Source organism: Hymenobacter setariae, from assembly GCF_007713685.1.
Taxonomy (GTDB): Bacteria; Bacteroidota; Bacteroidia; order Cytophagales; family Hymenobacteraceae; genus Hymenobacter; species Hymenobacter setariae.
The window spans coordinates 287131-402473 of the sequence record NZ_VMRJ01000005.1 but is presented as its reverse complement, the minus strand read 5'-3'; the positions used below and the strand labels follow the sequence as shown (position 1 = coordinate 402473).

Annotated in this window: 89 protein-coding genes (2 of these 89 only partly in view); 46 read left to right on the top strand and 43 right to left on the bottom strand. The window is 58.3% G+C overall.

The window, feature by feature from the left end:
• The 5 genes from FNT36_RS20260 to FNT36_RS20240 form a co-directional block, all read right to left on the bottom strand.
• Positions 1-877, bottom strand: the 5' end (the start) of a protein-coding gene (locus FNT36_RS20260) for a xanthine dehydrogenase family protein molybdopterin-binding subunit (RefSeq protein WP_144851469.1). 1451 nt of this gene lie to the left of the window's left edge; 877 of the gene's 2328 nt are visible here — the first part of the coding sequence; it begins with the start codon at positions 875-877; its stop codon lies off the left edge, out of view.
• 14 nt (positions 878-891) lie between these two features.
• Positions 892-1872, bottom strand: coding sequence for an FAD binding domain-containing protein (locus tag FNT36_RS20255; RefSeq protein WP_144851467.1), 981 nt, complete (start codon positions 1870-1872; stop codon positions 892-894).
• Between the two features lie 6 nt (positions 1873-1878).
• Positions 1879-2532 (bottom strand): (2Fe-2S)-binding protein, encoded by a 654-nt coding sequence (locus FNT36_RS20250; RefSeq protein ID WP_144851465.1) that lies wholly within the window; start codon positions 2530-2532, stop codon positions 1879-1881.
• Positions 2533-2706: 174 nt separating this feature from the next.
• Positions 2707-3858, bottom strand: a complete 1152-nt coding sequence (locus FNT36_RS20245; protein ID WP_144851463.1) for a BamA/TamA family outer membrane protein — start codon at positions 3856-3858, stop codon at positions 2707-2709.
• Positions 3859-4050: 192 nt separating this feature from the next.
• Complete coding sequence (locus FNT36_RS20240) at positions 4051-4845, bottom strand: oxygenase MpaB family protein (protein WP_144851461.1); 795 nt, start codon at positions 4843-4845, stop codon at positions 4051-4053.
• 300 nt (positions 4846-5145) lie between these two features.
• Between FNT36_RS20240 and FNT36_RS20235 the strand changes: the two genes are divergently transcribed.
• Entirely contained in the window at positions 5146-6825 is a 1680-nt protein-coding gene (locus FNT36_RS20235) for a T9SS type A sorting domain-containing protein (RefSeq protein WP_144851459.1), read from the top strand.
• A gap of 72 nt (positions 6826-6897) precedes the next feature.
• Here the strand turns inward: FNT36_RS20235 and FNT36_RS20230 are convergent, their stop codons facing one another.
• Together FNT36_RS20230 and FNT36_RS20225 are read right to left on the bottom strand one after the other, a co-directional pair.
• Positions 6898-9327, bottom strand: coding sequence for a M1 family metallopeptidase (locus tag FNT36_RS20230; protein WP_144851457.1), 2430 nt, complete (start codon positions 9325-9327; stop codon positions 6898-6900).
• 119 nt (positions 9328-9446) lie between these two features.
• Positions 9447-10052 (bottom strand): HupE/UreJ family protein, encoded by a 606-nt coding sequence (locus FNT36_RS20225; protein WP_233636103.1) that lies wholly within the window; start codon positions 10050-10052, stop codon positions 9447-9449.
• Between the two features lie 263 nt (positions 10053-10315).
• On the opposite strand from FNT36_RS20225, the gene FNT36_RS20220 reads away from it, so the two are divergent.
• Positions 10316-11158, top strand: coding sequence for a hypothetical protein (locus FNT36_RS20220; protein WP_144851453.1), 843 nt, complete (start codon positions 10316-10318; stop codon positions 11156-11158).
• Between the two features lie 56 nt (positions 11159-11214).
• Here the strand turns inward: FNT36_RS20220 and clpB are convergent, their stop codons facing one another.
• A complete protein-coding gene (gene clpB / locus FNT36_RS20215) occupies positions 11215-13824 on the bottom strand; it encodes an ATP-dependent chaperone ClpB (protein WP_144851451.1) in 2610 nt (869 codons plus the stop codon).
• 160 nt (positions 13825-13984) lie between these two features.
• Entirely contained in the window at positions 13985-16390 is a 2406-nt protein-coding gene (locus FNT36_RS20210; protein WP_144851449.1) for an NACHT domain-containing protein, read from the bottom strand.
• Between the two features lie 220 nt (positions 16391-16610).
• Between FNT36_RS20210 and FNT36_RS20205 the strand changes: the two genes are divergently transcribed.
• Together FNT36_RS20205 and FNT36_RS20200 are read left to right on the top strand one after the other, a co-directional pair.
• The gene (locus FNT36_RS20205) at positions 16611-17546 is read left to right on the top strand and encodes a helix-turn-helix domain-containing protein (RefSeq protein ID WP_144851447.1); all 936 of its coding nucleotides are present in this window, start codon (positions 16611-16613) and stop codon (positions 17544-17546) included.
• A 249-nt stretch (positions 17547-17795) separates the two neighbouring features.
• Positions 17796-18509, top strand: coding sequence for an SDR family oxidoreductase (locus tag FNT36_RS20200; protein WP_144851444.1), 714 nt, complete (start codon positions 17796-17798; stop codon positions 18507-18509).
• A 348-nt stretch (positions 18510-18857) separates the two neighbouring features.
• Here the strand turns inward: FNT36_RS20200 and FNT36_RS20195 are convergent, their stop codons facing one another.
• The 8 genes from FNT36_RS20195 to FNT36_RS20160 form a co-directional block, all read right to left on the bottom strand.
• Positions 18858-19580 (bottom strand): NADPH-dependent F420 reductase, encoded by a 723-nt coding sequence (locus FNT36_RS20195; RefSeq protein WP_144851442.1) that lies wholly within the window; start codon positions 19578-19580, stop codon positions 18858-18860.
• Positions 19581-20082: 502 nt separating this feature from the next.
• Positions 20083-20397 carry a hypothetical protein gene (locus FNT36_RS20190; protein WP_144851440.1) on the bottom strand — a complete coding sequence of 105 codons (315 nt, stop codon included), beginning with the start codon at positions 20395-20397 and terminating at the stop codon, positions 20083-20085.
• A 411-nt stretch (positions 20398-20808) separates the two neighbouring features.
• Positions 20809-21351 (bottom strand): hypothetical protein, encoded by a 543-nt coding sequence (locus FNT36_RS20185; protein ID WP_144851438.1) that lies wholly within the window; start codon positions 21349-21351, stop codon positions 20809-20811.
• 415 nt (positions 21352-21766) lie between these two features.
• Complete coding sequence (locus FNT36_RS20180) at positions 21767-22300, bottom strand: NUDIX hydrolase (protein ID WP_144851436.1); 534 nt, start codon at positions 22298-22300, stop codon at positions 21767-21769.
• A gap of 200 nt (positions 22301-22500) precedes the next feature.
• Positions 22501-23433: an aromatic alcohol reductase gene (locus tag FNT36_RS20175; RefSeq protein WP_233636102.1), complete on the bottom strand. Its 933-nt coding sequence runs from the start codon at positions 23431-23433 to the stop codon at positions 22501-22503.
• A 356-nt stretch (positions 23434-23789) separates the two neighbouring features.
• Positions 23790-24068, bottom strand: coding sequence for a hypothetical protein (locus FNT36_RS20170; RefSeq protein WP_144851434.1), 279 nt, complete (start codon positions 24066-24068; stop codon positions 23790-23792).
• A gap of 200 nt (positions 24069-24268) precedes the next feature.
• Complete coding sequence (locus FNT36_RS20165; RefSeq protein WP_144851432.1) at positions 24269-25330, bottom strand: serine hydrolase domain-containing protein; 1062 nt, start codon at positions 25328-25330, stop codon at positions 24269-24271.
• The gene (locus tag FNT36_RS20160; RefSeq protein ID WP_144851430.1) at positions 25327-25929 is read right to left on the bottom strand and encodes a DUF1353 domain-containing protein; all 603 of its coding nucleotides are present in this window, start codon (positions 25927-25929) and stop codon (positions 25327-25329) included. Before FNT36_RS20160 ends, FNT36_RS20165 begins: the two co-directional genes overlap by 4 nt.
• 130 nt (positions 25930-26059) lie before the next feature.
• On the opposite strand from FNT36_RS20160, the gene FNT36_RS20155 reads away from it, so the two are divergent.
• From FNT36_RS20155 to FNT36_RS20145, 3 genes are all read left to right on the top strand, one after another.
• Positions 26060-26287, top strand: a complete 228-nt coding sequence (locus FNT36_RS20155; RefSeq protein ID WP_144851428.1) for a hypothetical protein — start codon at positions 26060-26062, stop codon at positions 26285-26287.
• Positions 26274-26756 (top strand): DUF2243 domain-containing protein, encoded by a 483-nt coding sequence (locus FNT36_RS20150; RefSeq protein ID WP_144851426.1) that lies wholly within the window; start codon positions 26274-26276, stop codon positions 26754-26756. Before FNT36_RS20155 ends, FNT36_RS20150 begins: the two co-directional genes overlap by 14 nt.
• 87 nt (positions 26757-26843) lie before the next feature.
• Positions 26844-27521: a hypothetical protein gene (locus FNT36_RS20145; RefSeq protein ID WP_144851424.1), complete on the top strand. Its 678-nt coding sequence runs from the start codon at positions 26844-26846 to the stop codon at positions 27519-27521.
• A 190-nt stretch (positions 27522-27711) separates the two neighbouring features.
• Here FNT36_RS20145 and FNT36_RS20140 read toward each other — a convergent pair whose 3' ends face one another.
• Positions 27712-28635: a manganese catalase family protein gene (locus FNT36_RS20140; protein ID WP_144851422.1), complete on the bottom strand. Its 924-nt coding sequence runs from the start codon at positions 28633-28635 to the stop codon at positions 27712-27714.
• A gap of 364 nt (positions 28636-28999) precedes the next feature.
• Positions 29000-29992, bottom strand: a complete 993-nt coding sequence (locus FNT36_RS20135) for a glycoside hydrolase family 43 protein (RefSeq protein ID WP_144851420.1) — start codon at positions 29990-29992, stop codon at positions 29000-29002.
• A 119-nt stretch (positions 29993-30111) separates the two neighbouring features.
• Between FNT36_RS20135 and FNT36_RS20130 the strand changes: the two genes are divergently transcribed.
• Positions 30112-30633 carry a vitamin K epoxide reductase family protein gene (locus FNT36_RS20130; RefSeq protein ID WP_144851418.1) on the top strand — a complete coding sequence of 174 codons (522 nt, stop codon included), beginning with the start codon at positions 30112-30114 and terminating at the stop codon, positions 30631-30633.
• Between the two features lie 157 nt (positions 30634-30790).
• On the opposite strand, the gene FNT36_RS20125 is transcribed toward FNT36_RS20130, so the two are convergent.
• Positions 30791-31672 carry a sterol desaturase family protein gene (locus FNT36_RS20125; protein ID WP_144851416.1) on the bottom strand — a complete coding sequence of 294 codons (882 nt, stop codon included), beginning with the start codon at positions 31670-31672 and terminating at the stop codon, positions 30791-30793.
• A 179-nt stretch (positions 31673-31851) separates the two neighbouring features.
• Between FNT36_RS20125 and FNT36_RS20120 the strand changes: the two genes are divergently transcribed.
• Positions 31852-32586, top strand: a complete 735-nt coding sequence (locus tag FNT36_RS20120; protein ID WP_144851414.1) for a TIGR04283 family arsenosugar biosynthesis glycosyltransferase — start codon at positions 31852-31854, stop codon at positions 32584-32586.
• 169 nt (positions 32587-32755) lie between these two features.
• Positions 32756-33382 (top strand): TIGR04282 family arsenosugar biosynthesis glycosyltransferase, encoded by a 627-nt coding sequence (locus FNT36_RS20115; RefSeq protein ID WP_144851412.1) that lies wholly within the window; start codon positions 32756-32758, stop codon positions 33380-33382.
• Here FNT36_RS20115 and arsM read toward each other — a convergent pair.
• A complete protein-coding gene (gene arsM / locus FNT36_RS20110; protein ID WP_144851410.1) occupies positions 33379-34347 on the bottom strand; it encodes an arsenosugar biosynthesis arsenite methyltransferase ArsM in 969 nt (322 codons plus the stop codon). The two genes, FNT36_RS20115 and arsM, sit on opposite strands and share 4 nt — an antisense overlap.
• Positions 34348-34491: 144 nt before the next feature.
• On the opposite strand from arsM, the gene FNT36_RS20105 reads away from it, so the two are divergent.
• Together FNT36_RS20105 and arsS are read left to right on the top strand one after the other, a co-directional pair.
• A complete protein-coding gene (locus FNT36_RS20105) occupies positions 34492-34824 on the top strand; it encodes an arsenosugar biosynthesis-associated peroxidase-like protein (protein WP_144851707.1) in 333 nt (110 codons plus the stop codon).
• A gap of 200 nt (positions 34825-35024) precedes the next feature.
• The gene (gene arsS, locus FNT36_RS20100; RefSeq protein WP_144851408.1) at positions 35025-36071 is read left to right on the top strand and encodes an arsenosugar biosynthesis radical SAM (seleno)protein ArsS; all 1047 of its coding nucleotides are present in this window, start codon (positions 35025-35027) and stop codon (positions 36069-36071) included.
• Between the two features lie 134 nt (positions 36072-36205).
• Here the strand turns inward: arsS and FNT36_RS20095 are convergent, their stop codons facing one another.
• A complete protein-coding gene (locus tag FNT36_RS20095) occupies positions 36206-37636 on the bottom strand; it encodes an amidohydrolase family protein (protein ID WP_144851406.1) in 1431 nt (476 codons plus the stop codon).
• Positions 37637-37839: 203 nt separating this feature from the next.
• Between FNT36_RS20095 and FNT36_RS20090 the strand changes: the two genes are divergently transcribed.
• Positions 37840-38559, top strand: a complete 720-nt coding sequence (locus FNT36_RS20090) for a DUF72 domain-containing protein (RefSeq protein WP_144851404.1) — start codon at positions 37840-37842, stop codon at positions 38557-38559.
• Between the two features lie 32 nt (positions 38560-38591).
• A complete protein-coding gene (locus FNT36_RS20085; protein ID WP_144851402.1) occupies positions 38592-39512 on the top strand; it encodes a pirin family protein in 921 nt (306 codons plus the stop codon).
• 218 nt (positions 39513-39730) lie between these two features.
• Here FNT36_RS20085 and FNT36_RS20080 read toward each other — a convergent pair whose 3' ends face one another.
• The 4 genes from FNT36_RS20080 to FNT36_RS20065 form a co-directional block, all read right to left on the bottom strand.
• Positions 39731-41104 (bottom strand): PQQ-dependent sugar dehydrogenase, encoded by a 1374-nt coding sequence (locus tag FNT36_RS20080; RefSeq protein ID WP_233636101.1) that lies wholly within the window; start codon positions 41102-41104, stop codon positions 39731-39733.
• Positions 41105-41208: 104 nt separating this feature from the next.
• Positions 41209-42759, bottom strand: a complete 1551-nt coding sequence (locus tag FNT36_RS20075; RefSeq protein ID WP_144851398.1) for a T9SS type A sorting domain-containing protein — start codon at positions 42757-42759, stop codon at positions 41209-41211.
• Positions 42760-42911: 152 nt separating this feature from the next.
• On the bottom strand, positions 42912-44378 hold the full coding sequence (locus FNT36_RS20070) for a RagB/SusD family nutrient uptake outer membrane protein (RefSeq protein ID WP_144851396.1): 1467 nt from the start codon (positions 44376-44378) through the stop codon (positions 42912-42914).
• A 21-nt stretch (positions 44379-44399) separates the two neighbouring features.
• Entirely contained in the window at positions 44400-47510 is a 3111-nt protein-coding gene (locus FNT36_RS20065; protein ID WP_144851394.1) for a SusC/RagA family TonB-linked outer membrane protein, read from the bottom strand.
• A 381-nt stretch (positions 47511-47891) separates the two neighbouring features.
• Between FNT36_RS20065 and FNT36_RS20060 the strand changes: the two genes are divergently transcribed.
• The 3 genes from FNT36_RS20060 (at position 47892) to bglX (ending at position 53581) form a co-directional block, all read left to right on the top strand.
• Complete coding sequence (locus FNT36_RS20060) at positions 47892-49280, top strand: glucoamylase family protein (protein WP_233636100.1); 1389 nt, start codon at positions 47892-47894, stop codon at positions 49278-49280.
• Positions 49281-49282: 2 nt separating this feature from the next.
• Positions 49283-51025, top strand: a complete 1743-nt coding sequence (locus tag FNT36_RS20055) for a family 43 glycosylhydrolase (protein WP_144851392.1) — start codon at positions 49283-49285, stop codon at positions 51023-51025.
• A 243-nt stretch (positions 51026-51268) separates the two neighbouring features.
• On the top strand, positions 51269-53581 hold the full coding sequence (bglX, locus tag FNT36_RS20050; RefSeq protein ID WP_144851390.1) for a beta-glucosidase BglX: 2313 nt from the start codon (positions 51269-51271) through the stop codon (positions 53579-53581).
• A gap of 235 nt (positions 53582-53816) precedes the next feature.
• Here the strand turns inward: bglX and FNT36_RS25945 are convergent, their stop codons facing one another.
• The 4 genes from FNT36_RS25945 to nuoK form a co-directional block, all read right to left on the bottom strand.
• Positions 53817-55334 carry an OmpA family protein gene (locus FNT36_RS25945; protein ID WP_317129621.1) on the bottom strand — a complete coding sequence of 506 codons (1518 nt, stop codon included), beginning with the start codon at positions 55332-55334 and terminating at the stop codon, positions 53817-53819.
• Positions 55335-55677: 343 nt separating this feature from the next.
• The gene (locus FNT36_RS20040) at positions 55678-58152 is read right to left on the bottom strand and encodes a S9 family peptidase (protein ID WP_144851388.1); all 2475 of its coding nucleotides are present in this window, start codon (positions 58150-58152) and stop codon (positions 55678-55680) included.
• Positions 58153-58284: 132 nt separating this feature from the next.
• Complete coding sequence (gene nuoL, locus FNT36_RS20035) at positions 58285-60234, bottom strand: NADH-quinone oxidoreductase subunit L (protein WP_144851386.1); 1950 nt, start codon at positions 60232-60234, stop codon at positions 58285-58287.
• Positions 60235-60372: 138 nt separating this feature from the next.
• A complete protein-coding gene (gene nuoK, locus FNT36_RS20030) occupies positions 60373-60705 on the bottom strand; it encodes an NADH-quinone oxidoreductase subunit NuoK (protein ID WP_144851701.1) in 333 nt (110 codons plus the stop codon).
• A 460-nt stretch (positions 60706-61165) separates the two neighbouring features.
• Between nuoK and FNT36_RS20025 the strand changes: the two genes are divergently transcribed.
• Positions 61166-61768 carry an RNA polymerase sigma factor gene (locus FNT36_RS20025; RefSeq protein ID WP_233636099.1) on the top strand — a complete coding sequence of 201 codons (603 nt, stop codon included), beginning with the start codon at positions 61166-61168 and terminating at the stop codon, positions 61766-61768.
• An 80-nt stretch (positions 61769-61848) separates the two neighbouring features.
• Positions 61849-62223: a hypothetical protein gene (locus tag FNT36_RS20020; RefSeq protein WP_233636098.1), complete on the top strand. Its 375-nt coding sequence runs from the start codon at positions 61849-61851 to the stop codon at positions 62221-62223.
• A 124-nt stretch (positions 62224-62347) separates the two neighbouring features.
• Here the strand turns inward: FNT36_RS20020 and FNT36_RS20015 are convergent, their stop codons facing one another.
• Both FNT36_RS20015 and FNT36_RS20010 read right to left on the bottom strand, forming a co-directional pair.
• Positions 62348-64879, bottom strand: coding sequence for a TonB-dependent receptor domain-containing protein (locus tag FNT36_RS20015; RefSeq protein WP_233636097.1), 2532 nt, complete (start codon positions 64877-64879; stop codon positions 62348-62350).
• A 336-nt stretch (positions 64880-65215) separates the two neighbouring features.
• On the bottom strand, positions 65216-66487 hold the full coding sequence (locus FNT36_RS20010; RefSeq protein ID WP_233636096.1) for a helix-turn-helix domain-containing protein: 1272 nt from the start codon (positions 66485-66487) through the stop codon (positions 65216-65218).
• Between the two features lie 87 nt (positions 66488-66574).
• On the opposite strand from FNT36_RS20010, the gene FNT36_RS20005 reads away from it, so the two are divergent.
• The 4 genes from FNT36_RS20005 to FNT36_RS19990 all read left to right on the top strand — a co-directional run bounded on the left by FNT36_RS20005 (position 66575) and on the right by FNT36_RS19990 (position 71864).
• Positions 66575-67390, top strand: coding sequence for a 3'-5' exonuclease (locus FNT36_RS20005; protein WP_233636095.1), 816 nt, complete (start codon positions 66575-66577; stop codon positions 67388-67390).
• 388 nt (positions 67391-67778) lie between these two features.
• On the top strand, positions 67779-68810 hold the full coding sequence (locus FNT36_RS20000) for a T9SS type A sorting domain-containing protein (RefSeq protein ID WP_144851380.1): 1032 nt from the start codon (positions 67779-67781) through the stop codon (positions 68808-68810).
• 360 nt (positions 68811-69170) lie between these two features.
• Positions 69171-71429, top strand: a complete 2259-nt coding sequence (locus FNT36_RS19995; protein ID WP_144851378.1) for a T9SS type A sorting domain-containing protein — start codon at positions 69171-69173, stop codon at positions 71427-71429.
• 210 nt (positions 71430-71639) lie between these two features.
• A complete protein-coding gene (locus FNT36_RS19990) occupies positions 71640-71864 on the top strand; it encodes a hypothetical protein (RefSeq protein ID WP_144851376.1) in 225 nt (74 codons plus the stop codon).
• Here the strand turns inward: FNT36_RS19990 and FNT36_RS19985 are convergent, their stop codons facing one another.
• Positions 71865-72449 carry a DUF4468 domain-containing protein gene (locus tag FNT36_RS19985; protein ID WP_144851374.1) on the bottom strand — a complete coding sequence of 195 codons (585 nt, stop codon included), beginning with the start codon at positions 72447-72449 and terminating at the stop codon, positions 71865-71867.
• A gap of 965 nt (positions 72450-73414) precedes the next feature.
• Between FNT36_RS19985 and FNT36_RS19980 the strand changes: the two genes are divergently transcribed.
• From FNT36_RS19980 to FNT36_RS19970, 3 genes are read left to right on the top strand one after another with little or no spacing between them, the layout of a single operon-like run.
• The gene (locus tag FNT36_RS19980; protein ID WP_233636094.1) at positions 73415-76519 is read left to right on the top strand and encodes a SusC/RagA family TonB-linked outer membrane protein; all 3105 of its coding nucleotides are present in this window, start codon (positions 73415-73417) and stop codon (positions 76517-76519) included.
• A 14-nt stretch (positions 76520-76533) separates the two neighbouring features.
• Complete coding sequence (locus FNT36_RS19975) at positions 76534-78405, top strand: RagB/SusD family nutrient uptake outer membrane protein (protein ID WP_144851370.1); 1872 nt, start codon at positions 76534-76536, stop codon at positions 78403-78405.
• Between the two features lie 12 nt (positions 78406-78417).
• Positions 78418-79089, top strand: a complete 672-nt coding sequence (locus FNT36_RS19970) for a DUF3823 domain-containing protein (RefSeq protein WP_144851368.1) — start codon at positions 78418-78420, stop codon at positions 79087-79089.
• An 86-nt stretch (positions 79090-79175) separates the two neighbouring features.
• Here the strand turns inward: FNT36_RS19970 and FNT36_RS19965 are convergent, their stop codons facing one another.
• The 3 genes from FNT36_RS19965 to FNT36_RS19955 all read right to left on the bottom strand — a co-directional run bounded on the left by FNT36_RS19965 (position 79176) and on the right by FNT36_RS19955 (position 81600).
• Positions 79176-80225, bottom strand: coding sequence for an NAD(P)-dependent alcohol dehydrogenase (locus FNT36_RS19965; protein WP_144851367.1), 1050 nt, complete (start codon positions 80223-80225; stop codon positions 79176-79178).
• Between the two features lie 102 nt (positions 80226-80327).
• A complete protein-coding gene (locus FNT36_RS19960) occupies positions 80328-80978 on the bottom strand; it encodes a DUF1990 domain-containing protein (protein WP_144851365.1) in 651 nt (216 codons plus the stop codon).
• Positions 80979-81015: 37 nt separating this feature from the next.
• The gene (locus FNT36_RS19955) at positions 81016-81600 is read right to left on the bottom strand and encodes a DUF1990 family protein (protein WP_144851363.1); all 585 of its coding nucleotides are present in this window, start codon (positions 81598-81600) and stop codon (positions 81016-81018) included.
• A 157-nt stretch (positions 81601-81757) separates the two neighbouring features.
• On the opposite strand from FNT36_RS19955, the gene nfi reads away from it, so the two are divergent.
• Together nfi and FNT36_RS19945 are read left to right on the top strand one after the other, a co-directional pair.
• Positions 81758-82447: a deoxyribonuclease V gene (nfi, locus tag FNT36_RS19950; protein WP_144851362.1), complete on the top strand. Its 690-nt coding sequence runs from the start codon at positions 81758-81760 to the stop codon at positions 82445-82447.
• A 255-nt stretch (positions 82448-82702) separates the two neighbouring features.
• Positions 82703-85933: a zinc metalloprotease gene (locus FNT36_RS19945; protein WP_144851360.1), complete on the top strand. Its 3231-nt coding sequence runs from the start codon at positions 82703-82705 to the stop codon at positions 85931-85933.
• A 30-nt stretch (positions 85934-85963) separates the two neighbouring features.
• Here the strand turns inward: FNT36_RS19945 and FNT36_RS19940 are convergent, their stop codons facing one another.
• From FNT36_RS19940 to mnmH, 4 genes are all read right to left on the bottom strand, one after another.
• On the bottom strand, positions 85964-86845 hold the full coding sequence (locus tag FNT36_RS19940; protein ID WP_144851358.1) for a glutamate--tRNA ligase family protein: 882 nt from the start codon (positions 86843-86845) through the stop codon (positions 85964-85966).
• Positions 86846-86974: 129 nt separating this feature from the next.
• The gene (selD, locus tag FNT36_RS19935) at positions 86975-88036 is read right to left on the bottom strand and encodes a selenide, water dikinase SelD (protein ID WP_144851356.1); all 1062 of its coding nucleotides are present in this window, start codon (positions 88034-88036) and stop codon (positions 86975-86977) included.
• A gap of 79 nt (positions 88037-88115) precedes the next feature.
• Complete coding sequence (locus FNT36_RS19930) at positions 88116-88505, bottom strand: VOC family protein (protein WP_144851354.1); 390 nt, start codon at positions 88503-88505, stop codon at positions 88116-88118.
• A gap of 14 nt (positions 88506-88519) precedes the next feature.
• Positions 88520-89539 carry a tRNA 2-selenouridine(34) synthase MnmH gene (gene mnmH / locus FNT36_RS19925; RefSeq protein WP_144851352.1) on the bottom strand — a complete coding sequence of 340 codons (1020 nt, stop codon included), beginning with the start codon at positions 89537-89539 and terminating at the stop codon, positions 88520-88522.
• Between the two features lie 194 nt (positions 89540-89733).
• Between mnmH and FNT36_RS19920 the strand changes: the two genes are divergently transcribed.
• Positions 89734-91206: a complex I subunit 4 family protein gene (locus FNT36_RS19920; protein ID WP_144851350.1), complete on the top strand. Its 1473-nt coding sequence runs from the start codon at positions 89734-89736 to the stop codon at positions 91204-91206.
• 12 nt (positions 91207-91218) lie between these two features.
• Positions 91219-92643 (top strand): NADH-quinone oxidoreductase subunit N, encoded by a 1425-nt coding sequence (locus tag FNT36_RS19915; protein ID WP_144851348.1) that lies wholly within the window; start codon positions 91219-91221, stop codon positions 92641-92643.
• 81 nt (positions 92644-92724) lie between these two features.
• Here FNT36_RS19915 and FNT36_RS19910 read toward each other — a convergent pair whose 3' ends face one another.
• Positions 92725-94101, bottom strand: a complete 1377-nt coding sequence (locus FNT36_RS19910) for an NAD(P)/FAD-dependent oxidoreductase (RefSeq protein WP_144851346.1) — start codon at positions 94099-94101, stop codon at positions 92725-92727.
• 121 nt (positions 94102-94222) lie between these two features.
• Positions 94223-94897 (bottom strand): carboxypeptidase-like regulatory domain-containing protein, encoded by a 675-nt coding sequence (locus FNT36_RS19905; RefSeq protein WP_144851344.1) that lies wholly within the window; start codon positions 94895-94897, stop codon positions 94223-94225.
• A gap of 110 nt (positions 94898-95007) precedes the next feature.
• Between FNT36_RS19905 and FNT36_RS19900 the strand changes: the two genes are divergently transcribed.
• The 15 genes from FNT36_RS19900 to FNT36_RS19830 all read left to right on the top strand — a co-directional run bounded on the left by FNT36_RS19900 (position 95008) and on the right by FNT36_RS19830 (position 113648).
• Positions 95008-95397 (top strand): ArsR/SmtB family transcription factor, encoded by a 390-nt coding sequence (locus FNT36_RS19900; RefSeq protein ID WP_144851342.1) that lies wholly within the window; start codon positions 95008-95010, stop codon positions 95395-95397.
• A gap of 61 nt (positions 95398-95458) precedes the next feature.
• A complete protein-coding gene (locus FNT36_RS19895) occupies positions 95459-95776 on the top strand; it encodes a (2Fe-2S) ferredoxin domain-containing protein (RefSeq protein ID WP_144851341.1) in 318 nt (105 codons plus the stop codon).
• Positions 95777-95815: 39 nt separating this feature from the next.
• Positions 95816-96514 (top strand): YjjG family noncanonical pyrimidine nucleotidase, encoded by a 699-nt coding sequence (locus FNT36_RS19890; RefSeq protein WP_144851339.1) that lies wholly within the window; start codon positions 95816-95818, stop codon positions 96512-96514.
• A gap of 19 nt (positions 96515-96533) precedes the next feature.
• Positions 96534-98201, top strand: a complete 1668-nt coding sequence (gene pruA, locus FNT36_RS19885; RefSeq protein ID WP_144851337.1) for an L-glutamate gamma-semialdehyde dehydrogenase — start codon at positions 96534-96536, stop codon at positions 98199-98201.
• A gap of 143 nt (positions 98202-98344) precedes the next feature.
• Positions 98345-99856 carry an SGNH/GDSL hydrolase family protein gene (locus tag FNT36_RS19880; protein WP_144851334.1) on the top strand — a complete coding sequence of 504 codons (1512 nt, stop codon included), beginning with the start codon at positions 98345-98347 and terminating at the stop codon, positions 99854-99856.
• Between the two features lie 6 nt (positions 99857-99862).
• Positions 99863-101125, top strand: coding sequence for a GDSL-type esterase/lipase family protein (locus FNT36_RS19875; protein WP_144851332.1), 1263 nt, complete (start codon positions 99863-99865; stop codon positions 101123-101125).
• A complete protein-coding gene (locus FNT36_RS19870) occupies positions 101097-102587 on the top strand; it encodes an MBOAT family O-acyltransferase (protein WP_144851330.1) in 1491 nt (496 codons plus the stop codon). The genes FNT36_RS19875 and FNT36_RS19870 overlap by 29 nt, the downstream gene beginning before the upstream one ends.
• A gap of 424 nt (positions 102588-103011) precedes the next feature.
• Entirely contained in the window at positions 103012-105447 is a 2436-nt protein-coding gene (locus tag FNT36_RS19865; RefSeq protein ID WP_233636093.1) for a TonB-dependent receptor, read from the top strand.
• Positions 105448-105586: 139 nt separating this feature from the next.
• Positions 105587-106294, top strand: coding sequence for an ABC transporter ATP-binding protein (locus FNT36_RS19860; RefSeq protein WP_317129620.1), 708 nt, complete (start codon positions 105587-105589; stop codon positions 106292-106294).
• Positions 106295-106298: 4 nt separating this feature from the next.
• On the top strand, positions 106299-107717 hold the full coding sequence (locus tag FNT36_RS19855) for an ABC transporter permease (RefSeq protein WP_144851326.1): 1419 nt from the start codon (positions 106299-106301) through the stop codon (positions 107715-107717).
• A 190-nt stretch (positions 107718-107907) separates the two neighbouring features.
• Positions 107908-109290, top strand: a complete 1383-nt coding sequence (locus FNT36_RS19850; RefSeq protein WP_144851324.1) for an ABC transporter permease — start codon at positions 107908-107910, stop codon at positions 109288-109290.
• 111 nt (positions 109291-109401) lie between these two features.
• On the top strand, positions 109402-111378 hold the full coding sequence (locus FNT36_RS19845) for a WG repeat-containing protein (RefSeq protein WP_144851322.1): 1977 nt from the start codon (positions 109402-109404) through the stop codon (positions 111376-111378).
• A 59-nt stretch (positions 111379-111437) separates the two neighbouring features.
• Complete coding sequence (rlmD, locus tag FNT36_RS19840) at positions 111438-112865, top strand: 23S rRNA (uracil(1939)-C(5))-methyltransferase RlmD (RefSeq protein ID WP_144851320.1); 1428 nt, start codon at positions 111438-111440, stop codon at positions 112863-112865.
• A 23-nt stretch (positions 112866-112888) separates the two neighbouring features.
• Entirely contained in the window at positions 112889-113263 is a 375-nt protein-coding gene (locus FNT36_RS19835) for a hypothetical protein (protein WP_144851318.1), read from the top strand.
• 7 nt (positions 113264-113270) lie between these two features.
• Positions 113271-113648, top strand: a complete 378-nt coding sequence (locus tag FNT36_RS19830; protein ID WP_144851316.1) for a hypothetical protein — start codon at positions 113271-113273, stop codon at positions 113646-113648.
• A gap of 134 nt (positions 113649-113782) precedes the next feature.
• On the opposite strand, the gene thiL is transcribed toward FNT36_RS19830, so the two are convergent.
• A complete protein-coding gene (gene thiL, locus FNT36_RS19825) occupies positions 113783-114811 on the bottom strand; it encodes a thiamine-phosphate kinase (protein ID WP_144851314.1) in 1029 nt (342 codons plus the stop codon).
• A 170-nt stretch (positions 114812-114981) separates the two neighbouring features.
• Between thiL and FNT36_RS19820 the strand changes: the two genes are divergently transcribed.
• Positions 114982-115343, top strand: the 5' portion of a protein-coding gene (locus tag FNT36_RS19820; protein WP_144851312.1) for a hypothetical protein. The gene runs 247 nt beyond the window's last position; 362 of the gene's 609 nt are visible here — the first part of the coding sequence; its start codon is at positions 114982-114984; its stop codon lies off the right edge, out of view.

The following is a 115343-nucleotide window of genomic DNA, read 5'->3' as shown; positions in this document are numbered from 1 at the left end:
GGCCCATGCTCGTAAACATCTGCGGGCGCGTGAGCATTAGCTTCACCGGCCGGCCCACGGCCTTGGCGGCCTGCACCGTGAGGACGGTGTGTGGCCAGGTCGAGCCTTTGCAGCCAAACCCACCCCCTAGGTACTTGGTAATCACGCGCACCTGCTCGCGCGGCAGGCCGGTCATGGCCGACAGCGTCGACTGCGTACGCGTGACGCCCTGCGTCGATTCGTACACCGTGAGGCGGTCGGCCGCTTCCCAGTGGGCCGTGGTCGAGCCGGGCTCCATGGGGTTGTGGTTGTACACGGGGTGCGTGTAAGTGGCCGTGAGCTGGATAGGCGAGCTGGCAAACGCAGCCTGCGGCTCGCCGCGCTTGGTGTGGCCCTTTTGCTTGCCATCCTGCACCTTTTCGGGGTCAAACAGCTCGGCCTTGGGGTCGTGGAAGTCGGCAATGGGCTTTTGCGGAGCGTAGGTCACCTTCACCAGCGTGGCGGCATGGGTGGCGTGCTCTAGGGTGTCGGCCACAACGAGGGCCACCGGCTGCGCGGCGTAGAATATCTCGTCGGAGGTAAGAGGCATAAAGCCCATCGGGGCATTCGTGTCCTTCTTGCCTTCGGGCGTATCGGGCGTTTTGGCGAGCTTGGGCAGGTTTTGGTGCGTGAGCACCGCAATAACACCCAGCTCTTTAGCAGCGGCCGTAGTGTCGATACTCTGGATTTTACCCTTAGCAATGGGGCTGGTGGCCAGCACGCCGTAGGTGAGGCCGGGCAATGCAAACTCGGCGGCGTACTTAGCCTTGCCGGTTACTTTTTCGCGGCCCTCGACGCGCACCAGGGGCTTGCCCACAAAGCCGCCGGGCTGGTCAGAAAATTGGGGTTCGGATGACATAGTTGATAACTGGCTTAGGCGGCGACTTCTAGCAGCGCCCGCACGATGGTGCGCTGGGCCAGCTCGATTTTGAATTTATTATGCTCGCGGGGCGCGGCGTCGCGCACGGCCAGGGCCGCGGCAGCGCGGAATGTATCCTCGGTGGCGGCCTTGCCAACCAAGGCTTTCTCGACGGCGGGCACTCGCCAGGGCACGGTGCCCACGCCCCCTAGGGCCACCCGCGCCGAGCGGATAGTGCCGCCTTGCACATCGAGCCCCACGGCCGCGCTCACCAGCGCGTAGGCGTAGCTAGCCCGGTCGCGCACCTTGAGGTAGTGCGACTTGCGGGCGTGCGCGGCGGCCGGGATGGTGATGGCCGTGATGAGTTCGCCGGGCTGCAACTGGTTTTCGATGTGCGGCGTCTTGCCTGGCAGCTTATAAAAATCGGCCAGCGGCACGGTGCGCGTGGCGCCCTTGGCGTTTTCGAGGGTCAGCTTGGCTTCGAGGGCCACCAGCGCCACGCACAAGTCGGAGGCGTGGGTGGCAATGCAGCTCGTGCTGCCCCCTAGGATGGCCAGCGTGCGGTTATCGCCGTCTTGGGCGGGGCAGCCCGAGCCGGGTACCCGCTTGTTGCACGGGAAAGCCACGTCGCGGAAGTAGCCGCAGCGCGTGCGCTGCAACAGGTTACCACCCATGCTGGCCATGTTGCGCAGCTGCGGCGAGGCTGAGGCCAGCAGCGACTGCGAAATGACTGGGTAGTTTTGAACCACCAGCGGGTGCTCGCCCACGTCGCTCATGCGTTCGAGCGCGCCGATGCGCAGGCCCGTGGCCGAGTTTTCGACACCTAGGAGCGAAAGTTTATTCAGGTCGACCAGCAGAGAATGCTGCTCGATGTTGGACTTCATCAAGTCGATGAGCGAGGTGCCGCCGCTGATGAAAGCCGCGTGCTTGTCGCTCTGCGTAGCGGTGGCAGCTTCTTTAGTAGAAGCGGCCTGAGTATAGGCGAAGTTATTCATAGTAGGTTAGCCTTTTGCTTGTTGGCCAGCTACTTCGCGCACGGCGGCCAGAATATTGGGGTAGGCGCCGCAGCGGCAGATGTTGCCGCTCATCCACTCGCGGCACTGGTCATCGGAAGTGGCGTGGCCTTCTTTCACGCAGGCCACGCCCGACATAATTTGGCCCGGTGTGCAGTAGCCGCACTGGAAGCCATCGTGCTTGAGAAACGCCTCTTGCATAGGGTGCAGGTCGTCGCCCTTGGCTAGGCCCTCGATGGTTGTGATTTCCTTACCCTGGCTCATCACGGCCAGCGTGAGGCAGCTATTTACCCGGCGGCCATCCACGAGCACCGTGCAGGCGCCGCACTGGCCGTGGTCACAGCCCTTTTTGGTGCCGGTCAGGTCCATATACTCGCGCAGGGCGTCGAGCAGTGTAGTGCGGGGCTCCAGCCGTAGGTTTTTGGCCTGGCCGTTGATATGGAGGCTAACGTTGGTTTGGCCTGAAAGAATAGGGCTGGCTGGGGCCATTTTGTCGGCAATGGCTTCGGCCTGGCCGGCAATGGGCGGTACTAGGGCAAAGCCTAGAATGCCGCCGCTCTGCTTAAGGAAAGAGCGGCGCGAAGGGCCAGTCGACGGCGGCGTGCCGGCCGCGTCGGGAGTTTGGTCGTTGGGATAAGACATCAGAAATAGCGCGTGGTGAAGCTGTTTCTAGGTACGCAAAAGCGTTACCCGCCGTTTAGCTTTACCCAAGTATTTCTTGCACAAAATCTGCTATATAGCGGCTACTTATAGTGGCTCTTACTAGCCCACAACTACTCCCCCTCTTCCTAATGGCAGCTAGATAGGCGCCGCTTTCTAAAACACCTCGCCTAGGTTAAAGAAAACGCCATTGGAACCCTCAAGCCCCCAAGCATAGTCTACGGCCAAATAGGTGCCCACCTTTTTGCTCAAACAAAGCCGGATGCCGGTACCGCCCGCTGGGGCCACGCGCCCGTAGCCAGTGCTGGGGTTGCGAGCCGACTGCCCATTCACGAACACCACGCCGCCCAGCACCCGCGAGCGCGTGAGGTTGAAGCGGTATTCTGTTTCGCCATATACCAGGCTCGTGCCCCGGAAGCGCCCTTGGATGTAGCCGCGCCCAGTCACGCTGTAGGTATCCCAGCCGGTGGCGGGCAGGTCGAGGTAAGGCGCCGCCTGGCCTAGGGCAAAGTCGCCGTATACCCAAAAGGCCAGCACATTGCCAGCCGGCCCCAGTTGAAAATAGCGCCGCGTATCGCCCTGCACAAAGCGGTAGTTGGCATCCGACCCTAGGGCCCGCAAGTTGGTGCGCAGCGCAAAAAACAGGTAGCTCTCGCCCGCGGCCGGGCGCTGGGCATTGGCGCGGCTATCGCGCAACACAGACGCCACCAGCCCCGACGAAGTAGAGCGTCCCGCTACCCCAATATCATAGCCCGAAATTTGCGTCAGCGTCTGCCCATCTTGATTAAGGCTCTGGATGTTCCAGCGCGTATCCAAAAAGTACCCTACCCCCACGTACAGGGGCCCCGTGGCCCCCAGCCGCCGGTAGTAGCTCTGGTGCACCCGCAACAGGTTGTAATCCATGGCGATGTAGTCGTCTTCGTGCGCATTGCTGCCAAGGCCGTAAGTGCGCTGCGGGTAATGCAGCAAGCGGTAGTCGGCCAGCCACAGGCTGCGGTTGTGGGCGGTCCAGAGCGGGCCATTCACGGCCAGAATAATCTGGCGGTTCTGGGTGTAGGTGAGCGTCGTAGAGATGGCCGACAGGTTGGCATCGGGCTGCTGAAAGGCCACACTGGCCGTCACCGACGCCAGCAGCCGCGCCTCCAGGGTATAGGCCACGGCCGGCAGCACCACCAGCGAGCGCGGCTTACGCACCTTGGCCGAGTCGCTAGCCGGTCTAGGGTGCTTGCGTGGGAAAACCTTGTGCACCAAGTCGCCAAAGTCCTCGGTGGGCGCCGGAGCTTGCCCCTGGGCAACCAGCGAAGCCACTAGAAACGCTGCTAGAGCCAGAAGGCGTAAAAAAATCATCACCTACGTTCGCGCGGGGCGGCTGCTACTTGCAGCTCGGAGCCCCTGGGCAGGGGCTACCCCAATGACCAAGCAAAGGTCGCGCCGCGGGCCCGTTCTACCACACACCGCACGTCCACAGTAAGCCGAGATTTCGTGGTGCTGTGCAGGGATTTAGTGCGTCTGCAGCATCGGCGGGCGCACTAGCTCGGGCCCCCGGTCCAAAGCCAAAATTTGCGCCCGGTACTTGGCTGGCATCAGCGAGGTGCGCGCCCACCTACCTAGGGCCAGGTGTTGCGTGGGCCGATATAGCGGCAGCACCAGCGGCATCCACGACCAACGCCCCAGTTGCAGCAGCTCGCGCACGCGGGGCGGGGTCACGAAGCGCTGTGCTTGCAGCACCAGCTCGTAGCGAAAGGCCCCTAGGTGGCGCCGGTATTGGCGGTAGAGGTCGGCGGTGTAGTCGCTCACTACTAGGTCATTGTCGAGGTGCGCCTGGCGGGCCTGCTGCCACTCAGCATAGGTACCGGGCACTTCTGGGATGCCCATGCGCTGGCCCATGCGGAAGAAAACGTCTACAATCTCCTCCTTTTCGGCGGCCGTGAGCGGTCGCTCCAGCGCCTCAAACACGCTGATGGAGTAGGACGTGAGCATGAATAGCACGTCGCGGTAGGCCCAATCGGGAATGCGCATGCCGCGCTTCTGCTCCACCGCCGCATGAATGCCCACGATGGTATCGATGGCGTGCTCGGCCGCCGCCCGCTCCGCAAACACGATGCGCCGCGCATATTCTACCGTCGAAAACAGGCGACCTAGGGGGTCGGCCGGCAGCTTGCCCGTGAAGTAGAGCCAGTCTACCGCTTTATTCAATGCAAACTCGGCCGCCGACCCCGCGAAGATAAATAGCACCGTGTCGGCCTTGCTCCAGATGCGGCGCACCACCGAATCGAGCTTTACGAAATACTCCATATCAATTCGCAACAAGTAACCAGGGGCAGGAAGTGCCAACCAGCTCAATAAACAAAAGAACTTTGCATTACAAAGTTAATGCATGTACAGGATACATCTAGCAGATGCGCTCTCTTACCCCTCTTTATTTTATCTACTCTTTAAATACAGTTAATTTATAAGCATAACGCATCAGCTTATACTATAGTAGAGTAGGGAGAAAAGAAGAACAATTTCTATGTTTTGCTGAATACACTAGCGCCTTATAAACCATACTTAAAGAGGCCAGTAGCTTTGTTTTTTCTGCCCTTATCACCTTTCATGAAAAAACTACTACCTCTTTTAGTAAGCCTCTTTCCGCTTGCTGCTACTGCCCAAGTTGCACCGGGCTGGGCATCGGCTACCAGCCTTCCTATCACGCCCGCTTTCGCTATTCAGCCTTCCTACGCTGTCGATGCTGCTGGCAACACATACTTAGCGGCTACGTTCAGGCAGAGCATCACGCTGGCTCCTAGCACAGCGCTCACCAGCCAGGACTCCCAGTTTGGTTTGCCATCGCAAGATGGAGTAATAGCTAAGTACAGCCCCACAGGTAGCCTGCTATGGTATCGCCAGCTGAGCAGCGCCGAAACCGATTCGTTTCAAAAGGTCATCATCGACGCTAGTGGCAAAGTAGTGCTGCTAGGGCTGGCAGGCAACGGCGCTCAGCTCGGCACTACCACCTTCAGCACCAGTGCCTTTGGGTCGGTGCTAACCCTCACGCAGCTAGATGCCCAGGGCCAAGTGCAATACATACGCGAAATAGGCGACGCCACCCTTATGATACCGGCCAGCCTAGCTAGCGATGCAGCCGGCAACTACTATGTAAGCGGCACCTTTGGCCTAGATGCCACATTTGGAAGCTTCTCCCTCAGCACTATCACCTCCACCGGCTACGGCCTAGACCAGTTCGTTGCGAAGGTATCGGCGGCCGGTGCGGTGCAGTGGGCCCAGCAGGGCGGGCGCGTTCAAGTAAGTAGCACTGGCACTGCTACTGCGTTAAGCCACCTGGTAGCTGACCCTAGCGGCAACGTGTACCTTGTGTGGACTACCGCACCCACCGCTGGCGGCTTCGGTACGGTGAGCATGCCAGCTGCCAAAGGCGACTACGACGGCCTGGTAGTAAAATACGATACTCAGGGAGCGCCGCAATGGGCCCAGCGGGTTGGCGGCGCGGGCGCCGATATCGCAACGTATGCGGGCCTAGATAGCAATGGCCGGCTGGTGGTACCCGGCTTCAGCGCGCCCGCTGGTGCGCTGGCTAGCCCTGCCACTGTTGCCTCAACGGTGGCTACCACTGGCTTCGTAACGGTGCTCGACCCAACCGCGGGTGCCGCCGTGTGGTCGCGCGACCTGCAGGCCACGATGGCCGGGGCCTACCGCAGCATGACCGCCGACGCATCTGGCAACATTTACTTGGCCGGGCATTTTAAGGGCCAGGGTGCCGTGCCGGGCAAGTCACTACTGGGCACTTCCAGCCTTGACGCCTTGATAGTCAGCTATTCCTCCAACGGCACTTTGCGCTGGACGCAGCAAAGCAGCGGCACCGGCGACGAAATACCCGTGAGCATCGCGCTCGATGGCACGAACCGCCTGGTGGTGCCCGGTATTTTCAACAATGGTGGCTTGTTTGGCAGTACGGCTCTTACTTCTACAGCCACAGCAGCAAATACTGGCACCCCCTTCGTGGCGTACCTAGGTAGCGTGGTTACGGCCACGCGCACCGAGCACATCGCCCCGCTCGCCCTCTACCCCAACCCTGCTCCTACAGCCACGACCGTGCACCTACCCGCCCTACCGGTCGGCACTCAGGTCACGCTCACCGATGGCCTAGGTCGGGCAACGCACTGCCAACCCACCGGCACTACTCTGCCACTAGCCGGCTTAGCCCCTGGCCTCTACGTAGTGCAGGCCACCGCACCCAGCGGCGAGCGGTGGACTAGTCGCCTCGTAGTAGAATAACTCTTCTTAGCAAGCACAAAAAAGCGCCAGCCGAACTTCGACTGGCGCTTTTCTTGTCACTAAACCTCTCTCCTACCGGCTGCCATTGGTGCTGGCGGGGCGGGCCTGCCGCCCGTCGGGGTTAGGCTTGTTTTCGCGGCGCTCAAGCGGAGTAGCCGGCGCAGGTGTAGCGGTGGTGGCCCCAGCGGCTTGCATGGGGTTCTGCGGCTGGCGGGCATTGTTGCCGGCCTGCCCAGCCTGGAACAGCTCGAAGCGCGTGGGCGCCGCCTGGCGCGGGAAGGAGTTGTTGCTCAAGTCGGTGTCGGCCGTTTGCTGGTAAGGGTCAATCACAAACGACACCACATTCTTGGGCGTGATGATGATTTTGCTTACCTGCTCGTTGTTTTTGCGCCAGATTTCGGCCGGGATGGTCGATAGCTCCTGCGAGCCGTCGTCGTAGGTCATCTGGATAACCACGGGCATTACTAGGCCGCCCACGTTGCGCAAACTCAGCTCATAGAAGTTAAGGTTGCCATTGAGGCGCTGCTGCTGCTGGGGCGTGAGGGTGCTCAGGTACTGGAAGTAGCGCTGCTTGTCGGCCTCGGTCACGGCCAGCGGGTCGTAGCTATTGTAGAAGTCCTTGAGGTCGGGCTTCTCATCTACTACTGTCGATTTGATGTCGGTAGCGTTGCGCTGGGCCGAAAGGCTAGGCACCTGGCCCTGGCGCTCGTTCTGTAGCCGGGCGTTCTCTAGGCCGGGGTTTTTGGTGTTAGGCTTGTAAGCCTTCACGGCATCTAGCGAAATATCTACACGGTCGGTGGTGTAGAACCAGCCGCGCCAGAACCAGTCGAGGTCCACGGCCGAGGCATCTTCCATGGTGCGGAAAAAGTCGGCGGGCTCGGGGTGCTTGTAGGCCCAGCGGGTGGCGTAGGTTTTGAAGGCGTGGTCAAACAACTCGCGGCCCATCACCGTCTCGCGCAGGATGTTGAGCGCCGTAGCAGGCTTGCCGTAGGCATTATTACCAAACTGCAGCACCGATTCCGAGTTGGTCATAATCGGGGTTTGCAGGCTCTTATCTGTGCGCATGTAATCCACCATGTTGCGGGGCTCGCCGCGGCGGCTGGGGTAGTTGCGCTCCCACTCTTGCTCGGTGAGGTACTGGCAGAAGGTGTTGAGGCCCTCGTCCATCCAGGTCCACTGGCGCTCGTCCGAGTTCACAATCATCGGGAAGAAGTTGTGGCCCACTTCGTGGATAATTACCGAAATCATCCCGTATTTCCGGTCGGCCGAGTAGGTGCCGTCCTTCTCGGGGCGGCCGCCGTTGAAGCAAATCATCGGGTACTCCATGCCGCCCACTGGCCCGTGCACCGAAATGGCCACCGGGTACTCGTAGGGGATGGTGAACTTCGAATACGTCTTGATAGTGTGGGCTACCACCTCGGTTGAGTACTTGCCCCACAGCGGGTTGCCTTCCTTGGGATAGTAGCTCATACACAGCACGGGCTTGCCGCTCTGCGTGATTTCCATGGCATCCCAAATGAACTTGCGCGACGAGCACCACGCAAAGTCACGCACGTTTTTGGCAGCGTAGGTCCAGGTTTTGGTGCCCGTAGCGCGACTGCTCTCGTTTTTGGTAGCTTCTTCCTGGCTCACGATGAGCACGGGCTTCTTGGCGCCTTTGGCCTGACCTAAGCGGCGCACTTGGGTGGCCGATAGCACCTGCGCCGCGTTCTGCAAGGTGCCGGTGGCGCCCACCACGTGGTCGGCGGGCGCGGTAATGCTCACGCGGTAGTCGCCGAAGGGCAGCGTAAACTCGCCGTTGCCCAGGAACTGCTTGTTCTGCCAGCCCTTAGCATCGGAGTACACGGCCATGCGGGGGTAAAACTGCGCGATTTCGTAGAGGTAGTTTTTGTCCTCCGGGAAATACTCGTAGCCGCTGCGCTCGCTGATTTTCAGCTGGTCGTTAATGTTGTAGCTCCACTTCACCCCAAAGCTCACCTTCTGCCCCGGCCGTAGCGGCGTGGGCAGGTCAATGCGCATCATAGTGTGGTTGATGGTGTACTTCAGCGCTTTGCCAGCAGCATCGGTCACGGCCGCGATTTTGTAGCCCCCGTCAAACTCAGCCGTGGTTAGCTGCGCATCCAAATCCTGAAACCCTAAGCGCCCGCTCGTAATCTGGCCCACCTGCGTGGCGTAGGTTATCGAGTTCTTGGCCAAGATGTTCTGGTCGAGCTGCACCCAGAGGTAGGTGAGCACGTCGGGCGACAGGTTGGTATAGGTAATCGTCTCCGAGCCGGTGATGGCCTGCTTCTGGTCATCGAGGGCAACCTTGATGTTGTAGTCGGCGCGCTGCTGCCAGTACTGGGGGCCGGGCGCGCCGCTGGCCGTGCGGTACGAGTTGGGGGTAGGCAGCATCGTTTCGAGCTGCGCAAATTTATCGGTGCCCGAGTTGGTGTTCTGGGCCCGCAACGCGGTGGGCACCAGCCCCAACGCCAGGCCGCCAGCCAGGAGTAGAGAACGCATGAAAAGTGGGGATTACTGAAAAGTTAACAGCTAAGGTCGGCGAATTTACGCTGGAGTTGCGGCAAGGGCGTGGGTAACAAGCATAATAGATAACAGGAATGATTTCACCCTTATTTCTATCACCCATTTAACAGCTGCACTAGCAGCAGCAGCGCAATGCCCAGCGCCGCGCCGCTAGTCGTGAGCACCCAGTCGCGCCGAGCAGCGCCAAAGCCGCGCAGCACCACAAACCCCAGCAGCAAAATGATGCTCACCACCAGTAATTGCCCTAGCTCTACCCCTAGGTTGAAGGAAAGCAACTCCGTGACCGGCCGGCTATTAGCGCCGAGCAGCGACCGTAAGTAAGTGGAAAACCCTAGGCCGTGGATGAGGCCAAAAGCCAGCGCCAGCGCATTGGGGGCGGCCCATATCACCGAGGTAGGCCGGCGCGGGCGGCGGCTATCGTCGCGGCCGGCTTGCCTCATGTCGAGCAGCGCCGTGAGCATAATGGTGACTGGAATCAAGGCTTCTACCACGGGCGAGTTGGTACCTACCACCCCTAGGGTAGCCAGTGCCAGCGTGAGCGAGTGCCCCACTGTGAAGCTTGTGACGAGCGCCACCACGCGCCGCCAATCGGTCAGGGCGTAGGGGGCACATAAGGCCAGCAAGAAGGTGAGGTGGTCGGTGGCCTGCCAGCTCCAGATGTGCCAGAAGCCGAGCTGTAAGTAAGTTGTGAATACAGACATCAAGGGCAAATGTCGCAGGCAGCATCGACATGCTGGTTATCGGTTGGTAGCCCTCGGCGCGTGGTGCCATCCCCTACTTCGCAGTCCACGCTGCTAGTGATTTCACTTAAAATTACCATAGTAGTTGGTTGACCTTTTCGAATTAAGAATGGTCAAAGGATGTAGGCCTAGGAATCCATTAGCCAGCAATAAAGTAACCTGACACTATATTGCTGGCATTTTCTCATCAATCAATTGCTTATTGTCAAATATTACTCTTAAACATGTTTTCATCATTACGCAACCTAGGAATCCTTCTATTACTACTCACGTGCATTTCGACCAGTAAGGCGCAAACTTTACCTGCCTCCACTACTTCTACCTCCGCTACCTTTACCCGCGCCGACACGGCCCGCGCCATTCGAAAGCTGTTTAAGAGCCGGCGCGGCGGCGGGGCTGGTTGGCTGGGCTTTGGTACGGCTAGTATTCTGGCCTCTACCCTGCCGGCCTTGCAAACCACCAGTGCCGGCGTCTGGACGCCGGGGGTTGTAGCGGGTTCCGCATTCATGCTCATTGGGCTAAACAAACGCATTCAGTTCCGGCCCGGCCGCGAGCGGCAGGTGCTCCGCGAGCTAGCGGCCACCGGGCACTTGCCTACGAGCGTGTCCCGGCGTTTACGCGGCAATTTTGCACCGCTACGTGGCTTGCCATCCGATTACGACCCGCTTTCGGCTCCCGGTATTCGCCCTGCTGCGGTGGCACTAGGGCTTACGCCGGCCCAGGTAGCCGAAGCCGCTCGCGCCGATACGCTACGGGCTATCAACCGCTTGTTTGAGCGTCGCCGTAAGGGTGGTAAAAGATGGAACTACCTTGGCCTTGCTGGCATCCTATCCATGACTCGCGCCCTCGCCAGTCCGAGCATCGACGGCAGCCACGTGGACGGCGGTAGCCTAGCTATTCTGGTTGGCGGTTTCGTCGCCGCACCGGTTGCTATCGGCGTAACCAATCTGGTAACCTATAACGAAGCGCGCGAGAGTGAGATTGAAAATGCGTACCGCTCCGGCAAGCCGTTGCCGAAAAGGATTCGACAACGAATTAAGAAGAAAGACTTACAGCCATTAGACTAATAGAAAAGCCCCGCCAGCGACTGCTAGCGGGGCTTTTCATTCAAACTAACCGTAGGTTACACCGTCGGCAACTCCACGTTCTCGAAGTGCACGGCACCGTCTTCGAGTACGGCTTCTACCACGGCGTCTTTGCTCACTTTGCCGGAGAGTATCTCCTTAGATAGCTCGTTCAGAATCACGCGCTGGAGCACACGCTTGAGCGGGCGGGCGCCGAACTGCGGGTCGAAGCCCTGCTCGCCTAGGTAGTCGAGTACCTCGTCGGTGGCTTCGAGGCTGATGCCGGCCTCTTGCAGACGCTGCTGGATTTGCTTGAATTGAATATCAACAATCTTGCGGATTTCCTTGCGCTTGAGCGGCTGGAACATCACGATTTCGTCGATGCGGTTCAGGAACTCGGGGCGCATGTGCTGCTTGAGGCGCTCCACTACTTCCTCGCGGGTGCGGTCCACCACTTCCTCGTGGTTGTACTCGTTCAGCTCCTTGAAATTGCGCTGAATGATGTCGGCCCCCGTGTTCGAGGTCATGATGATGATGGTGTTCTTGAAGTTCGCCACCCGGCCTTTGTTGTCGGTGAGGCGGCCATCGTCGAGCACTTGCAGCAAGATGTTGAACACGTCCGGGTGCGCTTTCTCAATCTCGTCGAGCAGCACCACCGAGTAGGGCTTGCGGCGCACGGCCTCCGTGAGCTGGCCGCCCTCGTCGTAGCCTACGTAGCCGGGAGGCGCGCCGATGAGGCGCGATACGGCGTGGCGCTCCTGAAACTCGCTCATGTCGATGCGCACCATCGCGTTCTCGTCATTGAACAAGTACTCGGCCAAGGCCTTGGCTAGCTCGGTCTTACCTACCCCGGTGGTACCCAGGAAGATAAACGAGCCGATGGGCCGCTTGGGGTCTTGCAGGCCGGCCCGCGAGCGGCGCACAGCATCCGAGATAGCGGCGATGGCTTCGCTCTGGCCAGCTACGCGGCGGCCTAGCTCATTTTCGAGGTTGAGCAGCTTGTCGCGGTCCGATTGCAGCATTTTGCTCACCGGGATGCCCGTCCACTTGGCCACTACCTCGGCAATGTCCTCGCTGGTCACCACTTCTTGCAGCATGCCACCACCGTCTTTGTTAGCGTTGGCTTCTTCCTGCAACTGCTTGAGCTTCTGCTCGGCCTCCTGGATTTTGCCGTAGCGCAGCTCGGCCACGCGGCCGTAGTCGCCTTGGCGCTCGGCCTGCTCGGCTTCTGTCTTGAAGCGCTCGATGTTCTCTTTCTCGGTCTGGATATTGGTCAGGACGGATTTCTCGCCTTCCCACTTTGCCTTCAGCTCGTCCCGCTGGGTACCTAGCTCGGCTAGCTCCTTGCTGAGCACGGCCTCGCGGTCCTTGTTGTCTTCGCGCCGAATGGCCTCGCGCTCAATCTCCAGCTGCATGATGCGGCGCTGGATTTCGTCGAGCTCCACGGGCATGGAGTTCAGCTCGATGCGCAACTTGGCGGCGGCCTCGTCCATGAGGTCGATGGCCTTGTCGGGCAGGAAGCGGTCGGTGATGTAGCGGCTGCTCAGCTCCACGGCCGCAATCACGGCATCGTCGGTGATGCGCACGCCGTGGTGCAGCTCGTACTTTTCCTTGATGCCGCGCAGGATGCTGATGGCGTCGGGCACGCTCGGCTCATCCACCATTACGGCTTGGAAGCGGCGCTCCAGGGCCTTGTCTTTCTCGATGTATTTCTGGTATTCCTTGAGCGTAGTGGCGCCGATGGCGTGGAGCTCGCCGCGGGCCAGGGCGGGCTTGAGCAGGTTGGCGGCGTCCATGGCGCCTTCGCCCCCGCCACCGGCCCCAATTAGGGTGTGAATCTCGTCGATGAACAGAATAATCTGGCCTTCGGCATCGGTCACTTCCTTGATAACGGCCTTGAGGCGCTCCTCAAACTCGCCCTTGTATTTGGCACCGGCCACGAGCAGCCCTAGGTCGAGGCTCATCAGGGTTTTGTCTTGCAGGTTCTCGGGCACGTCGCCGGCCACGATACGCTGGGCCAGGCCTTCGGCGATGGCGGTTTTACCTACGCCGGGCTCGCCGAGCAGCACGGGGTTGTTTTTGGTGCGGCGCGACAAAATCTGGAGTACGCGGCGAATTTCCTCGTCGCGCCCGATAACGGGGTCCATCTTGCCGCTGCGCACGCGCTCGTTCAGGTTGATGGCGTAGCGGTTGAGGCTCTGGTACTGCTCCTCGGCGGTTTGGCTGGTGACCTTGCGGCCCCCGCGCAGCTCCTGGATGGCGGCTTTCAAGTCGCGCTCATTGAAGCCATTGTCTTTGAGCAGGCTAGCCACACTGTCTTTGCCGCCTAGAATGCCCAGCAGCAGGTGCTCGACGGACACGAACTCGTCGCCCATGTCCTTCATCTGGGTATTGGCGCGCTGCACGGCGTTGGCCGCGTCGTTGGCCAGGTAGGGCGAGCCGCCGCTCACCTTGGGGTAGGCGTTCACGATGGCATCGAGCCGCTGGCCGAGGTTGGCCATGTTGGCGCCCAGTTTCTTACCTAGGAAGGCAAGGGTGTTCTCGTCGTTTTGGAGCAAAGCCTTCAGCAGGTGGCCCGTTTCGATGGCCTGCTGCTGGTTGGCTCCGGCAATCTCGGTGGCCTTCTGCACGGCCTCCTGTGCCTTGATGGTGAAGTTTTTAAAGTCCATTGGTTTGCTTAGTTCTCGGTAGGTGCTTCGGGTTAGGAAGATTGTACGAGGCTACTAGCAAACGAGGTGCAGAATTGCAAAATCGGACTTTTTGACTGCAATAAGTACATTTCGCATATATAAATTATGCCAAAATGACTCATTCATTTTTTAAAAAGCCTTAAGACTTTACAGGAGGATTGATATGCTTAAATGCCGATTGTTGAAACTGCTGCTGGATATAATCTTTATACTTCAGTTGTTTTCTCTTTATCTTAAGATACAAATCATCATCCATTTGTTCTTTCATTTTCAGCACTCTAATGTCTACAAAAATAATTCTATTCCACCGAACGTTTAAATCCTTCTTTTCAAGGAATTTTTCTAAATACGTCACATCACCAGTACGTTCTGCTAACAAATGAGCTGCACAATATGATACCACATCGGAGTATTCTGAATCCTTTTTAAGAACAGTGTCTAAAAAGGCATCAATTAAGTCCTCTACAGCAATATGCTTAGTCGAAAATAATTTTTTGAATAAACCTCTGTAATTAAGAATGTAATCTATAGTAGTTAGTTTAGCCGTAAGCAATATATTACCTGAAGCTGTGTATTCCTTATAAAATTGCTCAAAGTTCCAGACTATTTTCTTTACTACTGCCCCTTTAGAAACTCTAGGTATCAAGTGAGACGCTTGCAGCGATTTAGCCATAACAAACAAATATTGATTTCTTTGCTCCATATCAAGAGGAACAATTGTGTCACATGCCTTTTTGATAAAGACATCTCGTGATGGCTGCCGCCCGCAATAAAACACAATAGTGTTTTCCCACCATTGACTACACAAGTTTTCCATCAATTCATTCTCTTCTGAATCATTGAACGCAGTACTTACAAAGTACTCTTGAAAACTTAAATGAGAAAACTTAAAACTATCTAATTCTTCTTCATAGCCAAAAATACCCGCACGACGTTTCAACGCATCTACAAACCCCAAAACATCAGCAAGTTCTTCGTAATCATATTCATCCTTTAATTTATAAAGAAACTCAATTAAAGAAGACTTATCTATAAGCTGCTCATTTTTTTCATGTAGATGCTTGGCTATCTTTCCAAGAATTTGCTTTGCTTCTTCATATTTATACTGCAAAGAAAGTCCTTTTGCCGTATCCCATCTATTAAGATAGTAGTCAGAAAACTTATTATAAATCTCAGTAATATTTGCAGGAAGCTCATCTAAATCTATTTCATCTTCACGATACAATATTGCCATAAGAGTTAAAGCCATAGGAGTCCGAGTTAAAGTATTTGATAACTGGTCATCCTTAATGGCTTTAACAAAAGCTTCTGCTTTTATTTTGCTATTTGGCATTAACTTCTTAACTAGCTTAAATGCTTGACCAACATCAAAAGGAAGCAATTCAACATTGCTAAAATTAGGAAGTAAATTCTCTTTTTTAATGAGTTCAATCTCTCTGCTTGAAATAAAAAACTGCACAGAGCCAGTAAAATTTTCAGGTTCTCCCACCTTATTCTTGTCAGCCTTATCATCACGATTAATAATATCATTTACTTTCCCAATAAGAATCTTTTTATTCTCATCTGTTATCTCATCTAATCCGTCAAGCAAAACAATTATTTTGGAGAAAAGACTGCGTTTGAACTCAACATCAGCCAACTTAAAAAATTGCTTCTTTACTTCGCCAAATATATCAAAGGAGGCAACATCATCTATTTCACCTATTTCAAAATAGAAAGCAACATCAGGCTTTTCTTTTTGGGCTGACATTGCGTGATAGCCAATCCTTTTCAAAAGCAGACTTTTACCTGAAGTGGGAATTCCTGAAACAAGGGTATGCTTGTTCGAATTAAGCATTTCTATTGCATCATCTAATTCTTCGTTTTTTCCAAAACCAGATTCAGGTTGTTCATAATTCACGTAAGCCTTTTTTGTTTTTTGATACTTATTGTATGTAGTTTTAGCTGAAACGTAAATCTCATTTATATCTTTTATCTCCAACCCATTATACAACTCTTTAGAATTCCTAAATTCTGACAGTGCTGCCAACTGGTTTTTTATAAATAAAGTTACAGCTACATCATTGATTCCCAAGAATTCATCTTTTGCATAATTTTCTATTTCTTCACCAAGTCGCTGATAATTCCATACCTGAATATTAGCTCGCATCCATCTTGGTAAAGTATCAGACATTATTTTAGCTTGTTCACTAATTGTCCCATTTGCGACAACTATAACTTGACTAATGTTGAATTCATCACTTAGTTCAGTATAAGGTATTTCAAATGCCTGATGAATTTGAGTAATAATTTCGCCACCAGTAGTAAAATCTTTTATTCCAATATTTTTATTCTTAACTACTACAGCAAACCACCTATCAATTCCATTTTTTTCATCTCTTTCCTTAAAAACCAAATCCTTCCCAAATTCATTTACTCCATGAGTAATCATAACATTAGAATAGCCTTTGTTTCTAAAAAGCTGTTGTAGATATGGAAATAGAGCTGGTTCTTTCGCATCTCGTTGAATTGACATAAGCTTTTCACGTACAGCTGAATTTTTCATTTTTACAGAATGCAAGTAAGATTTATTTGAAAGATGAATTGCCTAGGTCAATGTAATTAAATACGGTAAGAGCTCGTGGCTTGTATCGTATTTAAGGTAGAGTCTACACCTCTACTTGCTACGGCAAGCTACAGAAGCGCAGCTAATTCTCAACTACGATATAGACCTGTAAAATTAATCAGGGTGCCCACCTACCCGCCCGCTTCGTACTATTGCCCGCATGAAACCGAAGACCCTTGCCGCCTTTTACGACGCGTGTGCCCCAGGTCCTGAGTCCGCAGTTGGCGTGTTACCGCCGCCGGATATGGGGCAAGGCGTGGGGCATTTTAACGTGTTCCCGTTGGCGGACCTGCGCGGGGCGCCCCCGATGACGTTTACCCGGCGCGACTACCACAAAATCACGCTCTGCCGCGGGCGCAGCCAGGTGGAGTATGCCGACCAAGCCCCGCACGTCGGCACCACTACCTTGCTTCTGGTGTCGCCGCGCGTGCCCTACCGGTGGCTGCCGCTCACCGAAAACTTTGCGGGCTACAGCTGCCTCTTCGACGACGCCTTTCTGCTGCCCGCCCGAACGGGGGTAGTGCTGGCGGAGCTGCCGATTTTTCAGCCCGGCGCCTACCCCGTGTGGGAAGTAACCGAGGCCGACTGTGCGGCGCTCGAAGCTATTTTCCAGAAGATGATGCACGAGCTCCGGTCGGGCTACGCCTATAAGCACGACCTGCTGCGCACCTACCTCTGGGAGCTGATTCACCTGGTGCAGAAGCTGCAGCCGGCCCCTACCCCCCTAGCTACGCACAGCGCAGCCGAGCGGGTGGCTACCCAATTCACGGAGCTGCTGGAGCAGCAGTTTCCGCGCCAGAGCCCGCAGCCGCCGCTGCGCCTGCGCACCGCCACCGACTATGCCGACCAGTTGGCCGTGCACGTCAACCACCTCAACCGCGTGCTGAAAGAGACGACGGGCCACACCACTACCGCCCTCATCAGCCGCCGCCTGGCGCAGGAAGCCAAGCTCCTGCTGAAGCAAACCGCCTGGAGCATTTCGGAAATTGCCGATAGCCTGGGCTTTGCCGATGTGGCGCACTTCTGCACCTTTTTCAAGCGCCACGCGGGGCAGACGCCGGGTGATTTTCGGCATTTGGCGGTGTTTGGGGTTTGACTAGGACTTATTTAAAACGACGTTTGTCATTGCGAGCAACGCGAAGCAATCGCACCCGAACAGCCCGTTTTGATGCGATTGCTTCGCGTTGCTCGCAATGACAAACGTCTTCCGTGTGAGTTCTGATTAACATGTTTGAAATCTAAAACAGATGGGTTGACTGGCGAAGTTTACCCCTCTCCTGCCGCTCGGACCTTTGTGGGGTACTTACTCGCCTCCCTACCCTAGGAGGCCAAACCCACAGGCAACATGGCAAATAAGAAAATTGCGCTGGTAACCGGCGGCAACAAAGGTATTGGCTTCGAAATAGTGCGAGGGCTGCTGCAAGCGGGCTGCCGGGTATACCTAGGGGCCCGCGACGCTGCCAAGGGCCAGCAAGCCGTAGCTGAGCTAGCCGCCGAAGGCGACGTTCGATTCCTCGAAGTGGACCTAGGCAACCAAGCAACACTCGACGCAGCAGCGGCGCAGCTGCAACGCGAAGAAGGCCACCTCGACATCCTGGTAAATAATGCGGGCATCGATGTGCCCGGCGACGGCTCGCCTACCACCGCCAACGTGCGCAGCGTGGCGAAGGTGCTTCAAACTAATTTTGTGGACACGCTGGCCGTTACCCAAACGTTTTTGCCGCTGGTGAAGCAGGCCGCGGCGGGGCGCATCGTCAACGTGTCGAGTCCACTGGGCTCGCATACCCTCAGCGCCCAGAACGACTGGGGCCTGCTGGGGTACTCGGCCTCCAAGGCCGCGCTGAATATGCTCACTGTGCAACTCGCCTACGAGCTGCGCGATACGGCCATTAAGGTAAACTCGGCCGCGCCCGGCTACACGGCCACCGCCCTAAACGGCTTTGCGGGCACCGACACGCCCGCGCAGGGCGCGGCGGAGGCCATTCGGCTAGCGCTGCTGCCAGCCGATGGGCCTAGCGGCACGGCGTCCTCGGCTACCATGGGGGTTCTACCCTGGTAAACACGGGTCGGCTAGCAATAGTCGGCATTAAACACCCAAACCGACCCAAAACTGGCTCAAACTGGCGCGAGCTTGTAGCTCGTGCCTTTTTAAGTAGTGGAGGCTGCACCTCCACTGACGCGCAGCGGCAAGCTACGCTGAGCCGGACTTTTCAGCGGCCCTGACGCCGGGAGGCACAGCCTCCCAAGAAGAGCGGGCACGAGTTACGCTGCGCTAAACTCGCGCCAGTGCAAGCCAGTACAGGGCCAAGACTTTTTTAACAGCTCATTAGGTTTAACAAAAGAGCCCCGGCAACTGCCGGGGCTCTTTTGTTAGGTGCCAGTCAAGTACCAGCCTAGGCGGCGGGTCTTAGAGCTTCACGCCCTGTGCCTGCAAGTGCTTTTCCGATGCGGCTTGGTTGGCCAAGAATTCGGCGTGCTGCTCGGGTGTGCGCTGAGTGCCTAGGTCGGCGAGGTGCTTCCGCACTTCGTCGGCCGATAAATCGGTGCAGTACAGGGGCGAGCCCGGCTGCTGGCGCCACGACTCGTGCAGGCTGCCGCCATCCAAGGCGTCGAAGCCTAGCTCCTCCACCAGGGCCATTGCCTTCTGCTTGGCAGCGGCATCATCGCCGGCTACCAATAGCGCGATGCGGCCGGGCGTGCCGGCAGGCTTGCCGTTGTTTTCGAGGTTGGCGGCGAAGATGTTGTTGAACACCTTCAGCACTGGGCGGCCTAGGTGCTGCTGCACCCATTCGCTTTCGGTGAGGTCGCCGGTTTCTAGCTCGGGCAGCTGGCCATCGCGCAGCAAGGGGTAGTAGTTGCTAGTGTCGATAACCGGCACTTCGGCGGGCACGCCCGCAAACAGGTCCTTGGGCAGGTCGGGAATGCTTTTGAGCGGGATGGTTACGACAATGAGGTCGGCGTCGCGGACGGCTTCTTTGGCCGTTACGGGAGTAGCGCCGGTTTTTTGGGCCAGGTCCGTCAGGGTTTCGGGGCCGCGGGAGTTCGCAATGGCTACCGAGTGGCCGAGGCTGGTGAGCCGAACGGCGAGCGCGCTGCCGATGTGGCCAGCGCCAATAATTCCAATGTTCATAGGGAGATGAGTGAGCAGGGTTTTGGGAGCCGCTTTGCTATAAAAGCGACTCGTGCTAAGACTACCCGCCCAGCCGAATTGTTTTACCTGTGCCACCTGCCCTAGGGCGAGGTTTTGGCGCCTGCTTTTCCCAAAATGTAAGTTACCTCTCCCCTGCCACGCGGTAGTGGTCTGCCCCACAGGCAGCAACCTCTTAACTGATGCGAGCTTATAGTTTGGGCGCTTTCTTTTTCGCTGAAGGTTGCACCTCTACTGACGCATGGCGGCGTGCTACGCTAAGTCAGGCTTTTTAGCGGCCCTAACGCCGGGAGGCACAGCCTCCCAAAAAGAGCGGGCACGAGTTACGCTGCGCTAAACTCGCGCCGGAGCGGGCCGGAGCGGCCAGTGGAAGTAAGTAAAAAACTATAATCGCGAGTGGCCTTAGCCGCTTGGCTAAAGCGAAAGCAGGAACCCCGGGTAGGGGCTCCTGCTTGTGAAAATGGGCTAGTGGGCAGCGAAGCAGCTATTTCTTGCCGCTTTGCTTTGAGGCATCAGAGTTAAAATCCATCTTGCCCATCTTCCGCAGCCGCTTTTTGTCTTGGCGGCTCATGCCGGGCACTTTTTCGTCGTGGCGCGCGGCGCGGGGGCTACCAGCGTCGCGTGTGGCGGGGGGAACAACGGGCTGGGCACCCGGTACTGTGCCAGGCGTGATGGGAGCGCCAGTGGCCGGCACTACCGCCCCGGCGGGGGCTACCGCGCCTGACGGCAGTACGGTTTGGGCCTGGGCGGAGGCGGCGCCCAACAGGCCAGCCGCGGCAAATGCAAGTAGAAGCTTCATAAAAGTGAAAAGGCGAGGTGAAAGTAGCTGCTACGCAGGGAACCGGGTTTCGGATGCCCTCGACTGGCCCGGCCGAAGCTAGCGCGGCCCTCCCCTTCGCGCCGAACGGCTTTAGCTGGCTCTTGCGCCTCTATTGCTCAGGGGTCAGGGTTTAGTCGTTGCGCGGCGTAGAAACGCCACAGGTCGCATCTTGGCCTTGCTAAGCCTACGTACCCTGGCGCCAGGCGCAAGGCATAGCCTCTTTACCTCCTGTGTGGTAGCGCCGCAACTGCCCTAGGTTCTTGAAAAGGCTTCCGCCTTGCTAAAGCGTGCCGCCGCAGCGCAACTGCACCGCTACGCCGCCCCGACGAGGCGATGGAGCTGCCGCAGTAAGGGCAGCGTGACGCGCAGCTTGAAAGTTGCGCCAGGCCCCTAGGCCTGGGCCGCCCGGCTGGCGCGGCGAAACAGCCATCCCGACACAGCCCAGATACCGGCGAAGATGGTATTCAGGGCAATTATATACAGCATTCCTCGGTCAATCTCGGGCCTCCAGATGAACGCGGCTACAAAGGGGACCGCCACTTGCGTGAGCGCGGCCGCAAACATGGCGCGCGCCATGCCCAGCGCCCGGAACCGCGCCACCAGCGCCCCCACCGCGGCTACCGTCAGCACCGCCCCATAAAGCAGGTTGGCGGGGTTGTCCTCATTCCCGATAAAGCCCACGGCCAGGTTGCCCCAGATGAGTAGCAGCCCGGCTGCCGCGGCCACGCCCGCGCCCAGGCGGTAGGCGCCGTTGTTGCCCATGCGCGACACCAGCACATACGCGAGGCCCGCACCATACAGCAGCACGCCCATCACGATAAAATCAAACAAGCTCCAATTTACTTCTTTCGTAAACTGCATCGCTACCAGCGGGATAAGCAGCAAGCCGGCCGTAGCCAGCGCCAAACGAGTGAGGCTTTTAGTGAGAGTCATGGCAGTAAGGCTTTAGGTGAGAGGATGAGAAAACACGCAAAATCTGCTGATGCCAGCGGTGGCAAACGGAAGTGCTACGGCCCGCTGCTAGTAGGCAAGGCGGCGGTGGCTTCCCTCCTGCCCTAGGTGGCACAGGCGACGACAATGCAAAGCAAGCGAAAGAACTTTGCATTTCAAAGCATGATTCACAAAAGCTATAAATTCCACTTAACTTATCGCTGTTTTGATGACGCTACGCTTGTATTTGAGGCAAGAAAAATCTTTTACAACCGCCTGTCATGCTGAGCTTGCGAAGCATCTTCTCACGGTTGAGGCAGTAACCTAGCGTGAAAAGATGCTTCGCAAGCTCAGCATGACAGGCGGTTGTTTGTTTGCCTATTTGTTTGTTAGGAAAGCGTTTGAGCTGATTTACAGCTCATAGCTCCCACTCGCCGGCTAGCAGGCGCGGCAGTAGCGCGTGCACAATGCGGTAGGTGGCACCCCAGAGGTAGTGCGGCCCCACCCGCCAAAAGTCTATCGGCGTGGGCGCGGGCCAGCCGGGCAGCTGCCAATTTTCGCGGCCGGTGTGGGCGGGGTCGGCTAGGTAGCGCACGGGCACGGGCAGCACCTCGGCCACTTCGGTGGGCTGGAAGTGCCAAATGGGCGGCGGAGTGATGCGGCCTAAAAACGGCGCGATGTGAAAGGCGCTGGTGAGCGTTTGGACGGGCGGCAGCGCGGCCAGCACCTTGACGGCTGCCCTAGGTAGGCCAATTTCTTCTTCAGTTTCGCGCAGGGCGGTGGCTTGCAGCGAGGCATCGGCGGACTCACGCTTGCCGCCCGGGAAGGCCAGCTGCCCGCCGTGCACACCGTAGTTGGTGCGGCGTATCAGCACGAGGGTGAGTTCGCCGGCCGCATCGCGGAATATGGGCACCAGCACCGCCGACTCACGCAGCAGGGGGAGGTCATTCATGGGTAAAGCTGCCCAGGCACAGGCCCGTGGCGCATAGGATAGAGCATAATCAACTAAGCCTCAACGTCTGTCATACTGAACCTATGAATCATCCTATCACGCTAGGTTATCCTAGCCGTGAGAAGATGCTTCGCAGGCTCAGCATGACAGACGTAGGGGAATGCGACTTTGACCAACAATATTCTAACTACACTGCGCTCTTACCGCGCCGCCAGCACTTCGCGCACCTTGGTCCATTGGATGTCAGGGTAGCGGTCGTTGTCAAGGGTTTCGAGCTTGGGAAGGCCGGTGAACATGTTGTGCAGGTACTGCATGCCCTGCCAGGGCGGAAACACCTCCTTGGGGGCGGGCACGAGGCGGCGCGTGATTTTAATCATCAGCTTGAGCACCCACAGGCCGCCGGCGCGCAGGCGCCGAAAGGGTTGGCCGGTGGCGGCGCTAGCGGCGGCCTGCAAGTCGCGGACGGTGGCCACCTCGCCAGCCACGCGCAGGTAGCGCGGCGTGGTGGGGTCTAGGGCCGCGGCGGCGGTGTACTCGGCCGTGTTGGCAATGGTGGTGAAGTCGAGCGGCTGGTCGGCCGAGCCCCAGTACAGTATGCGCCGGAGCTTGAACAGCACCACCGGCGCCTGCCCGGTGAGCAGGTCCATAAACATGCCATTGAGGATGGACGTGGCCTGAATGGGCATGCGGTCGAGGTGGCGGCCAAACTCGCGGCGCAGGTCGAGGTTGCGGTTGCTGCCGGCGAGCAGCTTAGTGAAGTCGATAGCGAAATCGGACGGGATGAAGCGCGGCACGCCAGCCGCCACGGCCGCATCGAGCAGGTGGGTTTGGGCATCCACGATGACATTGCGCAAGCCCGAGAGGGCCGACACCACGCAGGCCGCGCCTGCACAGGCGCGGGTGAGGGCAGCCGGGTCGTTGAAGTTGACTTCTACTATCTCAGTGCCTTGCTCGCGCAAGGACGCGACTTCGGGCTTGGTATTGCCGGGGCGCACGAGGGCGCGCACCTGGGCACCGCGGTCGAGCAAGGCTAGCGCAATGCGGTGGCCTAAGTCGCCGGTGGTGCCGGCCAGCACGATAAGCGTAGGGTCGGCCGCCGAGCGGCCAATAGGAGAAGTGGGAGTGTCGGCCAAAATCCAAACGGTAGCTACTGGAAGAGAAGGCTTAGCTTGTGCGCCTTGCAGCGCGCCAGCCTGCTACCAGTACGTGCAGCCTGCGAACCAGTTGGCGAGGCTTGTCATGCTTATTTCTTGCTTATCACACTTACTGCGTCATGCAGCGCGCAGCGAAGCACAACGCGTGCTGACGTTTGCGAACGTTAATGATTACTGCGCCGCGCGAGATGCTTCGCTGCGCGCTGCATAACGGAATATGTATCTTTCAACAATCTGGCGCGTTACGCCAGCGCTCTCTAGGGTGGCACCAATAGTCAAAAACCCCTGCTGGTGAGAGCAGAGGCTTTTAAGCTATTGGTACCAGCGAGGGGCGATTACATTTTGGTTTTGGTTTTCATCGAGCCGTCGCCGCTCTTCATTTTGCCGCTTTTGCGCATCATTTTTTTGTCGCTGCGGTCTTTAGACATCTTGTCCATGCGGCCGTTGTTCATGCGGTCGCTGCTTGGGGTTTGGTCAGTGGTGGTGCCAGCACTGGGCATATTGGATGGGTTACCGGTTTGGGCGCCGGGCGAGGTGCCGGGGGCTACAGTTTGGGCAGTGGCGGCGCCGGTGGCAAGGGCAAATGCGAGGGCGAGCAGGGCAGTGGCTTTCATGGGGAGGAGAACTAGTGGGTGAGAAAGGGGCGGCGGCCGAGCCACCGTACCGAGCTATACGTAGTACGGTGCCAAGCGTTTACGCCGACCTAGGTGGGCGCTCAGCTACGTGGCAGCAGGCTGCGTTTGCAGCTCGCCTGACCCTTATTCTACCACAACAATCCCCAAAAGTTGCACCTAGGTGCCGGGTGCTTGCGCGCTTATTCGGCCGCCAGCCAAGCGGTGGTCCAGTACTGGCCAGGGCCAAAAAACAGCCGCAGCACCTCGTCGGTGAGCTTGTTGCCGTTGGCGCCGTTGGTCAGGAAGACGAGGCTTTCCTGGCGGCCGGGCAGCGCCAGGAAGAAGCCCCGGAAGTCGCCGTTGTCGCCCCAGTGCCAGAGGGCCAGGCCCTGGCTGGTGGTGACAAGGCCCAGCCCACAGGCCCAGGCAATGGCCGGGTCGGCGGCGCTGGCGGGCGTGCCGCAGCGGCCGGCGGCATTGGCGGGGGTAATGAGTAGGCGGGCGGTGGCGGGCTTCAGGCCCCGGCCCGCCACGAGGGCTTGCAGGAAAAGGCCGTAGTCGGTGGCCGTAGTCAGCAGCGAGTAGGCGCCGTAGGGGGCGGCAAACTTCCTTACTTCCGTAGGCTTACCCTTGTCATCGTGGCCGCTGGCAGCTACGGCAGCAAAGCGCGCTTGCCACACAAAGCTGCTATTTTTCAACCCTAGGGGGCGAAAAACCTCTTCTTGAGCCAGAACCTCCCACGACTTGCCGGTGAGGTGTTCTAGTGTTTTTTGCAGCCACACGTAGCCTTCGCCCGAGTAGTTCCAGCAGCTATCGGGCGCGTACTTGAGGCGCAGCGCCGAGGTGGCCCAGGTCGGCCTTAGGGGGTTATCGGCCCAGTTGGGTAGGCCGGTGGTGTGGGTCAGCACCCGGCGGGCCGTGACGCGGGCGGCACGCGGGTCGGGCTGCAGCCTAGGGTATGGGGCGTAGGCTAGCAGCGACTTATCGAGGTCGAGCACGCCGCGGTCGTGCAGGCGCAGGGCCACATAGGCCAGCACCACCTTGCCCAACGAAGCCGCCTGGAAGATGCTGTTGGTCGCTACAGCTTGGGTGGTGCCGGCCTGGCGTAGCCCTAGGTGATACATTTTAGTGGCCTTGCCCTTAGTGTAGCTGAGCTGCAGGCCCGGCACGTTCTCCTTTTGGAGCAGGGCGGTGAGCTCGGCTTGCTGCGCCCAGGCGGCAGGGCCGCCGAGCAGCAGGAGCAGCATAACGAGTACTTTCATATGGGGCGGGAAGCGTAAATGTCGATGGCTTCGAGGGAGGCCCCGTCGCCGTGGGTGGCCAGGTAGGCTTGGGCGCGGCGCAGGTAGCGCAGCTGAGCTTCGTAGCTCACAAAAGGGCTAAACAGTGGCGTGGGCTCCCCTACCCTGGCCACGGCGCTGAACGCCAGTTGCTCGGCTACTACTGGCTCGGGCTGCGGCGCGGGCTGGGGCCACCTAGGGCCGAAGTTGCGCACGGCCAAGTACATGAGTTTGGCGCGGCCGCGGCGGGTGCCGCCCGCCAGGCAGGCCAGGTAAAACATGTAGTGCGTGTCGCGCCAGGGCCGGGTGCGGGTATCGCAGGCCACGTCGTGCACAATGGAGCCGTACACATAGTCGCCGGTGAAGGGTGAGCCCACTAGCGTCCACAGCACCCTAGGGATGCTGGCCCCATCGACCAGGCTGCCGCTGGGGGCCTCCCACACGGTGCCATTGGCCGCCTCGGTGAAGGTAAAATCGTCGATGACCCGCACCTTGCGATTAGGCGCGTTGGGCGTGTCGATAAAGTCAATCTTGGGCGTATCAGAAAAAACGCCAGCCGTGGGGTCTGCGGTGATAGGCATTGGGTGGGAGGAGAAAGCAACCTTAACGGCGGAGCTAGGGCGCGTTGGGTCGTCCAAAATAGAGGTAAAAAACTAGCCGTGAGCCCTTCGAGTGCGTACTTCTAGCCTAGGTCCTTACCTGTTAGCTAGTATGCAAAAAATTTTTCTTACCCTGCTGTGCAGCTTATCGTTGGCGCCGGCTTCTTGGGCCTGCCCGTGGTGCCGGCCGCGGGTGCAGGCCGGCATTTACACACCTGCCTACACCACCAATGTGCTGTTGGTGCTCTTGCCGATAGCCGTACTGCTCGCCCTCGGGGTAGCCCTGTTTTATTGGGATAAACTACAGCCTTATTTCCGCGCTAGCTATGGCAACCTCTAACGCGCTGGCGCTGCGGCGCACGCCTCTGGTAGCGGCCGGCATCTTGCTAGGGGCTGGCCTAGGCGGCTTTGTCGATGGCATTGTGCTGCACCAGATATTGCAGTGGCACAACATGCTGTCGGGCCAGCTGCCGCCCGATACGCTGGTGCGGGCCAAGGTCAATATGTATTGGGATGGCCTGTTTCACGCGGCGGTGTGGGTGCTCACGGCGGTGGGGCTGGCCATGCTGTGGAGCGCCACCGGCCGCCCCGATGTGCCACACTCGGGCCGCACGCTCCTAGGTGGCCTGTTGCTGGGCTGGGGCTTGTTCAATGTGGTAGAAGGCATCATCGACCATGAGGTACTCGGGCTGCACCACGTGTACGAGTACACGCCCAACCACTTGCCCGCCGACCTTAGCTTTCTGGCCCTAGGGCTGGTGCTGCTGCTAGCTGGCTGGGCGCTGGTGCGGGCCGGGCGGCCGCGGTAAAGGCTTGGTAGAGCTGTAGGTTTCGGTTATAGGTCCAGGTTATCCGTACACGGACCTAGGCGCTTTATTCCGGCGCTTCCTTTTCCGATGTCAACTTTCACCGTCGAACGGCTCTCTTTCCAGCACCTTTCTGAGCTGCCCAATGCCTGGCAGCCAGCCGACTATTTGGCCCTGCTCACTAAGGTCGACTACGAGAACCCCGAGGCCATTGCCCCGGCCGAACTCAAGGAAATGACCCAGCTTGCCCTCACCGACCTAGAGCCCGCCGAGGCCGCCGAAGTCGTGCTCGGCCACCTCGTAAACGACGAGCTCACGGCCGGCCAGCTCGACCAGCTTGCCCACCAAATGCAGACCGAAAAGCTGTGGGAAGAGAACCCCAACTTTGCTTTGCACCAGCGTTTCTTCAACGCCACACAGCTGCTCTACGACGCCTACAACGGCAAATTTCCGCATCCACAGGCAGTCGAGTTTAAAGTAAAAATCACCGCCGCCAACCCCGAAGACCTAGCGCTACTCGACCAAGAGCCGGCCACTGCGCTGCTGCGCCTGCTTGCCCCCGGCCTCAGCGACCGCGCCCTGTTGCACCGCTTGTTTAGCGACCAGCTAGCGGGCGGCGAGTTTCCCGAGGCCAGCGCCATTTTGTGGCAGCTCACGCCCAGTGAGAAAACCGATACCAGCGTAGTCTACGACATCATCAGCTCCGATTATTGGCTCGAAGAATTCAAGTTCGCCGACACCTACGAGGCCACGCTGCCGGCTGAGTAATTGCAGCTAGTGCGTGGACCCTACCCCCGGCCCCTCCCCTCCGGGAGAGGGGTGCCTGACGACTCTAGCGTTAGAGAACGAAAGGCTCCCCTCTCCCGGAGGGGAGGGGCTGGGGGTGGGGTCTCACGCAAAAAAAGTCGTCCCTATAACAGGAACGACTTTTTTGTGTACTTAAAAGCTACCCTAGGGCCTAACCGTGGCGTTGCTTCCACTCATCAGCGATGCCGAGCTTCTTAGCAATGTCCTTGAACATTTCGGGGTCGAAGTCATCTTCGCCGGGCGCGCTGAGCTGGGGCTCTTCTTCGAGCACGGGGTACGGCACGCCTTTGATGGCGCCTTCTTTTACTACTAGCTGCGAGCCATCTTCGGGGTGCTCCCCGTTCCAGATGAGGCCGGCCTCTTTGTAGGCATTGGGCGAGAAGGTATAGAGCTCGCGGTGCAGGCCATGCTCCATGAACTTGACAGCCTCCGGAAACTTGGCATTGGAGAGCGGCGGCACGGGCATGATTTTCTTCACATCAACCCCCGTAATCACCTCTAGGGCTTTGGCGTAGGCATATACGTGCAGGCCACCACGCACCAACAGGTAGCCAATCATGGTGCGGGCGCAGGGGTCGGTTACGGTTTCGTAAGCCCGGATTTTATTGGCCCGCGCGCCGCATTCGAGGAAAAAGTTGTGCAATAGGTCGAGGCGCAGGGTACCCGTGCTGTTCACATACTGGCCGGTCCAGGGGTTGCCCATCGAGTCGAAGGGCAGCGCGGCCTGGCCGCTGGCCAGGAAGTGGTAGGAGTTGCGGGCATCGGCCGCACCAGCCAGCGGACCGGGCACCGGGTCTTTGCCGCGCTCGGTCACGCCGGTTAGCAGCAGGTTGATGGCGTAGCTCACTGCCTCGATGTGCGAATACTCTTCGGCCGCAATGGCCGACGTAAGCGCGTAAAACGGGCGAAGGCGGTCGCGGCCCCGGAAGTTGAACGACTGGAACGTGTAGTTCATCAGCGTGCTCATCTCCCCAAATTTTCCCCCTAGCAACTCCTGAATAGCAGCAGCATCATTGGCAGACGGGTTTTTCGGCTTTGGCAGGTCAAGTGCCAGTTCGTCGAGGCGAAGTATCATGCGAAACAGGGTATGAAGGTGAGAAATGGGCAGGCACTACACAGCGCCACCATTTATTGTTACGCAGATACTTCCGATGCGAACGTGCATTTTTTGGTTACTCAACCGTAATTACCCGTTGACTATCTAGCACTTACAGTCAAGCTTATTTTTGTTTTGCCACTAGCGTAGTGTCTGGGATTTCTTCTACAGCAAGCGCTTAGCTTCACCGCCCTAGGTGGCTCGCCAGCAGCCAGCTCAGCTACAATAACCCCCTATTATTATTCGGTTAAACCTAAATTCAGGGCGTTTTTGGTACCTAGGCATAAAAAAGCCCCGCCCTTTATGAGGGCGAGGCTGTACATATGTAGCTCTTTAAAAGGCGTTAGCGCTTCAGGGGCTGCGCCGTTACACCTTCGGTAGTCAGTATTACGGGCTGAATCATACCCTTCGCATCGAAGTGCATCTCTTCAAGGCACACCACACGGTGGTTACCGTTTTTGTCACCTAGGGGGTGGCGGTGATAGGCGATGTACCACTTGTCGGTGCCGGGTACGTTGATAACGGCGTGGTGGCCGGCGCCGGTGCCCACCTTGGGGTCCTGGGCCAGAATCTTGCCTACCCGCTCAAATGGGCCGAAGGGCGAGTCGCCCACGGCGTAGGCCACCGAGTAGTCGGGGCCGGTCCAGCCACCCTCGCTCCACATGAAGTAATACTTGCCGTTGCGGCGGAACATGATGGGGCCTTCCACATAGCCCTTGGGCGTAATCTCCTTGAACACCTTGCCATCGGCCATCGGCAGGAAGCCCGTGAAGTCGGGCTTGAGCTTGGCGATGTTGCAGTGCTGCCAGCCGCCGTACACGAGGTAGTACTGTCCGTCTTTGTCTTGAAACACAAACTGGTCGATGGGCTGGGCGCCGTTTTCGATGGTGCCTACCAGCGGCTTGCCTAGGTAGTCTTTGAAGGGCCCGGCGGGGTTATCGGCCACGGCCACCCCAATGCCTCCTGGGGGCTCGTTGGGTTTTTCGGGGTGGTAGTCGTTGGCCCCGAAGAAGAGGTAATACTTGCCACCTTTGGCCACGATGGCGGGCGCCCACATGGCGCGGTGCGCCCATTTCACGCTAGCCGTATCGAGCACGCGCGGGTGCTTGGTCCAGTGCACCAGGTCGGGCGAGGAAAAGGCGTCGAGGAACACCTGCTGCTCGTAGGGCGCCGAGTAGGTGGGGTACAGCCAGTACTGCTTGTTGAAAATGGCCGCGTCGGGGTCGGCGTACCACCCCGGGAAGATGGGGTTGCCGCTGGTGCGCGGCTTGGTAGGTTGGGCGTGGCTAACGAGGCCAGTGGCCAGCAGCCCGGCCGCTAGGAGCATTGCTTTCATGGCCGCAAGGTACTGGCGCGACGCTAATTGAAAAGCTCGACAGGTAGCAATAGCTGCCCGCGCGCTACAACCCGCCTAGGTAAGGCGGCGTACCACCAGCATCCTTTTTCACACGCCCTATGTCCACTCTTGCCCCCGCCGAACTCTCGCGCCAGCTGCGCCTCGGCCACAGCCCCGACCTTAACCGCCGTCGCTGGATTATCGGCCTCTCGCTCGTAACAGTGGCGGCCGGCCAAATAGTAACGCTCTACCAAACCGGCGTCATCTCGCACCTACCCGACCCGCCCCTTGCCGTCTTCGACTCCGACAAAGTCGATGCCTCCGACTACGGCTACAAGCGCCTGCAAATGCCCGACGCCCCCGCCATGATAGTGACCGGCGGCATCACGACCATCCTGGCCTCGGCCGGCGGCCAAGAGCGCGCCACTACCCTCCCCTGGCTGCCCGTAGCGCTGCTTGGCAAAACGCTTATCGACTTAGTTACCAACGTGCAGCTAGGCCGCGAAGAGTGGCAGGAAAACAAGAAACTGTGCTTCTACTGCCAAGCCTCGACCGTTGCCGCCACAGCCGCCGCCGTGCTGGCCGTGCCCGAGGCGATAAAGGCGTTTAAGACGCTTTTTGGCAAGAAGAAAGCTGCTTAGGGGGCTTAGCTCATTAACTAGATTACCCCACCCCCGGCCCCTCCCCTCCGGGAGAGGGGAGCCTTTCGTTCTCTAACGCTAGAGTCGTCAGGCACCCCTCTCCCGGAGGGGAGGGGCCGGGGGTGGGGTCTCTCGTAAGAAGCGCCTGACGTAGCCCCTACTCCGCCAACTCACCTAGGGGCAGCGACGCCGAGTGCGGCGCGGGCACCGAGCCATCGGGCCGTGCCCAAGGGCACAACGGCTCTAGAGGTAATGTGAGCAAACGCCCCACTGTCTGGCCGGCGGGGTCGGGATAGGCAGGCACGCCAATGGTGATGCTTTGCTGCGGCACATCGAAGCGCCGGGTACGGTGCAGCGCATCCCACAGCATAAGCACGACGCCGAAGTTGCTATCCGTTTCGCGCTGCACCACCGAGTGGTGAATGCCGTGCAAGCGCGGCGTCATCAGCCACGGTGCCAGCCAGCGTTCTAGGGCGATAGGCAGGCGCCAATTGGCGTGCTGGAAGGCTGTGAATGCCTCGAACACCGCCTCGTACCCTAGAGCTGTGGCTGGACGCACGCCCAGCAAGGCGGGTAGCCCCGCCCGGTATGGAATGCTGGCCAGCATCTCGCCAAAGTGGAAGCGCCACGCCGTCGTCAGGTCCATGTCGAGGTCGCTGTGGTGCACTCGGTGCAGCCGCCAAAGCGCGGGAGAATGCAGTAGCCGGTGCCAGGTATAAGCCAAATAATCAAGCAACAGTACTTCTAACACTAGGCGCGGTGCTTGGGGCAAACGGGCAGCCAGCTCTGCCATGCGCCTAGGTGCCGCCAGCCGCGCCAGGCCCACCATAGCAGGCAGCAAGGTTAGACGCATGGCGGGCAGTGAAGGCCCGGCCAGCAGCACATTGCGCCGCCAGCGCTCGGGGCGCGGGCGGGTGCGGCGGCGCAGCGGGCGCGTGGTTTCTAGCAGCAGCATGCCCACACCTAGCGCAGCCAGCGCCGGACCCGCCCAGCGGTCGAAGCGCTTCAGTAACGGGTGATTAACAGGGAAAATATTCACGGTGAGGCTAGCAGTATAAAGCAGTTTGGTAGCTGGCAACTAGGAGTTGCGCGGACTTTGTAATCCGCGTTCGATTGCACGTTTACGCACGCAGACTACAAAGTCCGCGCAACCCCACCTTCAGCAATACCCCCTAGGGCGCCCGCTGGTTGCCAATCACTAGTACTTTCGAGCCAGCAATGCTCCTTAACGGCGCGGCCTTTTTAACACAGCCCTTGGTCAGCATCATCATTCCCACTTACAACGAAGCGGCGAGCATCAGCGAGCTATTGCACTATCTGCGCACAGCCAACGCCGACGAGCCCGCGCCCGAGCTGCTCGTGATAGACGGTGGCAGCACCGATGCCACCGTGGCCCTGGCCCAGCAAGCCGGTGCTACCGTGCACCGCAGCCCGCGCAAGGGCCGCGCCGCCCAGCTCAACTACGGCGCCGAGCAGGCGCAGGGCGACGTGCTGTATTTCCTGCATGCCGACTCATACCCGCCGTCCGGCTTTCTGGCCGACCTAGGGCGGGCCCTGGCGCAGGGCTACGGCAGCGGCTGCTACCGACTGACCTTCGACCACGGGCACTGGTTTTTGCGGTTTAGCGCTTGGTGCACGCGCTTTCCATTCACGTTCCTGCGCTTTGGCGACCAAAGTCTGTTTGTGCGCCGCGAGCTATTTGCCCGCCTAGGTGGCTACCGCGAAGACCTACAAGTGATGGAAGACCAAGAACTGGTGCAGCGCCTGCGGGCACAGGCGCCATTTGTGGTGCTGCCGCGGGCCGTTACGACCTCGGCCCGCAAGTACTTGGCCAATGGCGTGGTGCGGCTGCAAGGCATTTTCACGCTCATTGTGCTGCTGTACTGGGCCGGCGTGCCGCAGGACAACCTAGTGCGGCTGTACCGGCGGCTTATCCGGCAGGGCAAGCTGTAAGTACGTTTAGTGAGCTGTCAGTTAAGCCTATACTCCTCCCACCTGTCATGCTGACGAAGGAAGCATCTTGTCAGTTTCGCTCAACTAGTTCTTGCGTGATAAGATGCTTCCTTCATCAGCATGACAGGTGGAAAGGAGGCACCGACTTTTCCGATAGCTTTTCCTTGAAATGATAACTGATAACCACCTACTCATATTCGCTCGCGAGCCTGTGCTGGGCCGAGTCAAAACTCGCCTGGCGGCCGACATTGGCCCTGAAGCGGCGCTGGCCACCTACTGCGAGCTACTAGCCCTAACGGCGGCAGCCGTGCAGGCCGCCCAGGTGCCGGCCACTGTGTGGTTGGCCGAGGCACCTGCCCCCACGGCCCTAGGTGCCCCCAGCAGCACCGCCCGCCCCGAGTGGCCCGGCCTACCCTGGCGGGTACAGCCAGTCACGGGCTCGCTCGGCGAGCGCATGGCCCACGCCTTTGCCGAGGCTTTTGCGGCGGGCGCGAGCCACGTGGTTGTCATTGGCACCGACTGTCCTGGGCTCACGGCCGACTTGCTGCGGCAGGCCTTCGAGCAACTCGCCACCCACGACCTAGTGGTGGGGCCGGCCGCTGATGGCGGCTACTATCTACTGGGAATGAATGAACTATACGCTAGCTTATTCGCCAATAAACAGTGGAGCACTGACACCGTGCTACTCGCCACCCTGGCCGATGCCGAGCACCTAGGGCTATGTGTAGCCCAACTGCCGACGCTAGCCGACGTAGACTCGGCCGCTGACCTAGCCGCTTGGCGGGCGGGGCGCTAGCAGCAGCCCCCGCCGTCGTAGAAGTACGTGGAGGGCGACACGAACACGTCGTCGCGACCTAGGGCCAGCAGGGCCGCGGCCGTTTTGTCGCACACAGCCAGGGGCTGGTTTTGCATGAGCACGTGGCCTTTGTGGTCGTCGAAGTACTCATCTTGGCCGTAGTAAATGGCGGTGCGGCCCGTGAAGATGCACGGCCCATCGGCCGGCATGGGGTCCTTGATAGCGCACACCTCCACGCTCTCGATAAAAATCAGTTCGTTGGTGGCGTAGTGCTGGGGCGAGAGCACGCGGTAGGCGCGCCGGGCCCGCACTTCCACAGTGCCGAAACCTACCTCGGTTATCATGTCTAGGTACTCTTGCAGCGGCAGCGAGCCGGTGAGGCACAGGGCCCGCAGGCGCTCATCGGCGCGCAATTCGTCGCTCATAGGTTGCTCGCAAGTGGGGTCCGACATCACGAGGCGGCCGTGGGGGCGCAGCACACGGTAGGTTTCTTGTAGGGCCTGGCGCAAATCGTCGGCCTTAAAGATGTTGAACAGGCAGTTTTGGGCGGCTACATCTACGCTCTCGTCGGCTACAGGCAGGTGTAGTGCATCGCCAGCGCGCAGGTCGATAAAATCGGGGCTAAACCAGTCATTTTGGCGGGCGGCTTCCTCCATATTTTCGCGGGATGCGTCGAGCATTTCAGGCACCACATCCACGCCAATCACGGCGCCCGGCTGGCGACTGAAGTAGCTGAATTGCAGCAGTTCCATGCCGCCGCCCACGCCTACGTAGAGCACTGCGGGGCTGTTGGTGAGGTCGCGCGGGTTCACGGTGCTGCCGCAGCCATAGTTCATGGCTAGCATACGCTGCGGGATGCGCAGGCCCGGCAGCTGCCACACGGGGTTGGTGGTGCAGCAGAGGCCCACTTGCGGCTCCTGAGCGGCTTGGCGGTACACGTCGGCGGTAGTGGCGAGGTAGCTCATAGGGTAAGCAATTCTAGATTTTAGGCAAAAGAAACGCCGCCTAGTTCAAACGGCGCTACGCCCCCTATGTTATCTTGCCTAACGGTAGTGGCCCTAGGTGGCCCGTCCTCCCCTATCTCTTACTCATCTTTTCCCAGCCCCTGCATGGATTCGTACTACAACCCCGCCGACCTCAAAAAATTTGGTAACATCGCCGAGTTTCAAAAGGAGTTTGCCGATAAGTTCTTCGCTTACTACGGCGCCGTTTTTGCCGAGGGTGCCCTCACCGCCCGCGAGAAATCACTCATTGCGCTGGCCGTGTCGCACGCAGTGCAGTGCCCCTACTGCATCGACGCTTACACCAACGATACGCTCGAAAAAGGCTGCTCGGAGCCCGAAATGATGGAGGCCGTGCACGTAGCCGCTGCCATCCGGGGTGGGGCCACGCTAGTGCACGGCGTGCAGATGATGAACAAAGTGAAAGAACTGTCGATGTAGGTCTTGGCGTTTGGATAGAGTTTAGTGATTAGTGCCGCATGAGTCTTCGTTAAGAACAACGTCCGTCATGCAGAGCGCAGCGAAGCATCTCGCAAGCTGACATCCACAATCGTCATTGATTACTGCGCCACGCGAGATGCTTCGCTACGCGCTGCATGACCCTAATAAGTAGTATTAGCCTCTACTAAACAGCACAAAAAATGAAATCACTCAAAGCAACTGGCCACGAGCTGGCCGATTCGGCCTTTCAGCTCACGGTGCTGAGCCGCGAGGCGGCGGCCACGGCGCACCTGCCGCGATTTCACCAGCAGTTGGCGGGGGCAGGGCTGCTGCCGCTGCGGCCAGTAGCGCCTGCCGTGCTGCAAATCAACGTGGGCAAGATGTGCAACCAGGTGTGCCGCCACTGCCACGTCGATGCGGGCCCCGACCGCAAGGAAATCATGACCCGCGCTACGATGCAGCAGTGCCTCGACGCGCTGGCCCGCACCGACATCCCGACGGTAGACCTCACGGGCGGAGCGCCCGAGATGAACCCCGACTTTCGCTGGTTTGTGGAAGAAATCACCAAGCTCGGGCGCAAAGTACTGGTGCGCTGCAACCTGACTATCATCGTCGCTAACAAGAAATATCACGATTTGCCCGAGTTTTTCCGGCAGCACGGCGTGGAAGTGGTCAGTTCGCTCCCCTTTTACAGCGCCGACAAAACCGACCGGCAGCGCGGGGCAGGTGTATTCGCCGACTCCATCCGGGCCTTGCACATGCTCAACGCTGTGGGCTACGGCCAAGAGGGCAGCGGCCTAGTGCTGAACCTAGTGTACAACCCCGGCGGCGCCTTTTTGCCGGGTGCACAGCAAGGGCTAGAGCAGCAATTCAAGCGGGCGCTGCTCAAGGACCACGGCATCGTTTTCAATAACTTGTTCGCCATCACCAACCTACCTGTAAGCCGCTACCTCGACTACCTCATCGAGTCGAACAACTACGCGGGCTACATGGAAAAGCTCGTGACGGCCTTCAACCCCGTGGCCGCGGCCGGTGTGATGTGCCGCAGCACCCTTTCCGTAAGTTGGGACGGCGGCCTCTATGACTGCGATTTCAACCAAATGCTCGACCTAGGGGTAGCCAGCCCAGTGCAGCACATCCGCGACTTCGACGCCGCCGCGCTGGCCGAGCGCGCCATTGTTATCAACGAGCATTGCTACGGCTGCACGGCCGGCAGCGGCTCCAGCTGCGGCGGCACCACGGTGTAAAGTCGTTAAAAACCCGTCTGTCATGCTGAGCTTGCGAAGCATCTTATCACGTCAGAGGCAGTAACCCCAACGTGATAAGATGCTTCGCAAGCTCAGCATGACAGGCGGGTTTTCGGTTACTTATAAAACGGCGTTCAGTTCAGCCCGACCTTCCCCTTCATCGACTCAAATAGCTTGGGGGAATCGAAGCCTACGCCGTGCTTGAATACGATTTCCATCTGGCGCAGCTGGCGGATATCCTTTTCGGGGTCGCCGTTTATCAGTACTAGGTCGGCTTGTTTGCCGGGCTCGATGGTGCCGATTTCACGCTCGCGCCCTAGGTACTTGGCGCCGTTGAGGGTGCATATTTTGATGGCTTGCAGCGGCGTGAAGCCGCCTTCTACCAGCAGTTCGATTTCGCGGCGGTTAGCGTAGCCCGCGATGGTACGGCCCGCGCCAGTGGGGTCAGTGCCGGCCACGAGCAGGCCGCCCGCGTCGTAAAATTGCTTTTCCCAGGCCTGCTCTTTCTTGAACAGCGCCACGCTGGCCGTGTCCTTGCCCTGGTTGCTTTTCCAAGTGGCAGTTTCGCGCTCTTGCAGTTGCGGCACCAGCGCGTCGAGGCCACCACCTAGGACCACCTCGCGGCCGGTGTAGGGCTCGAACACGGGCAGCGTGGAGGTGAGTGCCACATTCTTACTAATCAAGAACTTGATGAGGTCGGCCATGGCCGGGCTACCTAGGGGCAGGCGCTGCAAGGCCTGGCGGGCGGCGGGGTAGTCGCAGGCATCGGTGGCCTTGCCGGCCACGAAGTCGGAGCTGGCCATGAAGCCGTGCTCTAGGTTATCGATACCCGTTTCGGCGGCCTCGCGGTAAGTGATGGCGCAGAGGTGGCCCGTCACTTTGAGGTGGCGCTGGTGGGCCTCCTGCACCACGGCGGCGAGGTCGGCGCGGGTGGCGTGCATGTACATCTTGAACGACGTACAGCCCCGGTCGGCCCAAAACTTGGTCGAGGCGGCCGCGTCGGCGGGACCTTTTATGGTATTCAGGGCCGGAATATCCATACCGGGCTCCTCCATGTAGGGCGCCGTCACGTCCATGTCGGGCCCAATGAATTTGCCCTCGCCGATGAGGCGCTGAATCGCCAGGTCGGTCTGTGGCTCGATGCTGCCAGCTGTGCGGATAGTAGTGGCCCCACCCGCCAAATACAACCTAGGGAACGAATACGGCATCTGGGCAATGTTGAAGAGCCCGCCCGCTGGCATGGTGTAGTATAGGTGCTCATGCAGCATTACCAGCCCCGGAATCAGCGTCTTGCCGGCGCAGTTGATGACTTCGGCACCGGCCGGCACCTTCACTTTCTTGGCGGCGCCCACCTGCTCGATGCGGCCGTCGCGCAGCAGCACAGTTTGGTGCAGCAGCGCGGGACGGCCGGTACCGTCGATGACTTTGGCATCGGTGAGGGCCACCACAGGCGCACTCACCTTAATGTATTCCTTGACCTGCGGCGTGAACTGCGGTGGCGCGGCAAGTTGTGCCAAGACGGGCACGGCAGGTAGCAGCAGGGACAGAAATAACAGCTTTTTCATGGGCGCGCAATGGGATGAGCACGTAATATCCGACCTAGGACGGTCTTAGTACTACTACCCACTATTTACTTATTAGTCGTCATCTGTTATGCTGACGAAGGAAGCATCTTGCTCGCTCTGTAACTAGCGCCAAGACTTACTGCCCACACGAGATGCTTCCTTCGTCAGCATGACATTCTTTTTCCAGTATTTCCTATACTACCATGCCTACTTATCATATTGGCTGCTCTGGCTACCATTACCGGCACTGGCGCGGCGTTTTCTATCCCGATAAGCTGCCTATGCGGCGCTGGTTTGAGTTTTATAGTCAGCACTTTCGCACGCTGGAGTTGAACGTCACGTTCTACCGCTTTCCGCAGCTTTCTTTTCTCGAAAACTGGTACGCGCAGGCGCCCCCCGACTTTCAGTTTGCCGTGAAAGCGCCCAAGCTCATTACGCACTACAAGCAGTTTCACGGCGTGGGCCAGTTGCTTGGCGACTTCTACGATACCACTGGCCGGGGTCTGCTCGAAAAGTTGGGGCCGGTGCTGTTCCAGCTGCCACCCCGGATGGCCTACGAGCCCGACCGGCTCACGCGTATCCTCGACTGCCTCGACCTGAGCTTTGTGAATGTGCTGGAATTTCGCCACCCTAGTTGGTGGCGCGATGAAGTGTACCACGAGCTGCGGCAGCGCGGCGTAGTGTTCTGCGGCCAGAGCCACCCACTGCTGCCCGATACAGTGGTAGCCACCGCGCCCACGCTCTACTACCGCTTCCACGGCGTGCCCGACCTCTACGCTTCGCCATACCCTAGCGAGGCCCTAGGGCGCTACGCCGCCGAGGTGGCCACCGCGCCCGGCGTCGAGCAGGCGTATCTGTATTTCAACAACGACATCGGTGGCTCGGCTATCGGCAATGCGCAAGAAATGCGCAGCCTACTGTAGCTTGGGCATTGTAGTCCAAGCTACTTTCGCTTATGCTCGACCTCATTATTGATGCCCGGCCGGCGGCGCTCGCGCCGGGCTTTGCCGTGAAGCGCATCCTCCCCTACCGACTGCGGCGCATGCTGGGCCCATTCATTTTTATGGACCACGCCGGGCCGGTGCAGGTAGCCCCAGCCCAAATGCCGAACCTCGACGTGCTGCCGCACCCGCACATTGGGCTGAGCACGGTGAGCTACTTGTTTGGCGGGCAAGTAACGCACCGTGACAGCCTAGGGGTCGAGCAAATCATCCGCCCCGGCGAAGTAAACTGGATGACCGCCGGCAGCGGCATTGCCCACTCCGAGCGCTTTGAAGACCCGGCCGCGCTGGCTGGCGGCGCCCTCGAAATGCTGCAAACCTGGGTAGCCCTGCCGGAAGCCGATGAGGAACAAGCGCCCACTTTTCGCAATTACCAACCGACCGAGCTACCCATCTTCACTGACAACGGCGTGTGGATGCGCCTGATTGCCGGCGAGGCTTTCGGCCTGAACAACGGCGTAGAGACACATTCGCCATTATTCTATCTGCACGTGGTGCTGCAAACTGGTGCTCGCTTTGGGCTACCGCGCGGCTATCCCGAGCGCGGCGCCTACGTAGCCAAAGGCAGCGTGGAAGTAAACGGCCGCGTGTACACCCCGGGCCAGCTGCTAGTGTTCACGCCGGGCCTCGACCCGGTGCTAATAGCCCGCGAGCCCAGCACCCTCATGCTACTGGGCGGCGAGCCCCTAGGCGAGCGTTTCATCTGGTGGAACTTCGTATCCTCCCGCCGCGAGCGCATCGAGCAAGCTAAAGCCGACTGGCAAGCCGGCCGCATCTTGCTGCCCCCCAACGACAACCAAGAGTTTGTGCCCCTACCTAGCGACCGCACCCGCGCGGCGGGCACCGGGTCGCCCCCACCGCAGGCGTTGTCATAGCGTAGACCCCACCCCCGGCCCCTCCCCTCCGGGAGAGGGGAGCCAATCGCAAAAGGCGTAGGTAAACGTCATTCAGTCGCCGGGCTCCCCTCTCCCGGAGGGGAGGGGCTGGGGGTGGGGTCCTACGAGCTCCAAGCATCACGCTGGCAATAGCTATTTCAAATGCAAAAAGCCCTCCGCATATATACAGAGGGCTTTTTTACTGATTATTATATTATCTAGCGGCTGGTTTTGCCAGCGCCACCAGCAGACTGGGCGGCACTCACGCGCCACACTTTGTTGCCGGCATCGTCGGTTACGAGCAGGGCACCGTCGGGCATGGTCACTACGCCTACAGGGCGGCCGTGCGCTTTGTTGGAGTCGCCACCAACTAGAAAGCCGGTCAGGAAGGGTTCGGGCTTGCCCGCGGGCTTCCCATCTTGGAAGGGCACGAAGGCCACCTGGTAGCCCGAGTACTGCGAGCGGTTCCAGGAGCCGTGCTCACCCACAAAAGCACCGTTTTGGTACTTGGCGGGGAAGGCCTTTTTATCGTAGAAGGTGAGCCCTAGGGCCGCTACGTGGGGGCCCATCGGTACGTCGGGCACGAGGGCTGCTTTTACGAGGTCGGGGCGCTCGTTTTTGCGCCTAGGGTCTTCGTTTTGGCCGTAGTACGAGTAGGGCCATCCGTAGAAGCCGCCCTCTTTCACACTCGTGATATAGTCGGGCACTAGCTCGTCGCCTAGCTCGTCGCGCTCATTCACAGCCGCCCACAGCGTGGTGGTACCAGGATAATACGCTAGGCCAATGGGATTGCGCAGGCCGCTGGCGAAGACTTTCTCGCCCGAGCCATCTGGATTGATTTCGAGAATATTGGCGCGGCGCTTTTCGTTTTCGGGGCCGTGCTCCATCACATTCGAGCCCGAGCCTACGGTCACGAATATCTTCTTGCCATCCTTGCTAGCCAGCAGGTTGCGAGTCCAGTGGTTGTTGTAGCCGCCCTCGGGCAGGTTGAGGATTTTCTGGCCGGCGGCTGTCATCTTAGTTTGGCCTGGCTGGTACGGGTATTTCAGCACGCCGTTGGTGTTGGCCACGTAAAACGAATTGCCCATTACTAACATGCCAAAGGGCTGGTCAAGACCGGTCAGGAACACCGAGCGCATGTCGGGCTTGCCGTCGCCATTCGTGTCGCGGAAGAGCGTGATGCGGTTGGCGCTGGTGGGCTGTAGCGAGCGCGACTTGTCGAGGCGCAAGGCGGCGGCAATGTCTTTCTTAAGGCCCTTGGGCAGCGTGGCAGCTTCCGATACAAATACGTCGCCATTGGGCGCCACGTAGGCCCAGCGCGGGCTTTGCAGCCCGCCCGCAAATTCTGTAACAGTGAAACCTGCTGGCGCTGTGGGCGTTTTGCCCGCTGGCCAGTCGATGACATCGACACGCTTGGTTACCGACTTACTTTCGTAGGGCGCCGGCAGGTGCACGTTCTCGTCTTTGGGCGTCGTGATGGTCTGGGCTGGGTTATCGGCCTGAGCTTGCTGTTTTTCTTCTTTGCTGGGGCCGCTGCTGCACGCGGCAAGCAGACCTAGGGCTGGCAGCAGATGGGCATATTTGGGAGTCATAGATAAGCGCGACATTAAGGAGGAGCAGATAAAAATCCACTCACTAGGAGTTGCGCTTTTTACTAGCCCCCGCTGGTTTAGTTACGTTGCGAGCGCATTATTACTCATTCTTTTACCACCTTAGCGGTGCCCACGACAGCGCCGCTTTCGCTTTGCACTTTCAAAAGGTAGATGCCCGGTGGTAGGCTACCGAGCTGAAGGCTAATGGTGCCCGCGCCGCTGGCCTGGGCCACCACCTGTCCGGTGGCACTATATAGTGCCCCTAGGCAGCGCCCAGCCGGCAAGCCCCTCACCGCCACCTGGTCGCGGGCCGGGTTTGGCGCTACCAGCAGGGGGGCCGCGCCGCAGCCAGCTAGCACCACCACCGGGCTGAAGGTCGCCGTACCGTCGATGTCCAACATCCGCAGCCGAAAGTAGCCTAGGTCAACCCGCCGGCCCACCCGAAACGAGTAGCTGGCGCCCGCCGCCCGGTTGCGGCTGGGCACGGTGCTCAGGCGCTCGTAGTCTTGCCCATCGGTCGAGCCTTGCACCTCGTAGGCATAGCTGTTGTGCTCGGTGGCCGTTTGCCAGGTCAGAGTGGCGGTGCAGTCGTCGGGCAACACGCGCCCGCTAAAGCTAGTGAGCGTGACGGGCAGCGGCGCGGCCGGGCACAGCACTGTGCGCTGCAAAAATGCGGCGGCCTCGTTGATAATCTGCGTGTAAGTGGGCTCGGCAACGGGACTGCTGTGGTTGCCATCGGCCACCGGGTGCAGTTGATTAGCAATGCCTGCTGCCGAGGCAATTGGCTCTAGCGCACCACTGCCACAAACGTTAAACTGCGTGGGTTTGAGCAGGGCGCAGTTGTAAGGCACTACGTCGTCCTTATCGCCCTGGGCGCTGTAAAGCGGTGGGTTACCGGCATTCACGATGCTCGTGTTATTGACACCCCCAGCAATGTTGACCACTCCCGCAATGCCAGAGGCATCGTAGGTACCTAGCAGCGGCGCGCCAGGCAGGTCAGTATTGCCCTCCAGCCCGCCGTTGTCGTTGTAAGCCTTTGTCGTCAGCGCATTTTCTGTAATACTTTCCGTATAAGCCACTTGCAGCGCCGTAATAGCCCCAGCCGAATAGCCGCCCACGAAAATGCGCGTCGGGTCAATGCGGTAAGTATTCGTCGTAGCCGCATCGCGCTTGAAGAACCGAATGGCAGCCTTCATATCGGCGGCCGCTCGAATTACCTCGTCTACCAACTTAGTTTGGTCGGCGTACACGGCCCCTAGGCTAAAGATATTCTGATTCAGGAGCCGGTAGTCGATAGCGGCGGCTACGTAGCCTTTGCGCGCAAAGCCCTGGCAAATACTTACCACTTCCGCCTTGGTGCGGGCGCCCTCTAGAAAGGAACCGCCAAAGGCGAAAATTAGCAGCGGGCGCTGCACCGCCGCATCGCCCGCGGGCTCATACACATCGAGGCGCAACTCAACGGGCGCGCTCTCGGCACCGGTATAGTAGTTGCGCACGGTGTTGCTGCCAAAGAGAACGTTAGGCGTAACCTGCACCTGCACTCCTGGCAGGTCATCGACGTAGCGCCCATTGCCGCACGCCAAGGCCGCATTTTGGGCGTGTGCCGACCACGCCCAGCCCAGCAACCAAACCCAGAGACAGACGATTTTTTGCATAGACCAACGGCGGAAAAGGAAGGTAGCAACGCCTAGGGGCCTTATTTATTTCACTCCCGCCCTCTGCAACTTAGCCGGGCTTTTGCAAATTAAAAAGCGGCCCGCGCTACGAGCACGGGCCGCTTTATCAAGCTATTGCACGGAGCACCAGGCTAGTAGCCGGGGTTCTGGGTCAGCTTGCCGCCGCTGAGCGTAATCTGGTTGAGCGGCAATGGCATCAGCTCGTTCTTGCCGGCCACGAAGCCTTTGCTGGCTAGCACAGTAGCGGCACGGCCCTGGCGCACGAGGTCAAAGAACCGGTCGCCATACTCCAAGGCCAGCTCTACGCGGCGCTCTTTCCAGATGGCCTGGCGCAGGTCGGCTTGCGAAATGGAGCCAGGCAGCGCGCTCAGTCCGGCGCGGGTGCGCACGCGGTTCACGGCGGCTAGCGCTTTAGCAGTTTGGCCTAGCTCGTTGGCAGCTTCGGCATTGAGCAGCAGCACCTCACCTAGGCGAAACACCCGGATGTTCTGGTCGCGGCCGTAGCCACAGGTTTTAGGCGCCGAGTTGGGCACGTAGGCCTTCATGTTGTAGCGCGGATTCGATGAGTTGGCCGCAATTACGTCGCCATCGGGTGTGGTGGTGCCACGCTCCAAAATGGTACCTAGGCGGCGCTGGTCGCCGGGCTCGAAGGCATTGGCGAGGTCCGACGTGGGGTTAAAAAAGCCCCAGCCAAACTGCGGGCGCACCATCTGGCACTCAGCCCACTGCGAATTAGAAGCATCGCAGTTGCCAGCCAGTGTGGTGCACTGCACCTCAAAAATCGACTCGCTGTTGTTCTCGCCCCGAATGCGGAACATATCGTAGAAATTGCTCGCCAACGAGTACCCTAGGGTCAGCACTTGGTCAGAAGCAGCCAGCGAGGCGGCGTAGTTTTTCTGGTACAGTTGCGCCTTGGCCAGCAGCGTGAGAGCCGCACCCTTGGTAGCCCGGCCCACATCGGAGGCGCCGTAGGCAGCGGGCAGCACGGCTGCGGCCGCGGTGGCGTCATTGATAATGGCCGTGTATACCTCGTCGCGGGTGGCGCGGCTAGGGTTCAGCTCCTCAGCAGTTTCGGCCACTTTCAGCAGCAGCGGCACGCCACCGTAGGCCCGCACTAGGTTGAAATAGGCCAGCCCGCGCAGGAACTGCGCCTCGCCCACGTAGCGGCCACGCAGGGTGGCATCCATGTTCACGCCGGGCACGTTCTGGATGACTTGGTTGCAGAGGTTAATCTGCTGATACTGGCCATCCCAGTAGCCCTGCACCGGCCCCGAGGTAGGGGTGAGGCGGAAGAAGGTAAACTCGTTCAGAAACTCGGCATCGCCGCTCACACTGCCCTTCTCGGCATCATCTGAGGTCAGCGTCGTCACGGCCAGCCAGTTGAACGCGGAGAGGTTCCACTCGCGCAGCTTGCCGTAGGGCGCGTTCACGGCGACAGTGGCATCGGCCTGGGTCTGGAAAAACTGCTGGCTGGTAGGCTGCCCCTGGGGCGCCACATCCAGAAACTTGCCGCACGACGACGTGAGGCCCACGGCCAGCGCCGCGGCCACCGTGCCCGTGCGCCAGAAGCGACGGGGGGTAATTAGGTTATTTTTCATGGGTGGGATGATGCTAATCTCTTAGAAACCAATATTTACCCCTAGGTTGTACGTAGCGACGAGCGGGTACACGTTCAGGTCGATACCCGCGTTGGTGGGCGTGCCGCCGACCTCGGGCGAGAAGCCCTTGTACTTGGTCAGCGTGAGGGGGTTCTGGGCGTTGGCGTAGATACGTAAGGTTTGCACTTTCAGATTGTTAGCCACTGCCTTGGGGATATTAAAGCCTATCTGCACGTTGCGCAGCCGGATGTAGTCACCCTTCTCAATATAGTAGGAGCTCACGTCGAGGTTGCGGCCTGTCAGGTTGGCCGAAGGTGTGGTGTTCGAGGTGCCCGCCCCGCGCCAGCGGTTGTCGTAGAAATCCTTGGTGTAGTTCTCGTTGCCGTAGCGCACTTCGCGTAGGCCATTGAGTAGCTCCACGCCGCCTACGCCCTGAATATCAACCTGCAAGTCGATAAATTTGTAGCGGAACGTAGTGTTGAGGCCGTAGGTGAAACGCGGGTTGGGGTTACCTAGGCGCACGTAATCGCGCTGGTCGATATTGCCATCGCCGTTCTGGTCCACATAGCGCAGGTCGCCGGCCGCAGCACCGGGTTGGGCCGAACCCGAAATGTCTTGGGCCGACTGGAACACGCCGGCCACCTGGTAGCCGTAGAAGGCGCCGATGGGGTCACCGATACGCGTCTGGGTGGCTTGGTAGCCAGCCACTGGCAGGTTGCCAGCAAATAGCGGCGCGCCGCTGGCGGTGCTCAGGGTCTTGTTCTGGTTGTAAGCACCAGTCAAGCCAATGTTATACGAGAAATCACCGGTCGCTTGCGAGTCCCAGCGCAGGGCTACTTCTACGCCTTGATTCTGGAAGCTGGCGTTGTTGGCAAAGAAGCCGCTGCTATTGGCAAAGCCCGACGAACTGATAACTGGTATCGGAAACACTGCGTCGATGGTGCGGCGGTTGTAGTAATCAACTTCGGCCGAGAGGCGATTGTTGAAGAAGCGCATTTCTAGGCCGGCATCGGCTTCGCGCACGTTTTCCCAGCGCAAGGCAGGTGGTACCTGCGTGTCGATACTGGCGCCGGTATTAGGGATATTGGAGGGCGTGCCGAAGAAGGCCGTGTAACCGGGCAGGTAAGATGCCCGCAGCACCGATATATTATTGTTTACTTGGTTATTACCTAGGATGCCGTAGCTAGCCCGGAACTTCAGGAAATTGAAGGCCGTGCCATCTTTCATGAAATTCTCGTCAGAAATTACCCAGCCTAAGCCCACCGATGGGAAGTTGCCGTAACGGTCCGAGAACTTGCTGCTGCCATCGCGCCGGAAGCTGGCCGTGAGCAGATAGCGCTCCTTATAGGCATAGTTGACGCGCGCAAACAGTGAGAACAGCGTGTACAGGTCGGCCGGGTTGGTGAGGTTGGCCGTGCCCACGGTGCCTAGGTTGAAATAGTAGCTGTCGCTGCCCGTAGCCTGCACCCCGTTGATGGAGCCAATTTGCTGCTCGCTGCGGTAGCGGAAGGCCGTGGAGCCCACCAGCGCCGTGAGGTGGTGGTCGGTGCCAAACGAGCGGTCGTAAGTCAGGGTGTTCTCCCACTGCGGCTGGCTGAAATACGTTTCGCCCTTAGTGAGGATGTTGCCCCGGTACACCTGCACCGTCGTCAGCGAGTCAGCCTTCTGGTAGTTGTAGAAGCGGCTAGTGGTGTAGTTGACCCCTAGGCTGGTGCGCGCCGTGAAGTACTTGGCAAAGTTGATGGACACGAACGCGCTGCTTACCAGCGTCTGGCCCTGCGAGCGCTGCACAAAGTAGTCGAGCTGGCCCCTAGGGTTGGAGAAGGTGCCTAGGCCCGAGCCAATGAGGTTGGGGTCGCCGTAGCGCCCGCTGGGCAAGAAGGGCTGCAGCACCGGCGGCGCCACATAGGCGTTATAAAAGATGTTGCCGCCGTTGCTGTAGTTGGGGTAGATGCTCGACGCCAGGCCCGGCGCGTCGTGCGCGCTGGCGCTGGTGAAGGCGGCCGTGTAACCCGCCTTGATGTGGTCGGTGATGGTGAAATCCGTTTGCAGGCGCGCCGTAATGCGCTCGTAATCATTACCCTTCACCAAGCCCTGCTGCTGAAAGTACGAACCGCTAAGCGTGTACGATACCTTGTCGTTGCCGCCGCTCAGGCTGAGCTGGTGGTTTTGGGTGGCCGCCACACGCGTCACTTCCTTAAACCAGTCGGTCGAGGACAGGTTGGTGGGCAGGGCATTAGTGCCGGTCAGGCCATTCTTCTCGTTGTAGAGCGTGGCGTACTCGGCGGCATTAGCCATTTTCACGGTGTTGGTGGCGGTTTGCACGCCGCCGTAGCCGTTGTAGTTGACGTGGGTACCGCCTGCGCTGCCGCGCTTGGTAGTCACGAGCACTACGCCGTTGGCCGCCTGCACGCCGTAAATGCTGGCGCTAGCCGCATCCTTCAGCACCTCTATCGAGGCAATGTCGTTCTGGTTCAAGAAGCTGAGGTCAGCGCCCTGCGGTAGCATCGTGCCATCAACCACATAGAGCGGGCTCACGCCTACCAGCGAGCCTACCCCGCGAATACGAATTTGGGGTGCCGCGCCCGGCTGGCCCGAGTTAGTAATCTGCACGCCAGACACCTTGCCTTGCAGCGAGCTCACCGGGTTTTGCGAAGCCTGGTTTACCAATTCCTCCCCCTTTACGGAGGCAATGGCGCCGGTCACCTCGCGCTTGCTTTGGGTGCCGTAGCCTACCACTACTACGTCGTTGAGGCTCTGCGACTGCGGCGCGGCAAACTTGACGTCGATGCTCGTGCGGCCATTCAGGGTAATTTCCTGGGCTGGGTAGCCCACAAACGAGAATACCAGCGTGGAGCCAGCCGGCGCGTTGATGGAGTACTGGCCGTCTACATTGGTGGCGGTTCCTATGGCCGTGCCTTTCACTACCACGTTGGCGCCGGGTAGGGCCTCGCCTTTCTCATCGAGCACCTGCCCCGTGATGGGCGTGCCCGTTTGGGCCGGGGCCTGCTGCCAGCGCAATGCCGCCGCTTGGCTAGAGATGACAGCACTGGGCCACAGCCCTAGCGCAAGGCCTAGGGCGGCCAGTTTGGCTGGCGCCTGGTAGTGCCCCCGTAAGAGTAAAATTTTCATAAGGTAGAGGGGTGGGGTAAAGAAAATGGTAGAAAAACCGCGTGGGCGGAGCTGCTAAGCAGCAACTCAACTCACTACGAAGCTCGATTTAGGATGGATAGCCGAGCATCGCAAGAATCAGAAACAGCACGAGTAATTGACTACCGAGCAAGCACCTAGGTCTTAGCCGCTTCTACAATTTAGCGCAACTGCCGTCCTATTTCATCATGCTAAATTACTACTAGCAAGCAGAACGCCCTTACAAACACATTGCATTGACTAATAAGCATTTGATGAATCTTGCAATCGATTTCGTTGTAAGTACTTAGCATTAAATAATATCCAGTTATTATTGGAGTATAATTAGCCTAGGATAAAATAAATTAAAATTACCTTCGCTGCTTGACCCTCCTTTTCCCGCCCATGAAGCCCGCGCTCTTGCTACTCGGTAGCTGTTTACTTTCGGCCACTATGTTGGCCGCGCAGCCCACTAAGCGCCCGGCTACCGCCGCCAAGCCCGCGCTTGCCAAGTTTGACCCGCGCCCGCGCCCGCGTAACCTCTCCGACGAGCAGCTACTCGACCAGATACAGCGTCAGACGTTTAAGTACTTCTGGGACTTCGGGCACCCCGTATCGGGCATGGCGCGCGAGCGCAGCAACCGTTCGTACGACTACGGCGATGAGGTGGTGACCACCGGCGGCACGGGCTTCGGCATCATGGCCATCATCGTGGCGGCCGAGCGCAAGTGGATAACCCGTGAGCAGGCGGCAGCTCGCATCAGCAAGATTGTCAATTTCTTGTGGAAGGCTGACATGTACCACGGTGCATTTCCGCACTGGCTAAATGGCGAGACGGGCCACACCATCCGCTTCAGCCCTAAAGACGATGGCGCCGATATCGTAGAAACGTCTTTTCTCTACGAAGGGCTGCTGTGCGCCCGGCAGTACTTCACCAAGGACACGCCCGACGAGCAGAATGTGCGCAACAAAATCCTGTGGATGTGGGAGGGCGTGGAGTGGAATTGGTTTACGCAGGGCGGCCAAAACGTGCTGTACTGGCATTGGAGCCCCAACAACGGTTGGAGCATGAACCACCAGATTCATGGCTGGAACGAGTGCCTCATCACCTACGTGCTGGCCGCTTCGTCACCTAGGTACGCCATCGACAAGGCCGTGTACGACCAAGGCTGGGCCACCGGGCCAGAGTACAAAAACGGCAAGACGTACTACAACACAACGTTGCCCCTGGGCCCCAACCTAGGTGGGCCGCTGTTCTTCACGCACTATTCGTTTATGGGCCTCGACCCGCACGGGCTCAAGGACCAGAATGCCGACTATTGGCAACAAAACCAGGCCCATACGCGCATCAACTACGCCTACTGCGTGGCCAACCCCAAGCTGCAGAAGGGCTACGGCCCTAATTGCTGGGGCCTCACCGCCAGCGACAGTTGGCAGGGCTACGCCGCTCACTCGCCTACCGAGGACCTAGGCGTGATTTCGCCCACTGCCGCGCTCGCGGCCTACCCCTACGCGCCGGGCGAGTCGCTGCTGGCTATGAAGCACTTTTACAACGACCTAGGCGACAAAATCTGGGGCGAGTACGGCTTCGTGGATGGCTTTAGCGAGCAGCACGACTGGTACGCCAAGTCATACTTGGCCATCGACCAAGGCCCGATAGTGGTGATGATAGAAAACCAGCGCTCGGGCCTGCTCTGGAAGCTCTTTATGGGCAGCCCTGAGGTGCAAAAGGGACTGAAAAAGCTGGGTTTTCAGAGTCCGCATTTGAAGTAGCCATGCGTTTTCTCTGCCTGCTGCTTTTGCCCGCGCTGGCCTTCGCGCAGCCTCACCCCCGCCCCACTTACTGCAACCCGCTCAACCTCGACTACGGCTACACGCCATTCGAACGGTTTTCGACGGCGGGGCGACACCGCGCTACGGCCGACCCGGTCATTACGCTGTTTAAGGGCACGTACTACCTGTTTTCGACCAACCAAAAGGGCTACTGGTGGAGCGACGACCTGAGCAATTGGCACTTTCTAGCGCGCTCATTTTTGAAGCCCGAAAACACAGTGCTCGACGACCTGTGCGCGCCGGCCGTGCGGGCGGTGGGCGATACGCTGCTTGTCATCGGGTCCAGCGCCCAGGCCAATTTTGCGCTGTGGCGCAGCACCGACCCCAAGGCCAACAAGTGGGAGAAAGCCGTGGACCCGTTTCCAGTGGCGGCCTGGGACCCCGACCTGTTTCTGGACGATGATGGCCGACTGTACCTCTACTACGGCAGCTCCAACGAGTTTCCGCTCTACGGCGTGCAGCTCAGCCGCAAAACCTACCAGCCCCTAGGGCAGCCCACGCCGTTGTTAAAGCTCAACGACGCACAATTTGGGTGGCAGCGCTTTGGCGAATACTTGGATAACACCTTCCTCAATCCTTTTATGGAAGGTGCCTGGATGACCAAGTACGCCGGCAAATACTACCTCCAATACGGCGCGCCGGGCACCGAATTTAGTGGCTACGCCGACGGCGTGCAGGTGGCCGACCGGCCGCTAGGGCCCTTTGTGCCGCAGCCGCACAACCCCTTTACCTGGAAGCCGGGTGGCTTTGCGCGGGGCGCGGGCCACGGCAATACCTTTCAGGACAAGTGGGGCAGCTGGTGGCACGTCTCCACAATGGTGGTCAACGTGAAAAACAACTTCGAGCGCCGCCTAGGTCTGTGGCCGGCGGGCTTCGACGCGGCGGGCACGCTCTACTGCAACACCGATTTTGGCGACTACCCGCACTACCTGCCCACTGGCCCGGCCGACCACCTGCAAAGTCAATTTACGGGCTGGATGCTGCTGAACTACAACAAACCGGTGCAGGCATCGAGCACGCTCGGCAGCTACGCGCCCAACCTAGCCGTGGATGAGAGCATCAAAACCTACTGGAGCGCCGCCACGGCCAACCCCGGCGAATACTTCCAAACCGACCTAGGGGCCATGTGCACCGTGCGGGCCGTGCAGCTCAACTACGCCGACCAAGACGTGAACCCCGCTTTCTTGGGTAAGCAGCCGGGGCTGTACCACCAGTACCGGCTGTACCACTCGCTCGACGGCAAAACCTGGCAGCTGCTGGCAGATAAAAGCCAGAACCGCACCGACGTACCGCACGACTACATCGAGCTAAAAACGCCGCTGCGCACGCGCTACCTCAAGCTCGAAAACTGCCACATGCCCACCGGCAAGTTTGCCCTTAGCGGCCTGCGAGTGTTTGGCCTAGGTAGTGGCGTCAAGCCTCAGCCCGTCAACGAGTTTGTGGTGCTGCGCACCGCTGCCGATAAGCGTAGCGCCTGGCTGCGGTGGGTGCCCAACGACGCGGCCACGGGCTATAATATTCACATCGGGCTAGCGCCCGACAAGCTCTATAGCTGCGCCATGGTGCTGGGCGCCAACGACTACTACTTCAAAGGCATGGACAAAGACCGCACGTATTATTTCACCATCGAAGCCTTTAATGAAAACGGCATTTCTAGCCGCACGCCCGTGCAGCAAGTTGAATAATTTTTTGCTGAAAGCCGCCTAGGTCAGGTGTTATTGCGGGCAGGCGGCTACAGCACACGCAACGCTAGCGCTACGGGGCAGCAGCGCTTACCACCTAAGCCAAGCTTGCATTTACGACACACACTTGGCAGCCAAAAACGGCCTTAGCTAGCTCTAAACTAACTTTTCAACTGCCTACTGCAATTTTTTCGGGCTCGAAGGCTGGCCTACCTTTCCGCCTCCGCCCTCCTACCCAACCTATTTATGCAACACCGAAAATCTCTCTTCCGCGCTACGCTGCTGGCACTAAGCATAGCCAGCCTGCTCGCCTCAGCCCAAAACACGCCCCTGCCCCCACCCGACGCCAAGATGCAGCAGTTCATCAGCAAGCTGATGCAGCAAATGACGCCGGAGGAAAAAATCGGTCAGCTCAACCTCGTGTCGGTGGGCTTTACAGTGACGGGGCCGGTGGTGAGCGAGGGCGTAGATGCTAAGATTGCCAAGGGCCTGGTGGGCGGTGTGCTCAACACCTTCACGCCCGTGGCGGCGCGCAAGCTCCAAGAAATGGCCGTGAAGCAGACGCGCCTGCACATTCCACTCATCTTGGGCTTTGATGTTATCCACGGGCACCGTACCATTCTGCCGATTCCGCTGGGGCTGGCGGCCACCTGGGACATGCCCGCCATCGAGCGCGGCGCCCACATCGCGGGCCAGGAGGCAGCGGCCGATGGCATCAACTGGGTATACTCGCCTATGGTGGACATTGCGCGCGACCCGCGCTGGGGCCGCGTGGCCGAAGGTGCGGGCGAAGACCCCTACCTAGGGTCGCAAATAGCGCGGGCTATGGTGCACGGCTACCAAGGCCCCACCAATGACATGACCCGGCCCGATAACGTGATGGCCTGCCTCAAGCACTTCGCCCTCTATGGCGCCGCCGAGGCCGGCCGCGACTACAACACCACCGATATGAGCCGCCAGCGCATGTACAACGAGTACTTGCCGCCCTACAAAGCTGCCATTGATGCGGGCGTGGGCTCGGTCATGTCGTCGTTTAATGACATTAACGGCATTCCGGCCACCGCCAATAAGTGGCTGATGACCGACTTGTTGCGCAGGCAGTGGGGCTTCCTAGGCTTCGTGGCCACCGACTACACGGCCATTAATGAGCTGAGCGCCCACGGCCTAGGCGACGATAAAAAGGTGTCGGAGCTGGCCCTGAACGCCGGCATCGACATGGACATGGTAGGCGAGATTTTTCTCAACAACCTAGCGAAGAACCTCAAGGAAGGCACTGTGAAGCAGGCCGACGTGGACGCCGCCTGCCGTCGCGTGCTAGAGGCCAAGTACCGCCTAGGTCTCTTCCAAGACCCCTACCGGGGCGTGAGCGAGGCCCGCGCCAAGCAGGTGCTCATGCAGCCGGCTTTCGTGCAGGCGTCTCGCGACATTGCCCGCCGCAGCCTAGTGCTGCTCAAGAATGAAAACCAGACTCTGCCCCTAAAAAACACCGCTAACATTGCGGTAGTGGGCCCGCTGGCCGACCGCCCTATGGACATGATAGGCAGCTGGAGCGGCGCTGGCGATGGCAAGCAGGCCATTTCTATCTTACAAGGTATCAAGAATGTGGCCGGCTCAACCGTCCGCGTGACCTACACCCACGGGGCCAACGTGACCGAGGACGACCAACTCATCAAGCGCCTTAACGAGCACGGCGGCCAACTCAACATTGACCCGCGCCCGGCTGATGCCCAGATAGCCGAAGCCGTAGCAGCCGCTCAAAAAGCCGAAGTAGTAGTAGCCGTGGTAGGCGAAAGCCAGGGCATGACCGGCGAAGCCGCTAGTCGCGCCGACCTAGGCCTACCCGGCCGCCAGCTCGACCTACTCAAAGCTTTGAAAGCTACCGGCAAGCCGCTCGTAGTAGTACTCTGCAACGGCCGCCCGCTCACGCTGCCTTGGGAGAATGACAATGCCTCGGCCATCCTAGAAACGTGGTTTGGTGGCACTCAGGCTGGCAACGCAGTGGCCGATGTGCTATTTGGGGTATATAACCCCGCCGGCAAAATCACCATGACTTTCCCTAGGTCGGTGGGCCAGGTGCCGATTTACTACAACCACAAAAGCACCGGCCGCCCCTACGCAGGCGTGCTGCTCGATAAGTACAAGTCGCGCTACCTCGACGCACCCAACGACCCGCTTTATCCCTTCGGCTTTGGCCTGAGCTATAGCACGTTCACCTATTCTAAACCCACCGTTAGCAAAACCAGCATTGCCCCCGGCCAAGGTCTCGACGTGACCGTGACAGTGAAAAACAGCGGCCAACGCGATGGCGAAGAAGTTGTACAATTCTACCTGCGCGATGTAGTGGGCAGCAGCACCCGCCCAGTGCAGGAGCTAAAAGGATTCCAGAAAATCTTGCTTAAAGCAGGTGAAAGCCGCCAAGTAACCTTCCACGTCGCCGACAACGACCTGAGGTTCTACAACGACGACCTGAAGTGGGTATCCGAACCCGGCGAGTTTGAGGCCATGACCGGTGGCAACTCGCGCGACGTGCAGAAAGTGAGCTTTACGCTAACGAAGTAAGTCATAGGCTCGTGTCTTAATTACTCGTCGGCCGTGCTACCCCACCCCCGGCCCCTCCCCTCCGGGAGAGGGGAGCCGACCGCAAGCAAATTTTGGCAGGCGTAGTTAATCGTCAGGCTCCCCTCTCCCGGAGGGGAGGGGCCGGGGGTAGGGTAATACGGTAGTGATTCACGCAAAAAAGCGGCCGCAACATCTGTTGCGGCCGCTTTTTTGTACTCCTAGCTACCTAGGGTGCCTACTTACGCTTGGCCGAGGTGGCCTTGCGGGTACGCTTCTTCTTAGTAGACTTGCGGACAGCCTTAGCTGCCGGCTTGGCGGGCGCGGGGCCGTACTTGGTCTCGGCAGGGTTGGTTTCGCCGGTCAGGAAGGGGTCGAAGTCCACGCGGCGGTTTTGGGCGCGGCCTTCTTCGGTGCTGTTGTCAGCAATAGGCTTGGCCTCACCGTAGCCACGGGCTTCGATGCGGTCGGCCGAAACGCCTTTGTCGAGCAGGTACTTACGAGCTGACTCAGCGCGCTCGTAGCTCAGGCGCACGTTGTACTCATCGCTGCCCTTGTTGTCGGCGTGGCCGGCAATGGAGAGCGAGTAGTCGGGGTACTCGTTCATAATCTGCGCCATCTGCTCCAGCTTGGGGGCCGACGATGGTTGCGGTTCGGCTTTGTCGAAGTCGAAGTTGATGTACTGCGTCTGGTCGCTGGGACCCTTCTTCTCGGGGCAGCCATTGGCATCCACTTTCGTACCGGCTGGGGTATCGGGGCACTTGTCTTTGTCGTCTGATACGCCATCACCATCGCTATCGAGCGGGCAGCCCGAGGCATCCACTTTCACGCCGGCGGGGGTGCCGGGGCACTTGTCGTCGGCATCCGCTACACCGTCACCATCAGCGTCGGGGCAGCCTTGCAGAGTGGCTAGGCCCTTCACATCGGGGCACTTGTCTTGGTAGTCAGCTACGCCGTCGCCATCGGTGTCGAGCGGGCAGCCGTTCTCGTCTACTTTCACACCAGTCGGCGTGTCGGGGCACTTGTCTTTGCGGTCGGGCACGCCGTCGCCATCGGTGTCTTTGGCTTTGCCTAGGGCTAGGGTTAGGCCCACCGAGTGCACCAGAAACCGGTCGTTCAGCTTGTTGTTGGGGCCGCCTAGGTTATCAAATCCCTCCGTGAAGGGGTAATGCTGCGACGTTTGCACGTCGATGGCCAGGGCCGGCGACACGCGGAAGCGAATGCCTGCTAAGCCAAACACCTCGGCCCGACGCACTTGGTTGGAGAACGAGCCGGCAACAGGATTGTAGGGATTGCCGCTAGCGGTGGTATAATTTCCCGACGAATTGGCCACGAAGAAGCCGCCGCCGCCCATCAGGTAAGGCTGCAGGAAGAAGTCTTCTTTGAGGATTTTACCGTTGTTGAGCTTCAGTTTCAGCCCTAGGTCAAACATGGCCGTCTTGGCCGTGAGATTATAGTAGTTGGGGGCTACGTCCTGAATGTAGTGGTAATAGTTCTGGTAGTTACCTAGCAGGCTCAGGTCGAACGTCGGTGACAAATACCGCGTGATGTGTGCCCCCACTCCTACCTGCACGGGCGTGTGCAGCTTACCAAAATCGCCGCCCAGGTTGCCCTGGTACTGCATCATGCTGAGGTTGACACCAATGGCTGTTTTCTTATCGGGCGTCTGGGCGTTAGCGCTGGGTGCTAGCACATTACTTACTAGGGCAGTCGCCCCGAGTAGAATGGCCTGCGAAGGAGAAAAAAATTTTCGCATAGAAAAATTAGTTGGGAAGGTGAGAAAGAAAGTGCGTGGCAAGTAGCCAGATGACGCTATGTAGCGCAAAACACGACGCAGGGTTGCCTTTTCGAGGCACTCAACGCATAATTGCCACCTAGGTCCACATCACCATTAAGCTGGCCCCCTTGCCTACCCTCTGAGTAACTGCAAATTCCAATCTTTAAATAAGTATCGTTTCTGATAGATATAAAAAAAGCCTGGGGTGACCCAGGCTTTTTATGATACCAGTACTACCCGTTATGTTTCGAGCAACCGGTGGCTACTCTTACTTTTAATTTAACAACCTCAAAATCCGACTATTAATCCGCAAAAAATACCCCTAGTTAGCGCGACCCGTGAGGCCAGGCGCGACTGGATTTTTCACGTACTTGTCGAGCCAGGTGTTCATTTCCCAGAGCATGTGCAGTAGGTTTTCGCGGGCGGCGTAGCTGTGCGACTCGGCGGGCAGCACTACGTAGCGCACCGTGGCACCCTGCCCCTTGAGGGCCGCGTAAAAGCGCTCGCTCTGGATGGGGAACGTGCCCGAATTGTTGTCGGCCTCGCCGTGAATGAGCAGAATGGGCGTCTTTACCTTATCAGCAAAGTTGAAGGGCGACATAGCATCGTACACATTCTTAGCCTGCCAGTAGGTACGCTCCTCACCTTGGAAGCCGTAGGGCGTGAGCGTGCGGTTGTAAGCCCCACTGCGCGCAATACCAGCCTTAAACAAGTTAGAGTGTGCCAACAGGTTAGCCGTCATGAAAGCGCCGTAGCTGTGGCCCATCACGGCCACGCGGTTGGGGTCAACCACCCCTAGGCGCTTGCCCTCGTCGATGGCGGCCTTGGCGCTGGCTACCAGCTGCTCGGTATAAGTGTCGTTGGGCTCGGCAGTGCCTTCGCCCACGATGGGCACAGTAGCACCTTGCAGCACAGCGTAGCCCTGCGTAACCCAGTACACGGGCGTGGCCCAGCTAAGGCGGGTGAAGGTATAGGGCGAGCCGCTTACCTGGCCAGCGTTGGCTTGGTCTTTAAACTCGCGGGGGTAGGCCTCCATGAGCGTGGGCAGCGGGCCATCGGACTTCTTGTAATTAGGCGGCAAGTAGAGATTGGCGGTGAGGTCCACGCCATCGGCGCGCTTGTAGTGCAGCACTTGCTTACGGAAGCTCCCACCAAAAGCCGCGTACGGGTTGGCAAAGTGCGTAAGGGCCAGCGGCTTGCCTTTCTTGGCGAGCGGCTCCAGGTAGTAGTTGGGCACCTGGTCGATGGCCTCGCGGCGGGTCAGCAACTCAGGCGTGCCTTTTTTGGCGTCGAGCAGGGCTACCGGCACTTCATAGTAAGGCGCTTCGGAACGCCAGAGCTCGGTGATTTTCTCGGTTTTCAGGTTCAGCTCGTTCACAAACGGCCGGTCGCCCTCGGGCGACGCGCCTTGGCCAAACAGGTAGATGGCCTGCCCACCCTGCCCTAGGGCAAGCACTTGCCGGCCCTGCGCGTTGCGGCGCGTGTAGGGCGCGCCAGGGTTGTGATACGTATCTTGCGACGAGCCATCGAACAGCACTTTCAGCGTTTGGCCGGGAGCGGCGGGGTCAAGCTGCCAGGTAGTTTCGTGGCGGTCGGCCCAGCGGTAACCATCCACCAGCGCCAGATGGTCGGTGCCCCAGGTCATGCCGGCGTAGCGCAGCGGCAGAGCGGCCAACTCTTGTGCCGGGCCGTCGAAGGGCGCGGGCAGTAGGTACACTTTATCGCGCACAGTGGCTTTCACTTTGGGGTCACCCCCATCCTGAGCCTCGGCATAGTAGAGCGTGGCCGGGGCATCGGTACGCCAGTCGTGGGCACGCGGGCCGGTGGGCACGGCGTCGAAGTTGGTGGGCACGTTGTCGGCTAGCGGCAGGTCAACTACCGCCTTGGCTACCGCACCGCTACCTAGGTCGAGCACATCGATGCGCTGCGGGAAACTGCTCACGGGCAGCGTGTAGGAGAACGGCCGGTGCACAGTGCGCACCAGTACGTAGCGCCCGTCGGGCGAGGGCGACACCGAGCGCAGCACACTGGGCTGCCCTAGGGGCTGCGCCGAGCCATCGGCCAGCTTCACCTTCACCAGCTGCGAGGTGGCATAGTACTCAAATAACCGCTCATCGGCGGGGTTTCTCAGCAAATCTTGATAGGTGCGGGCGCCCGATTTTTTGCCACCGCCCGTTTCCTGCACGGCGGGACCGGTGGGCGTGGCATCGGCGGCCGGGGCCGCGCCGCGGCCCGCGGGCACGGTGCGCGCCAGCAGCGTCTGGCTATCCGACACCCACTCGAAAGAGGAGCCAAACACGTCGTTGAGCGGCGTGGCCAGCAGGCGGCGCGCTGAGTTGGTAGCCACGTCAGCCACCCACAGCTCCACGTGGCCGGTGCTGCCATCAGCGGCTGGCACCGTGAGCGCAAACGCTACGTGCTGGTTGTCGGGCGACCAGCTCGGGCTGCTGATGCGGGCCTGGGCAGGCAGGCCCTGCACCGGCTTTTCGGCCCCGCCAGGCAGCTGCTTAAACTGCATGCCTACGGCGTAGCTCACGCGGCTAGGGCCATTGGTGCGCGGGTTGAGGCGCAGGCCGGCCAGCCGCAGCTCGGGCTGCGATAGCTCGGCGATGGTTGGGAAGTCTTGCACGGCCATAATGGCCATCGTGCGCCCGTCGCCCGATAGGCTGATGCGGGGCGTAGGCGGCGCCAGCAGCAAGTCGCGAATGGCGGCCGGCGGCTGCTGGTACTGGGTATCTTGGGCCATGGCAAGGGCGGGGGCGACTAGCAGCGCCAGTGCGGGTATAAGATGCTTCATGTACAAATAGACAGCCAAGGGTGTGGCTAGCTGCTTATACCGAAGGTACTCCTGATAGATTATTTATAAAAAAAGCACGCCAAGCGATAAGCTGCTTGGCGTGCTTTTAACTCGGAACCGGTAGACTACAGACTACATCCGGCCAAAATTCAGCCCTAGGATGAGTACGATGCCGAGTACCATTAGCAGCAAATAAGTTTCTACCGAACCCGTTTGCACGAAGCGCAGTAGCTGGCCGCCGGCCAGCGTCACGCGGCCCACGCCGTTGGCGATGGGGTCGATAACGCCGTTTTCAACGAACTTATAGAGGCCTTTCGACAGCGCCATTGTGGGCTTCACAAACAAAGTGTTGTACAGTTCATCTACATAATACTTGTGGTACACGAGGCTGTCGAGGCCCGAGCGCTGGCTTTCTTCTTCGGCGGGGCGCTGGGCGCGGGCTACGTACACCACGTAGGCGAACACAATGCCAACCACAGCCACCAACACCGAGATACCGATGAGCATTAGCTCGGTATTGTGGTCGGGCTCGGCGCTGAAGGCGGCGGGCATAATTTGCTTGGAGTAGGTGAAAATCGGGGCCAAGTAGTCACCTAGGTAATGCTTGCCACCTAGGAACATGGGCGCACCCATAAAGCCACCTACAGCCGAAAGAATCGCCAATATGATGAGTGGTAGCGTCATGCTAGCCGGCGACTCGTGCAAGTGGTGGCGCTGCTCCTCGGTGCCGCGGAACTCACCGAAGAAGGTAAGGAACAGCAGGCGGAACATGTAGAAGGCCGTCAGGAACGACGTGAACACACCAATGCCCCACATCACTTTGCTATGCTCATACACATGGCTCAGTATTTCATCTTTCGAGAAGAAGCCCGCAAACGGCGGAATACCTGCAATGGCTAAGCAGCCGATAAGCATGGTAATAAACGTGATGGGCATGGACTTACGCAAGCCGCCCATGCGGCGCATGTCCTGCTCGTTGCTCATGCCGTGGATAACCGAACCTGCACCTAGGAAGAGCAGCGCCTTAAAGAAGGCGTGCGTGAGCACGTGGAAGAATGATGAAGTGTAGCCCATCACGCCCAGCGCCAGGAACATATAGCCCAGCTGCGACACTGTCGAGTAAGCCAGTACTTTCTTAATGTCATTCTGCGCCAAGCCAATGGTGGCTGCAAAAAGCGCCGTAGCCAAACCCACGATACCAACTACCTCCAGCGTGTGCGGGGCCAGCGTAAATAGCACATTGGCGCGGAGCACGAGGTAAATACCAGCCGTAACCATAGTAGCGGCGTGGATAAGGGCCGACACTGGCGTCGGGCCGGCCATGGCGTCAGGCAGCCAGGTGTAGAGCGGCAACTGGGCCGACTTACCCATGGCACCCACGAAGAGCAGCAGCGTAATGAAGGTGACTACGCCCACGCTATAGTTACCAAACTGGCCTAGGCTGGCCTTTTGGAAAACCTCGCCATACTGCACCGAATTGAAGGTGAGGTAGATGAGGAAGATGCCGAGCAGAAAGCCCAGGTCACCAACGCGGTTGATGATGAAGGCTTTCTTGGCGGCGTTGTTGTAGTTGGTGTGCTTGTTCCAGAAGCCGATGAGCAGGTACGAGCACAGCCCCACGCCTTCCCAGCCGATGAAGAGGATGACGAAGTTGGAGCCCATCACCAGCACTAGCATGCTGAACACGAAGAGGTTGAGAAAGCTAAAGAACTTGCCCGCATTCTCATCGTGGCCCATGTAGCCGATGCTATACACGTGGATGAGGAAGCCCACCCCCGTAATCAGCAACAGCATAATCAGGCTGAGTTGGTCAATTTGATACCCAAAAGGAATCTGGAGCGAGCCAACCGAAATCCAGTCGAAAAGCTGCACGGTGTACTGGTACTTGAAGCCCATGAACAACGTGAGCGACAGCAGAAACGACCCTAGGACAGTAGCACTGCCAATAAGCCCGGCTAGTGTGCCCGACAGCTTGCGATTGAGCAGGCCATTAAGCAGGAACCCTAAGAAGGGCAGGCCGGGGATAGCGGCGTAAAACAGGGCAGAGTACGGCGCGGTGGCGCCGGGTAAAACATTTTCCATAAAGTAACTAGCGACTATGCGCCTGTCATTGCGAGGAGGAACGACGAAGCAACCTTTCCTTTTACGTTCGCACACATCTGTTATGCGGGAAGGAAGGGTTGCTTCGTCGTTCCTCCTCGCATTGGCAGACGGGCTCGTTTACCACTTCAGCCTACTGAGCAGATTAACGTCGGTATTCTGGAAGTTGCGGTAAATCATGACGATAATACCCAGGCCTACGGCGACTTCGGCGGCGGCTACGGCCATGATGAAAAACACGAACACCTGCCCGTTGGGGTCGGCGCGGTAGGCGGCGAAGGCAGCCAGCAGAATGTTGACGGCGTTGAGCATCAGCTCGACGCACATGAAAATGATGATGGCATTACGCCGCACCAGCACGCCCGTGACGCCAATGCAAAACAGCGCAGTAGCGAAGAAAATGTAGTACTGGAGCGGAACGGTGCGGATGACTTCGGGTATCGTCGGATTCATGCGGGTGAGTTCGGGGGCCGAGCGGGCCGGGGCTGGCGGGCTCTTAGCGGGCAAAGGTACCCGAAAAAGCCATTATGTGTAGCGGATTACTGGCTAGGGCTGGCAGTTGGGGCTCTCGGCCTTGCTGGCGCGAGTTTAGCGCAGCGTAACTGGTGCCTTATACTGACGTGCAGGTTGTCCCTCCAATGCCGCGCTAGCAGCAATGTATGTTATGCCTGCATACTTAATCCCTATACATATCTCAGATACGACCTAGGCGCGAGCTTGCTGCTAGCGCGGCGCAACTACTAACAGCCGATTTAATTTCAAAATCGAAGCTATACTGAATATTCCGGCACCTTATTTGTACAATGTAAAACTTCTGTTCTGTGTATGGGGAAAAGCGGCTTTCTTTGAAGGCCGCTTTTTTTGTGCTTAGGTCCTAAAATATCCCGCGCTGCCCCGCGTCTGCTTAGGCACGATGAACGCCAGCGCCCTCACCCTTACCGCCGCCATGACGGCCAGCCAGCAAGACCAACAAATACAGGCCACGGTGCGCGAGCAGCGGGGGCGGCTGCTGCGCTTTATCGAGCGGCGCGTACCCGACCCCGACGAGGCCGAAGACATTTTGCAAGATGTCTTTGCCGAGCTTGTGGAAAGCTACCGCTTGTTTAAACCCGTGGAGCAGGCGGCGGCTTGGCTGTTTCGGGTGGCCCGCAACCGTATTATCGACCGCTACCGCCGACCTAGGGCCACGGTATCGCTAGATGCGCCGCTCGGCGCGGCCGCCGAGGGCGACGAGCCCGCCCGCCTGCTGCAAGATATCCTGCCTGCCGCCGATGATGCTCCCGAAAACCGCCTGTTGCGCGAAACCATCATGGACGCCCTCACCGACGCCCTAGCTGAACTGCCCGCCGAGCAGCGCCAAGTGTTTGTGTGGCACGAGCTAGAGGACAAGTCGTTCAATGACATGGTAGCCGAAACCGGCGTGCCGCTCAAAACACTCATCTCGCGCAAGCACTACGCCGTGAAACATTTGCGCAAGCGCTTGCGCACGCTCTACGACGAGCTTTTCACGGACTAAAGCTCCCTTCCCTTTACTTCCCACCCAGCTCCTCCCTCTCACTCTAATGCTTCGCGTAGCCTAGCTTCGCGCTCTCAGATATGAACCGTACCTTCTGGCTTAAGAAAGCCTTTAAATTCGTTTTTTTCGCGGCCCTGTTCACGGCCGTGGCCGGCTTTGTCACCCAAAGCCTCTGGAACTGGCTGGTACCGAGCCTCTTTCATGGCCCCCTTATTAGCTTCGAGCAAACCATAGGGCTGCTCGTGCTGAGCCGCATTCTATTTGGCGGCTTTGGGCGCGGGCGGGGCAGCTGGGCACAGAAGCGCCGCCAGTGGAAGCAAGAAATTGCCCGCGAAGTGTCTAACCTCTCGCCCGAGGAGCGCGAAAATTTTCGCCAGCAAATGCAGAACCGCTGCGCCCAGTGGGGTCGCCGGACTGGCGCTCACTCTATGCGCAATGCTTTTAATGAGCAATAAATAAAAAACAAACCCGGTCATGCGGAGCCCCGCGAAGCCTCTCTACCGCACCACCTAGGGTGTGGTTTTATAGAGGTACTTCGCGGGGCTCTGCATGACCGGGGTGTTTCTTACCTCTCGGTAATTAGCCGCCCTGCTTGCTGCCGCCGCCCTTCGTATCGTCGTTGCTGATTTGCTTGCGCTGCTTGCCTTGCTGGGCTTGACCAAAACGATAGCTGAAGCTGAGGCGGAACGAGCGCTGGTAGGCGCGGAATTCGCTACGTTCTTCGAAGAGCGCCGTGCTTACGGTGTTGCGGTAGGGCCAGTAGTTATTAAAGGGACTGCCGAAGTTGAGTACTAGGTCAGCCTTCTCCTTGAGGAACGTCTTCTTGGCCCCCATCTGGTAGTAGAGGTTGGCCGAGCCACGGCCCTGGATATCGGGCGAGGGCAGCGAGGCGTACACAAAGCCTTGCAGGCTGAACCCTTTCTTGAGCTTGTACGAAGTGTTAAGGTTGAGACCCGCCGTGAGGCCTTGGCGATTGGTATTGAGCGCGGGGCTGCGGCGCACGATGTACTGCACATCGGGGCCACCGCTGAGGTCCCAGTTTTCGAGGGGCTTGAATGAGCCGTAGAAATTGAGCTGATAAAAAGTATTGGCGGCTACGTTCTGAAACGTCTGGGCCGTCACGCTGGGGTCGGGCACCACGCCGGCGGGCAGCGGCGCGCTGGGGTTGGTAGTCAGGAAGCGTACCGACTCGATGGCATTGCCGGTGTGGCGCACCGAGGCCGAAATATTGATAGAGTTGCTCTTAAAATTGGTATTGTAGCTCAGTTCGTAGGCATCGGTCAGCTCAGGGCTGAGGTAGGGATTGCCAAACGACAGGTTCTGCCGGTCCGAGCGGTCCACAAAGGGGTTGAGGTAGTCGATGAACGGCCGCGTGATGCGGCGGCTATAGGCGGCACGCACACTGCTAGCTTCCGAGAGTTTGTACTGCGCGCTGCCGTTGGGCAGCAGCGAAAGGTAGGCGGGCGGCGTGAACGAGGCACTGGTGCGGAAGTCGGCCGAAAGCGCCGTGCGCTCTAGGCGGCTACCTAGGCTCAAACTCGTTTTCTTACCCAGCCCAAACGAATAAGTAGCGTAGGCCGCCTGCACATCTTGAGCGTAGCTAAAATCGGTAATGCGGCGGCCGTCGGGCAGGTAGCTGGGGTTATCGGCTGGGCGCAGCGTATCGACATTGGCCACCGAACCAGTACGGCGAAAAATAGCTTTCACGCCCATTTCCAGAGTGTTTTTATCACCGAAAGGCTGCGTAAAGTCTGACTGCAATGTTATCTCGTGGCCGGGCGTGCGGCCCCGGCTGCGCTCGCGGTAGGTGGCCTGCTCGGCGGGCAGCAGCACGGTAGAGTTGTCATACTGGTCGAAGTCGTAGCCGAAGGTGCCCGTGTTCAGGGCGTATTGGCCGAGCACGCTCCACTCTTTGCGCGCCTGCTTGAAGGTGCGGGTGTAGGTACCGGTGCCTTCCACATTGAGGCCGCTAAAGCGGTTGTCGGTGCGGCGGGTATACAGCCGGTTGGTGAGGCCAGTAAGGCGGTTAAACAAGTCGTTGGTCGAGTTGCCACCATAGCCGTTGATGGAACCAGCCAGCGAAATACTGTGGTGCTCGGCTGGGTCGTAGTCGAGCCCTAGGGTGCCGTAGTACCACTTGCCTTTGTTATACACGTCGGCGGTTTGCAGCAAGTTGCTGATTTCCTGGCGCTCCTCATTGTAGCCTACGCGGGTGCGCTCCGAGTAGCCGGGGTTATACCAAGCGCCGGCGCTGGCCGAGGAAGTAAAACCAACTTTGCCCTTCTTAAAGTTGAGCGCCGAGTTGAAGTTAGAGTTGCGGTTGCCGCCACTGGCCCCGATGCGGCCGTTCACGCCCTGGTCAACGCCTTTTTTAAGGATGATGTTGATGATACCAGCCGTGCCCTCACCATCGTACTTGGCGGGCGGCGTCGTGATGATTTCAACGCTCTTTATTTGGTCGGCCGGAATGCTCTTGAGCGCCTCCGTCAGGTTGCTAGCCAGCGTGGGCGAGGGCTTGTTGTTTACTAACACTCGGAAGTTACTGGAGCCGCGCATTTTCACGTTGCCCTCGCCATCTACGGCCAGCAGTGGCGATTTACGCAGCACGTCGGTAGCGGTGCCACCAGCGTTGCTCAGGTCCTGCTCGGCATTATACACGAGGCGGTCGGGGCGCACCTCCACTACGGGCTTCGCTCCTACTACCACGGCCTCATTGAGGGCTGTGGCCGCGGCAGGCAGCCTAATGGTACCTAGAGCGGTAGCCCCGCTCGTCACGGTCACTGCCTGGGTGTGGGTGCCGTAGCCCACATAGCTTATGCGTAGCCGGAAAGTGCCCGTCGGCAGCTTGGTGAGCGAAAACTTGCCCGCATCGTCGGCTGCCACCCCCGAAATGGCTTTTTCGGAGCCGGCCGTTGGCAGCAGCACCACCGTGGCGTAAGACACCGGCTGGCGGCTCACCGAGTCGAGCACCGTGCCGGTGAGCGAGCCCGTATTGGCCACAGCGGCCGGGGCTGCTGGCGCCGGGCTTTGGGCCAAGGCCGCAGAAGTAGTGAGCAGGGCTATAGCCAGCAGCAGGCAGCGGCCTGAGCCGAGAAGAGGAAAAGTTTGCAAGACGTGCAGAATAGAGGTGTTGCGATGATAGATGCTACATGCGGCGCAAGCGTTGCCATAAAGACGAGCTAAAACAGAAAAAAACATCTTAGCTTCATATAGCACTGCCGCTACCTGCTGGCGCACAGCTTGCTGGCGGCGCGCCGCCCTCATTATCGCCCCCGTAGGCCAAACGTTACGGCGGCCTCCATAATAATTTAGTGTTACCGGCTGGGCGGCGCGCGGCGGCTGGGCAAGGGGCTGGCACATGACAAAAGGAGCTGGGTGAAGACTGGGGCAAAGCTCCTAGCTGCATCCACTCCCCGCGCTCCAAGCCATAAGTTGGCGCGTCCTAACTTATGATTTGGGCCGTGTCACTTCGCTGGGCGCCTGCCCCAGCAGCTTCTTAAACACGCGATTAAACGTTGATTTAGAATTAAATCCGCTCTCCAACGCCACGCCTACCAGCGAGTAGTGTGCAAAGCGCGGGTCAGCCAGCTTTCGCCGGGCCTCGTGCACGCGGTAGGTATTCACGAAGTCATTGAAGTTTTGCCCACAACCCGTATTAATGACTTTAGACAATAATGCGGGGTTGGTGCGCAGGCGCTGGGCTAGCTCAGTTAGGGTTAGCTCAGGCTCTAGCCAAGGTTGCTCGTCGGCCATGAGGCACAGCAGGCGCTCGCGCCAGGGCTCCAACTCAGGTGGCAACACGGCGGCCGCGGTGGGCAAGGCACTGCCTTCCCCTAGGTCTACTAAAGGAGCTTCTTTTGCCTCAGGCGCGATGGGCAAGGCAGTTGCTTGGTCTATCGGCTCCTTAAGAGCGGGGCCGCCTGGCTCGAAGCGCAACGGAGTAGTAGCCGCCGCATAATTGGCCTGCACCCCCGCCACAATGAGGCCATAGAGTAGCAGCCCCCGCAATGCGAAATAATTCCAGGCTTCATCGTAGCCGAAGCCGAGCAGCACATCCAGCGCTTCAAATACCAGGCTTAGCGCCCAGCTCAATACTTGCAGCACCAGCAGTTGCCGCAGCCCGGCAAAACGCAGGCGCTCGGCATCCGAAAAATTGTCGTCTAGGTAGCGCGTATAGCGGCGGTAGCCAGCTAGCACCAGCCAGCCATAGATCGGCAGCAACCCAAACTGCAAGTAGCCCAGTAGCTCGGTGGGGCGGTCGAGCCACTCAGTCAACGGCCCCTTGGTACCAAAATGGTACGGCAGCGGCTGCCCCCGTAGCCCATGCCACCATAGCAGGTCGTGGACTGCTGCGACTGCGTAAAAGGCTATTTTCAGTAGGCCCGGCAGCAGATGCAACCAGGCACGTGGCCTCAGCCGAAATTCTTGGTTGGTAAGGCTACGGAAGTATAGGTAGTAGCCCGGCCCAAGCAGCAAGTTGAGTTGCCAAGGCACGTAGAACATAAACGTATAGTAGCCATTGTGGCTGTCGTACCAGCCGGCGTAGCCTAGCATCCATTGTGCAGCGCCAAGCGTAGGCACCGCCAGTAGCAGCGCCAGTAAAGCATCGGGCGGCGTATTGCGCCGCCAGGCACGTAGCAGTAGCCACAGCGTAGCCACCACGCCGGGCACCACGAAGGGTAGCAGCAACGAGCTACGCAAGCCAAACTGGAAAAGCATGGGAGCGAAAGTACAGGCTAGTAACCTACCGCAGCTAAACATTCGGCTTAGCTTTGGGGTACTTGCTGCTAGTCTTTTTCCGGCCCCATGAACATCCTGCGCCACGTCGACCTCACCCGCGTCTTTTTTGTTGATATCGAAACCGTGCCCGGCCACGCTACCCATGCCGAGCTACCCGAAGCCATGCACCCGCTATGGCAAAAGTTCTGCGAAAAGCGCCACGCCAAGGAATTAGCCGACGGCCTTTCGCACGCCGACCTATTCGCCCACGGCGGCCTTTACGCCGAGTTTGGCAAAATCGTGTGCATCTCGGTGGGCTACTTCCGTGCGCTGAAAGACGAGACGCTGGAGTTTCGGGTCAAGTCCTTTGCCGACGATGATGAGTGCGCTGTGCTGCGCGGCTTTGCGCAGCTGCTAGGCGAGCGGGCCCCCTACGCCCCACAAGCCCGCTATGCCAAGCTCGAAACCGCCGGCCCCGAGGGCTTCTACCTCTGCGCGCACAACGGCCGCGAGTTCGATTATGGCTACCTAGGGCGGCGTATGCTTATCTGCGGACAGGCTATTCCGCCCATGCTCGACGTGGCCGGCCACAAGCCCTGGGACCTCCCCCACCTGCTCGACACTATGGACCTGTGGAAGTTTGGCGATAACAAAGGCACCATCTCGCTGCCGCTGCTGGCGGGCGTGTTCGGCATCCCCTCCCCCAAAGACGACATCGACGGCTCGCAAGTAGCCCAAGTGTACTGGCAAGACAAGGACCTAGGCCGCATTGTAGAGTACTGCGAGAAGGATGTTATTGCTACCGCTCGCATCTTTTTACACTACGCGGGCCAGAAGGAACTGTGGTCTGCCGTACAGCTTACGCAAGTGCCATGGGCTGCAGTGCCTAGCCGTGAAGCCTAATTTTCACTTTCCAAGGTCGAGCATTAAAAAAGGGGCAGCCTATTGGCTGCCCCTTTTTTAATGCTCGACAGATTGAACAACTAATCCCACCTCTAACCTTAATACCATTTCATATTTTTCTTTTATCTATGCAAAGCTATAACAAGAAGTCAATAAATTAATTTTGCATCTACTTATAATGCAAAAAATAATCCTAATTTTAAGCTTTATTTTGTATTATAACTACCAATTGCAGATTTTAATCCTATATTTGCTTCACAAATGTGGTTCACCAAACTAAATCAATAATAATTTTTCGCACATACTCATAATGCGAATAATTATAGTTTAAGAATTTTTACAAATAAAGAGTCCTTCTATTTTTTACTCGTTACGGCTTGATATTATTATGCGATTCAATTCTATTCATTTAGCACTATGGCTAGTAGGCCTGCTGACAATCGCTTTTGGCCAGCAAGCAGTTGCTCAAGTTATTGCGCCTACTCAGGGGGGCATGGTGAACGCTACTAAAGTTACCGCTACCACTACTGAGCTAATCTTTGGTAGCGGAGGCAACGGACAAGGGCGAATAGTAGCTGTTGCTCCCATTGGCAATGATACAGGGCCTATAATTCTTATCACTGACAATCAATTTTATACCGCTTCTACTACCTATAGCCAGGGTAGCTCGCTTGGTAAAGGTTACGCGGTATATAGTGGGAGCGGGCGCTCTGTTGTAGTTACGGGCTTGCAGCCGCGCACGAGTTACTATATAATGAGTGCTGAGTATAACACAGATGGGAATACTATTTCATACAACACTAATGGTAGTAGCACTTACATAGTAACGAGCGACGTTCCTAAAACAGTAGCACCCCTGCCAGTTGAGCTGACATCATTTACAGGGACTACCGATTCTCGTAATACTGCTACGCTGCACTGGGCCACCGCTTCCGAGCGCAATACAGCCTATTTTGCACTGGAGTCTTCAACCAATAATACCAGCTTTACGGAAGTTGGCCGGGTAGCTGCTGCTGGCAATAGCCGCCAAGCTTCGACCTACCAATGGTCTGACCCTCAGCACTTGGCTTATACTACTTACTATCGCCTACGCCAAGTTGATAGTGATGGCTCAGTATCCTATAGCAGCGTAGTTACATTAGCGCCTACGCTGCCTACGGCACGAAAAGTTGAGATATATCCCAACCCCAGTGCTGGCCAAACTATGCAGGTATTATTGCAGGGTTACGCAGGGGAATCGTTGGAGCTACGCGTAGTTGATACCATGGGCCGCTCAGTAGCAGCTCAAACGCTCAACTTGGTCAGTACCTACTCCACTGTCCCACTCATGCTACCTCAAGGATTAACCTCGGGCACCTACGTATTAACTCTTGCTGGTAGTGGCACTCCTGTCCAAAAACGTATTACTATTTCAAATTAATTGCTAGTCAAGTTAAGGTATCTAAATTTCTTATATAGGATATAAGCACCGCTTTTACGTTGACATCGCATTGATATGAAATAATTTATAAATTAAATTAATAAAACAAAAAGCCCCTTTCTTAAAGGGGCTTTTTGTTTTATTAATTTAATTTATAATCAGTGCAACAGCTCGTTATCGATAACATCGACAAAATGTTTATATGATTATTTGAGCTAATTAAAGCGTGTTAGGATAGTTACAAGTAGGTCATTTATCACTTATATAATAACCAACCGGTATTTTTTTGCATTACTCAAACAACATTGCTGGTTCATCGTACCTTTGGGCATCCGCTCCATCCTGTTATTTGTTGACATCATGCAAAAACCTTTAAACACTCACAAGTTTTCACGTAGCTTGCGCTGGCGAGGCAAGTTTTTAAACACTAAAGTTGGGCTACTGCTCACAGCTACTTTACTGCTGTTGGTTCAGGGCACTCAAACAGCTAACGCACAGGCGGGCTTTGTAAGCGATTTTATAAATATCAGCAGCCGCGTCGGTACAAATCCCCGCGTTACTGGGAAGTATTATACCCTCAGCAACAGTGCAGACCCGAGCGCTACGCGGCCGTTTCAGTCGGCGTTTCTAGGTACTTTCAACCGGACTCAACCAGATATTAATTCTCCGGTAACAGCGATTGACTCCTTATTCATCAATGCCGAAGCCAATACCCGAGCTTCGAATGGTGACTTCGTATCCGCAACGCAGCTATTTTATCGGGTACGGCGCGCTGATTTAACCGATGAGTTTGGTAGCGAAATTCCGGTGCCGTTGTCTCTAGCTTCGGGCGATGTGGGTGGTAATGCGCAGTGGGTTAGCGCGCGCAACCGAACAAACCTGATTACTTCTACTACTTCCCCCGGCACTTATTTGCTGGAAGTTTATTTTCTAGGTAACGCTACAGTTAGTAAATCACCAACATCTATTGTCGACAAGAAAAGTGGCGGATTTTACACTGCTACTTTTGAGGTGAAACTTAATGGAGTTAGTGTAGTACCGTCGAGCTGGAATGCTACTAAAGGTAGCAATAACTGGTTTGACGCTGCTAACTGGTCGGGAGGGCAAATTCCTAACACAAACACTGATGTTACTATTCCTTATGTCGAAAATGGGAATTACCCGATTCTTAATAGGGTGACAGGTCAAAGCAATATCGCTCAAGCTCATAACATTTTAATAGGTGGCAGACCTATTGATGACAACGGAGATGGCATTGCTGATAGATACGCTAAAGGTGCTACTCTTACGTTGAATAATGCACAACTACGTGTATTTGGCGACTTTCAGGACAGAAATGCAGGATTTAGACAGGGTACTACTTCCAGTACCAACCAAGGCAGCCTAACATTTGCTGGTACAAACCAGACCATTGATGCTGGACTTACTCTATCTAGCTTGTTTATCCAAGGCGGAGGTGTTAAAACGCTAACTCAGAATATTATCCTTAGAGGCGACCTAACATTTCAACTCGGTGGTGGCGTATTAGTGACGCGCACTGATAACACCAATACTTATAATATTTCCTTTCAAAATACAGGCGGTCAAGTTGGCCAGATAGTAGGCGAGGATAATAACAGCTATATATTGGGAGTGGTAAAATCTAGTTTGGGTGTGTATAACAATGGCCAGTCTTATAGATTCAACAACATTGGCATTGTATTAAGTGCTAATAATCAAGATAGTAACATTGATGCTGATGCCCCCGGCGCTGTCACCGTCATTCGCACTAGCGGTATCTTTAATGAGGTAGGTTCTGGAGTGAGTGTCCGCCGTAATTATGAATTTCAGGCTGATGCAGACCCGCTAGACTTTAGCCTTGCATTTAGCTATGTTACAGCTGATTTAAATGGTAATACTGCTGACAATCTGCAGCTTTATCGCCAAAGAACAGGTAACTCTACTTTTGAAAAATTAGGTAAGGACACCAGCAGTCCAGGAATAGTCGCAAAAGATGGTATTACGGGTTCGCTGAATGCTGTATTTACGCTGGGCGAAATTGTTCCACTACCTGTGACACTAGTGAGCTTTACGGCAACTCCTGCCGCACAAGGCGCGGCCCTACTACGCTGGACTACTGCTAGCGAAACCAATAACAAAGGTTTTGGAATTGAGCGTCAACTAGGTAATGGGCAAGCTTGGGAATCGGTAGGATATTTGGCTACAGGCAATAATGCTACTGGTGGCACGTATACTTATACGGATAAAACATTGGCCAACACTCATGATTCTCCTGTGGTCTACTATCGCTTGCGGCAAGAAGACCAAGATGGTAAGCTTAACTACTCGCCAGTGGCCGTTATCGCGCGCTCAACCGCAGCCGCTTCTACTGCTCTTCAATTGAGTCCTGTTCCTGTAACAGGCTCTACTATTTCGCTCACTTTTGCAGAAGCTAACCAAGCTGGGTCAGAAGTCTCTATCACCAATACGCAAGGCCAGCGCCTCTACAGCTACACGACTCAAGCCAGCTCCGAAGCTGCCCTGAGCCTACCAGTAGAGCGCCTTGCCGCTGGGGTGTATATTGTAAGTGTGCGCGTACCGGGCCAAGCCGTACGCCACGCCCGCTTCGTGAAGCTATAAGCTAGCTTCTCGTCTGCGCTAAACGTCAAACGCGCCCGTCGATATTCTTATCGGCGGGCGCGTTTGACGTTTAGCTGCCTTGCTCTTTAGTTACCTCCTCGCCAGCGCCCGCCTCCTAGGTCAAGGTAGAGCTTGACTTTAGGGTGCAGTCTTGCTGCTATCTAGAGAGCAGTATCAGACTGATTTCGCACTGCTCATTAAGGGCTACTTTTGCGCGGCAGCCGGAAGGCAAAGTGGTGCGTGCTGGTACCAGCGCGTTACTATTCGCAGCACCATGCACCCAGCGCGGGCGATGATGGTGCGGGCGTAGCCGCCATGCTAAAAACCGTCCGGGCTACCGCTGAGCGCTGGGGTGCCGCTCTGCCCCTGACGCTGGGGCCAGCGTCGGACTACTACAGCTTCACTACGCAGGTCAAGCAAGATTTCTCTTTCTAATTACCAATTATCATCTACCGCTTTACCCGTCATAGCCTGGCGAATGACTGAGGCTTGCTGCCGGCCACTGCGCTGAATGGCTTCAATAGTTGACTGAAGAACGGGCTTTGGATAACCGGCATCGTCGAAGGTGAGCGCGTTGGGTGCGAGGTAGTTTTCAATGGGCGTTACAGCTCCTTGGCCTGTGCTGCTATCGAAGGCAAAATTGGTAATCTGGTAACGAAAGCGGCCAGGCTTCACCTGCACTATCACGGTGCGCCATAGCGGCACTTGCACATTGGCACCCAGAAAATTTTGCATCACTAGCTCGCTAGTTTTACCTGTGACCTTGCCGGATGCCTCATCTTGCGTTTCGATGGTCATTTTAGTAGGTCCAGACGCGGTGGCAAACCACTTCTTGGCTCGTGCATACAACGTAGCTTGGCTAGCACCCGGCACCTGCACTACGCCCTGAAACGATACTTTACGCGTGAGCGAATCCATGGGCAATGGGTTTACCCAGCCGTGGAGCTTAGGCAGCTTCACCTGGGCCTGCGCCGCAGTAAGTGTGCCCAATACCAACAGCATTATAACAAAATATCTCATGGGCTGGCTACGCAAACCCGTTAGCAATAGTTAACCTACCTGTTCTTTGGGCTAGTGCAAGCAGCCTAGGTGATAGACAACGTTGCACCCATCTCACAGCAGCATACAAGGGGTTGAGTTGCGAGCTGTGCAGCAGCTGCCTATATGCTTTCGAAAGGCCTCCTGTATTAAAATTTTGTTAGGTAATATTTAACACTTTTATTTCCACTATAAATATCTGATTTATAATTATATGATTTTACACAGAATAATGTATCAACATTGTTCTATTGCTTATTCTTTCTTCAAAAACTATTTCACCCCCCATTTTTACTTAAATTCACCTCTGTTTCATCGGGATTAGGTTATACCTTTACCACCGCTAACCGCCAGAGCTAGTGAGGTTATTCTAGCGCTACGGTTAGTTCGCTACTACTTCTTTTCCCACCCTCTTCCTCTGGCCTATGCTGCCATTCTTACTCTCTTCGCTTGCGCGAAATAGTACCGTTATTCCCCAACGGTTTAGAGCCAGCGCGATAGCGCGCGCTCCCCTCCCCCTAGCTGTACTCAGCTCCTCAAGGTAAGTGCCCCTGGCACCCATTGCACGTAGTGCGCCCCCACAATACTATAAAGGCTAAGCTACCCTAGGCAGTTTAGCGAAGCATAGGGTATATGGCTGGGCACTACTTGCCCCAGTCTGGCGTAGCATTTAGGCTTACGCCAGGCTAGCCTCAGTTGCTCAATAATCGCTTTCTGGATTTGATACAATGGCCCCCACCGGCTGCTGTATAACATCTCTAGTAACACAATCGATTGTCTATTTTTTCATCCACCTTTTTTTCCCACCTATGAAAAGTACGTTACGCAATAGGCTGGTGCGCGGGGCCCTTGGCCAGTCCTTGCTCCCACTAGCTTGGTGTGCCTCCGTAGGCACTACCCTCAGTGCATCTGCCGCGCCGCGCGCTCTAGTTGCTCCTACCTCACCTGTGTCTGCTCACAACGCAACCACCCTGCTTGCCGATATTGCGGTGCAAGGGGTAGTTACCGACAGCAAGGGTGAGGGTTTGCCTGGGGTAAATGTTATTCTGAAAGGCACCTCGCAGGGCACCACCACCGATGAGCAAGGCCGCTACCGGCTGAAAGTGCCTGAGCAAGGTTCGGTGCTGGTCTTCTCCTTTGTGGGCTTTACCAGCCAAGAGGTACCCGTGACTGGCACTACAGCGCTGAATGTTAAGCTGGAAGCTCAGGATAAGTCGCTTGAAGAAGTAGTAGTGGTAGGCTACGGCACGCAGTCGCGCGCTACCGTGACCGGGGCTGTAGGCCAAGTCACGAGCCAGGAACTGGTGCGCACGCCCGCCGCTGCTGCTACTAGCGCGCTAGCTGGCCGCATCCCAGGCATCACGGCGCGCCAGGGCGACGCTCGCCCCGGTGCTGGTACCAGCATCCAGATTCGCAACATGGGGGCGCCGCTCTATGTTATCGACGGCATCCAGTCAGAAGAGGGCCAGTTTAACAACCTAGGCCTAAACGATATCGAAACCATTTCGGTACTAAAAGATGCGTCGGCGGCCATTTACGGCATGCGCGCTTCCAACGGTGTAATTCTGGTAACGACCAAGCGCGGCAAGCTCGGCAAGCCAGTCATAAACCTTAACGGCTACTACGGTGTCCAAAACTTTACGAAGTATCCGCACCCGGCCAATGCTTACCAGCACCAGCGCGGCCTGGTAGAGTCGGAACAGAACTACGCCCAGATAGAACGCCGCGCCCCTCGGCCTGTGTCGGACCCCGTATCGGGCAAGATTCTCACAGCCGAAGAGCTCGAAAAGTGGCGCCAGGGCACTGAGCCGGGCTACAAAAGCTACGACTACTACGACATGGTATTCCGGCCCAACGTGCCGCAGTACTACTTGAATGGCAACATCTCGGGGGCGTCTGACAATGTGACGTACTACCTCTCGGGCAGCTACCTCAACCAGAAGGCGCTCATCGAAGACAACTTCTTCAAGCGCTATAACCTGCAGGCCAACCTAGAGGCCAAGATAAACCCTCATTTCCGTGTTGGTACGCAGCTATATGGCCGCGCTGAATACCGCCACACAGCGGGCGTACCAGGCCTCGACGATTATTTCAACCCGTTCCTGAGCGTGTTTTCGATGTGGCCTACCGAGGCCCCCTACGCCAACGACAACCCGCTCTATATCAACCAGACGCACAACATCAACGTGAACCCGGCTACTTATAAGGAGTCGATTACGGGTTATTGCGATGATGACTGGCGGGCTGGCAAGATAAACCTGTATGGGCAGTACGATTTCTCCTTCGGACTTACCGTGAAGGCTACCGGCTCTTACAACTACACGACCAACACGTTCAACGGCTTCGAATACACCTACAACGGCTATCGCTACAACCCCACTGCCCAGACCTACGACCTGGTGCCGGGCGGCGGCAACCAAAACCCTTGGCGCGAGCAACGCCGCCGCGCGCTTATCGAGCGCACCGGGCAAATTCAGCTGTTCTATAACAAGCAGCTCGGCGACCACGGCCTAAGCGCTACAGCGGTGTATGAGCGCTACGACACCGACAACCGCTACAACATCGTACACACGGTGCCGCCCAACAACACGATTCCCATCCAGTACTTTGCCAATCAAGACTATCTGCTTGATGAGGTATCGGAAACGGCGCGTGCTGGTTATGTGGGGCGCCTAGCCTACAACTATAAGCAGAAGTACCTAGTCGAAGGCCTAGGTCGCTATGATGGCTCTTACCTCTACCGGGCTGACAGCCGCTTCGGCTTCTTCCCGGCCGTAACGGCTGGCTACCGCATATCAGAGGAGAATTTCCTCAAAAACAGCGGGGCAGGCCGGGTAATAACCGAATTGAAGTTGCGCGGCAGCTACGGCGTAACGGGTAGCGACGCCATCAATCCCTACGCTTACCTGCAGGGATACGACTTCGGCAGCGGGGCATCTATTTTCAACGGGGCGTACACCCTTGGGGTGCGGCCACGGGGGCTGCCTATCACTACGCTTTCGTGGATACGCAACAAAACGACTAACCTAGGGGTAGACTTCGGCTTGTTCGGAGGTAAGCTTTCGGGTACATTCGACATCTTCCGCCGCCGCCGCGAAGGCCTGCCAGGTGTTGACCCAAATATCGTCTTGCCAAGCGAAGTAGGCTATGGCCTGTACGCCGAAAACCGCAACTCTGATGAAACCAAGGGCTTAGAAGGTGGGCTAATCTATTCGGGCGTTACCTCGCAAGGTCTCTCGTTCTCGGTAGGTGCTCATGCCACACTGGCTCGCCGCTTTGATATAAGCTACGGCCAACGGTTCAGTAACTCCTGGGACCGCTACCGCAACAGCTACTACAGCCGCTGGGGTGACGTGGGCTGGGGCTATCAGGCCATTGGTCAGTTTCAGTCGGAACAGGAAATTGCCGACTATCGCATAGACAACGATGGCCAGGGCAACCGCACGCAGCTGCCGGGCGACATCATCTACAAGGACGTGAACGGTGATGGGGTTATCAATAACCTCGACGAGCGCCCCATTGGCTACATCCAGGGTGGCAACCCACTGGTGACTTACGCTCTCAATACCAGCCTAGGGTACAAGAACTTCACGCTCAATTTTGACATCATCGGAGCTGGTATGCAGACCTACCAGCGCGAGTATGAGCTGCTGATTCCGTTCCAAAACAACGGTACCTCGCCCAACTACATCCTCGAAGACCGCTGGCACCGCGCTGACCCCTACAACGCCGACAGCCCTTGGGTACCAGGCAAGTACCCAGCCATCCGGCGCGATGCGAGCGGCTCGTCTAATTTCAACCGTCGCAGCTCTTTCTGGATTAAAACTGTGCGCTACGTGCGCCTGCGCAACGTGGAACTGGCCTACAACCTGCCTAAGCCTTGGCTGACCAAAATCGGCTTCTCGGGGGTGCGGGTGTACGTGAACGCTACCAACCTGGTGACCTTCAGCACGCTCAACGACATTGATATCGACCCAGAAATCACTTCTACCAATGGCCTAGGCTACCCTCCCCAGCGCCTGATTAACACAGGTTTCTCGGTCTCTTTCTAAGCCATTTCCCACCCATGAAATTTTCATTCAAAACGCTTGCGCTAAGCTCTGGGCTACTACTAGGCCTTGGCACCAGTTGCCAGAAAGACTTTCTGGAACGCACGCCACCGAACATCATTCTGGACTCACAGATTTGGAATGACCCCGGCCTGATTACGGGCTTGCTGGCCAACTACTACGACCGCCTGCCAGTACATACCACCATCTATAACAACTGGGCCGAATATGCCGCCTACGATGAGGCGATGTGGTCGGGCAATGGCAACGGGCCCAACGACCGGTTCAGCTACGGCTCCGGCAGCTGGGGCAACTGGGACTATGGCCTTATTCGCGACATCAACTTGGCGTTGGATGGCCTCGACCAGTTCAGCACCGCGCTTACTACGGCACAAAAAGACCAGTTCAAGGCAGAACTCCGCTTTTTACGAGCTTACATGTATTTTGAGCTTGGTAAGCGCTACGGAGGCGTGCCCCTGGTCACGACGCAACTCGTTTATAACTTCGATGGCAACGTGACGCCCTTGCAGGTGGCACGCAGCAAGGAAACCGAGGTATACGATTTTGTAGCCAGCGAATTAGATGCCATTAAGGGCACGCTGGGCAATGGCGGCAGCATTACGCGGGCCAACCGCTACACAGCTATGGCCCTCAAGTGCCGGGCCATGCTCTACGCAGGTTCTATTGCCAAGTACAATACCCAGTCGGGCCTCAACATTCAAACTAGTGGCGGTGAAGTAGGTATTCCGGCTAGCCAAGCCAATGCTTACTACCAAAAGGCCCTCGACGCAGCCAAGGAAGTACTGGCTGGCCCCTACTCGCTCTACCGCACCAACCCCAACCTAGGCGAAAACTTCTACGAGGCCATTACGCGTAAGAATGCCAACTCAGAAGTTATCTGGGTGAAGGATTTCTTGACGGCCAAGGACTACCGCCACGGCTTCAGCTACGACAACATTGCGCGGGGTATCCGCGAGGACAACCTAGGGTCTTCGTCGCTTTCGCCCATTCTCAATCTTGTTGAGGCTTACGAGTACCTAGACGGCACCACCGGCACCCTTCGCACACAGAACGCGGCTGGCACCGACTACATCTATTACGATAACCTTAGCGGTCCCTTCGCCAACAAAGATGCCCGCTTGTACGGCACAATTATTTATCCTGGCACCTCTTTCAAGGGGCAGGAGGTGCAGCTACAAGCCGGTGTGAAAGTGTGGAACGCCGCCAACAATGCGTATGAAACCATCGAAGGCGGCCTGAGCACCGTGTATGGTGGAGCGGCCTTCCCTAATGGCGACAACAAGCTGCTGACGGGTAGCTCAGGGCCACAGGCCAGCCAGCCGGAGGTTTCTAACTCAGGTTTCTACCTGCGCAAGTTTATCGACTCGGGCGCGGGCACCAGCAGCCGCGGTATCCGTAGCGACACGTGGTGGGTACGCTTCCGCCTGGCCGAAGTACTGCTCAATGCCAGCGAGGCAGCCTTGGAGCTGGGTAACACTGCTGAGGCGCTAACCTATGTAAACCGGGTGCGCGAGCGCGCCGGCTTCGGGGCCAACAGCCTCACGACCCTCAACCTGGCGCGCCTCCAAAATGAGCGCCGCGTGGAGTTGGCTTTTGAAGACCACCGTCTCTGGGACCTCAAACGCTGGCGCATCGCGCACCAGTTGTGGAATGGAGACAACAACAATCCTAATGCCGTGGCCTACGTGCTGTTTCCGTACCGCGTGGTGCGCCCTGGCAGTGCCATGGATGGTAAGTATGTATTTGACAAGCGAGTTGCTCCGCGCTACCGCACGCCGCGCAACTTCCAGCTTTTCAACTACTATACGTTCATTGGGAACACCATCCGCAACAACAATCCTAAAATTGTTCGCAATCCCTTCGAATAGCCTCTCCCACCCATGAAAAAAGTTATCACCTTGCTGGCAGGGCTTGGGCTACTGGCCGCCGGCTGCGAAAAAGACAATATTGCGCCCCCCGAATCACAGTTGACCGGGCGCATAACCTTCCAGAATGAAACTGTGGGCGTACGGGGCCAGGGCGGCGTGCAGCTTGAGCTGTGGCAGCGCGGCGAATTCTTCCGCAACAAGATTCCGGTTTATGTGGCCCAAGATGGCACGTACTCGGCCACTCTCTTTGATGGCGAGTACAAACTGACCCGCCTGCGCGACAATGGCCCGTGGGTAAATAACACCGACAGCATAACGGTGCAGGTAAGCGGCAACACGGTAGTAGACGTGCCTGTATCACCCTACTTTGTGGTGCGCAACGCTATGATTGCCAAGTCGGGCACGGCCATCACGGCGAGCTGCCAGGTAAGCCAGGCTACGGCGGGCCGCGCCATCGAGTCTGTTACGCTATTCGTCAACAACGGGCAGTTTGTGGACACCAACAACAGCCTCGTAGGACGCACGACTAAGTCGGGCAACGATGTGGCCAACCTGTCTCAGCCGCTAACGTTCTCACTCACGCTCCCCAGCACAGCACGCAATGCGGTGTACGCCCGTATTGGGGTAAAAACCCAAGGCGTAGGCGAGCTATACTATTCGCCAGTGCAGAAGATTACCCTGTAATCTCGCATACAGCCTAAATTGAAAAAGCCCCCTACTTAGCTGTAGGGAGCTTTTTTTTGTATTACGCAGCGGTGCGGAATTAAGCTTTAATTCAGCGAGGTGGTGTCAATCACGAAGCGATACTTCACGTCGCCTTTCAGCATGCGCTCGTAGGCTTCGTTGATATCTTGAATCTTAATCAGCTCGATGTCGGACATAATGTTGTGCTCGGCGCAGAAGTCAAGCATCTCCTGAGTTTCGGCGATGCCGCCAATGAGCGAGCCAGCCACGCGGCGGCGCTTGGCAATCAGGTTGAAAGCGTGCAGGTGCGGCGCCTCGGAGGGCACGCCCAGCAAAATCATGGTGCCATCAAGACGCAGCAGGTTCACATACGCCCCTAGGTCGAGTTGAGCCGATACCGTATTGATAATGAAGTCGAAATAGTTATTCACCGACTTGAATTGCTCGGCATCTTTAGTCACCACAAACTTGTGGGCACCTAGAGCCTTGGCATCGGCTTCTTTATTAGCCGAGGTGCTGAGCACGGTTACTTCGGCACCTAGAGCAGCGGCAAATTTCACGGCCATGTGACCGAGGCCACCCAGGCCCATCACGGCTACGCGGTGGCCGGGGCCTACCTTCCACTGGCGCAGGGGCGAGTAGGTAGTGATGCCAGCGCACAGCAGCGGCGCCACGCGGGCTAGGTCGAGCTTATCGCTCACCTTGAGGGTGTATTTCTCATCCACTACAATCTGCTGCGAGTAGCCGCCGTAGGTGGGCTGGCCGGTGCCGATTTCGCGGCTATTGTAGGTGCCCACCATGCCGGTGGTTTCGCAGTATTGCTCCAGGCCTTCTTTACACGATGAGCACTCGCGGCACGAGTCGACCATGCAGCCTACACCGGCTAGGTCGCCTACTTTAAAGTTTTTGACGTGGTCGCCCACGGCCGTTACGCGGCCCACGATTTCGTGGCCGGGCACCATTGGGAAAATAGAGCCGCCCCACTCATCACGAATTTGGTGCAGGTCGGAGTGGCACACGCCACAAAACAGGATTTCAATCTGAACATCGTGGGCGCCGGGGGCCCGGCGCTCTAGCGAGAACGGCTCCAGCGGAATATTGGCCGCGGGGGCCGCGTAAGCTTTGGTAGTGGACATTTGCTGTCTGGTTTGGTAGTAGAAGAGTAAGCCTACAAAAACGCCGTGGCCGCCCGGCGGGCAGCAACGGCGCTTGCATAGGTAGTGCGAGAATAAACCGACCTAGGTGGCCTTTGTTTGCGGGGCGGCTAGGGCCTCGCTCACCAGCTGCCGCATGCGGCTCAGCGACTCGCGCGCAAAACGCCGCTGGAGCCGCCGCCCAAACAGCTTGAATCCTAGCCAATAGAAGGGGTTGCGGATACGCCCGGTCTGCGACACGGCATGAATGCGAAACTGCACCGCGCCGGTAGTCAAGTTTTTATGAATGATGAAGTCAATCTGCCCGCGCTCGAAGTGGCCTTCGAGGGTGCGGTACCCGTAGCCCCACACCCGCTCGGGGCCGTTGGCGGTTGGGCGGGCTTCCTCATCGGTGACCTCGCTCACGCGCACCCCAAACCAAAACGAGAACCCCAAAAACCGCGCCCGCAGCAGCATTACACGGTTTTCGAGCGGCGTGTCGGGCTTGAAGATGCCCGTGATAAGGCTGGGGGGCGGGAAGGCGTAGCGCTTTAGCACGTCTTGCGCGGCTGCAAAAGCGCCGTGCGCGGCAGGCGGGCCGGGTGCTTCGGCGGGCAGGTCGGTGGCGTAGTCGTCGAGGCGCCAGCCCGTTTCGCTGGTGTATTCGCTCTGGCGCGAAAAGTCGTAGTTGACTTTTACATCGGCGTAGCTAGCCAAGCGAGCTTGATACTGCTCCCAGAGCGGCGGCTTATCCATCTAGTACTGAGCTGTTAAGTAAGTATCAACGAGTAGGCTAGTGGCTGTGCTTGTGGTCGGTGGTGCCCCCAGGAGTGCGGCGCATGGTATCCACTACCACAGGCCCTAGGGCCTGCCCGCCACTGGCGGCGGCCACCCGCTGGCAAAACTCCACCCACGTGGCTTTTTGCATCAGCAGCCCGCCCCCAATGGTGTCGTAGGCAAACGCCACCAGCCCATCGCGCGAGCGGGCCCGCGACCGGATTTCGAACCGCAGCTCGCCGGGACGCTCGTCGAGGTAGTGCACTTCGAAGCGAATGCGCCCGGCCTCGGGGTGACCTTCTAGGGTGATAAACTCGAAGGAAGTAGGCCCTACGTCGGTCACGCGCACGCTCCCGTTCCAAGGGCCTAAAATCTTGATGCGAAACTCATCGCCCACTTGTAGCGGGCCATTTGGGTCGCCTTGCTCTTTCTTGAAATCGGCCAGCATTTCGGGCGAAAAGTGCGGCAAGTCAGCCTGCACCTGCCCCATCAACTGCGTGGGCGACAGGCGCGGGCGCTCTAGGTCGATGTAATAGCGCCGCTCGAGCCAAGGGCCCGAGCCGGTGTTAGCCGGCTGTTCGGCGTGCGAGGGGGTGGCCATTTTGTTGGAATGAAAAGTTAAAAGGTAGGAGTTGACTGATAGGGCAACCTTTCGGGTCATCCGCCTAGTATGGGTTCTAGTGTTCGCTAACGCGAGCCGAAAAGTTGCTTTTTTGGTCAACTCCCCTTTCTTTACTTCTACCTTTTAATTCAACGCAGTGGCTTATTTCCGTCCGCCCGGCCCGGCGCCCGACCCAGTACTGGTGCGCAGCCTCACCCAGCAGCAGCACGAGCTGCACCAGCGCTTGCGCGCCGAGCCACTGCCTCAGCCCCCGCGCCTGATTGCGGGCTGCGACTCGTCGTTTCCGACGCCCGACACGATTCTATCGGTGTTTGTGGTCCTCAAGTACCCGTCGCTAGAGCTAGTAGAGAAGGTATATAACTACGGCCCCGTGCCGCTGCCTTACATTCCGGGCCTGCTCTCGTTTCGCGAGGCGCCCAACGTGGTGCAGGCCTTTGCCAAGCTGGTGAATAAACCCGACGTGATAATGGTAGATGGCCACGGCGTGGCGCACCCACGCCGCATGGGCATCGCGGCCCACCTAGGGGTGCTACTAGACATGCCCACCTTTGGGGTGGCCAAGCACAAGCTCACGGGTACTTTCGTAGAGCCTGGCCCTACCAAGGGCGACCACTCGCCCCTCACCGATGCCCGCACCGGCGAGCTGCTGGGTGAGGTGCTGCGCAGCAAAGACCGAGTGCTGCCGCTGTTTGTGAGCGCTGGCCACCGCTGCGACCTGCCCACCGCTACCGCGCTCACCCTAGGGTGCCTGCGCGGCTACAAGCTGCCCGAGCCCACTCGCCTGGCTGACCACTGGGCCGAAGAATTTAAACAAGAAGTGCGCTAGCCCAGCAAAAGGCGGCGCCTGCCGGACGAGGTGTTTGGGGGATTGGGCGGCAAAATAAGCCGCGTGGTACTCTAGGAAGATATATTTTTAGCTAACGAGGAAGCTGGGCCGCGGGCGGCCGCGGTGGCCGGTTTATCTTTGATTGACCTGGGCTGGCCGCGGTGGGTATGCTTTTTTAGATAGCGCTGCGCCAAGGTTTCGTCTAGGCCTCAGCCCGCAGCCGGCCCCCGTGCAGCTATTCTCCTTCTCGCTTTTATGCCTAAGTTTTATTCGTTTCTGGCTGGGTGCTGGCTGGCCGTGCTGGCGCTTGGCGCCCGGCCCGTAGTAGGCCAGGCTTTGCCCAAGCTCGGCCCGCGCACCTGTGCCACCGAGCAAGCCAATGATTTGCAGCAAAAGCAGTTGCAAAAGCTAATTCCGGGCTATAAGCCGACGATGGCCACGAAGACGCGGCCCACTACCGGCCTGCGCACCACGGCTACGACGTACACGCTGCCCATTATCGTGCACGTTATCAACAACGGGGAGCCCGTGGGGGTTGGCTCCAATATCAGCCAGGCCCAGGTGCAGTCGCAGCTTGATGTGCTGAATGAGGACTATCGCAACCGCAATACCGATGGCACGCTGGTACCCAGCGCTTTTCAACCGCTGCGCAGCGATATGCAGGTGCAATTTGTGCCGGCCAGCATTGACCCCGATGGCAATGTGATGGCCGAGCCGGGCATTGACCGGGTAGACCGCAATGCCAAGGGCTGGACAGCTCCCCCCTATGGGTCAAGCACCTCGCTTAGCTATATCGAAGGCACCATCAAGCCCAGCACGTACTGGGACCCCAATCGCTACCTCAACATCTGGGTGCTGAACCTAGGCGGCGGGCTGCTCGGCTATGCCCAGTTTCCCGACAATACGGCCGGCCTAGGGGGCCTGAGCGCCCTAGGTGGCTCGGCGGCTACCGACGGGGTCGTTATCCTGTATGCGGCCTTTGGCCGGGTGGGCACGCTGACGGCGCCCTACAACAAGGGCCGGACGCTGACGCACGAGCTAGGCCACTGGTTTGGGCTGCGCCACATCTGGGGCGATGACGAGCGCTTGACCAACACGTGCAGCGGCTCGGACTACGCCGATGACACGCCCAATCAAGCCGTTCAGAACTATGGCTGCCCGACTTATCCCCATGTCACCTGCGCCAATGACCCCAACGGCGACATGTTCATGGACTACATGGACTACGTGGATGATGCGTGCATGCAGATGTTTTCGGCCTCTCAAAAAGACCGGCTGCAAGCCATTATGGCCGCCGGCACCCCACGCCGCAGCATCTTGGCCTCCTCCACCGTAGCTTGCCCCAACGGCGTGGTATCGGCCACTGCTACCAACAGCGGGACCGTATGCCCCGGCAACACCGTGACCCTAGCGGCCACTGGCCCCGCTGGCGCCACCTACAGCTGGACCGGCCCCAACGGCTACGCCAGCACTCAGCAAAACCCAGTGCTGGCCAACATCAGGGCCGATATGGCGGGCGAATACAAGGTGCAAGTGTCAGTGACTACTGGTGCGTGCCCAGCGTCAGTCAGCACCACAGTTGTGCTCAACCCGGCGCCGCCCGTTCCGGTGCTGGCCACCACGGCTACGTCGCTGTGCCCTAGCACTGTGGCCTCCCTATCAGCTACTAACATCGTAGCTAGCGCCTTGCCCAACGAAAATTTTAACGGTGCGGCCACGGGCTGGACCATCACCAACAACGGCCTGGCTAGCACGGCTTGGCAATACCGCACGGCATACTCCTACAACAGCACCTACTTTACCCTGAGCGACTATTCGCTCGATGGCACCCGGTTCGTGCTGGCCAACTCCGATATTGGGGATGCAGGCTCCGCTACCAACACCACGCTGACTTCACCAGCTTTCAGCACGCAGGGCTATAGCGACCTGCAATTGAGCTTCTTGCAGCACCTCTCCTACCAGTCGGGCGATGTAGCGGTGGTAGAGGCCTCTACCGATGGCACCACCTGGACGGCCGTAGCCAGCTACACCGCCGAACAGGGCACGGTGAGCACGCCCGTCACCAGCACCATCAACCTCAGCGCCTTTAGCAACAAGCCTAGGGTGCAGGTGCGCTGGCGCTACAACACCAGTTGGGCTTATTATTGGGCCATTGACAATGTGCAGTTTAGCGGCACCCAGCCCACCCCAATCTACGCTTGGAGTGTGGTGAGCGGCGACGGCCTGCCGACGGCTACGAATACTCCCACGGTTACTGTGGCACCTAGCCAAAGCTCGGTGTACCGCCTCACCGTGAGCTACCCCGGCGTGGCCTGCACATCGACGGCCACTATTGGCGTCATTGTGTCGCTACCTGTCTGGAATGGCACAGCTGGCAACGGCAACTGGTTTGATACCGGCAACTGGACGGGCTGCGTACCCACCCGCAGCCTAGATGCCACGATTCCGGCGGGCCTCACTACCCCCTACCCTACCATCAGCAGCGGTACGGCCGAGGTGCGTAACCTCACCCAACAAGGCCTACTCACGATGGCGGGCGGTGAGTTGGCCCTCTACGGCGACCACACCGGCACTGGTACCCTAGCCCTAGGTGGCGGCACGGTGGCGGCCCGCGGCACCGGCGCCCAAAGCCTGCGAGCAGCTACTTACGCTACGCTGCTCATCGGTGGCACCGGCACGAAGACCATAGGTGCGGCCACCGTAAGCACCGCGCTCAACCTGGCGGGTGCCTTGCTCAGCACCGGCACGGCCACCGTGACGCTAGCCCCTGCCGCTACCATCACCGAAACCGACGCGAGCTACGTGCTGGGCAAGGTGCAAACCACGCACGCCCTAGGTACCACCACCGACGACTTCGGCGGCTTGGGCACGAGCGTTACCGCCCCCGTGGCCCTAGGTGCCACCACAGTAGTGCGCACCACGGGCCAAACCCAGGGCACAGGTACCAGCCTCAGCATCAGTCGCTACTACGATATCACGGCTACCGCGCGCAGCCTGCAGGGCGCCACGCTGGTGCAGCGCTACCTGCCCCACGAACTGGGCAGCCTGGCCGAATCGCAGCTGGTGATGTTCCGCTCGGCCGATGCGGGCGCCTCCTGGAGCAACGAGGGCGCCACCCAGCGCGACGCCGGCGCCCACCTGGTCAGCCGCAATTTCGTCACCGACTTGCAGGGCCGCTGGACGCTCGGCAGCGCCACGGCGCCGCTCACCCCGGCCACTATTCAGTACACCATCTCGGCCCTGCCGGTGCCGTTCACGACTGAAGGCTTGTCGCTGCTCGTGACTACGCCTATGGCCGGGCCGCTGCACGTGCGGATGTACGACGTGATAGGCCGCACTATCTACGACCACTCAGTGGCCAATGTAGAAGTGGGTACCAGCACTGTGCTATTGCCCAATTCGGGCATCTTACAGCCCGGCAAGTACATTTTGCACGTGCAGCAGGCCAACCAAGAGGTGCGCCTGAACGTGGCACGTGGCCAATAATAGCCTTTGATTATTACTAAAAAAGGCCCGCTACGCTAATAGCGGGTCTTTTTTGCTAACTACCTCGCGCAGCGTCGCCAGCGACTCACCTGCCTCGGCTGGCAGTCCTAGTATTTGAGCCACAGCCTGGTACACCGCCGTGGAGTTACCTAGGGCCAATACGCCCGCATCGCCACTGGCCTGGGTAGATTTACTGAGCTTGTGGCCAGTGGCATCGGTTAGCAGCCGATGATGGCAAAACTGAATACGCGCAGCGGTAAACGCCTGCGTTTCCGAAACTTGCGCGGCCAGCCACAACTGTGCCGCCGTGCTGGGCTGCAAGTCAAGCCCACGCACCACGAGCGTCGTACCTAGGCGCAAATCATCCACCACCGAGGCCACTTGGTAGGCGGCCACGCCATCCTTCTTGCGCACCACAAAATCGGGCATCAGCTCGGTCAGCAATACGTGGCTGGCCCCAGGTGCCGCTGAATCTGCTACGCGCACTGTAGGCGGCACGCGCACGCGCCAGGCCGCGCCCGGCGTGCCCAGAGGCACTGGCTCGGCAGGGCTGGTGCGGCTGCGCTGTGTGGCATACACCAGGCCCGGTTGCTGGGCCAGGCGGCGCAGCACGCGGTTGTAGGCGGGCAAGTGCAACAGTTGCGAGTGGTGCCGCAAGAAGTCGTCGGGGCCACTGGGACCGCGGTCGTAGTCAATAGATAGCCAGTCGATTACCCGAAAAATATTTTCTAGGTATGGTCGCCGCAGCCGGGCACGGTCGAGGTCGTCAATGCGCAAGTGCAGCACGCCCCCCACCTGCCGCACCAATAGCCAAGTGAGCACGAAGTTCACCGCGTTGCCTAGGTGCAGGTAGCCGCTCGGCGTAGGCGCCAGCCGGCCAACGATGGGAGACTGTGAAGAGTATTCTGTCATTGCGAGCGCAACGAAGTGACGCGCGGCAATCTTTCCTGCGCGCTAGGTTAGCAAACCTATGTAAAGAGGACGAAAAGATTGCCGCACGCCACTTTGTTGCGCTCGCACTGACAAACGTTTCTACACTTGCTACTCCACCTCTATCCAGGGGGCGCCGGCCGCGTGCGGGTGCAGCTCACCGAAGCTTTCCAGCGTCAGCCCGTGCTGAGCAAATATTGCCTGGGCGGCAGCCTCGTCGGCACCGGGCTCTACGCATACTAGCAGGCCGCCAGAGGTTTGCGGGTCGCAGAGGTAAGATTTTTGCTCGTCGGTGAGGGCGCCTACTTTGTGGCCGTAGCTCTGGAAATTGCGCACGGTGCCGCCGGGCACAGCGCCTTGCTGCAAGTAGCGCTCGGCTTCGAGAAGGCGCGGCACGCGGTAGTAGTCGATGATGGCTTGCACGTTGCTACCCTCGCACACCTCAGCCAAGTGACCTAGGAGGCCAAAACCGGTTACGTCGGTCATGGCCCGCACCCCGGCAATCTGTCCTAGGTCGGCACCTATCTTATTGAGCTGCCGCATCTGAGCAGGGGCAATATCCGCGTCTTCGGGCCGTAAGATGCCGCGCTTTTGCGCCGTAGTCATAATGCCGACCCCTAGAGGCTTGGTCAAATACAGGCGGCAGCCAGCCGTAGCTGTGTCGTTGCGCTTCAAATCCTTTTCTTCAACCAAGCCCGTCACGGCCAGCCCGAAAATCGGCTCGGGCGAGTCGATGCTGTGCCCGCCGGCCAGCGGAATACCCGCCTCGGCGCAAATAGCGCGCGCTCCTTCCGTGACCAGCGCCGCTACTTCGGGCGACAACTTATCAATAGGCCACCCTAGGACCGCGATGGCCAGCAGCGGCCGCCCGCCCATGGCATACACATCCGAAATGGCATTAGCTGAGGCGATGCGCCCAAAGTCAAACGGGTCATCGACGATAGGCATAAAGAAATCGGTGGTACTGATGACGCATTGCCCGGCCTGGCCCGGCAGGCGGTACACGGCCGCGTCATCGCGGCTGCCGTTGCCTACAAGCAGGTTGTCGTAGTTGGGCTGCGGCAGGCTGCTGTGCAAGATTTTATCGAGCACGCTAGGCGCGATTTTGCAGCCGCAGCCCGCGCCATGGCTGTATTGGGTGAGGCGAATATCGGAGAGTGTTTCGGGATTCATAAGCCGCAGATTTAACGGATTTAACTGATTGCGCAACTAGGCTTGCTAGCGGCGAGCTGACTATGCAGATGGCTGGTAGCTATAAGCTCCAAGCGGCTTGTTGCAGTACTATTCGGTAGCCATCGGGGTCTTCAAAGGTTAGACCCTGCCGGTCCCAGTACGGATTGTGAGCGGGGACGGGCTGGTAGCCATGAGCTCGCAACCGGGCCACGGCTGCTTCCCAGGCAGTCAACTCAGGATAATAAAGCACTAGCAGATGCTCGGGCGAAGGGGCTCGCGCTGCAACATGGCCTACCTGGCTCGTAAACTCTAAGTGGTACGGTGCCTGCGGATGCCCCACCATCAAGCCATCAAATCCATCGTGCTGCACAAAAGCATACAGCTCGCTCATTCCCAGCGCTTCGATGTAGAATTTTCGCAGCGCTGCTACATCGTTCGTGGGGCGCGCCACGCGTAGTTTCGGTATCATAGACGCTACTTGTGTTAGGTCTGGGACAAAGTTTTCACAGCTGCCAGCACCAGCGCCGCGTTGGTAGCCGCATCGGTACCCTCGGCTTGTATTGGCACACCCTTACGGCCTTCCAGCCCGTAGCCATACGATTTATCATAGTACGCCAGCACTAGCTCGACCATGCGCACCATGTCGTTCTCCGCGATGGCACCTAGGGCTTCTTTGGTGACCAGGCCACCTAGGCGCTTGCGCAGGCGCAGTACCGCCGAGGCTAGCGCGCCAGCGTCGTGGCGGCCGTAGTCGGCGGCGAGGTACTGAACGCGGGCTTCGCGGGGCACGTCGAGCACCAGCAGCGGCGCGGCCTGCATTTGAGCAAAAAACTCGTTTGGGATACCTAGGCTGCCGATGGTGCGGCTCTCATCCTCCACCCAAATGGGGCGGTCGTCGGGCAGGGCAGCTAGCGCGGCGGCCAGGTCGTTCTCAAACTGCTCTTGGGTAGGTTGCGGCGGCTGCCCTAGGCTACCAAACGACGAGCCTTGGTGGTTGGCTAGCTTTTCGAGGTCCAGCACGGGCTCGCCCTGTGCGGCCAGCGCGTGCAGCACGGCCGTTTTGCCGCTGCCCGTGTAGCCACCCAAGATGCGCAACTGGCGGGGGCGAGCCATTTCGGCCAGCGCCCAGCGGCGGTAGTCTTTGTAGCCTTTGTCTAGCAAATTGACGTGCAGTCCACCTAGCTCGAGCAGCCACTGCACGGCGCCGCTGCGCATGCCGCCGCGCCAGCAATGCAGGCGCACTTCTTGGCCAGGCGCCAGCTTGCGAGCTTCTTCGACCATGCGGCGCATTTTGGGCCCAAAAAAATCGAGCCCCAGCAGCACGGCCTTATCGGGGTTGACCTGCTTATAGGTAGTGCCGATGCGGGCGCGCTCCTCGTCGGTGAACAGCGGCAGGCTGAGCGCGCCGGGGATGTGGCCCTGCGCGTACTCGGCCGGGGCGCGCACATCGAGGATAGGGCCGGCGGCGGTGTTCAAAAAATCGGTGATGGGATGGCGGGGCATGGAAAGCGGCGGGCAGCCCGTAAAAATTTCCTTGGGCTGTCACGAAAGTACCGGCCCCAGCCTAGTAAAGTTTCCGCTACCAGCCCAGTTGAGTTCGCGCAGTGGCGGCAGCTTACGCGCCTTGGTGTAAGTTTGCAGCTAATTCGCAGCCCTCACGCCCGGACTTCCGGCCGCGCGCACTGCGCTTTCGCTAAATGCTGACAGCTTTCCTCGTCTTCTTCCCGCTTGCCGCCGCCCTGCTGCTGCACTTTGCCAAAGGCGCCGCGGCCCGTGCGCTGGCCCTCGGGGCCGCCCTTCTAGAGTTCGCAGTTGCCGTGTTCGCGGCCATCACCTACGTCCGCAGTGGGCCAGCGAGCCTCGACTTTAATCTGAACTGGATTCCGTCGGCCGGCATCACCTTTCACCTAGGTATCGATGGGCTGAGTTTGTGCCTGGTACTGCTTACCACGGTGTTGGTGCCCATTATCTTGCTCACCGCCTTCCGCCACGAAGAATACGAGAACCCCGGCGCGTTCTACGCCCTGGTGCTGTTCATGCAAACCGGCCTGCTCGGTGTGTTCACGGCCCTTGATGCGTTCGTGTTCTACTTCTTCTGGGAAGTGGCGCTGATTCCGATTTACTTCCTAGCTGGTGCCTGGAGCCGCCACGAGCGCCGCATCCAGATTACGTTTAAGTTCTTCTTATACACCATTATCGGCTCGCTGTTTATGCTGGCCGGCTTCGTGTATCTGTACATGCAGACGGGCCCCGCCGCTGGCTCGCTGGCTGCGCACTCTTCCGACTTGCAGGCGTTTTATAACCTGAAGCTCGGCGCCTCTACCCAAGCGTGGCTGTTCTGGCTCATCTTCGCCGCCTTCGCCGTGAAGATGCCCATCTTCCCCTTCCACACCTGGCAGCCTGACACCTATACCGAGTCGCCGGCCCCCGCCACGATGCTGCTTTCGGGCATCATGCTCAAAATGGGTATCTACGGCTGCTTGCGCTGGCTGCTGCCTGTAGTGCCGCTCGGCGTGAGCCAATGGCAGCAACTGGTCATGGTGCTAGCTATCATCGGCATTGTGTATGGCGCCATCATTGCCATCCGGCAAGATGACATGAAGAAGCTCATAGCCTATTCGTCGCTCTCGCACGTGGGCCTCATGATTGCCGGTGTATTCTCGCTCAAAGCCATCGGTCTGCAAGGTGCCGTAGTTCAAATGCTGGCCCACGGTGTCAACGTGGTGGGCATGTTCTTAGTGGCCGATGCCATCGAACGTCGCACTGGCACCCGCTCACTAGCCGACCTAGGCGGTCTCACCCGCCGCACGCCGCTTCTGTCAGTGTGCTTTTTGGTGATGTTGCTCAGCACCGTAGCGCTGCCGCTCACGGGTGGTTTTGTAGGCGAGTTTCTGCTGCTAGAGGGCGTATATGAGTTTAATGCATGGGCAGGCGCAGTAGCCGGTCTCACCATCATCTTCTCGGCTGTGTACTTGCTGCGCATGTACCAGCGCGCCATGCTTGGGCCAGAGTCAGCGTATTCCGATACTATCACTGACCTCAGTGGCGCCGAGCTGCTCATGTTTGTCCCACTTATTGTGCTAGTGTTCTGGCTAGGTCTGTTTCCCGGCACGTTCCTGCATCTGTCTGAGCCCGTTACCAGCCAGATTCTCACGGTCGTTGGCCGCTAGTTTACGATTGTCATGCTTCCACTAGTTCTCCTCTCTGTCTTCGGCATCGTCAACCTGTTCTTAGGCTTCCTGCGCTCCAATCGAGTGCTGATGCCCTTTGTGCTGGTCGTGCTCGCCCTCGTTTTTGGCCTCAATCTGCTCGACTGGAACCACGCCGGCAGCATCACGGGCTTGTTCGATTCGCCCTACATCAGCCAGATGCTGACGGTGGACAACTACTCGGTGGCGTTTAGTGGCATCGTGTTACTCACCGCTTTGGTGCTACTGCCCTTCTCGCGCTCCTACGTGGCCGCCGGCGAGCCCAACCTGGCCGAGTACTACTCGCTGCTATTATTCTCGCTGGTAGGCGCCATCATGATGGTGAGCTACAACCACCTCATCATGCTCTTCGTGGGCATTGAGATTCTGAGTATCAGCATGTATTGCCTAGCCGGCTCCGACAAGCGCAATGTGCGTTCCAACGAAGCTGCCCTCAAGTACTTCCTACAAGGGGCTTTTGCCACCGGCATTCTGCTTTTTGGCATGGCACTGCTCTACGGGGCCACCGGCACGTTCCAGCTTTCGGAGCTAGCCGCCGCCATTGCCGCGCCCGCCAATCAAACCTTGCAGCCCATGCTCTACGTGGGGGTGCTGATGATGGTAATTGGCATCGGCTTCAAAGTATCAGCCGCTCCCTTCCACTTCTGGACGCCCGATGTGTACGAAGGCACGCCTACTTTCTTCACTGCCTTCATGAGCACGGTCGTGAAAACGGCTGGTTTCGCTGCCTTCCTCAAGCTGCTGGTAGTAGCCTTACCCGCCGCCAGCCCAGTGTGGCTGCCCACCATCGCGGCTATGTGCGTGCTCACGCTGCTACTCGGCAACATCGGCGCGGCGGTGCAATCCAGCGCCAAGCGTATGCTGGCTTACTCTAGCGTGTCGCACGCTGGCTACTTGCTCCTAGGTCTAGTAGCGGGCCAGGGCAAGCTCAGTGGCCCAGCCGCGCAAGGTATTTTCTTCTACAGCCTCGCTTACTCGATAGCAACAGTAGCCGCATTCGGCGTGCTTAAGCTCGTGGCCGACCAGCGCCAGCGTGAAGACTACGCTGGCCTTGCCGGCCTAGGTCGCACCAATCCGCTGCTGGCTTTCGTGCTCACGGTGGCCATGCTGTCGCTCGGTGGCATTCCGCTCACGGGCGGCTTCTTCGGCAAATTTTTCATTTTCACGGCCGTAGCACCCGTCAATATCTGGCTGGTAGTTTTTGCGGTGGTAATGAGCATGGTAGGTATTTACTACTACCTGCGCCCAGTCATTGCCATGTACCTGCGCCCCGCCGAGCCCGGCGTTCCCCAAACGCCCATTGTAGTCGATAGCTTTCAGTCTATCACGCTTGTTATACTAGCAGCCCTCACCTTGATTTTGGGCATTCTGCCTGGCTTCTTAAGCGGCTTGCTATAAACTAATACGCCTATTATAACACAAGAAAAGCCACCCAGTTGGGTGGCTTTTCTTGTGTTTGAGCTTATCAGTAAGATGCGCCTAAACTACTGGAGCCGTCTGCACGGCCGAGGGCGTCGGGTTGTACTCTGGCGTAGCCGCGGCTTGCTCGGCGGCACGCTTTCCTTTGTCGTCCTTCACGTCGCGCTTATTGAACGGCCTGATAATCAGACGCAGGGCTTGGCCTGAGCTCACGTAGCTAAAGGCCCAGTCGACCAACGCCACCACTCGGTTGCGGAAACCGACCAGCAGGATGAGGTGAATAAACAGCCACGACAACCACCCTAGGAAGCCTTTGAAGTGAATGTTTTTGATATCCACCACGGCCTTGTTACGGCTTACAATGGCCATCACGCCTTTATCGAAGTACTTAAAGTCTTGCGGCGCCTCATTGCGCATGATGCGTTGCAAGTTTTTAGCTAGGTGGGCGGCCTGCTGCTGGGCTACTGGGGCCAACATCGGTAAGCCTTTCGGCATTTCCTCTGTCACCATGTTGGCCACGTCGCCGATGGCGAAGATGTTGGTTTCACCTTCTACGCGGTTCCACTGGTTTACCGTGATGCGCTTGTTGCGCGTCACCGACGACTCGGCCACGCCAGGTAGGGCCGCGCCGTTTACCCCAGCGGCCCACACCATGTTTTCGGTCGGAATATACTCGGTATCTGAGTAATACGCTTTCCCTTCTTCGTACCGCTTGATGCCCGTATTCAGCATCACCTTCACGCCCAGCTCGTCGAGGTAGCGCTTGGCATCGCCCTGCGAAGCCTTCGACATAGGACCTAGGAGCGCGGGCCCGGCTTCGACCAAGAAAATTTGCATCTTCTTTAAGTCCAGCTCTGGGTAGTCCTTGGGCAGTACGTGGTTACGCATCTCGGCCAGCGAGCCGCTGATTTCGACGCCCGTTGGCCCGCCGCCCACTACCACGATGTTGAGCAATGCTTGCTTGTGCTCGGGGTCGGTGGCAAGTAGCGCCTGCTCGAAGTTTTGGAAAATGTAGCTCCGCAGGTTCAGCGCATTCGGAATACTCTTTATCTGCATCGCATTTTTCTCGATGCTCTCGATGCCGAAGAAGTTGGTGAGCGACCCAGTGGCCACCACCAAGTAGTCGTACTTGATGTCACCAATACTGGTTTGCAAGGTATTAGCCGCCGAGTTCACGCCTTTCACATCGGCCATGCGGAAGAAGAAGTTCTTCTGGCCTGCGAAGATTTTGCGCACTGGGTAGGCAATACTATCGGCCTCCAGCGCGCCCGTCGCTACTTGGTATAGCAGCGGCTGAAAATTGTGGTAATTATTACGGTCTACCACTACTACTTGCACCGGGGCGTCGGCCAGCTCCTTCGCTAGCCGCAGCCCGCCAAAGCCGCACCCCACTATTACCACGCGCGGCTGCGCCGAAACCGGAAGATTCGTATCCATAGAAAAAGCAAAAGGTGGCAATTGACTGCCACCTTCACTTTACCGAAAAAACCTGTCCTTTGTTGTGAAATTTACATTAACTCAACCAGTAACACACTGGCTAACAAATGCTTTTGATTGGTTAATAATCGTCACCAGACTTACGCTTGAAGTCGCCGTTTTTGACCTGCTTTATCAACTGTAGCCAGCTGAAGGGGTTTAGCAAGGGGTTATTGCTCTGCAGATTGGGGGCGGTGCCCATTCGGCGGTCAAAGTTGTACTGCTGCTGCGACATCGTCTGGCGGTAGTTGGCCGTGGCCCCCATAGGCTGGCTGTTAAAAATCTTCCGCATCAAGTCTTCATTGAGGTTTTCGGCCGCCGCCGAGCCACGCTCATCGGCCGGCTTCATAGCCAAGAAGGCGCGCTTAAAAGCCTGCTCGGTGGTGTAGGGAAACACCCGCACCTCGGGCAGCACAGTAGCATCTTCCTTGAGCGAAATAATAACCGAGAAACTTTGGCGCTGATAATCAGCCGGAATTACAATGGTCTGATTGCGGTAGCCTAGCGAACGCACCACAATGCTATCGCCAGCTAGCACGGCCATGGAGAAATAGCCGTAGGCGTTGGACGTGGTACCACGGCCAGCCTTGGGCACGTATACCGAGGCGCCAGCCACACCCAGCAGGCTGTCGCCACTCGCGATGATGCCCGTAAACTGCACTATCTGGCGCTTGCCCTGGGCCCAGGCCCGCGGGGCGGCCAGTAGGCCAGTGAGCACTACTAGGCTCAGCATCACTAAGAAACGGCGACTATTCACGAAAGTAGGGTGGGTCTTAAATCAACTAAAACAAAGATACGAAGCCGCCCGGCGCGGCCGCCGTACTTTTGGGCTTGTAAAGCAGCCGGTCGTCGGCTTCCCAACGGCAGATGCGCATAAAACATTTCTCCGTTGCATTTGGGCAACAACTTTTCAAGGCGTTGGGCGACGAGAGCCGCGTGCGCATTCTGCATTTGCTGTGGCGCAACCAAGAAATGGTCGTTGGCGACCTCGAACAGGTACTCGACTTTACCCAAACTAAAACCTCGCGCCAGCTCACGTATTTAAAGAATGCTGGGCTGGTTGGCTTTCGCCGGCTTGATAACTGGATGTTTTATTTTTTGAAGGAAGAGACAATCGAGCTACTACAGCAGTTGCTTGGGTACATGGAGCGCGACCCGCAGCTGCTGCGCGACCAACAAGTGTACCAAACCCTATGGAGCAACCGCGAGCTGGCGGCTTATAAGATTCAGAACCGCCGCTGGCTGCCCGAGTCCTAGGTTGCTACCTAGCGCAGTGAGCTACTCCATAGACAGTTATCCTATTCCTAGTTGTTTTATCATGATTGACCATCACATCTTTGTTTGCACCAATCAGAAGTCCGAAGTGGGCGACGAGGTAGCCAAGGCCATAAAAAAAGAACTTAAGCTGCAAGGACTCAAAACCTTCGTGGCAGGTGGCCAGAAAGCCCACAACCGCGTGCAAACTTGCAATTGCCTCGACCTGTGTAAGCAGTGCAAAAAGGGACCTGGCGCGGCCATCGTGGTGTACCCCGAAGGCATTTTTTATGGCAATGTGCGGCCCAAAGACGCCGAGCGCTTGGTGCACGAGCATCTAGGCAAAGGACGGCTTTTGAATGACCTGCTGCTGGACAACTAAGCCGAAGTATAACGTTAGCGCTAGCCCAATTGCCTTCTTATGAAGCAGTACCGTCATTTATTCTTCGACCTCGACCACACGCTGTGGGACTTCGAGACCAACGCCCACGAGACACTGCAGCAGCTTTACCTCGACTATGACCTAGGGCGCCACGGCACGTTTTCGTTCGAGCAGTTCAACAGCCGTTATAGTGAAGTTAACCATGCCCTGTGGCGGTTGTACCAAGCCAATAAAGTGACGCAGAAGCAGCTGCGCGAGACTCGCTTTTTGCGCACGCTCACCAAGCTGGGCGTGGCTGAGGTCGATATTCCGGCCGACATTTCGGCGCGATTTACCGACATCTTGCCCCATAAATCGGCCGTTTTTCCGCATACGCACGAGGTGCTGGGCTACCTGCGCGACAAAGGCTACGTGATGCACCTCATCACGAATGGTTTTGAAGAGGTGCAACACCTCAAGTTGGTTTCGTCGAAGTTGACTGACTTTTTCCAAGAAGTCATTACCTCCGAAGCCAGTGGCTGCCTCAAGCCCGACCCGCGCATGTTTGCCCACGCCCTAGAAAAGGCTGGGGCCACCGCCGCCGAGAGCTTGATGATAGGCGACAACCTCGAATGTGATGTACTAGGTGCCTACAACGCCGGCATTGACCAAGTGTATTTTAATCCTGAGCGGCGCCGACACTTCGTTCAAACCACTTATGAAATTGCCAGCCTGGATGAGCTGCGCAGCTTTTTGTAATCCATCCCCTCCCCTACCCATGTCCAACGCCTTTTTCCAAGTCCCCAAGCCCCTCAACGAGCCCGTAAAAGGGTACGCGCCTAATTCGCCCGAGCGGGCCGAGCTGTTGCTCGAAATCAAGCGCCTCAAGCAGTTTGAGCGCGACATTCCGATGCATATTGGGGGTCAGGAAGTGCGCACGGGCCGCACCATTAGCCTGCACCCGCCGCACGACCACCAGCATACCCTAGGGCACTTCCACGAGGGCGATGCCGCCCACGTGACCCAAGCCATTGAGGCCGCACTGGCCGCTCGTTCGGCCTGGGCCAACCTGCCTTGGGAAGAACGCGCCGCTATTTTCTTGAAGGCTGCCGACTTACTGGCCGGCCCCTACCGGGCACGCATCAATGCGGCTACCATGCTGGGGCAGAGCAAGAATGCGTTTCAGGCCGAGATTGACGCGGCTTGCGAGCTGATTGACTTTTTCCGCTTCAATGTGTACTTCATGCAGGAAATCTACCGGCAGCAGCCCGAGTCGGCTCCCGGTATGTGGAACCGCCTGGAGCACCGCCCGCTCGAAGGCTTCGTGTTCGCGCTCACGCCGTTCAACTTCACCTCTATCGCGGCCAACCTCCCTGCTTCAGTGGCCATGATGGGCAACGTAGTGGTCTGGAAGCCAGCTTACCCGCAAATCTATTCGGCCCAGGTGCTGATGGAGTTGTTTGAGGAAGCGGGCGTACCGGCCGGCGTTATCAACCTCATTTATGTGGACGGCCCGGTGGCCGGCGACGTTATTTTTAAGCACCGCGACTTTGCGGGCATCCACTTCACGGGCTCGACCAAGGTTTTCCAAACCATTTGGCAGGAGATTGGGCAGAACTTGCCCAATTACAAGTCTTACCCCCGCATCGTGGGCGAAACCGGCGGCAAGGACTTTATCGTGGCGCACCCCTCGGCGAAAGCCAAAGCGGTGGCCACGGGCATCACGCGCGGCGCATTTGAGTACCAGGGCCAGAAGTGCTCGGCGGCCTCGCGGGTATACTTGCCCTCGAACCTCGCCGATGAGATTTTGGGCTATGTGAAGCAAGATTTGGCGAGCATCAAGATGGGTGACGTCGAAGACTTTACCAACTTCGTAAACGCCGTAATCACCGAGGCTAGCTTCGACAAGCTGGCCCGCTACATCGACGGCGCCAAAAATGATTCTGACGCCGAAATCGTGGCGGGTGGCGGCTACGACAAGTCGAAGGGCTACTTCGTAGAGCCGACCGTGATTCTGGCCAAAACGCCCAAGTACGTGACCATGTGCGACGAGCTATTTGGTCCCGTCGTAACAGTGTATGTGTATGACGAGAAGGAGTTTGAGGCCACGCTTGACCTCGTCGATTCGACCTCGCCTTATGCCCTCACCGGCGCCATCTTCGCGCAGGACCGCTACGCCATCGACTTGGCTACCAAGCGCCTGGTAAACGCCGCTGGCAATTTCTACATCAACGACAAGCCTACCGGGGCCGTGGTGGGCCAACAGCCCTTCGGCGGCGCCCGCGCCTCGGGCACCAACGACAAAGCCGGCTCGGCCCTCAACCTGCAGCGTTGGGTGTCGCCCCGCGCTATTAAGGAGACGTTTAACCCGCCTACGGACTATCCTTATCCTTTCATGGGCGCCGCGCCCAAGGAGGATTTGAACCTCGACAAAGGCGGCTTTTAAGCTGAACGGCTAGCCAATCTAGGAGCGACTGGAAACGGTCGCTCCTTTTTTGTGTTTTCCTGAGCTAAAACTGAAGGAAAAACGAGTAGCTATCTCAACGCGGCTGGCCCGTTGCCGTACCTTTGCACCTGCTACTGCTAGGTATGAATTCTTCGCGTTCGCAAAACCCGTTCTTGCTGGTTTTGCTCACGGTAGGCCTCCTAGGTCTACTTTCTCTCTTAAAACCGGGCTTGACGGTGGGCGGCGTGGAGCTGCGGCCCGTGCGCCTGCTGGCCGACATCTTGCGCAAAGACCCTACGGCGGTGGCTCGCCTCGATGCGCCGCCCCCCAATGGCCCCGCCACCGCTACCCCTGCCGACACGGTAGCCGCCGCAGCCCCGCCCGACTCGGCCGAAGTGGCGGCCAAGACCCGGGCGCCGAGCGTGCCTAACCTAGGCGGCCTTGACAGCTTTTTGGCCGCCCTGCGCCAAACCAAAGCCGACGGCAGCCCGGTGCGCATTGCCTATTTTGGCGACTCCATGATTGAGGGCGACCTCATCACCGGCGACCTACGCAATAGCCTCCAAACCGAGTTTGGCGGCACGGGCGTGGGCTACGTGCCAATAAACTCTATTACAGCCGATTTTCGGGGCACCATCCACCAGACGTTTTCCGACGACTGGAAGGAGTACAACTTGGTGACGCCTAAGCTACCGACTGAATACCCCCTAGGTATCTCGGGTCACGTATTTTTACCACGTGCGCTAGCCTCGGGCGATAGCACAGCTGGCACCCCAGCAAGCGCTAGCTGGGCCGAGTTTCGGGGGGGCGGGCCGTTTGCGGCGGTGCGGCGCTTCGAGCAGGCGCAGCTGTTCTATGGCCCCGGCGCAGCCCGCGATGAAGTGCTCGTGACCACCAACGGCCACGAGGTACCGCACGCCCTCACCGGCAGCAGGGCGGTAAATGCCATGCTGCTCAAGCCCGGCGTGCCGGCCCGCACCATGCGCCTAGCCTTTGCCACGCACCGCCCGCGCCCAGTGTATGGCGTCAGCTTCGAGAGTTCTAGGGGCGTGGTGCTCGACAATTTTTCGTTTCGAGGCAACAGCGGCATGTCGCTCACCCGCATACCATTTAAGGAGTTGGCGGCGTTTGGTAAGGTGCTCGATTACCGCCTCATCATTCTGCACTACGGTGTAAACGTGGCCTCGGCCAGCAATAAAAGCTACGGCTGGTACGCCCGCGCCATGACCCGCGTGGTTGACCGCATGCAACGCGCCTTCCCCAACGCCAGCATTCTCATCGTGGGCATGAGCGATAAAAGCTCGCGCATCGACGGCGAGTTTCAGACCGACCCCAGCGTGCCCCGGCTGCTGGCCGCGCAGCAGCAGCTGGCCCAGCGCAACCACGCCGCGTTCTGGAATTTGTTTGAAGCGATGGGCGGCGAAAACTCGATGGTGAGCTGGGTCGAAGAATCACCGGCCTTGGCTAATAAAGACTATACCCACGTCAACTCCCGAGGCGCGCACAAAATCGCGGGCCTGCTCTTCGATTTTCTGATGCAGCAGTACGCCCACCCCACTCCTGGCCCCACCACCAAGCCTGCCACTCGCGTTGACAGCAGCGGCCCCGCCGCGGCCCAAACTTACGCCCCCGATACGGCTTCGGCTATTCAGTAATTACACATGCGCTTGCTTTCTTATCTGCTCTTGCTGGGCTGGCTGCTGGCCGGCGGCATGGCGCACGCGCAGCAAGCGCCCCGCAGCCAGCTCGACAGCTTGCAGCGGGCCCATCCCTTCCTGCGCACCTCGGCCAACCACATCGAGAACGCGACCATCGGCCTCCAGCGCTTTTACCAGCGGCTGCGGCAACCTAGGCAGCAACCCGCGGCGCTGCCCGGCAGCCGCGTGAGCATTGTGCACCTAGGCGACTCGCACATTCAGGCCGATGACTACTCCGACCGCGTGCGGCACGAGCTACAGCGCACCTACGGCAATGCCGGCCGTGGCCTGATATTTCCCTACGAAGTGGCGCGCACCAACGGCTCACCCACCTACCGCACTGCCTCAGTCCGCGGCACTTGGCGCTCGAAGCGCGTGCTGGCGGCGCAGCCCGATAGCACGCTACCGGTGGGCCTGAGCGGCATCTCGCTCGCTACCGCCGACTCAGGCGCGGCCTTCACCCTGCGCATTCCGCTTCGGTATTGGCCGGCATATCAGTTTAACTCCCTGACGGTGCTGCGCCAGCCCGGCCCGACAACTTTTGATTGGCAGGTGCTCACGCCGCAGCACAAGCTCCTAGGTACCGTGCCCGGCGCGGGCCGCAGCGTGGCCGATACACTGCCCCTCGACTCACTCCGCACCCTCGTGACGCTGCGCACTACCCGCCGCACCGCCGCCCAAACTAGCGGCGTGCTTTATGGCCTAGTGCTGGAAAATGGTAAGCCCGGTGTGCTCTACCACGCCATCGGCATCAATGGGGCGCAGGTGCACCAGTACAACCGCACGCCGCAGTTTCTGGCCCAGCTACCGCTGCTTCAGCCCGATTTATTCATTATCTCTCTAGGTACCAACGACGTGTATTATCCCAAATACACGCCCGAGCGCTTTACCGCGCAGCTCGATACGCTGGTGCGCAGCCTGCGCCGGCGCTCCCCCGAGGCTGAAGTGCTGCTAGTAGCCCCCGCCGATTCGTACCGTGCCCGCCGCTACCGCAACCCCGAGTTTGCGCGGGTATCGGGCATCCTGCGCGCCTATGCGCAGGCCCACGACCTGGCTTACTGGGATTTTGCTGCCGTGCAGGGTGGCTACGGCAGCATGGCCCAGTGGCGAGCAGCCGGGCTAGCCCAGGCCGATTTAATTCACTTCACTCGCTCGGGCTACGACTTGCAGGGCCTACTACTTTACCTCGCGCTTCAGGATGGATTTGCTGCGTTCCCTACTCGATAACATCGATTTCGACCGGCTGCTGGGCCAATTTGCCTACAGCCCCAAGAGCCCGATGATATTCAACACGGGGTTCTTTTTATTGCTGTTTCTAGGATTCCTAGGCATCTACCAGTTGCTGCGCGGGCACCACCGGGCGCGGCTGCTCTACGTCACGGCCTTCTCGCTGTTTTTTTACTACAAGTCGAGTGGCTGGTACTTCCTACTGCTAGTTTTTTCGACCATCGTCGAGTACAACTTCGCACTCTGGATAGCCGATTCCAGCAGTCAAACGAAGCGTAAGTTACTGCTCACACTCAGCCTGATAGTCAACCTAGGGATGTTGTTTTACTTCAAGTACACCAACTTCTTCCTCAGTGGCTACCAGGCGCTCACCGGCCAGCCGGTGCCGGTGCTGCACGTGCTGCTGCCGGTAGGCATCTCGTTCTACACCTTCCAGACCCTGAGCTACACCCTCGACGTGTACCGCAACCAGATAAAGCCGCTGCGCAACATCTGGGACTTTGCATTTTTCGTGTCCTTCTTCCCGCAGCTCGTGGCTGGCCCCATCGTGCGGGCCTCCGATTTCATACCCCAAATTCCCAAAAAGCCCTTCCTCTCCCGCGAGGACATGGGCCGGGCGGTGGTGCTCATCGCGGCGGGCTTGTTCAAGAAAGCCATCATCTCCGACTACATCAGCCTCAACTATGTAGACCGCATTTTCGACATGCCCACCCGCTACAGCGGCATCGAAAACCTGCTCGGCGTGTACGGCTACGCCATGCAGATTTACTGCGACTTTTCGGGCTACTCTGATATTGCCATCGGCATCGCGCTGCTCCTAGGTTACAAGTTGCCGCCCAACTTTCTCTCGCCCTACCAAAGCACCAGCATCACCGAGTTTTGGCGGCGCTGGCACATTTCGCTGTCGAGCTGGTTGCGCGATTACCTCTACATCCCGCTGGGTGGCAACCGTAAGGGTGTGGTGCGCCAGTACATTAATCTATTTCTGACCATGCTTCTAGGTGGCCTGTGGCACGGTGCATCGCTCACGTTCGTGCTGTGGGGCGCCCTGCACGGTGCGGCACTGGCAGTGGATAAGCTCTTCCAGAAGATTTTCAAGCCCGGCGACAACTGGTTTATCAAGCTGCTCGGCTGGTTTATAACCTTCCATTTCGTGTGCTTCTGCTGGATATTCTTCCGCGCCGGCACCTTCGACATCGCCACCCAAGTTATCCACCAAATTACCCACAACCTGCGGCCCGACCTACTGCCCCAAGTGGTCGCCAGCTTCCGCGCCGTATTCGTGCTGGTGGCCCTAGGGTATCTGCTACACGCCATCCCCGATGGCTTCACCTTCCAGCTCGAAGGCGCCATGGGTTGCCGCTCTGTAGTAACCCAAGCGGTGGTCGTGACGGTGGTTATTTGGCTGGTTATCCAAGTGAAATCGGCCGAGATTCAGCCGTTTATCTACTTCCAATTCTAGACCGCAGATTCAAACAGATTTTGCATATACGCCCGTTTGCGGCGCGTTGACTATTTCATTTCTGGGAGCCCTTCGCCACCTATTTGGCGAAGGGCTTTTTCGTGCGCCTTCTAGCAAATACCGCCCAGTTAGGCTGCTAGCTGGTTGCGGTCGGCTCCTCTATCACTTTGGGCCGGGAGCCAGGAGTAGGGCGCCACGTCAGCATACAGGAAGAATTAGCGATTATTATTTTATGCAACATAGTTTCAAATAAGACGATGCATAAACTACATTTGTTCTTCACAAAGGTCAAAATAGCACTTTGTGATTTTGAATGAAGGCCATTGCTTACACTGATAACTCATCTATTTCTTATAAACTATGTTGCGCAAGTAGGCTGGCCAATTTGCAGCTGACACGTGTTCTGAGCATCTGGAGCTTACTGTTGCTACTCACCATTACAGCCTCGGCCCAGACCCTAGGGGTCATTACCGGCCACGTAGCCGGGCCAAGCGGACAGGCGTTGGAAGGTATTTCGGTAGTGGAACAAACCGGCCAATTTGCGACCTTGACCGATGCGCAGGGCCGTTTCACGCTGGATAAGCTGCCGCTGGGCTCGTACACGCTCATCACCCGCAGCCTAGGGCACCAAGAGGCGCGCCGCACGGTGCTGCTGAGCGCCGACTCCCCCAGCGCCATCGCCGATTTTAAGCTGACAACCAGCTCCAACGCCATCCAGGAAGTGGAGGTGCTAGGCCGCCAGGAAACGACCTACAAAAGCGATTACAGCCTAGTCGGCACGCGCACCTCGACCGACCTTATCGACGTGCCGCAGTCCATCTCGACCGTAACCAAGGAGCTGATGGATGACCGCCAAGCCTACCGCCTCACCGACGTAGTGAAGAACGTGGCCGGCGTGGCGCAATATTCTCACTACGATGACTTTACCATTCGTGGCTTTCGCAATGGCTATGAAAGCGGCTTCCGGCTGCTCAATGGCCTGCGGTCGGGTTTTAGCTACGGCAACGCCTTTACGCAGGCGCCACTCACGGTGAACCTAGAGCGCGTGGAGGTGCTAAAAGGGCCGGGCGCGGCGCTATTTGGCGACATCAACCCCGGCGGCACCATCAACATGGTGACCAAAAAGCCGCTGGCCACCGAGCGCAAAGCCATGACGTTTTCGACCGGCAGCTTCAATACCATGCGCGCCACAGCCGACTTCACCGGCCCGCTCACCGACAAGCAAAACGTGCTCTACCGCGTGAATGCGGGCTACGAGAAAAGCAACACCTTCCGCGACGTGAACGACACGCGCACGCTGATGCTGGCCCCCACCGTCACGTTTTTGGTGACCGACAAAACCACCCTCAACGCCGAGCTAGTGTACACGCACAGCGACGGGTTTCTAGACCGCGGCCTACCCATCAAGAGCAACGACCTTTTCGCTGTCTCGCGCTCCTTCACCCTGAGCCAGCCCAGCGACTATTTCCGCACGACCACCTACTACCTCAATGCGTCGCTGAATCACAAGTTCAACAACTGGCTGTCGTTCAATGCCTCTTACCTAGACTTCACGTACAACGAGAACCTAAGCGAGCACCGCACGCTCAACAGCTACGACAACTCGGACCCGACCAAGCCGCGCAATTCCATCATGAACCTGCGCTACTTCGACCGCCGCGCTGAGGAGTACACCAAGAACTTGTCGGCTTACTTTGTAGCCAATCGCACTACTGGCTCGGTGGTCCATAAAGTGGTTATCGGGGCCGATTATATCCGCTTCAATACCGACCGCGAAAGCGCCATGTTTGAGGCCCGGCAACGCGTAGTAACCAGCGTGGCCAATGGGGTAGTGAGCCAGCGCGTGGCGCCGCTGCAATTTGACCTCAACAGCCCAAGTTACGAAATCCGCGACCCGAGCACCTACGTCCGCCGGCCGACGCCCGCGTTTTTCACCGACTACATCAACTCGATTTACCACACCACGGGCCTCTATGTGCAAGACCAAGTAGAGGTAACGCCCCGCCTAGGGGTACTGCTGGGGGCACGCTACGAGCTGTTTGCCGACGAACGCGACTACGGTGACGGCTCTACCAACATTCCGCAAACCAAGTTCTTACCTAGGGCGGGCCTCACGTATGCGCTGCGCGAAAACCTGAATTACTTCGCCAGCTATAGCGCGGGCTTCCGCCCGCTGCGGCCCGAGCTTATCCGCTTTCCCGAGCGCTATGGGCGCAGCGAACCGTTCAGTCCCGAAACCAGCTACCAGCTTGAAACCGGCCTGAAAGGTGAGTTTTTCGACCGCGCCCTGTTTGCCACCGTGGCCGCCTACCAGATTGAGCGCCACAACCAGCTCGTAAACACTGGCTCGCTCACAGCCGCTGGGGCCGCCATCTACCGCCAAAACCAAGCCCGCTCGCGCGGCGTGGAAGTCGAATTGACGGGTAACATCCTGCCCAACTTCAGCCTGAACGCTAACTATGCCTTCAACCACACCGAGGTAGTCGAGGCCGACCTAGCCGCCGAAAAAGGCCAGCCCCTCGCCAACGCCCCCCAAAACTCGGGCGGCTTGTGGGCCAAATACACCTTTCTCACGCCCACGCTGCGCGGCCTAGGCCTAGCTGTAGGCGGCAACTTCGTAGCCCGCCGCCGCTTCGAAAACCAGGTAACGCCCCTCGACGGTGGCCCCGACCAATGGGCTTACTGGCCCGGCTACGCAGTGGCCGACGTGGCACTGTTCTACACCGTCAACCACTTCAACTTCCACGTCAACCTGAACAACCTGTTCGACAAGTACTACTTCGTGGGCGGCTACGACTATTTCCGCGCCAGCCCCGGCGCCCCCCGCAATTACATGGTCACGCTGGGGTACTCTTTTTAACGAAAACCCTACCCCCGTCCCCTCCCCTCCGGGAGAGGGGAGCCAACTATTAGCAGACGTTGGCGAACGTCAGGCTCCCCTCTCCCGGAGGGGAGGGGACGGGGGTGGGGTTATCCGCCTGCTTTTACTACCTACGATTATGTCTTACATTCTCGAAGCCAAGGACCTGCGCAAGCAGTACCCCGATAAGCTAGCCCTCAAAAACCTCAACCTTCAGCTATCTCCCGGCGAGGTATTTTGTCTGCTGGGCCAAAACGGCGCGGGCAAGTCCACAACCATAAACTTGTTCCTGGGCTTCATCGCGCCCACGGCGGGCGCGGCCTACCTAGGCGGCTTGGAAGTGGCCCGCCACCCACTCGAAATCAAGAAGCTGCTGGCCTATATTCCCGAAAACGTACTGCTCTATCCCCACCTCACGGGGCTCGAAAACCTGGCCCTGCTCAGCGGCCTAGCGGGCTTCAAGTACCGCGAAAGCGAGCTGCGCGACTACCTCACCCAGGCTGGGCTGCCGCCCGAGGCGGCCCAGCGCCGGGTGAGCACCTACTCCAAGGGGATGCGCCAGAAGGTGGGTATTGCCAGCGCCGTGGCCAAGCGGGCGCAGGTGCTGCTGCTCGACGAGCCCACCTCGGGCCTCGACCCCAAGGCCTCAAACGAATTTTCGGAGCTGCTGCGCCTACTCAGTGGCCAAGGCACGGCCGTGTTCATGGCCACCCACGACATTTTCCGGGCCAAGGAAGTGGGCACGCGCGTGGGCATCATGCGCGAGGGCGAGCTGGTAGATGTGCGCCCTACCGCCGCCCTCAATGCCAACGAGCTAGAGCAGCTTTACCTCACGCACATGCAGTAAGCTCATGGTCAGAAGCATTGCTCATAAAGAATTTCTCAGCACCCTACGCGACCGCCGTTTCTTGGTGCTGAGCCTACTGGTGCTGGCCCTACTGCTGGCCGCTACATTGGTGGGCCGGCGCGGTTACGTCGCGTTGCAGGCCGAGCGCGCCGTGGCCCAAGAGACCGTGAATGAGCAGTTTCACCACCAGCCGGGCCGGCACCCGTACCGGGTGGCGCACTACGGCACGTTCGCGTTTCGGCCCCGCGCCGCGCTCAGCTTTCTGGATAATGGCCTTGATTCCTTCACCGGCGCGGTGGTGTACCTAGAGGCGCATCAGCAAAACAGCGTCAATTTCAGCCCCGCCCAACAGGCCGGCTCGCTCATCCGCTTTGGCGAGCTCACGGTGGCTTTCGTGCTGCAAACGCTAGTGCCGCTACTGCTCATCTTCTTGTGCTTCGGGGCTTTCACGGAGGAGCGCGAGGCGGGCACGCTACGCCTGCTGCTCAGCCAGGGCGTAACACTGCGGCAAGTGGCTTGGGGCAAGATAGCGGGCTACAGCTGGGCCGCCGTCCTGGTGGTAGCGCCCGCCCTAGGGTTAGCCAGCATCCTGCTACTTAGTGGCGAAGCCACAGCCAGCAGCCCCGACCGCTGGGCGCGGCTGGCTCTATTTGGGCTGGGCTACGCGGTGTATTTCTTCGTCATTATAGTAGGTGCGGTAGTAGTGTCGGCGCGGGCCAGCCAGTCGCGGGCGGCGCTGGTCACGCTGCTGGGCTGCTGGATGCTGGGTTGCCTTATTTTACCTAAGGCTACTGCCAACCTAGGCGCGGGTCTCTTCCCGGCCATCACCAAGGCGCAGCTCGATGCCGCCGTGCACGAAGAAGCCCAGCATGGCATCAACGGCCACGACCCACAGGATAGGCGGGCTGCAGCCCTCAAGGCAGGCCTACTCAAAAAATATGGCGTTACCGAAGAAAAAGACCTGCCCGTAAGTGTGGCCGGCGTGACTATGGCCGAAGGCGAGGCCTATTCGAGCCGGGTGTATCAGCAGCACTTTGCCGACCTCACCCGTACCTACGAGCGCCAAAATGCCCTGTCCACTTGGGCCAGTCTGCTCAATCCCTACCAAGCTATTCGGCCACTGTCGATGGGGCTGGCCGGGTCTGATTTTGCGCACTATGTGCACTTTCAGCAGGCGGCCGAGGCCTACCGCTACCAACTCGTACAGCACCTCAATGGTCTGCAAGCTAGCATGGGCTACGGCGACAAAGAGCGTCGCCTCGACGCGAGCACTTGGCGAGCCATCCCGGTTTTCACTTATCAAGCCCCGCCGCTGGGCTGGGCGCTACCGCAGTTGGCCTTGCCCGCGCTGGCACTACTGGCGTGGGCCCTAGGTCTAAGCTGGCTAGGCATGCGGCTGGTGGACCGCAGCACTACAGGCTAGTCACTTTCCCAGCCCCTGCATTTAACACCGTCGTGCAGCGCGCAGCGAAGCATCTCGCGTGGCGCAGTAATTCTTGGCGTAAGCAACGAAGCAAGTAAGATGCTTCGCTGCGCGCTGCATGACGGGATTCATTATTCTTTGCTCGGAAGACCTATTCACATAGACTAGCCAGCACCGTTTTGTCTACATTATGCGCCTTTTCCGCCTGCTTTTTTACTACGAATACCTGCATTTCAAAGCCGCGCGGGGCTTATTGTTGCTTACGGGCCTACTGCTGGCGGCGGGTCTCTACGGCATCTACTATGGTACGGCCGAGGTAGCCCGCCAGCGCCAGCATCTGGCCGAATTACCCGACCTAGGGCGCCACCAAGTAGCCGAGCTGCAAACCAAGTTTCCTGGCCCCGCCGATGCCGGTGATATCGGCTACTACCACCAGAACTACGCCCTGCACCACCCCACGGCTTGGGCCGGCCTCGCGCTGGGCCAGCGCGATGTCAACCCCTACTACCTCAAGCTGCGCCTGCTGGGCCTGCAAGGCCAGCTCTACGCCTCCGAAAACGTGAACCCGGCCAAGGCGCTCAGCGGCAATTTTGACCTGGCCTTTGTGCTGGTATATCTGTTTCCGCTGCTGATTATCGCCCTAGGGTTCAACCTACTATCAAGCGAGCGCGAGCAGGGCATTTTGCCGCTACTGCTGGCCCAGCCGGTGAGTGCCACGCAGCTTGTGATAGCCAAGCTAGCGTTTCGGCTGGCGGTAGTGCTGGGGCTGGGGGCGCTGCTATCGGCCCTAGGGCTGTACTGGGCGCGGGTGCCACTCGATGGCCGTGTAGGCTTGTGGCTGGCTTTAGGTGGGCTGTACTGCCTATTTTGGTTTGGCGTGGTGCTGCTGGTTACGGCCTGGCAGCGCAGCTCGTCTTTTAATGCGGTGGCGCTGCTGGGCGCGTGGCTCACGCTGGTGGTGCTGGTGCCCAGTCTCTTGAGCGTGTACGTGGCCGCCGCCCGGCCGGTGCCGCAGGGCTTGGCGCTCACCATCCAGCAACGCGAGGCCATCCACAGCGGCTGGGACCGGCCTAAGGATGAGACTATGCGCCAGTTTTTCGCGCACTACCCGCAGTACCGCGACACGACTACCATCCGCGAGCGCTTTGTGTGGCGCTGGTACTACGCCTTTCAGTACCTAGGCGACCAGTCGGCTGCCCCGCTGGCCCGGGCTTATGCCACTGGCCAGGCCCAGCGCCACGCTCTGGCTCAGCAGCTGGTGTGGCTGTCGCCGGCGCTCAGTGCACAGCTCAGCTTCAACGCCTTAGCTGGCACCGACCTGCCTGCCCACCTGGCTTTCCAGCAAAGTGCTACTCGCTACCACGACGCGCTACGGGCGTTGTACTACCCATTTTTATTCGATAAAATCCCCTTCACCCACGCCGACTACGCCCGCTTGCCCACCCACTCCTTCACTAGCCCCACCGATACGGGCGCGGCCTGGGCCGGTCTAGGGCAACTACTATTGAGCGTGGGCGCGGTGTATGGCCTAGGGCTGACTATGCTACGCGGGCGAGCTATTACCCCTAGGTAGCGGTTGGGCTTGGGGCGTCTTGGCATGCCTTGGGCTGATAGTTACTTTTGGCCGCAGAATGCGGCGGCGGCTGGGTCTTAATAGCTGGCGAGCCGCTAGTAACAGCGCGCCATGTCGTTTTCCACCACGTTGATTCGGATTGTCAGTCTACTCCTACTAATATGGCTATTAGTAGGGTGTGCTACGCCGACTGACACGCGGCGTACGACCGCGTTGTTTCCGATGGTGGAGCAGGGGCGGTGGGGCTTTATCGACTCGACGGGCGCGATAGTGATAACGCCCCGGTTTGCGCAGGTGCAGGAGTTTGCTGAGGGGCTAGCGCCGGTACGAGAGGCTGGCCATTATGGCTTTATGGATGGCACCGGCCACTTAGTGCTTGCTCAGTCATACGGCTACGCATCGCCCTTTTACCACGGGCTGGCGGTGGTGCAGCAAGACAGCACACCGCAGCTTATCGACCGGATGGGCCACCTAGCGCCGCTCGCCGCCGCTTATAAAGAGTTGGAGTGGCAGCCCGGCTTAGACGGCGGTGGCTTGTGGGTAGCTTCTCTCCCCTCGCATTATCGCCAGCTTTTAGCTAGTACTGGCAAGCTGCTAAATACGCACGTATTCAATAAAATCGGGCAGCTAAGCAGCAACCGGGTTGTGGTAAAAGACACAGCGGCGCTACGCGACCGGGAAGGACGACTACTCACCGAAGCTGTGGGCGTACTTGACGGTCGTGGAAAATTGGTTATTCCTTATTATCGATTCAGTTCTATTTCAACTTTCCACAATGGCCTGGCAACTGCCTCGCTCTATCAAGCAGGCGCTGATGCTGAGCCCCTGTGCATCATCGACACGACTGGCAGAATCCTGACCCGTCTACCTAGAAACCAAGAGTTTGCCGATTACAGCGAAGCTGAATTTGCCGATGATGTAGTGCGCGTACACATTAGCAAAGATGGTGGAGCGGCTAACCTAGATAATAGCTACCCAGCAGTCATTGACAAGCAGGGGCGCGTGCTATTTCACAACCGCCGCTTGCAACGGTTAACCGACTTTTACCATGGCCGTGCTTGGGCACAAGAGAAGGACGATGACTGGTACCTGATTGACAAGGCGGGCAGGCGCTTGTCAACAGTAGCGGTACAATTCCTTTTGGGGCCCGGCGGCCACGATGCGCCTCCCGCTTTTGCAAACGGCGCCGAAGTGGTAGAACTAGCAAACAATGAGGGATATGCCGCATTAGACAGCACTGGCCGGGTGGTACGCCACCTAGAAGAACCGATGCTTGGCAACTCTCCTCAGCAAGCCGGCGATTTACTCCTATTCTATGGCACTGATAGCCTGCAACGCATGGGCTTTTGGAACTGGCGCACGGGCTTGTTAGTCCGCGAGCGCTTCTCGGCCATTAGCTCTGCTGGCTACCAGCACGGCTTGCTACCCGTGCTGGAAGACGACCGCCTAGGATATCTCTCGCCACAGGGTCGCTACGTGTGGCGGGCCAAACCTATGCCCAGCACTCCCCTTAATCTGGACTTTATGCGGCGCGGCATTTATCCGGTGGCCTCAGCTCCACTACGGCGCTACGCCGGCGCGGGAGGCTGGGGACAGTCAGATAACCAGTCTAGGCCCATTGGCAACCGTCGCTTTACCGCGCACGCCCTAGGTGTGCAAGTGGCCCAACAGGCAACCCCCGGCACCTTTGGCAAACGCTACCACGGCTACGCACTCACTATCTCAAATACAACCGCAGACACCATAGTATTTGACGCGCAGGATAGTAGCTTGTCTCTCACGCTACAGGCTCAGGATAAGCAGGGCCAGTGGCGCGATATTGAATATTCGCCCAGTAGCTGGTGCGGCAACAGCTACCACCGGGTTTTTCTGGCTCCCGGTCAATATTGGCAACTACCGGTGCCCGCGTATGCGGGCGAGTTTCCGACGCAGCTGCGGGCCCGGCTGCTACATCGCCGCGCTAGGGGCACGCGCTCGCAGCAAGTAGTAGTGTACAGCAATTCGTTTGCAGGTAGCGTCAATCCCGCGCAGTTCTGGCGGCCTCAAGGCTATAGTCCGCAGGGCATCATGGACCCATATTTGAATTAGGCAACGCAGCAGGCCGCCGAAGCCAAGTCGTAACTTTGCGCCCCTTACCGCAAAAAGTTATGCCTAGCAAAGCCACCAAGCTCGCCAATTCTATCCCGCCCGAAGCCCTCCTCAATGTCGAAATCCAAGACATGGTGGCCGAAGGCAAATGTCTGGTTCGCATTAATAACCTAGTAGTTTTTGTAAACCAGGTAGCCCCCGGCGACGTGGTAGACTTGCGCATCAGCAAGGCCCACAAACGCTTTATGGAGGCCACGCCTACCAAGTACCACAAGTATTCGGAGCTGCGCACCACGCCGTTTTGCCAGCATTTTGGCACCTGCGGCGGCTGCAAGTGGCAGCACATCAGCTACGACGCGCAGCTCAACTACAAGCATCAGCAGGTAGAGGACACCTTGCAGCGCATTGGCAAAGTGGAGATACCCGAAGTGCGCCGCATCTTGGCCTCACCCGAGCGCAAGTACTACCGCAACAAGCTCGAATATACCTTCAGCTTTATGGGCTGGCTGACGGAGGAGCAGATTAAAGACGAAACCGCGCAGTACGACCGCCGCGTGTTGGGCTTTCACACGCCGGGCCGCTTCGACAAGATTATCGACATCGAGCACTGCCACTTGCAGCCCGAGCCGAGCAACGAAATCCGCCTTTTCATCCGCGACTATGCGCGGGAGAACATGCTGCGCTTCGGCAACATCATCAAGCAAACCGGGCTGCTGCGCAACCTCATCATCCGCACCGCCGAGAGCACTGGCGAAACGATGGTGATTCTGCAATGCTACCGCCAGCACCAAGCCATCGAGCCGCTGCTCGATGCGGTGTATGAGAAGTTTCCGCAGATTACGTCGCTCAACTACGTGCTCAACGACAAGGGCAACGAGACCTTCCACGACCTCGAAGTGGTGTGCTACAAAGGCAAGCCCTACATCGAGGAAGAAATGGAGGGCCTGCGCTTTCGCATCGGCCCCAAGTCGTTTTATCAAACCAACTCGGCCGGCGCCTACAACCTCTACAAAGTGGCCCGTGAGTTTGCCGAAATTAAACCCACCGACCTCGTGTACGACCTCTACACCGGCGCGGGCACCATCGCCAACTTCGTGGCCCGTCAGGCCAAGCGCGTGGTGGGCGTGGAATACGTGGAGCAGGCCGTGCTCGACGCCCGCGTGAACTCGGAAATCAACGGCGTGACCAATACCGAGTTTTTCGCCGGCGACATGAAGGACATGCTCACCGAGGCCTTCACCAGCCACCATGGCCACCCCGACGTCATCATCACCGACCCGCCCCGCGCTGGCATGCACGAAGACGTGGTGAAGCGCCTCGTGGAGCTGCGCGCCCCTAGGGTAGTCTACATCAGCTGCAATCCCGCTACCCAGGCGCGAGACCTGGAGCTGCTCGACGAGGTGTACAAAGTAACCCGCGTGCAGCCGGTGGATATGTTCCCGCACACCCACCACGTGGAGAATGTGGTGCTGCTGGAGTTGAAGTAGTTTTCCTTCCTGCAGCAATTATTATGGGCGACACGTTTCATCTTGTAAACCTTGATAAACAGGAGAGCATCCAGTTTAGCAAAATTCCTGCTGCTAAAATGCGGGAGATAGCTGGCTCTATGGCAGCTGCTAGCATCACCACTTGGTACTTGCTAAATAATCGAGGTGACCGAATCGCCTTTCTTAGTGCATATGAAAGCGAGCATCATTTATTCGGCCAGACCTACCTCTCTTCCGCATTTAATTACTACCCTGATGTTACAGACGCAGTAGTAGAGCAGCTTATCGAGGCTAAGGTTCTGCGCGACGCCGGAATCTTATGGGAAGATGAAGATGACAGAGACTTGGTTTTGAGAGACCTGCGCAACATTTGGGACGTAAAGGCAAAAGACAATTAATTAGCACATGGACTACTTCAACGACCCCGAGCTAAACGGCAAATACCTAGGGACGATTACCAAGGATTTTGCCACTGTGTCCGACACGCTCAAGGAAGCCTCGTACCAGATTCGCAAGCGCGAGATTTCGCAGTACCCGGTTTTCATTTTTGCTCGGCAGGCGGTGCAGCTCGGCAGCCTGCTCATTAATGCCGACGAAATAGAGGGCCTGCAATGGCACATCTTCGCCAGCTACCTCGAAATCCTGGCTCAGCAAGGCATCGTGGACCCCGAGAAAATCGAAGATTTTACCGCCACCTGGAAAAATCCCGATGAGTTTTGCTGCCTCTTCGTGGTCGATGAAGAGTTCACAAATTTTGTGTACATCCCCTACCCCGAGGACTAGGAACTAAGCTAAAAACCGGCTGTCATGCGGAGCTTGCGAGGCATCTTATCACGTTAGAATTACTAATCCTGGCGTGAGAAAGTGCTTTGCAAGCTCCGCATGACAGCCGATTTTTTATATCGACCAGCGGAGGGCTAGAAATGGTTGAAGCCTTGCGCTTGCAGCGGCACAGCTTGGCCGCCCTTCGTGATGAGATTTACCGCATCGTTTTTCTCCGTGAGGTGACCGATAACGGTGATATCGGGGTGGTTTTTAATCTTCGCGTGGTCGGTGACCGGAATGGTGAAGAGCAGCTCGTAGTCCTCGCCGCCGTTGAGTGCACATGTGAGCGGGTCGAGGTTAAACTCAGCGGCAGCTTCGAGGCTGGGGTTAGCCATGGGCAGGTACTCGCTGAACACGCGGGCACCGGTGCCGCTGGCAGCGCACATATGCAGCACTTCGGAGGCCAAGCCATCGCTGATGTCGAGCATGGCCGTGGGCTGCACGCCCAGCTCGCGCAGCTCGTGCACGATGTCGAGGCGCGCCTCGGGCTTGAGCTGGCGCTGCACCACGTAGTTGTAGTTGTCGAGTTCAGGCTGAGTGTCGGGGTCGGCCAGGAAGGCTTGCTTTTCGCGCTCCAGCACTTGCAGCCCTAGGTAAGCGCCGCCTAGGTCGCCAGTTACGCACAAAATATCGGTGGGCTTGCCGCCCGAGCGGCGCACAGCTTTGCCCGCTTCTACCTGGCCCAAGGCCGTAATGCTGATAACCAAGCCGCCGCGGCTGCCGGTGGTGTCGCCCCCCACCAGGTCTACGCCGTAGGCCTCGCAGGCCAGGCGCATACCGGCGTACAGCTCTTCCACGGCCTCCACCGTGAAGCGGCTGGGCATGCTTAGGCCGACTACAATTTGGGTGGGCGTGGCCAGCATGGCGGCTACATCGGAGACGTTGACAGCCACTGCTTTGTACCCTAGGTGCCGCAGAGGAGAAAACGAAAGGTCGAAGTGCACACCTTCGACCAGCAGGTCGGTTGTGACTACCACCTCCTGCCCGGCGGGCGGGGCTAGAATGGCCGCGTCGTCGCCGATGCCAAGAATGGTGGAAGGCTGCGTGAGGGTAATATCTTGCTGCAAGCGGCGGATGAGGCCAAACTCGCCAAGCTGAGACAGAGGGGTTAAATCGGACATGAGAAGAAGAACGGTAGCGCGAGCTAGGTAGTTCGCAGGTGACCTAGGGCAACGGCTGCCCGGCAGCGTGCGGCCACAAAGTTCGCGCGCTGGCGCCCTACCGCCGCCCTAGGTTGTAATTTGGCAGCACCGCGGCGCATTACTTCGCCGATTTTCTCGTTTGAATAGCTATGAAAGCCGTTTTAGTTGCCAGCTTCGTTGCACTCGTGGTGCTACCCATGTGCAAGCCCGACACCGCCAAAACCGCCACCGATACGGCGGCAGCCGTAAACCCTGCTTCACCGGCCGAGGTGCGGGCGCAGTTCGATATCTTGCGCGACTCGGCCGATAGCAACTGGCAGCGCATGATGCGCAGCGATGACCAAAAGCTTGCCGACGTGCGCGGCCTGCTGCAAGACCTTAAAAAGCAGCCACGCCTCGATGTGGCTCAGGTGCGCACCCTCACGGCGCAGGCCGGCCGCCTCAAGCCCCAGCGCTACGACCGCCTGAGCATGGCCTCCTCAGCGGCCATCGACCAGTACGACGCCGCCCA

Bases quoted from the DNA above. Each gene is read 5' to 3' on its own strand.
- FNT36_RS20170 (WP_144851434.1), bottom strand. From the start codon at position 24,068: ATGAAAGCCACTGCCCTGCTCGCCCTCGCATTTGCCCTTGCCACCGGC.
- FNT36_RS20145 (WP_144851424.1), top strand. From the start codon at position 26,844: ATGTCAACTTTCACCGTCGAACGGCTCTCTTTCCAGCACCTTTCTGAG.
- FNT36_RS20140 (WP_144851422.1), bottom strand. From the start codon at position 28,635: ATGATACTTCGCCTCGACGAACTGGCACTTGACCTGCCAAAGCCGAAA.
- FNT36_RS19965 (WP_144851367.1), bottom strand. From the start codon at position 80,225: ATGTCCACTACCAAAGCTTACGCGGCCCCCGCGGCCAATATTCCGCTG.
- FNT36_RS19880 (WP_144851334.1), top strand. From the start codon at position 98,345: ATGAATTCTTCGCGTTCGCAAAACCCGTTCTTGCTGGTTTTGCTCACG.
- FNT36_RS19940 (WP_144851358.1), bottom strand. From the start codon at position 86,845: ATGACAGAATACTCTTCACAGTCTCCCATCGTTGGCCGGCTGGCGCCT.
- FNT36_RS19875 (WP_144851332.1), top strand. From the start codon at position 99,863: ATGCGCTTGCTTTCTTATCTGCTCTTGCTGGGCTGGCTGCTGGCCGGC.
- FNT36_RS20005 (WP_233636095.1), top strand. From the start codon at position 66,575: ATGAACATCCTGCGCCACGTCGACCTCACCCGCGTCTTTTTTGTTGAT.
- FNT36_RS20055 (WP_144851392.1), top strand. From the start codon at position 49,283: ATGCGTTTTCTCTGCCTGCTGCTTTTGCCCGCGCTGGCCTTCGCGCAG.
- FNT36_RS20000 (WP_144851380.1), top strand. From the start codon at position 67,779: ATGCGATTCAATTCTATTCATTTAGCACTATGGCTAGTAGGCCTGCTG.
- FNT36_RS20240 (WP_144851461.1), bottom strand. From the start codon at position 4,845: ATGGAGTATTTCGTAAAGCTCGATTCGGTGGTGCGCCGCATCTGGAGC.
- FNT36_RS19945 (WP_144851360.1), top strand. From the start codon at position 82,703: ATGCCTAAGTTTTATTCGTTTCTGGCTGGGTGCTGGCTGGCCGTGCTG.
- FNT36_RS20250 (WP_144851465.1), bottom strand. From the start codon at position 2,532: ATGTCTTATCCCAACGACCAAACTCCCGACGCGGCCGGCACGCCGCCG.
- FNT36_RS20130 (WP_144851418.1), top strand. From the start codon at position 30,112: ATGTCCACTCTTGCCCCCGCCGAACTCTCGCGCCAGCTGCGCCTCGGC.
- FNT36_RS20025 (WP_233636099.1), top strand. From the start codon at position 61,166: ATGAACGCCAGCGCCCTCACCCTTACCGCCGCCATGACGGCCAGCCAG.
- FNT36_RS20205 (WP_144851447.1), top strand. From the start codon at position 16,611: ATGAAACCGAAGACCCTTGCCGCCTTTTACGACGCGTGTGCCCCAGGT.
- nuoK (WP_144851701.1), bottom strand. From the start codon at position 60,705: ATGAATCCGACGATACCCGAAGTCATCCGCACCGTTCCGCTCCAGTAC.
- FNT36_RS20165 (WP_144851432.1), bottom strand. From the start codon at position 25,330: ATGAAAGTACTCGTTATGCTGCTCCTGCTGCTCGGCGGCCCTGCCGCC.
- FNT36_RS20115 (WP_144851412.1), top strand. From the start codon at position 32,756: ATGATAACTGATAACCACCTACTCATATTCGCTCGCGAGCCTGTGCTG.
- selD (WP_144851356.1), bottom strand. From the start codon at position 88,036: ATGAATCCCGAAACACTCTCCGATATTCGCCTCACCCAATACAGCCAT.
- rlmD (WP_144851320.1), top strand. From the start codon at position 111,438: ATGCCTAGCAAAGCCACCAAGCTCGCCAATTCTATCCCGCCCGAAGCC.
- FNT36_RS20020 (WP_233636098.1), top strand. From the start codon at position 61,849: ATGAACCGTACCTTCTGGCTTAAGAAAGCCTTTAAATTCGTTTTTTTC.
- FNT36_RS20200 (WP_144851444.1), top strand. From the start codon at position 17,796: ATGGCAAATAAGAAAATTGCGCTGGTAACCGGCGGCAACAAAGGTATT.
- FNT36_RS19860 (WP_317129620.1), top strand. From the start codon at position 105,587: ATGTCTTACATTCTCGAAGCCAAGGACCTGCGCAAGCAGTACCCCGAT.
- FNT36_RS19975 (WP_144851370.1), top strand. From the start codon at position 76,534: ATGAAATTTTCATTCAAAACGCTTGCGCTAAGCTCTGGGCTACTACTA.
- FNT36_RS19890 (WP_144851339.1), top strand. From the start codon at position 95,816: ATGAAGCAGTACCGTCATTTATTCTTCGACCTCGACCACACGCTGTGG.
- FNT36_RS20225 (WP_233636103.1), bottom strand. From the start codon at position 10,052: ATGTCTGTATTCACAACTTACTTACAGCTCGGCTTCTGGCACATCTGG.
- FNT36_RS20235 (WP_144851459.1), top strand. From the start codon at position 5,146: ATGAAAAAACTACTACCTCTTTTAGTAAGCCTCTTTCCGCTTGCTGCT.
- FNT36_RS20095 (WP_144851406.1), bottom strand. From the start codon at position 37,636: ATGAAAAAGCTGTTATTTCTGTCCCTGCTGCTACCTGCCGTGCCCGTC.
- arsM (WP_144851410.1), bottom strand. From the start codon at position 34,347: ATGAGCTACCTCGCCACTACCGCCGACGTGTACCGCCAAGCCGCTCAG.
- FNT36_RS19910 (WP_144851346.1), bottom strand. From the start codon at position 94,101: ATGGATACGAATCTTCCGGTTTCGGCGCAGCCGCGCGTGGTAATAGTG.
- FNT36_RS19900 (WP_144851342.1), top strand. From the start codon at position 95,008: ATGCGCATAAAACATTTCTCCGTTGCATTTGGGCAACAACTTTTCAAG.
- FNT36_RS20065 (WP_144851394.1), bottom strand. From the start codon at position 47,510: ATGAAAATTTTACTCTTACGGGGGCACTACCAGGCGCCAGCCAAACTG.
- FNT36_RS20085 (WP_144851402.1), top strand. From the start codon at position 38,592: ATGCTCGACCTCATTATTGATGCCCGGCCGGCGGCGCTCGCGCCGGGC.
- FNT36_RS20160 (WP_144851430.1), bottom strand. From the start codon at position 25,929: ATGCCTATCACCGCAGACCCCACGGCTGGCGTTTTTTCTGATACGCCC.
- FNT36_RS20120 (WP_144851414.1), top strand. From the start codon at position 31,852: ATGCTCCTTAACGGCGCGGCCTTTTTAACACAGCCCTTGGTCAGCATC.
- FNT36_RS19970 (WP_144851368.1), top strand. From the start codon at position 78,418: ATGAAAAAAGTTATCACCTTGCTGGCAGGGCTTGGGCTACTGGCCGCC.
- FNT36_RS25945 (WP_317129621.1), bottom strand. From the start codon at position 55,334: ATGCGAAAATTTTTTTCTCCTTCGCAGGCCATTCTACTCGGGGCGACT.
- FNT36_RS19835 (WP_144851318.1), top strand. From the start codon at position 112,889: ATGGGCGACACGTTTCATCTTGTAAACCTTGATAAACAGGAGAGCATC.
- FNT36_RS19960 (WP_144851365.1), bottom strand. From the start codon at position 80,978: ATGGATAAGCCGCCGCTCTGGGAGCAGTATCAAGCTCGCTTGGCTAGC.
- FNT36_RS20105 (WP_144851707.1), top strand. From the start codon at position 34,492: ATGGATTCGTACTACAACCCCGCCGACCTCAAAAAATTTGGTAACATC.
- FNT36_RS19955 (WP_144851363.1), bottom strand. From the start codon at position 81,600: ATGGCCACCCCCTCGCACGCCGAACAGCCGGCTAACACCGGCTCGGGC.
- FNT36_RS20220 (WP_144851453.1), top strand. From the start codon at position 10,316: ATGTTTTCATCATTACGCAACCTAGGAATCCTTCTATTACTACTCACG.
- FNT36_RS19915 (WP_144851348.1), top strand. From the start codon at position 91,219: ATGCTTCCACTAGTTCTCCTCTCTGTCTTCGGCATCGTCAACCTGTTC.
- FNT36_RS20080 (WP_233636101.1), bottom strand. From the start codon at position 41,104: ATGACTCCCAAATATGCCCATCTGCTGCCAGCCCTAGGTCTGCTTGCC.
- FNT36_RS20010 (WP_233636096.1), bottom strand. From the start codon at position 66,487: ATGCTTTTCCAGTTTGGCTTGCGTAGCTCGTTGCTGCTACCCTTCGTG.
- FNT36_RS20185 (WP_144851438.1), bottom strand. From the start codon at position 21,351: ATGACTCTCACTAAAAGCCTCACTCGTTTGGCGCTGGCTACGGCCGGC.
- FNT36_RS20090 (WP_144851404.1), top strand. From the start codon at position 37,840: ATGCCTACTTATCATATTGGCTGCTCTGGCTACCATTACCGGCACTGG.
- FNT36_RS20155 (WP_144851428.1), top strand. From the start codon at position 26,060: ATGCAAAAAATTTTTCTTACCCTGCTGTGCAGCTTATCGTTGGCGCCG.
- bglX (WP_144851390.1), top strand. From the start codon at position 51,269: ATGCAACACCGAAAATCTCTCTTCCGCGCTACGCTGCTGGCACTAAGC.
- FNT36_RS19850 (WP_144851324.1), top strand. From the start codon at position 107,908: ATGCGCCTTTTCCGCCTGCTTTTTTACTACGAATACCTGCATTTCAAA.
- FNT36_RS20195 (WP_144851442.1), bottom strand. From the start codon at position 19,580: ATGAACATTGGAATTATTGGCGCTGGCCACATCGGCAGCGCGCTCGCC.
- FNT36_RS20180 (WP_144851436.1), bottom strand. From the start codon at position 22,300: ATGAATGACCTCCCCCTGCTGCGTGAGTCGGCGGTGCTGGTGCCCATA.
- FNT36_RS19930 (WP_144851354.1), bottom strand. From the start codon at position 88,505: ATGATACCGAAACTACGCGTGGCGCGCCCCACGAACGATGTAGCAGCG.
- thiL (WP_144851314.1), bottom strand. From the start codon at position 114,811: ATGTCCGATTTAACCCCTCTGTCTCAGCTTGGCGAGTTTGGCCTCATC.
- FNT36_RS19895 (WP_144851341.1), top strand. From the start codon at position 95,459: ATGATTGACCATCACATCTTTGTTTGCACCAATCAGAAGTCCGAAGTG.
- clpB (WP_144851451.1), bottom strand. From the start codon at position 13,824: ATGGACTTTAAAAACTTCACCATCAAGGCACAGGAGGCCGTGCAGAAG.
- FNT36_RS19870 (WP_144851330.1), top strand. From the start codon at position 101,097: ATGGATTTGCTGCGTTCCCTACTCGATAACATCGATTTCGACCGGCTG.
- mnmH (WP_144851352.1), bottom strand. From the start codon at position 89,539: ATGCCCCGCCATCCCATCACCGATTTTTTGAACACCGCCGCCGGCCCT.
- FNT36_RS19920 (WP_144851350.1), top strand. From the start codon at position 89,734: ATGCTGACAGCTTTCCTCGTCTTCTTCCCGCTTGCCGCCGCCCTGCTG.
- FNT36_RS20135 (WP_144851420.1), bottom strand. From the start codon at position 29,992: ATGAAAGCAATGCTCCTAGCGGCCGGGCTGCTGGCCACTGGCCTCGTT.
- FNT36_RS19830 (WP_144851316.1), top strand. From the start codon at position 113,271: ATGGACTACTTCAACGACCCCGAGCTAAACGGCAAATACCTAGGGACG.
- FNT36_RS20070 (WP_144851396.1), bottom strand. From the start codon at position 44,378: ATGAAAAATAACCTAATTACCCCCCGTCGCTTCTGGCGCACGGGCACG.
- FNT36_RS20230 (WP_144851457.1), bottom strand. From the start codon at position 9,327: ATGCGTTCTCTACTCCTGGCTGGCGGCCTGGCGTTGGGGCTGGTGCCC.
- FNT36_RS20040 (WP_144851388.1), bottom strand. From the start codon at position 58,152: ATGAAGCATCTTATACCCGCACTGGCGCTGCTAGTCGCCCCCGCCCTT.
- pruA (WP_144851337.1), top strand. From the start codon at position 96,534: ATGTCCAACGCCTTTTTCCAAGTCCCCAAGCCCCTCAACGAGCCCGTA.
- FNT36_RS20075 (WP_144851398.1), bottom strand. From the start codon at position 42,759: ATGCAAAAAATCGTCTGTCTCTGGGTTTGGTTGCTGGGCTGGGCGTGG.
- FNT36_RS20190 (WP_144851440.1), bottom strand. From the start codon at position 20,397: ATGAAGCTTCTACTTGCATTTGCCGCGGCTGGCCTGTTGGGCGCCGCC.
- FNT36_RS19845 (WP_144851322.1), top strand. From the start codon at position 109,402: ATGTCGTTTTCCACCACGTTGATTCGGATTGTCAGTCTACTCCTACTA.
- FNT36_RS20255 (WP_144851467.1), bottom strand. From the start codon at position 1,872: ATGAATAACTTCGCCTATACTCAGGCCGCTTCTACTAAAGAAGCTGCC.
- arsS (WP_144851408.1), top strand. From the start codon at position 35,025: ATGAAATCACTCAAAGCAACTGGCCACGAGCTGGCCGATTCGGCCTTT.
- FNT36_RS19995 (WP_144851378.1), top strand. From the start codon at position 69,171: ATGCAAAAACCTTTAAACACTCACAAGTTTTCACGTAGCTTGCGCTGG.
- FNT36_RS19985 (WP_144851374.1), bottom strand. From the start codon at position 72,449: ATGAGATATTTTGTTATAATGCTGTTGGTATTGGGCACACTTACTGCG.
- nuoL (WP_144851386.1), bottom strand. From the start codon at position 60,234: ATGGAAAATGTTTTACCCGGCGCCACCGCGCCGTACTCTGCCCTGTTT.
- FNT36_RS19855 (WP_144851326.1), top strand. From the start codon at position 106,299: ATGGTCAGAAGCATTGCTCATAAAGAATTTCTCAGCACCCTACGCGAC.
- FNT36_RS20150 (WP_144851426.1), top strand. From the start codon at position 26,274: ATGGCAACCTCTAACGCGCTGGCGCTGCGGCGCACGCCTCTGGTAGCG.
- FNT36_RS20210 (WP_144851449.1), bottom strand. From the start codon at position 16,390: ATGAAAAATTCAGCTGTACGTGAAAAGCTTATGTCAATTCAACGAGAT.